Source organism: Rhizobium laguerreae (assembly GCF_019778565.1).
Classification (GTDB): domain Bacteria; phylum Pseudomonadota; class Alphaproteobacteria; order Rhizobiales; family Rhizobiaceae; genus Rhizobium; species Rhizobium laguerreae.
Window position 1 is genome coordinate 227,638 of sequence record NZ_JAAXQT010000005.1, and the last position, 109,902, is coordinate 337,539.

The window sequence follows — 109,902 nt, forward strand, 5'->3', positions numbered from 1 at the left end:
GCGCTTGGTGCCGACGAAGAGAACGCGGCCGCCGCGGGCAACGGTGTCGCTGACGACCTGAAGGGCGCGCGACAGCATCGGAACGGTCTGAGCCAGATCGATGATGTGAATGTTGTTGCGATCGCCGAAGATATACGGCTTCATCTTCGGGTTCCAGCGATGCGTCTGGTGGCCGAAGTGGACGCCTGCTTCAAGCAGCTGACGCATAGAAAAATCAGGCAATGCCATGCCTTGTTACTCCTTTTCCGGTTGAACCTCCGCAAGGCGAACAGCACCCTCTTCGAGGGTGCCACCGGGCGGAACAGCCCGGATTTCTCCCGGACGATCCCATGCCTTACGTGTGGAATGCCGGTGCCCATACATTCGATTTCGCGCAAAAGCAAGGCTTATGCCGAAAAAACCTGGCGACTCAGCTTGCCAGCGTCGGCAGCAGCGACAGCATGACGCCTGCATCGGGCATCGGCAGGATGGCATCGACCTCGGCCGGCAGCAGGGTGCCGATCGCGCTGTCGGCGTTGCCGGTGGCGGTCCCCAGCGGACCGCGGAAGCCGTGTCTCGTCCAGGCAAGCTCCTGGAGCTTCGGGCTCACCAGCGCTTCGATCAGTCGGTTGGCATTCTCATCGACGACGATCAGCGGATGCGCCGAATAGACGGTCGGGCGCGGATAGAGCACCACCGGCTTTGCGCCGGCACTCGCCTTGATGCGCTCCCAGCGTGCGGGATCGGCGAGGATCCATTCGACCAGTTGGTTCTCATAACCGACGATCATCGGCTCGCCGCCGAGGCCGCCTGCGAGATACTGGTCGAAAAGTTTGCCTGAGGACGGCGACTTGAAGCCCATGTTGCGGAAGATCGCCTGCACCTTGCCGCCAAATATAGCAAGGTCGCCAGATGTCGCGACATTACCGCTGAACAGGCTGAGCACCAGGCCTGCGAACATGAAGCCGGAATTGGAGCGGTTGGGATCGGTCGAGACGATGCGGGCGCGGCCGTAAAGCGAATTGACGCCGAGCTTCGACCAGTCGGATCCGGCCAGAATCGCATCAAGCAAAGCCTTGATGTCGAGCTGATGATGGCCTTCGTTCGTCACCGTCACCAATCCCGCTTTCATCAGTCCATCGACGACGGGCTGCCAGGAATAGACGACGATCGGCGTGTTCAGCACGACGCGGTCGTTACGGATAGAAATGCCGTTCTGCCGGGCGATATCGACCATGATCGAGGAGGACGGCCAGAGGAATTGCGGATGCTGCGACAGCAGCGCCTGTTCGCGGACCATTTCGACGGAGCCCGCGACACGGCTGCCCACCGTCAATCCATATCCGCCGAGCGCCCTGATGACGTCGGGGTCGGCCAGGAAGGCTTCCTTCTCGCCGCCGACGAAGCCGAACAGCGTCGTGCGGCTGCCGAGCAGGCCCTGCAATTCCGGCCGATCCCGGACGGCGAAATAACCGCCGGTGCCGACGACGCCGGCTCCGAGCAGTCCCACTCCAAAGGCGCGACGAGAAAGGGCCATCAGCGTCCGATATCCTCTTTGAGCGATGCCTGGATGAGGCGCAGATCGGTGTCGAGCGTGCCGAGTTCCTCATCGACCAGGCTGTCGGCATAATGGACGAAGGCCTCTTCGAGCTTCACCAGCACGCCGCGCACTTCCTCCATCTGCTTGGGGTCGGGAACGCCCTTGGCCTCTATGACGGCAAAACCTTCCGCCACCTCGGCGGCACGCGGCAGATAATAGGAGAGGAACCGCCGCACGGCATTGGCGCCTTCGGGCTTGGCCTCGACCTTGTGAAAGACATCGGCGGCGATTTCGGCGAGATGCCGGACTGCGGCTGCCATCTGACGATCGCTTATCGTGTCGGCGGCGATCTTCAGCCTCTGCGCGAAGGGAACGGCGGCCTCCAGCAGGTCGCGAGCAAAGGCGACGCGCCCGCTGCCGATGCTCTTGATATCGAGGCCTTCGAACAGCCGGCGCGGCGCAAGCAGGATGACGAGGCCGGCAAAGACCAGAAGGGCGATGATGGCCGCGATCCAGAAGGGCATGCCGGCTGCAAAGCTCAAGAGCGGCACGGTGATTGCCGCAGCCAGTCCCGCCACGATCCAGTTGCCGTCATTGCCGAGCCAGTTGCGCATGCCTGTCCTAATTGTAGCCTCGCGCGGTGCGGAAGGCGGTGGCGAGATCCGAGCCGCCGTCGAACACGCGCGCCGAGGTCAGCTTGGCGAGGCTGTCGAGCTGGGTCTTGTCGGCATCGCCGAATGTGATGCCGAAGATCGGCACATGCGGCTCCATCGCCTTCCAATCTCTGGTGAAGGCCTGGCTTTGATCATCTGACTTGCCGTCGGTCATGATGACGATGGCAGGCAGATAAGTCGAGAGCCTGTCGGTTCGGGCAATCTGCTGCAGAGCCCGTTCGGCGCAGGCATACATGTTCGTGCCGCCATTGGCCTTCTGCCGGGAAATCTCGTTCAGCAGCCCTTCCTGCTCCAGCGGATTTCCACTCGCCATGAAAGTGTTGCGTACGCTGCCGTCGAAGGGAATGACGATGATCTGGTCGGCGAGCGACCATTGCACCAGCACTTTGCTCGCCTCGTCTGGCGTCAACAGGAAGCGCATCGCCTTCTGCAGCTGATCCTCGCCGTCACCTTGCATCGAACCGGAAAAATCGAGGCAGAGAGCGGTCAGGGACGGTTTGCGCAGCGCGGCCTGATAAAGGTTGAGCGCCTGGCGGATGACGCCCGCCTCCGGCATGCGGATTGCCGTCACCAGCCGGGCGGGATCGAAATTCCAGCTCGGCTCCGGCTTCGCGGCAACGCCGGTCAAGGGAATGCGCCGGCCGGTATCGGCGATGCGCTGCTGTACGGGGGCCGAGCTCAGATAGGCGAGCAGATCGTTGAAGAAGGTCTGGACTTCTGGCCCGCGGCCATGATCGACGAAACCGATCGGCGAATCCGCCATGGCCACACCATCGGCCGGATAGATCGCGTAAAGCGGTTCCTGCGACAGGGCGGCGAGCTTGTCGTTGGTTTCCTTCAGCACCGCCTCGTAATTCCACATCGCGTCGTAGACCGTGCCCTTGCCGGCGGAATCGACGTAGAGATCGGCAAGCCAGCCGGAAGAGCCGGAAGAGCGCACCACACCTGACAGCAGCGACCGGACGCTCTCCTGGACGTGCCTGTCGTCGAGATCGCCGGGTTCGATCACCGGCTTGTTGCCAAGCGCGCTCGACAGCATGGCAAGATAGGCGCTGGCGCCCGAATTGGATTGCGTCGCCGAGGTCATCAGGAACTTCAGCGATCCGCCCTCGACGGCAGCGAGAATGTCCTTCATGAAGACGTCCTTGCCGATCCAGCCGAGCTGCTGCGCCTTGGACCTGCGCAGACCCAGTACCACCGGCGTCTGGGCGATCGAGGTCAGGCTCTTGACGCGGCGCTTGGTGTCGAACATGTCGACCCAGACGCTGGAGGCCGGCCAGACCGCATCCTGCGCGACGCCCTGGTCACTCTGCAGCGCCAGGCCGATATCGAGCGTGCCTTCATATTTGAAGGTGCAGGTGGCGTTCTTCTGCTTGCAGAATTCTTCGACGATCGGCTGCAGAACGGTGTTCTCCGATCCCGACACGATCGAGAAATCCGGCCCCTGGCCAAAGGGATTGCAGCCGGCAAGGGGCAAAGCGGCAAGAAGTGCCAGGCCTGATAGCAGTGCTCGCATCGTCATCTTGCCGATCACGCCTGGGTCATCGCCTTCTTGAGTTCGATCGTCATCTGCTCCATCTGCTGCTCGGCAAGCGCCCGCTTCCGGCGCCCCTCCTCCTGAACCTGCAGCACGCCTGATATCGTGTCGATCAGATCCCTGTTCGCCTTGGCGAGCGTGTCGATGTCAACGATGCCGCGCTGCGACTGCTGCTCGATTGATATCGCCTGGTCTTTCATCATCTCGGATGCCTGGCGGATCATATCGTTGGTGGCGTCGGTCACCGCCTTCTGCAGGTCGAGCGCCGATTTCTGCCGCGTCAGGCCGAGCAGGATCGCCATCTTCTGCTTCCAGGCCGGCACCGTCAGCGCCGAAGTCGCCTGCAGATTCTCGATCAGCGTTTCGTCGCCCGCCTGAACGATGCGGATCTGCGGCAATTGCTGGATGCCGAGCTGGCGGGCCTGCTGCAGGTAGAACACCCGCTTTTCCAGCCGGTCGAGCGCCTGCAGGCTGTCCTGATAGGTCTGTGCATCCAGCATGCCGCCGCCGGGGCCGGTCGCTGCAGCCTCTGCTTGCGCCTTCAGCCTCGGCAGCTCGACGCTGCGAAAACGCTCGGCGAAAGTCTTGCCGGCCTGAACATAGGCCTCGAGCCGCATGATCGATTGCCTGGTTTCCTCATGCAGGTCGTCGAGCAGCGCAATGTCGCGCCTCAGCGTGTCCTTATGACGGTCGAGTTCCAGGCCGATCCGGTCGATCTGGCCGGCCACGTCTTCGAACTCCGCCTTGAAGCGTTCGAGCCGGGCCTTGGCCGAGAGAAACATGCGGCTGAGGAAACCCTTATCCTTCAACGATGCCGGATCGAGGCTTTTCGATTTGAGGATGATGTCGGTCAGCAGGCGGCCGACATCGCCGAGGTCCTTGTTGCGGACTTCGCGCAGGATCTTGTCGGCATAATCGCTGACCGCCTGCTGGGCGCGGTCGCCATAGACCGAGATGCCGGCACGGTCGGTGATGTTGATGCTATCGGAAATGCGGGCAATTTCCGCCGGATCGGCGACGACAACCGGCAGGGCGGCATTCTGAACAGTCGCGAGATCGGTGTCGGCCATGGTTCGGGCTTTCAAGCTTGCGATGCGTAATGGCTACGCAGTCTAGCAGATAGACGTCATCGCAATGGCTTGGCCGCCAGGATCGCACCGACCCGAAAAGCAGGACGACAGACGGCGACTCAGTCATCGCTGATCGCCGAACCATAGTGAATTTTATGATACAGTTTTATGACAGGCGAGATCTCGTCGCCTACTTGCAAACCTCGGCCTTGCGGTCGAGCAGCTCCAGCTTGGCGAGCTTGCCGGTCAGGACGAAATCACCGTAATCCATCGTCAGATCGCGGGTAATGCCGTTCTCATAGAGCTTGAAGGACATGCGGTAGACCGGCAACGCATCCGATTTCGCACTTTCGTTGAAATAGGCGATCGTCACCGGCCAGAAGGCCGTCTTGGAGAAGGCGCCGGCATTGCCGGCATCGGCTTCCTCGGCGATCGGCGTCTCCTGCTTGCCGACGATCGTGGTCGTCGCCAGCGACTTGTCGCCGTCGTCCGAACCGTCGAAGACGCGCGCCTCGAAGAAGCGCTTGCCGTCCTTGGCGTGCTGGATCACATCGAGCATATGTTCCGTGGGAAACCGGCTTTCTAAAAGCTGCAGCTCGCGGCTCGCCGGCTGCTTGAGATCGACCTTGACACCATCAGGCTGGTCCTGCGCCGCACCGTTGACCTCTTTATCGAGCTGCTCGTCGGTGAAGGATTTGGTGTCGAAAGTGAACTTGCCGTCCTTCAGGTTCTCGAAGGTCTTTGTCTGCTGATCGCTGACACGCACGCTGTCGCCGGTGTCGATCTGCGTCACGAAGCGGAAATTGGTGGTAAAGCCCTGGCAATAGCTGCCGTCGAACTCATAGACCATGCGACCGTACATGGCGGCGATGCCGGAGCGGTCCGAGGCATCCTTCAATTCCAGATCGTAGACCGCGCGATGTGCGACGAGGCCGGTCGCGATCGCAGCGCTAACCGCAGGCGCAGCCGCCCATGCATTGGCGGAAACGCTGGCGAGAAGCAGAGCGACAAGACTCGATCGGAACATTCATTAACTCCTGTTGGACTCGGTCGCCATGTTATAAGAACGCTTTCGGCCAAATCGAGGCTCGAAACTGTCATATTGAAGAATCTAGTCTTGATGCATAATTTTTGAAGAATTGACAACAAAAGCGGAGACGAAAATGCCCGATGAAATTGCGGCTCGCCTGATTGAGATGGGGATAACCCTTCCCGAGGCCGCAGCACCTGCTGCAAATTACGTTCCCTATGTGATCAGCGGCAATCTTCTCTACATCTCCGGCCAGCTGCCGCTCGAAGGCGGCAAGGTCACTGTCTCGGGCCATCTCGGCAAGACCGTCGACGTTGCAAGGGGGCAGCGCGGCGCCGAACTCTGCGCCATCAACATCCTTGCCCAGGCGAAGGCCGCACTTGGCGGCGATCTCGGCCGTATCCGGCGCGTCATCAAGCTGAACGGCTTCGTCGCCTCGGCGCCCGACTTCGTCGAGCAGCATCTCGTCATCAACGGCGCTTCGAACCTGATTGCCGGCGTGCTTGGCGAAGCCGGCAAACATGCGCGTGCCGCCGTCGGCATGGCGGCCCTGCCGCTGAATGCCGCCGTCGAGATAGACGCTATCATGGAAATCGCAAAATGACCAATGTTGCCTGGATCAGGGAACTGCCGGTCGCCCACCGCGGCTATCACGACCTCAACACGCATGTCTGGGAAAACACGCTTTCGGCCTTCTCGCGCGCTGTCGAAGCGGGCTTTGCGATCGAATGCGACCTGCACTACGCCTCCGACGGCGTGCCGGTCATCTTTCACGACGAGGACCTGCAGCGCCTGTGCAATCTCAACGGCGACATCCGCGAGCGCACCTCCCGGGAACTCGGACTGATCGCCGTTGGCGGCACGAGCGACAAGGTGCCGACGCTGCGCCAGCTTCTCGATCTCGTCGAAGGCAAGGTGCCACTGGTGCTGGAGCTCAAGGGGCGCGAGGCCGATGACGAAGGTTTCGCCGAAGCTGTGCTCGAGGTCCTCGAGGGCTATGAGGGCAAGGTGGCGCTGATGAGCTTCGACCACTGGCTGCTGCGCGACCTGAAGGCGCTTGGCTCACCCTACCCGCTCGGGCTGACCGCCAACGGCAACACGCCGGAAGAGTTCAAGACGCATGAAAAGGCGATGGAGATCGGTCTCGATTTCATCTCTTATTATTATGACGACCTGCCGAATGCCTTCATCACCGGCGAACGCGAAAAGGGGATTCCCGTCATCACCTGGACGGTGCGTGACGAAGAGGTGCGCCGACGCACATTCGCCAATGCAGACCAGATGACCTTCGAAGGCTTCGATCCGCGTGCGACTGCTTGACGCTCGCTTTTTGGCCAAGATCATGCGCAGACTGCTGCATAACTCCTTAAATCGGATCCATTTGAGGATAAATTATGCAGCAACTCAAAGCGTTACAGCGTCCTTTGCGCGTCTGAAAAGACGCGCGGCGCTGTAAGGCAGAGCCGAGACTATCCTCCCACAGGCTTCGCATTTGTCCCATGACTGATGAATTATCCATTCGCGTAGAACGCTCCTTCACCGCGATTTCCCCGGAGAGCTGGTCCAGGCTTTCCGGGGCGTCGAAGACCTGCGCTGCGATTGCCTACAACCCTTTCGTTTCGCACGCCTTTTTGTCGTCGCTGGAGGAATCCGGCTCCGCCGACGCCGAGACCGGATGGCTCGGCCATCATCTGCTGCTCGAGACCGGGCGCGGCGAGTTGATCGGCGCCCTGCCCGGCTATCTCAAGAACCATAGCCAGGGCGAATATGTCTTCGACCATGGCTGGGCCGACGCATTCGAGCGGGCCGGCGGGCGCTATTATCCCAAACTTCAGTGCTCGATCCCGTTCACCCCGGCGACAGGCCCGCGGCTTCTTGTCGCCGAGGGGCTGCAGCGGCTGCCGATCCAGAGCGCGATCGCCGAAAGCCTGAAGGAGGTGGTGCGCCGGCTCGGCATCTCCTCGGCCCATATCACCTTCGTGCCGGACGAAGAGATCGGCGTCTTCGAGATGGACGGCTATCTGCACCGCACCGACCAGCAGTTCCATTTCATCAATGACGGCTATGCCGATCACGAGGATTTTCTCGAAACGCTTGCCTCGCGCAAACGCAAGGCGTTGCGCAAGGAACGTCGCGCCGCCCTCGAAAACGGTATCAGCATCGACTGGCTGACCGGCCGCGACCTGACGGAACGCATCTGGGATCAATTCTTCAAGTTCTACATGGATACTGGCGGGCGCAAGTGGGGCCGGCCTTACCTCACCCGTAAGTTCTACTCGCTGATCGGCGAACGCATGGCCGACGATATCCTGCTCGTCATGGCCAAGCGCGACGGGCGCTATATCGCCGGCGCGATCAACTTCATCGGCGGCGATACACTCTACGGCCGTCACTGGGGCTGCATCGAGGATCATCCCTTCCTGCATTTCGAGGTCTGCTATCATCAGGCGATCGACTTCGCCCTTTCGAAAGGGCTGAAACGTGTCGAGGCCGGCGCCCAGGGCGAACACAAGCTCGCCCGCGGTTACCTGCCGGTGACGACGCATTCCGCCCATTATGTCGCGCATGCCGGCCTTCGCCGGGCGATCGGCGACTATCTCGCGCGCGAGCGCGCCGATGTCGAACAGATGAGCGAGTTGCTGACCGAGCACAGCCCTTTCCGCAAGGGCGAGCGTCAGCAGGAGGATTGACGCCGCCGCACCGGCCGCGCTACCCGAATAATCTGGAAACGAGGAGATTTTCGCGATGACCAACCCCGCCGCTTATGACGACAACAACATCTTCGCCAAGATCCTCCGCGGCGAAATCCCCTCGCACCGCGTCTACGAGGACGAGCATACCGTGGCCATCATGGATGTGATGCCGCAGGCGCCGGGCCACGTGCTCGTCCTTCCGAAGGCGGCGTCGCGCAATATCCTCGATGCCGATCCAGCCACCCTCACCCACGCGATATCGGTCGTCCAGAAGATCGCCAATGCGGTCAAGGACGTCTTCGACGCCGATGGCGTGTTCGTCGCCCAGTTCAACGAGCCGGCGGCCGGGCAAACGGTATTCCATCTGCATTTCCATGTCATCCCGCGGCATGAAGGCATGGCCCTCAAGCCGCATTCCGGCAAGATGGAGGACGGCGCCGTGCTTGCCGGCAATGCCGAAAAGATCAGAGCAGCGCTGGGGTAAGGTCAACCCCTGTCGATTTGAGAGAATTCAATCCAGACAATTATTTGGAACAAGATCATGATCCGCCATACTGTCGCATTCCGCCTGAAGCACGAAGCCGGCTCGGCTGAAGAAACGTCGTTCCTCTCCGACGCGCTGGTGCTTGCCAAGATCCCGAGCGTGCGGAATTTCGAGCAGCTTCGGCAGACGAGTCCAAAGAATGCTTATGCCTTCGGCTTTTCGATGGAATTCGACGATCAGGCTGGCTACGACACGTACAACCTCCATCCCCTGCATGTCGCCTTCGTCCGCGACCGCTGGGTGCCCGAGGTCGCCGATTTTCTCGAGATCGACTACACCAAGCTCTGAAAGGGCGCATGTAGATCCGGACACGAAAAAGGCCGCAGTGACGCGGCCTTTTCCAAAACGGTGACGGTATCTTACTTCTTGCGTGGAACCTTCGGAACCGCGCTTCCCTTCTTCGGGGCTTCGCGGACCTCAGGCTCGGCCTGCGGCACCGCTTTGGCGCGGGTCTTGCGGGCCGCCTTCGTCTTCAGCTCGCCGTCATCCCCATCCTCGGCTTCGGGATGCACGACCTCGGCTTCGGGCTTCGGCTTGATCGGCGCCGTTTCCGAGATGGCTTCGAGCACGATGCCGGGCTTGCCGTCTTCCTTCGGGCCGACGGTGACATTGACGACGCCGCCCTTCTTCAGCTTGCCGAAGAGGATCTCGTTGGCAAGCGGCTTCTTGATCGTATCCTGAATGACGCGAGCAAGCGGGCGGGCGCCCATCTTCTCGTCGTAACCCTTTTCCGCCAGCCAGGCGATCGCATTCTCGTGCAGGTCGAAGGTGACGTTCCTTTCGGAAAGCTGGGCCTCCAGCTGCATGATGAACTTCTGTACGACCTTGTGGATGACGGCCGTCGGCAACGCCGCGAAAGGAATGATCGCGTCGAGACGGTTGCGGAATTCCGGCGTGAACAGGCGGGTCAGCGCCTCCTCGTCCTCGCCGGTGCGCTTGGACGAGCCGAAGCCGATCGCCGCCTTGGCCATTTCCGACGCACCCGCATTGGTAGTCATGATCAGGATGACGTTGCGGAAGTCGATCTTCTTGCCGTTATGGTCGGTCAGCGTGCCGTGGTCCATGACCTGCAAGAGGATATTGTAGATGTCGGGATGGGCCTTCTCGATTTCGTCGAGCAGGACCACGCAATGCGGGTGCTGGTCGACGCCATCGGTCAGAAGACCGCCCTGATCGAAGCCGACATAGCCGGGAGGTGCACCGAGCAGACGCGAGACCGTGTGCCGCTCCATATATTCCGACATGTCGAAGCGCAGGAGTTCGACGCCGAGCGACGATGCCAGCTGCTTTGCCACCTCGGTCTTGCCGACGCCGGTCGGACCGGAGAAGACATAGGCGCCGATCGGCTTGTTCGGCTCGCGAAGACCGGCACGTGCCAGCTTGATCGAGGTCGAAAGAGCTTCGATCGCGATATCCTGGCCGTAGACCACAGAACGCAGTTCCTGCTCGAGATTGGCGAGCACCGCTTCATCGTCCTTGGAGACGGTCTTCGGCGGAATGCGCGCCATCGTGGCGACCGTTGCCTCGATCTCCTTTTCGGTAATCAGCTTGCGGCGCTTGGACGGCGGCAGCAGCATCTGGGCCGCACCGGTTTCGTCGATCACGTCGATCGCTTTGTCGGGCAGCTTGCGGTCGGAGATGTAGCGGGCCGACAATTCGACGGCCGACTTGATGGCATCATTCGAATAACGCAGGTGGTGATACTCTTCGAAATAGGGCTTCAGGCCCTTCATGATCTCGATCGCATCTTCGATCGACGGTTCGCTGACGTCGATCTTCTGGAAACGACGGACCAGCGCACGATCCTTCTCGAAGAACTGGCGGTATTCCTTGTAGGTGGTCGAACCGATGCAGCGAATCGCGCCCGATGATAGGGCCGGCTTCAGCAGGTTCGATGCATCCATCGCGCCGCCCGAGGTGGCGCCAGCGCCGATCACCGTGTGGATCTCGTCGATGAAGAGCACGGCGCCCGGATATTCTTCCAGTTCCTTGACGACCTGCTTCAGGCGCTCCTCAAAATCGCCGCGGTAGCGCGTGCCGGCGAGCAGCGTGCCCATGTCGAGCGAGAAGATCGTCGCATCGGCGAGGGCTTCGGGAACCTTGCCTTCGACGATGCGCTTGGCAAGCCCTTCGGCGATCGCCGTCTTGCCGACGCCGGGATCACCGACGTAGAGCGGATTGTTCTTCGAACGGCGGCACAGGATCTGGATGGTGCGGCTGACCTCGGCGTGACGGCCGATCAGCGGATCGATCTTGCCGCCCTTGGCCTTCTCGTTGAGATTGACGCAATAGGCCTTGAGCGCATCCTGCTGCTTCTTCGGGCCGCCCTCTTCCTCGCCGCCGCGCGCCGTCGGCTTGCTGCTTTCGGCTTCTTCCTCAGCGCCGCGCGGGGGACGCACATCCGAAGCGCCCGGCCGCTTGCCGATGCCGTGGGAGATATAGTTGACGGCATCGTAGCGGGTCATCTCCTGCTCCTGCAGGAAATAGGCGGCGTGGCTTTCGCGCTCGGCGAAGATGGCGACGAGCACGTTGGCGCCGGTCACCTCTTCGCGGCCAGACGATTGCACGTGGATGACGGCACGCTGGATGACGCGCTGGAAGCCGGAGGTCGGCTTCGAATCCTCGTCATAACCGGTGATCAGGTTGGAAAGTTCGTTATCGACATATTCGACGAGCGTCTTGCGCAAGGTGTCGAGATCGACATTGCAGGCACCCATGACCGCGGCCGCATCGGCATCGTCGATCAGGGCGAGCAGCAGATGCTCGAGCGTCGCATATTCGTGGTGCCGCTCGTTGGCAAAGGTCAGTGCCTGATGGAGCGCCTTCTCTAAACTAGGCGAAAATGTTGGCACGTTCAGATCCTCACTTCTTTTCCATGACGCATTGCAGCGGATGCTGGTGCTGCCGGGCGAAGTCCATCACCTGGCTGACCTTCGTTTCCGCTACCTCGTATGTGAATATTCCGCATTCGCCAACGCCGTGGTTATGGACATGAAGCATGATGCGGGTGGCACTTTCACGATCCTTCTGAAAAAAACGCTCCAGAATATGGATGACGAATTCCATGGGAGTGTAGTCGTCATTCAAAAGCAGCACGCGATAGAGGTTGGGCTTTTTGGTCTTCGGCTGGGTGCGTGTGATGACCGAGGTTCGATTTGCGTTGTCCCCGTTCCTTTCGCTGTCGTTCTGCATCCGGATCGGCTTTGCGATCATTGTCATTCATTCCTCAAGCAATCCGGCGGAGCATGGGAGGGTGCTTTTCCCGCCGAATATCTGAAACACTAACTTAGTTCATAATAGGCTGATTTTAAGCCCCCTGTCAGACACTGCAATCAAGAAATGGCCGGCATGCACGGGAAAGACCAAAAAAGTCCCTGGTCGATCCCATGCGGGCGCTGCAGCGAAAGCGGAAACAAAAAGACCGGCCACAGATGCGTAGCCGGTCCTCGTTTTTCAATATGTCGCGCAGGTTGCGCCGTCAAAATCAATTCATGCGGCAGCAGGCGTCGCCGACGGCGCCGACTTGGCGCTCTTGACGACGGCAGCGGCGATCGGTGCTTCATGGGGCTTGTAGGCTGATTTGGCGAGATCGGCATACATCTCACTGAGCTTCGTGGTCTCGGAGACAAAGCCTTCAAAATACGCCTTAACGTAGCTCGTCTGCAGCTCGAAAGCGGCCTCGAAGCTCTTGACGCCGGCTAGGGTTTCGAAATGCGTCACCGCGTCCTGAAAGGATTTCTTCGAATATTCCGTGGCTTCAGCGGCGATCGCCTGAAAGCCCTTGGTGGTGTCGGAATAGTTTTTCAGTGCCGTGTCGACGGCTTCCTTGCTCTTCTTGTTAGCATCGTCAAAGTTGAACATGAGCCATCCTCCGTTGGGCTGTTGGTGGCGGCAAGGTAGCTGCAACGCACAAATAGTCAAGTAGTCTTGTGCGTTGCAAAACGCCCAGGAGTTGCATGACAATCATATAACAAAGCCCACGCGTCGGGGCACGTACGTCTTTAATTGATTTTGCTAAAATATATCAGAATGCCGCAACCGGAAGTTTTGAACAAATTCTCGCGCCGAATCGAAAAAACAAAAAAGACCGAACGGATCGCGCCGTTCGGTCCCTTTGAAGCATTCGAGCGCGGTCAGAGATCGACGTCGAGGATCGCCATCGAAAAGTTGTAGGAGCGGTCGCCGTCCTCGTCATCAATATAGACGACACCCAGAAATTCTTCGCCGAGATAGACTTCCGCAGAATCATCCTTGCGCGGACGCGCCTTGACGATCATCTGCGGGTTGAACATGCGCTTGAAATAGGCGTCGAGCTTCTTGATTTCTTCTGGCTTCACTCTGTCATCTCCGTAAGCGGTCTTGATTGGCCGCTTCTTGCACAGGAAATGCAGCGGTGTAAAGGCAAGGTTGCCGTTTGCTCATGGCCCTCCCCGTTCGGATCCCGCCGACTTTTCCTATCCTTGTTTCCAATGGGCGCTCAGATATCGGCGCCGATCACCTGATCCATGTTGCGCGACGGCTCGGAACAACCGGCCTCGCCGACGACCTTGGCCGGCACGCCCGCAACCGTCTTCTTGGGCGGCACCGCCTTCAGGACGACCGAGCCGGCGGCGACGCGTGAGCAGTAGCCGATCTCGATATTGCCGAGGATCTTCGCACCGGCGCCGATCATGACGCCGGAGCCGATCTTCGGATGGCGGTCAGCGCCCTCCTTGCCGGTACCGCCGAGTGTGACGCCGTGCAGGATCGAGACGTTGTCGCCGATGACGGCCGTCTCGCCGACGACGAGGCCGGTGGCGTGATCGAGGAAGATGCCCTTGCCGATACGGGCGGCCGGATTGATGTCGGTCTGGAAGACGCTGGAGGAGCGGCTCTGCAGATAAAGCGCAAAATCACGCCGGCCGCGGTTCAGCAGCCAATGGGCGAGACGATGCGTCTGCAGCGCGTGGAAGCCCTTGAAATAAAGCACCGCCTCCATGAAGCGCAGGCAGGCGGGATCGCGGTCGTAGATCGCCTGGATATCGACACGCAGGATGGAGCTCCAGTCCGGCCAATCGAGGAGCATTTCCTCGAAGGTCTGGCGAAGCAGGTTCGCCTGCATGTCGGGGTGATCGAGACGTTCGCAGATGCGGTGGATGACGCATTCCTCGAGCGAATGGTAGTTGATCACGGTCGAATAGAGGAAGGCGGCGAGAACCGGGTCCCGTTCGGCGGCGAGCCGGGCTTCCTCACGCAGGCTGTCCCAGATGGGATCCATCACCTTCAGCGGATGGCCTGTGTCAAAAGCACGAATGTCAGTCTTTGCGACCATCGCCGCTCTCCTCGTTGCCAGCCGGAATGCCGTTTTCGGAATGCCAATATATAGAGGAAAACGCCAATAACATAAATGGGTGCCGTCGCCATGGTTTTTTAGTATGGTTTTTCGGCATCACGATGTTGTCAGCGATGGGCGACCTTTGCGTAGAAGGCCAGAACCGCCTGCTTGAAAACCCTATCGCCGACGGCGAGCATATGATCGCGGCCGGGAATATCGAGCGCTTCGGCATCTTGCATCAGCGCCGCCAATTCCTGCGGCGAGCCGGCGATATCATCCTTGGTGCCGACGCCGATCAGCGTCGGCATGTCCAGCTTGGCCATGTCGGAGCGGGCGACGAGATCGCGCGAGCCGCGTATACAATCGGCAAGGGCGACGCGGTCGCTCTTCGTCTGCTCGGCGAAGGCGCGGAACATGCGGCCGCGGGCATGCGTGACCGCGTCCAGCGATGGAGCCAGCAGCGCATCGGCAATCGGGTCCCAGTCACCGACGCCGTCGGTCATGCCGATGCCGAGGCCGCCGAGCACCAGCGAACGGACGCGATGCGGATTCGCAAGCGCGGCAAAGACGGAGATGCGCGCGCCCATCGAATAGCCCATGACATTGGCTTCGGGGATGCCCAGATGATCCAGCAAGGCGATCGCATCGCCGGCCATGACCCAGGGTCGATAGGCTTCGGCATCGTGCGGCTTGTCGCTTGCGCCGTGGCCGCGATTATCCATGGCGATCACCCGGTAGCCGGCATCACCAAGCGTCTTCAACCAGCCCGGATGCACCCAGTTGACGTTTGCGGTCGAGGCAAATCCGTGGATCAACAACACGGGGACGCCGGCAGGATCGCCCTCATCGAAGAAGGCGAGCTGCAATCCATCATGGGTGAAGCTTGAAAATGTGGGCGTATTCAGGTTCATCGGGCCTTCCTTTTTGGCGCGACCATAGTCGAGCGGCCTTTCATCGTGAAGCCAAAAACTGTGGCTAAAAACTGTGCCTGGCGCGGCGCTTTGGCTCTACACATTTGCGGCGAAGGCTTATAAGGTTCGCGCACATTTCAAAGCATTCGGAGAGCGACATGGCCGGCCACAACATTCCTCACTTCCAGAACGACGGCGGTCACCGCGTTATCGAAGTCGGCGTCAAGGAATTCATGTGCACCGGCGCTTCGGCTCCCTTCGATCATCCGCATATCTTCATCGACATGGGCGACGACAACGAGAAGGTCTGTTCCTACTGCTCGACGCTCTATCGCTTCAATTCCGCGCTCAAGCCGAGCCAGACCAATCCGGCCGGTTGCGTTTTCCACGTGAAGGCGGCGTAACGCGTCCAGATCCGGATCGGACGGACAATGCCGGTCGAACATGCCGCCATCATTGGCGCCGGGATATCAGGGCTGACAGCTGCCCTTGCGCTTTCACGCCGGGGTATCAGTTCAGAGATCTTCGAGCAGGCGGGCGAACTCGCCGACATCGGCGCCGGATTGCAGGTTTCGCCGAACGCTTCCCGCATCCTTGCCGAACTCGGTATCCTTGACGGTCTATCACAGCTCTGGCTCGAGCCGGACGCGATCCGGCTGATATCGGGTGGGTCGCTGCGCCAGCTCGCGGCGGTGCCGGCCGGCAAATTCGCGCGGGAACGCTGGGGCGCTCCCTATGGCGTCCTGCACCGCACCACATTGCAGAAAGCCCTTTTGGCGGCGGTTGCGGCCGATCCGCTCTGCCGGCTTCACCTCGGCGTGCGGATAGATTCGACCCTACCGCCTTTCGAGCGGGCGACCGATGTTGTGATCGGCGCCGACGGCGTCTGGTCGAAGCTTCGGCAAGCCGTTCCGGGCAGCCCCTCGCCGCGCTTTTCCGGCAATATCGCCTACCGCTTCACTGTTACCGAGGATGAGGCGCCCGGTTTCCTCGACCGGGCAAGCGTTTCGGCCTTCCTCGGCGGCTCGGCACATCTCGTCTGCTATCCGTTGCGGGAAACCGGCAGCTTCAACATGGTGGCAATCACCGCCGGCAATATCGCGCCGCAGGCCTGGCAAAGCGAGCCGACGGCCGAGCAGCGGGCGCAGCTACGGGCGCGCCTTTCCGGCTGGAACACCGCGATCGTCTCGCTGCTCGAGATAAATAGGAAGCTGACGTTCTGGCCGCTGTTCGAAACCTCATCAGGCGCATGGCAGGACGGCCGAAAGACGGTCCTGATCGGCGACGCCGCGCATGCGATGATGCCTTTTGCCGCCCAGGGAGCGGCGATGGCGATCGAAGATGCCTACGAACTCGCCACGTTTCTTTCGAACAGCCCCGTGGCGGAAGCGCTGGCGCTATTCGAAAGACATCGGGCGCCACGCATTGCGAGGCTTCGCCAGCGCGGCGCCTTCAACCGGTTTGCCTATCATGCGAGAGGGCCGATCCGGATCGGCCGCGATCTTGTGCTCGGCCTCAAGCCGCCGCTAAGCCTCGCGGCAGATCTCGACTGGATCTACGGCTATCGGGCTGTCGATCTGCCTTGAAGCGCGACCAGCGGCGATAAAGCGTGTCTGGTCAGACGGCGCTTGCCGCCGCAAAGCCCCGTTCGATATCGGCCTTCAGGTCGGCCACGTCCTCGATGCCGATCTGCAGGCGGATGACCGGACCCTCCGTCGGCGCCTTGGCGATCTTGCGATCGTTGAGATTGGCATGCAAAGCGAGGCTTTCAAAGCCACCCCAGGAATAGCCGAGACCGAAAATCCTGAGTGCGTCGAGGAAGGCATGCGCCTTTGCTCTGGACTTCTCGGGACCATCGGCGGCAAGCACGAAGGAAAAGATGCCGCTGGCGCCTTTGAAATCCCGCTTCCAGAGATGGTGTGAGGGAAAACTCGGCAGGGCCGGATGCAGCACGCGGGCGACATCCTCCCTCCCCTCCAGCCATTCCGCGATATCAAGAGCGCTTTCATAATGCCGCTCGAGGCGCAGGCCCATGGTGCGCAATCCGCGCAGGATCTGATAGGCATCATCGGGTGCGCCGCAGATCCCGAGCACACCGTTTGCTTCCTTCAGCCGCTCCCAGTGTTCGGCATTGACCGAAACCGTTCCGAGCAGGATATCGGAATGGCCGGACGGATATTTCGTCGATGCGTGGATGGAGATGTCGACGCCGTGATCGAGCGGCCTGAAATAGACCGGCGTCGCCCAGGTATTGTCCATCATGACGACGGCGCCGTGGCGGTGCGCAACTGCCGAGATCGCCGGAATATCCTGCATCTCGAAGGTGTTGGAGCCGGGAGCCTCGGTGTGGACGAGCTTCGTGTTCGGCCGGAAGAGCGTCTCGATGCCGGCGCCGATCTCCGGATGGTAATATTCCACCTCGATGCCGAGGCGCTTCAGCATCGTGTCGCAGAAATGGCGCGTCGGGCCATAGACCGAATCGACCACCAGCGCATGATCGCCGGCAGCGACGAAACCCAGGAACGGAATGGTGACGGCCGCAAGGCCCGACGGCACAAGGATCGTTCCGGCCGAGCCTTCGAGTGCGTCGATCGCCTCGCAGAGCGCATCCGTCGTCGGTGTGCCGCGCGTCCCGTAAGTGTATTTCTGCGTGCGCGTCTCCATCGCCCGCGCATTCGGAAACAGCACCGTCGAGGCATGCACGACCGGCGGATTGATGAAGCCGTGATAGTCGAAAGGGTCGTTGCCGATATGGGTCAGGCGGGTGTTGATGCCGGCATTCTGCAGGAAGCTGTCTTTGTCTTTCATGTCGGGAATAGCCTTTGGCGACGGAGACGCAAAAGTGGACTTTTGGACGCCCTGCCATATCAGGTCAACCCCTTGAAGATCGGCTGCAGGCGACGATCCGAAATGATGGAAATTTCGATTTTCGCGTTATTTTTCCGCAACCAGGCGCCTATTTCCTAGTCAACAGCCCATGAATGCAGCGCTATCTGCCAAAATGTTGCATTTCGCCGCAATTATTGGGCGCGACACTTGACCATGGTGAGATTTGCGACTGTGATAGGGTCTCTCGCGCCGGGAGGGTGTCGAGACAATGGGGAGGCGGCACGGATTGTCGGCACGCACTCTCCACAAGAAAAGATAAGACAACGGAAAAGGTTGGGAAAATGAAAAATAAGCTCCTGTCGGCCGCCATCGGCGCAGCAGTTTTGGCAGTTGGCGCCTCGGCCGCCTCCGCCACCACTCTCTCAGACGTCAAGGCAAAGGGTTTCGTTCAGTGCGGCGTCAACACCGGCCTTACCGGCTTTGCCGCACCTGACGCTTCCGGCAATTGGGCCGGCTTCGACGTCGACTTCTGCAAGGCAGTCGCTTCGGCTGTGTTCGGCGACCCCACCAAGGTCAAGTACACGCCGACAAATGCGAAAGAACGTTTCACCGCCCTCCAGTCCGGCGAAATCGATGTCCTCTCGCGTAATACGACCTGGACGATCAATCGCGACACCGCACTCGGCTTCAATTTCCGTCCTGTCACCTATTATGACGGCCAGGGCTTCATGGTCCGCAAGGGCCTGAACGTGAAGTCGGCTCTCGAACTCTCCGGCGCCGCAGTCTGCGTGCAGTCGGGCACGACTACCGAACTGAACCTCGCCGATTACTTCAAGACGAATAATCTGCAGTACAATCCGGTCGTCTTCGAAAATCTTCCTGAGGTCAACGCTGCCTACGACGCCGGTCGTTGCGACGTTTACACGACCGACCAGTCCGGTCTCTATTCGTTGCGTCTGACGCTGAAGAATCCCGACGAACACGTCATCCTTCCTGAGATCATCTCCAAGGAGCCGCTTGGCCCGGCCGTCCGTCAGGGTGATGATCAGTGGTTCGATATCGTTTCCTGGACGGCTTATGCGCTGATCAATGCCGAAGAGTTCGGCATCACGCAGGCAAATGTCGACGAGATGAAGAACTCGCCGAACCCGGATATCAAGCGCTTCCTCGGCAGCGAGACCGACACCAAGATCGGCACCGATCTCGGCCTGACGAATGATTGGGCCGCCAACGTCATCAAGGGCGTCGGCAATTATGGTGAAATCTTCGAGCGCAACATCGGCGAGGGCAGCCCGCTCAAGATCGCACGCGGCTTGAATGCGCTGTGGAACAAGGGCGGCATCCAGTACGCACCGCCGGTTCGTTGATCGAGCACTGGCAATGACATACCGGGAAGGCGGCCAAGCCGCCTTCCCGCTCCAAAAAGTAAAAAGAAAGCCCGAAAACGGGCACAAGGGGATTGGCGCGGCATGACGCATGAGGCTGTGGATACGACACCTTTGCATGGCACCGGCTGGAGTTTCCGGTCGGCAATGTACGACCCGAAATACCGGAGCATATTTTACCAGGTCCTAACAATCGTTGTTCTCGTGGGCTTTGTGTGGTGGGTGGCCCACAACACTGCCGTGAACCTTGCCCGCAGCAATACGGCATCGGGTTTCGGCTTTCTTCGCGGCCGCGCCGGTTTCGAAATCGGCCAGTCGCTGATCGGCTTTTCGAGCGACTCGACTTATGCGCGCGCACTTCTTGTCGGCATTCTGAATACCTTGCTGGTGGCGGTGAGCGGTATCTTCACGGCGACCATCATCGGCTTCCTGATCGGGATCGGCCGGCTGTCGCGCAATTGGCTGATTGCCAAGCTCTGCACGGTCTATGTCGAGGTTTTCCGCAACATTCCGCCGCTGCTCGTCATCTTTTTCTGGTATCTCGGCGTTCTCTCCGTCTTGCCGCAGCCGCGTGAATCGGTGGGTCTGCCGTTCAGCATGTACCTCAACAACAGAGGACTAGCCTTCCCGAAGCCAATCTTCGAGACGGGCATGATAGCGGTCGGCATCGCCCTCGTGATTGCGATTGTCGCCACCATCATCATCGCGCGCTGGGCCCATAAACGCCAAGCCGCAACCGGCCAGCCGTTCCACACCGTATGGACGGCAATCGGGCTGATCGTCGGCTTGCCATTGCTGGTCTTCGTTGTCTCCGGCTTTCCGCTCACCTTCGACGTTCCGGTTGCCGGAAAATTCAACCTCACGGGCGGCTCCGTCGTCGGCCCCGAATTTATGTCGCTGTTTCTCGCTCTGTCCTTCTATACCGCCTCGTTCATCGCCGAGATCGTTCGCGGCGGCATTCGCGGCGTTGCAAAAGGACAATCCGAAGCAGCCGGCGCGCTGGGGCTGCATCCGTCGAGCGTGACGAGACTTGTCGTGGTGCCGCAGGCGCTGCGCATCATCATCCCGCCGTTGACGAGCCAGTACCTGAACCTGACCAAGAACTCCTCACTCGCCATCGCGATCGGTTTCTCGGATCTCGTTGCCGTCGGTGGCACGATCCTCAATCAGAGCGGTCAAGCGATCGAGATCGTCTGCATCTGGGGTATCGTCTATCTCAGCTTGAGCATTCTCACGTCGCTGTTCATGAATTGGTTCAACGCCAAGATGGCACTGGTGGAGAGATAAGATGTCGGTCGCCGATAAACCCTTTGTCAGAACGTCCATCCTTGCCGCCGAACCGCCGCCCCCCGGCGAGAGAGGAGCCGTCGCCTGGATACGTCGCAATCTCCTGGCAAGCCCGAAGGACGTGATCCTGACGATCCTGGCTCTTGCGCTCCTCGCATGGGCCGTGCCGCATCTCGTCAACTGGCTGTTCATCCAGGCCGTATGGTCCGGGCCGGACCGCACATTCTGCGCGACAACGATCCAGGGCGGCATCCAGCCTGACGGCTGGAGCGGTGCATGCTGGGCCTTCATCAGCGCCAAGTACGATCAGTTTATCTTCGGCCGCTATCCGCTCGGTGAGCGTTGGCGGCCGGCGATCGTCGGGATTCTGTTCATTCTGCTGCTGGTTCCGATGCTGATCCCGTCGGCGCCGCGCAAGGGCCTGAACGCCATCCTTCTGTTCGCCGTCCTGCCGATCATGGCCTTCTGGCTTCTTCACGGCGGCTTCGGCCTCGAAGTGGTGGAGACTCCGCTCTGGGGCGGGTTGATGGTGACGCTCGTCCTGTCCTTTGTCGGTATCGCCGTCTCCCTACCCGTCGGCATTCTGCTTGCGCTGGGACGCCGCTCGAAGATGCCCGTCATCCGGATGCTTTGCGTTACCTTCATCGAGGTCATTCGAGGCGTTCCGCTGATCACCGTTCTGTTCATGGCAAGTGTCATGCTGCCGCTTTTCCTTCCCACAGGCTGGAACGTGGACAAACTGCTTCGGGCGCTGATCGGTGTGTCGATCTTCACGTCGGCCTATATGGCTGAAGTGATCCGCGGCGGCCTTCAGGCGATCCCGAAGGGACAGTTCGAAGGCGCCGATTCACTCGGCCTCGGCTATTGGCAGAAGACCCGGCTGATCATCATGCCGCAGGCCATCAAGCTTGTAATCCCGAGCATCGTGAACACCTTCATCGGAACGTTCAAGGACACGTCGCTGGTCACCATTATCGGGATGTTCGATCTGCTTGGCATCGTCAAGCTGAACTTCTCCGATGCCAACTGGGCAAGCGCCGTCACGCCGATCACGGGTCTGATCTTCGCGGGCTTCATCTTCTGGCTGTTCTGCTTCGGCATGTCGCGCTATTCAGGCTTCATGGAACGCCATCTCGATACCGGCCACAAACGATAAGAACGCTACAACGATAAGAATGAGGGAAAATAATCATGGCTGAAGCTCCAGCGAAAAAGCTCACCGTTTCCGCGACGGAAGTGGCGGTCGAGATCGTCAACATGAACAAGTGGTACGGCGATTTCCACGTGCTGCGCGACATCAACCTGAAGGTCATGCGCGGCGAGCGCATCGTCATTGCCGGCCCATCAGGCTCGGGCAAGTCGACGATGATCCGCTGCATCAACCGCCTGGAAGAACATCAGAAAGGCAAAATCGTCGTCGACGGCACCGAGCTCACCAATGATCTGAAGAAGATCGACGAGGTGCGGCGCGAAGTCGGCATGGTGTTCCAGCACTTCAACCTCTTCCCGCATCTGACGATCCTGGAAAACTGCACGCTGGCGCCAATTTGGGTCCGCAAGATGCCGAAGAAGCAGGCCGAAGAAGTGGCCATGCACTTCCTGAAGCGGGTCAAGATCCCGGAGCAGGCCAACAAATATCCGGGCCAGCTTTCCGGCGGCCAGCAGCAGCGCGTGGCGATCGCCCGGTCGCTCTGCATGAACCCGAAGATCATGCTGTTCGACGAGCCGACCTCGGCGCTCGATCCCGAAATGATCAAGGAAGTGCTCGACACCATGGTGGGTCTTGCCGAGGAAGGCATGACCATGCTCTGCGTCACCCATGAAATGGGCTTTGCCCGCCAGGTGGCCAACCGGGTCATCTTCATGGACCAGGGCCAAATCGTCGAACAGAACGAACCGGCCGCCTTCTTCGATAACCCGCAGCACGAACGCACCAAGCTGTTCCTCAGCCAGATCCTGCACTAGATCGAAGCGTCCCTTGAAAAGACCCGCCGCACCTTCCGGTTCGGCGGGTTTTTCACGTTCAGCGGGAGGCTGTCGCCTGCAGCAGACTGCAGAGACCGGCAAGACCGGAATCACCGCCGGAGGCGGAGATATCGGCGCAACGGACGAGCATCTTGCGCTGATCATTGACAGGCCTCGCCTGGAAGGCCTCCAGGGTGCGGATCTGGGACGCGCTGAGGCTGCGCTCAGCCGCGGGTCTGCCGCTGCTGCCTGCCCCATCCACCCTGCCGATGGCGAGGTTGGCATCGATGCCATTACCGCTACCGACCGAGGCCGTGGCGTTGGCATCGAGCCCATCAGAACCGCCGGTGCGTGCATTGAGATCAGCATTGACGCCGCGCTCGCCCCCGATCCTGGCGTTGGCGTCTGCGTCGATACCGTTGCCGCCACCGACACTGGCATTGACATCGGCATCGATGCCACCGCCGGCATTGGCGGTCGCATCGCCATTGACCCCGTTCGAGCCGCCAACGGAAGCATTGACACCGGCGCTGACGGCATTGCCTGCATTCACCGACACACCGACATCCATCGCACGCGCATCGCTTGCCGGCATGGCAAGGAGTGCGCAGGTGGATGCGAGCACTGCAAAGGACAGTCCATGGTTATGGGTCATGTTTTCCTCCGTTTCCATTCCGCCGAACGATCTGCCCGGCAGTCGAAAATCGAGGAACGCGCGTGCCTTCGATCGATCGGACGCCTGCAACTACAGGACGTCCATGGCAAGGCAACGTGAAGAGATGACGAAGGTTTCACAGCATGGCCCGGCAAGTCGGTTTGGCGGCGTGCAATGATGTTTCACGGTTATTGAATTCCGAATCGACCGACCGACTGTGCCTAAAGCGGGCATGTCGGCTGACAGTCGGAGGGGTGTTGAAGTATTCCTTCCGATGGCGCCAGCAATCGTCAGCCGGCGGCGAATAGTCCGATGGCAGCTTTTCCTTATGATCGACCACAGCTGTCGCGGGCATTGGCTTCTCCACCAGCGATTGAACATGCTAAAAATAACTCCCTTTCTGCCTGGATATATCAAGCGGGAAGTCCATGTTTCAGCATGTTCTCATTTGAGGGAACTGGAGGTTTAAAATGGGTATTTTCGACAAGATCAAACATGCAATCTTCGGAGAGGCGAAAGCAGCCGAACCCGTTGCTGCCGGCGCGCCGACGACAGAGCCGGCGCCAGCGCCTGCCGCACCGTCGGCAAACCCCAGTCCGGCCCCTGCGCAGCAGAGCAAGCCAGTCCCCACGGCCACAGGCACAGCCACAGTCGATATCGTCCCGATCCTCGATGCGGCTGCGAAAATGAGCGGTCAGAAACTCGATTGGCGCCGTTCTATTGTAGACCTGATGAAAGCCGTCGGGATGGATGCGAGCCTGACCGAGCGCAAGGAACTTGCCGCTGAACTCGGCTATACTGGCGACACCAACGATTCCGCAAAAATGAACATGTGGCTGCACAAGGCCCTGATGAAGCGGCTTTCGGAAAATGGCGGCAAGGTACCGGCCGATCTCCTGGATTGATCGACGGCGGATGGCTGCCGCCATTTCTAAGACGGCAGCCACCCGGCAAGGTCTTTCGCCGATGCGGAGGGAACAAGGAGTCCCCCTTGCCTGCAGGCGTTGGAACCAATAACGTCGCGCTCGATTACTTCAAAATCGATCGTGGAGAATTAAATCCGATGAGATTGATAGCAGTCGTTGGTGTTGCACTTGGCCTGGGCTGTATATCGGCCGCAGAATCTCCTTCAAACTATCAATCCTACAGCGGCATTCGGGTCGATACTGACCCGGCGCTGCTGGCTCGGTACGATAAAGCGCTTCAGCGGTGCGTGCCGGAGGCAGCCTCATGGCAACGCGGCTCAACGGACCCGCACAGCCTCTATTACAACGCGGCTCTCAGAAGTTGCCTCTATAGGTACAGCTTCGTCGACAGAGGCGTCTACGCCTACCCCATCCCCCAGGTCTACTTCGATCATTTCCTGGATCGCTGAGCCGCGCCCTTCAGAGGCCTGTCAAACAGAAACCCCGCCATTTTGGCGGGGCTGTCTTCAATCGCGATGCTGCGACCTCTGCATAGTTTCTTAAATCGGAAAGACGCGCGTCGTTATAGTCAGCGTTTGCCGCCAGCTGGCGGCCGACCCTTGCCCGCCGGGCGATTGCCGCTTCCGGACGAGGTCTTGGCATCATTGCCCTGACCGAAGTTGGTGCCGCCGAGATGGCCACCACCGCTGGTATTGGCAACCTGGCGCTGCGCTTTGCGCAACAGTGCCTCTGCATTGGTCTTGCTCATGAAATTCTCCTCAATGGCTGGAAAACCCAGCCGGAATGCCGCCGCTGACATCCGCGGTCAAAGACCGAAGGCATATCAGGCAGCGACGATGGTGTTGGGGGAGGCTTGCGTCGATCAAAGACTTGCCTGCGTTCATGACGATTCCCCCTCAACCGGCATGACAATCACCCTCCGGCGGCTGCCGGACGGCGCAGAAATCGATTTTGAAAGGAAAGATCAGCTGGGACGCCAGGGCGCAAACCAAGCTCGACAAGCAATTTCGATAGATGAATCAATATGACGGCAATGTGTTTAAAACAAGTTCCCGGCTTCCTGGCTGGAGAGGCGTTACCGACTGCTTTTGCCGATTCATGGAGGATAATCATCCTGCAGCGCCGGTTGGAACACTTCTTGCAGAGTTACTAATATGTTTATGATGCAAGGACCAAATGTCATGAATCGGTACACATCGCATCAGTTTCCCGCACTGAGGATCCTCATGAGCGGCCAGGAAAAATACAGCGTCGTCAGGACCCTTGGAGATGCAGCCACCATGCTCATTTCCGAATGGCCCGGCGATGATGGCGAGGAGTATGTCGTCGCGGTGAGGACATGCCTCGACGCCATCCGCGGAACCACGCCCCCGGGCGCCGCGCGGGAAGCGCTGATGAGAGCGGCTGATGAAGCCGGCATCCGCTACCTCTCGGTCGTTCACTGAGATCGCTCGATCAGATTCCAGAGAAGAATTTGCGGAAAACGCTCGAGCAGTGCAAATCCGCCGCGACTTTTGCTTCTGCCCAACTCATAGCCTGTCCTGGCGCTTCTCCCGTGACATCAGTTGGCTGGCGAATGCAGCGGAGAGCGCGTCGTCGGCATATTCAAACGTACCCGCTGTTTTCACCTCCACAGCGGCGCGCATCAACGCCCCCAGCGCAGCCCGCGCGAAAGAGCCGCCGACACTCACGCGGCGCACTCCGACGCTCGACAGTTCGGCAACAGAATATTTTCGCCCTTTCAAACCCATGACCACGTTGACCGGCTTGTCCACGGCTGCGCAAACGGTTCTGATTGCCTCGATATCCGGCAATCCGGGTGCGTAAAGCACATCTGCCCCAGCGGCCGAAAATGCTTGCAGCCGCTCGATCGTGTCGTCCAGATCGGGTGTCTCCCACAGATAGTTTTCCGCCCGCGCCGTGAGAAGGAAAGGCAGACCCCGTGCAGCCTCCGCTGCGGCGTGGATGCGCTCGACGGCTTGCGACAGCTCGTAGATCGGGGCAGCAGGATTGCCTGTTGCGTCTTCGATCGATCCGCCGACAAGTCCGGTTTCGCAGGCCAAGCGGATGGTTTCCGCACAGGTTTCCGGCGACGCACCGAAGCCATCTTCAAGGTCAGCAGAGACAGGAAGATCGGCAGCGCCAACGATCTCGGCGGCGTTCTCAAGTACCTCATCCCGCCCAAGGCTCGCGAATGAATCCAACTTGCCTTTGGAAAAGGCGTAGCCCGCGCTGGTGGTCGCGAGCGCCTCGAAGCCAAGGCTTGCGAGAAGGCGAGCCGAACCGGCGTCCCATGGGTTTGGGATGACAAAGGCGCTCTCTCCCTGGTGAAGTGCCTTCAGCCGCTCGAACTTGGCCTTTTGATCCATAAATGCCCCTCACATTTCACTCAGGGCGAGACTAGCATCACGGGAACGAAATGTGAACAGGATGCGCGAACTCGGAGATCCATGCTAAGATTGACGCTGGACGATGTGGCCCGGTGACACAGGCACTCGCCCTCATGAGGCAGCCATTCCTCCGTTCCCCCTTGCATTGAACGTCCAGAAAAAGGGCAGCATATTTGTCACACGGCGGCTTTAACATAGCCGGGGACAACGAACGTGGCAGACGTTTTGATGCGGAAGCGAGAATTGATGGTTGGCGTGGCCGCGGTCGCGCTTGCAGGCATTCATGGAGGGCGGGTGATGGCGGCGTCGAACGAGAATGTGGATGTCGCGGCGCTCGCAGCCCTGAGGCCCGGAATGCCGATGGCGAAGGTCGAGGCAGCGATGGGTTCCACCTGGAAGCCTCCTGCTCCACATAAAGGCGGCAAGATCGATCTGCTCGAGAACAGCCACGGCTTCGTCGCATGGATCGATCGGAACGGACTGATCGGTATGCTCGACTACGACCATCGCTTCCTCCATCCGGTCGGAGAGATCGCCATGGGAATGAAGATCGAAGAGGTACTCGCTGCCATGCCGTCTCTTGAGATCGGAGACGACCTTCCAATGATGCGAGGCGTGCGCATGGGCGTGCGACGGTTTCCCGAGGGCTACACTCTCCGCGTCCGCCTCACCCTCGAGACCGTCAACGAAATCGGCTTCTCCAACCCCGCGGCGGAATATCCGGAACCGACGGAACCATCCTATCCGGCTGCAGCGGGCATGACCGGAGCCCCCTTTGCGGACCCGAATCTCAAGCTCGTTGTGCTGTCTTCGCTTCTCGACGCGAAGCAGATTGATCTCGGCACTCCGGCACAGCTCGCAACTCATGTCCTGGGACGAGCCGTCGATCTCGAGGACGAAGGCTACGAAATCATTCCCGAGGCCCAGGCCTATCTGGAGCGATATCCACTGACCGACGAGCTTCTCGCCGCCGTGGAAGAGATCGAGTTCGACGGCGGAGGAACCGCCTATGAGTTCGCGTGGTATTTCTGGGATGGCGAGGACGATGTCTTCGACGTGAAGGAGCTGACAGGAATCGAGCTTTGCAGGAATCTCAGAAGCTTTTCTGCTATCTCGATGATCGGAAATGTCGACGTGCGCGCCCTTCTGTCATTGCGGAAACTGGAATATCTGAGACTCAACACTGGCATAGACCACATCGAAGCTCTGCTCGACTTGCCGAGGCTGAAAGAAGTGAGAGTTCTCGACAACGGGACTTATGATGAGGTCACGACGGCCGGCACGCCAGCCAGGCGCACCTTCGATACACTGAAGGATCGCGGGGTCCGTGTGTGGGTCCATTGGGCGTCTGCCACGGAGCCCACCCCGCCCGCTTTCGAATGATCCGATCTGAGACAACGAACAGCAGGGTACTCATCCTATCGTTTTCAGAAAATGGACGAATCGAGCGCCGCCATAAGCGCGCGCAGGGACAAACCAAGCCGCGCCACCAACTACTACCAATCTCTTCGGGAATGGATACTTTAAATGGTGGCGACCCCTGCAGGAATCGAACCTGCGACAACCTGCTTAGAAGGCAGGTGCTCTATCCAGCTGAGCTAAGGGGCCGTCCGGCGGTCGCGTTCAGGGAGCGCGACCGGATGCGGCATATCTGGACCAGAAATCTCAATGCGTCCAGGGCTGCGTGCGCGTATAGCGGAAATTGTCCGGATAGGCGACGACCTGGCGGACCGGATCCTTCGGTGCGATCACGCGGTATTCGATGCCGTTGCGCTGGGCGTAGGCTTCGGCGAGTTCCTGCGTTTCGAAGGTGAGCTTCACCTGCTGGCGCATATCGCCCGAGGAAGTGTAGCCCATGATCGGATCGATCTTGCGCGCCGACTCCTGATCGTATTCAAGCACCCAGAGATGGGTGTTGGCCTTGCCGGACTGCATGGCGGTCTTGGCTGGACGATAGATCTTGGCAGACATGACTGCAGCGTCTCCGACTATGCGGGCAAGCGCCCGCCTTTCATGGTCTCAATCTCGTTGCCGGCCCGTTCTCGGGCCTTGGCATCATCGCAGAGAATAATGCCAAGAGATGAATTTTGCTTAGCCGCGAATCCCCGCTTTTTCAAGAAAAAAGGCGGTGTGCGACACGCCTGCCGACTCCGTTCGCATGACGGCCGACACCGCCTCCCCTTCAAATCCGGTGATTGCCGGCGGATTTCGCAATATTTCCGCTTGTCTCACCTTGTGATCATAACCTGATTGCCGCTGCCTTCCCTCGGCACTAGTTTACGGCTCAATCGATTTCAGTGGATTTGCAGCTCATGATGAGACGTTCGGCGGAGTTCAATGCCATTGTGATAGGCGCTAGCATCACGGCGTTCTTCTACGTTGCCATCAGCTACGCCCAATATATCGGCCTGATCGCCCACGGCTAAGGGAGCCTTGTGCTGACGTACAATTGCGCCAGACAGACCGAACTCGTGCGCCCGGCAAGCAGGCTGGGCGACCTATCAAGATTTTTCTGTCTTGCATCCACAGGTCCTGCGAGGAATCTTCGGCCAGAGCTGGATTTATGGGTTGCGACGGCGAAGTGAACCGTGTATCTCCCCTGCCATTCACGGCACGGAGTGTAGCGCAGCCTGGTAGCGCATCTGGTTTGGGACCAGAGGGTCGGGAGTTCGAATCTCTCCACTCCGACCATCGCCTTTCCCACTGAAATTAATATTGAATTTGGTATCGCCGCGATCAATCCGGGAACGGGCTTTGTGAGAGCACTTGCCGCCGTGGGCGCCAATTCCTACACACCGCTTACACTAATGCTGCCCATCGTCTATCCCCTCGTCCCTGATTTCGCGCCAAATAAAAAATGTCAACAAGGGGTTCTTGCGCACGAATTCTCTATTGGCTTTATCCTTGCGAAACTCCCGCCACGACCGCGAAAATAAATAACTCATCAGGCCCGGCAGAAATAGTATGACAAGAAGCGCCCAAAGAATATTGTATGTATATCTTACGAACACATCCATATATTCCACACCCCCACTAAAAATTCCTAGGGCAAACACGCCAAGCAAACAGAGGATGAAACCTACTAGACAGATAATACTTACGCGCTTGGTCACCCTACCCTCCTAAGAAACCCGTGCTCAGCATGCGGGCCATACGCGAGGGCCAACATATCATCGAAGAAATAAGCATCTCCCCATTATAGTAGTGAAATGATGATTCGCTTCATTTGCATATTTCTGGTGGCGTCCCTCCTCGGCTCCTGCGTGTTTTCGTATCCTCGCGCTTGGGTAGGATGCCGCTGACCGGATCGCAGACGACGCGTGCAGCCGAAGATAAGCGCCATGATCGCGGGTTGGAAGAAGCGGCAGACCTGACGGCGGGTTTCCCTTTATCGCAATGCGATCGCAATGCCGACTCCAGTAAGAACTACAGCGACGATGCCAGACCAAGCAGCGACCTTCGCCCACCAAAGCATATTTTTTGCGGTTGCATCATTACGCCGGGCAAGCTCAGCACGAGCCTTCAAAGCTTGTGGGTAATCATTCACCCAAGCCAATTCCGTAAGTTCGGCATCAGTGAGCTTGCGAGCTTGTTCTTCCATTTCCTTCGAAGTGCCAGTTAAAGTCACCATTGGTCCCCCACTACGAATCAACGGTATCATATGGCGAAGAAGAAGAAGGTTCTGCTATCCAACGCAGACGCGATTGCCCGGCTCGATATGATGATTCCGATTCTCTACCGCAACATCGTCAACGCGATCCGGATAGAGGCGACGATGGAAGCGGGCAATGCCCTCATACCGAACCTACCTAACGCCCTTCCGGGCGCCCTTGCTTTCAACGCTATTATGCAGAGCTTGGCCTTTGATCTCGCCATGCACCTCGCGAGACTTTACGACGTGGGAAATAGAAACCGGCATGTCAACAGCCGCGATGTTGCTTCGATTCCGCTGACGATCCGACTACTTCGACAGAAGCGATGCCAGAGGGAACTTAGGGCCCGCGCCCGCAACTGGATTCCCGGTTCACGAAGCTACGCTGACCAATTCGAGCGAGATTGCGCGAACGCGCTTGAGCGCGTGTCAGCAAGCTACTCCGAAACATTCAAAGGACAGTTTGGACGTGGCGGCCTGAAGACGCTAAAGGCATTTCGAGATACTTTCATGGCTCACTCGCTGATGACCGACGTGGACGTGAAGCCGATCTATAATCAACTTTTCCGTCTTACCGATTGCGCGAAGGCTTTCGTTGAAAACGCCCGAATCGCCGTCAGCGGAGACAACTCCAGCTTGGACGAACAAGAGCGGATCTTTCTCGATCAAGGTAATGACTTCTGGCGTATGGCATTGCTCGGCGAGCGCCATGGCGCGTAAGGCATGACACGACTAACGATCATTGGGTATGACAGAAATTAGGTCGTAACAGAGTTACAAAGAGTGTAAATAGTCATTGTTTTCAATGATCTATACGAGTTCGAGCCTCTCCACTCCGACCATTCAATATCCCGATATTTTTGACAGGTGCACCGCGGCACGCGCCGTTACTTCGCCTTCTTCGTCGTCGTGGCGCTGACGATCCTGTCGCCAGGCTTGATTCCCAATTTTGCAACGATGCCGGCGTTTAGTTCGACGACGTATTTCACCGCAACCATCGAATCGATGATGTCGCGCGAATAGGGCACTGCCTTTTCCTTGATGTGGCGGATCGTGCCGGTGTCGTCTGCAAAAAGCATATCGAGCGGCAGGATGGTGTTTTCCATCCACATGGTGACGCGCCGCGGCTGGTCGAAATCGAAGATCATGCCTGCATCATCGGCCATCGTCTTGCGAAACATCAGGCCGCGGGCGCGCTGATCCGGGGTCGAGGCGATTTCGACGGTGAAATGCAGCACCTTGCCCGCAGCGGTCTGGATGAGCAGCGGCTCCTTGTCGAAGCGCATCTCCTCTTGAGCCAAGGCCGGCAGCGCAACCATGAAAAAAAGCGCCAATAAGGCGCTTCTGATGGCATCAAATAGGATTAGGCCGCGCATGTTCAGTGCGACCGGCTTGCCGGGCTCGGAACGTCAGGATGGATCTCTGCCGCCATCAGGCCCTTTTCGCCGTCGCCGAAGCGGACGAGAACTACCTGGCCAGGGCGGAGCTCCGTCAGGCCGAAGCGGCGCAGCGTCTCCATGTGCACGAAGATATCTTCGGTGCCCTCGCCACGCGTCAGGAAGCCGAAGCCCTTGGTGCGGTTGAACCACTTGACCAGCGCACGCTCGAGACCGCTCGTCGCGGTGACCTGCACATGGGTGCGCACCGGTGGCAGCTGCGAGGGATGAATCGCGGTCGACTGGTCCATCGAGAGGATCTTGAAAGCCTGATAGCCGCGCTCGCGGCGCTGGATGAGGGCGACGATGCGCGTTCCCTCGAGGATCGTCTGGTAACCGTCGCGGCGCAGGCAGGTTACGTGCAGGAGAACATCCTGCATGCCGTTGTCGGGCACGATGAAGCCGAAACCCTTGGCCACGTCGAACCACTTGACGACGCCGGTGATTTCAACAAGATCGACCGCCTCTCCTGATAGCTCGTCGAGGTCGGAGTATTCGTTCGATGAAATCCTGTCAGCCATTGTCGCCAGCCCCTCGAATACGCGTCACACTGTTACGGTTAACTGATTCTTGAAATCAAGATTAACATCTTGGTAACGGATAAGCGCAAGTCCTAGTTTTCGGTTATTCCCAGGTGCACATTTTATAAAGATGACTTGCCCGAAGCTGACCTCGGCTCGCCGAAAAAAGCTAGCCCCAATAAAGGAGTAAATAGAATGCGTTATCTTCATACAATGGTGCGCGTCAAAGACCTCGACGCCTCACTCACCTTTTACACTACGCTTTTCGGGCTGGAGGAGATTCGCCGCCACGAAAACGAGAAGGGCCGTTTTACCCTGGTTTTCCTGGCTGCTCGCGACGATCTCGACCGTGCGCGCAGCGAAAAAGCTCCCTGCCTCGAGCTTACCTACAATTGGGACACGGAAGATTATAGCGGAGGTCGCAATTTCGGCCACCTCGCTTATGAGGTCGACGATATTTACGCCACCTGCCAAAATCTGATGGACAACGGCATCACCATCAACCGGCCGCCGCGCGACGGGAACATGGCCTTCGTGCGCTCGCCCGACGGCATCTCGATCGAAATCCTGCAGAAGGGCAGCCCGCTTCCGGCCACTGAGCCCTGGGCTTCGATGGGCAATACCGGCGCCTGGTAAGGTTTTTCGCCGCAAGGCTTTTGCGAGGCTTGCGGCTTTTTCGATTTCGGGTCCGGCCGGCGCCTCGGCGCTTGCCGCGATCCCACGCCGCAGGCAATCTCCTGACGACTCGAAGCGGAAGAGAAGCGTTTTCGCATCCACTGGAGACTGTCGCTTGCGTAAGATGCAGATGCGGATGCCCGTGACGGGCGCTTTGCTGATCGCCACCTCGGTGCTGGCGCTGTCCGGCTGTGCGTCGGACAAGAAGGCACTCGATTCCGCGGCGGTGGTTCCGGCTGTGCCGGCCGCAGCACCGCAACTGGCCACGGCAGCGCCTGCAAACCCTGCCCCACGTTCGGTCTATACCGACCCCCGGCTCGTCAACGTCTCCGGCGTCCAGGGCGCGTCTCAGGTCGTGGCACAAGATCCGAATGCAGCCGTCCCGCCCGCCGGCTCGGCAACGGCGGCGCCTGCCAATATTGGCGGGCTCGTCCTGCAATCGACCCGGATCAACGCGCAGGCGATGAGCATCTTTTCCGATCACCAGCCGGCGCCGCAGAACAACAGCACGTCCACCGTCATTCAGCCGCAGGCCTATGTACCGGTGGAAGGCGCAACACCTGCGCGAAGCAGCGTCTACAGCCAGCCGCCCGTGCCCCAACAACCGGCGGAGCCGGTGCTGCCGCAGCAATCCTCGCAGAATAGCAGCACGCAGCTTGCACCCGTGCAGACAGCGTCGTTCGCGACGGGCAGCATTCCGACCTCAACGATGAACGCGCTCTACAGCGCGCCGAAGCAGAACCTGCTCGGCAGCCTCTCTGGCCTGCTGCACAAGGCGGCCCTGCCCGGCATGACGCGCATCGCGCCGAACGGGCTGCATCTCCAGAACGACAAGGTCGAGGTCGGCTGCTTCAAGCCCGACCTCTTGAAAGTGATCAAGATGGTCGAAAGTCATTTCGGCCGGCCTGTTATCGTCACCTCCGGCTATCGCGACGAAGAACACAACCGCCTCGTCGGCGGCGCTGACGAATCGATGCACAAGAGCTGCGAGGCGGCCGACATCCAGATCGACGGTGTGACGAAATGGGATATCGCCGCCTATATCCGCTCCTTGCCGAACCGCGGCGGCGTCGGCACCTACTGCCACACGGATTCGGTTCACCTCGATACCGGCAAAACCCGTGACTGGAACTGGGGCTGCGGCGGCAAGCGCACACCGATAGCGACGGCAAGAGCGATCTGACGGCCGCGCGATTTCCGTATTACGTTACGGCAGCACCGCCTCGTCTCGTTAAAGAAACAAGCGGCAGCCTATTGATTCAGCTTCAATAATCAGCTTCTCGAACACACTCGGATTTCCTGTCATTTTTTTGAAAGAAAACCGCAATTCCGCTTGCGGGATTCAAAACGCCTGACTATAAGGGCGCCACCACGAAGGAAGCGCCCTTCGTCTATCGGTTAGGACACCAGATTTTCATTCTGGGAAGAGGGGTTCGACTCCCCTAGGGCGTACCACTTTCTCTCGATATAGAAGCCAACAGTTCCGCTTGCAGAAGCCGGCGCACGCTCCTATTTTAACGAAGCTGCCTGCGCCCTTCGTCTATCGGTTAGGACGACAGATTCTCATTCTGTAAAGAGGGGTTCGACTCCCCTAGGGCGTACCATCAGGTTTGCGCAATCGCCTCTAACCAGCCCGCTGGCTTATCTTCCCGCTCCGTCACCTCACGATACAATGTTTTCCACAGCCGAAATAAATCGGCGAAAACGATGATTTTTTCGCGCCTTGGCGCTTGCGGCCTTCGAAGGTGCTGACTATAAGGGCGCCACCACGAAGGAAGCGCCCTTCGTCTATCGGTTAGGACACCAGATTTTCATTCTGGGAAGAGGGGTTCGACTCCCCTAGGGCGTACCACTTTCTCTCCCTTGACACTTTCCACCGTCAGCGCTCGCGTGCTGCCATTTCATTTCGCCGGCGCAGCATCGCATACGCGCAGCTGGATACGGCGTGTGCCCTGGTAATGGTCGGCACCGAGCGAACCGGCGACATGCAGGCTGGCGCCGCGTGAATTGACCAGAAGATTGCCGAGCGGCGTATCGGCGGCGCGGAAGGCGATGCCGTCGAGTCGCGATCCGTCCATGGCCTCCAGCGTCACCTTCACATGTTTCTCACCGACCAGGCGGGCGTCTCGCACCCTATGCGCCGGCACGGCAAAAAGCGGCTGTGCGTGGCCGGAGCCGTAGGGGCCGGCGGCCTCCAGGCGATCGATGAGTTCGAGGGTAGCGCCGCTTGCGCCGATTGCGCCGTCGATCTTCAGCGTCTCGTTGGCGACGAGGCCGGCTACCGTCCTTGCCGCCTTCTCGGTGAAGAAGGTCCTCAGCCGGCCGAGGTCGGCACGCTCGACCGTCAGACCCGCGGCCATGGCGTGGCCGCCGCCTTTGACGAGCAGACCCTCGTCGACCGCAGCCCGGACCATCCTGCCCATGTCGAAGCCGTTGATCGAGCGGCCCGAGCCGGTGCCGCGGCCGGACGGATCGAAGGCGATCGCGAAAGCGGGCCGTTTGAACTTTTCCTTCAGCCGCGCCGCAATCAGCCCGACGATACCGGGATGCCATTTCTCATGGGCGGTAACGATAACGGAGGCGCCCTCGCCGTCGCCATATTCGGCAAGCGCCTCGGCTTCGGCCTCCTGCAGCATGATCGCCTCCATCGCCTGGCGCTCGCGATTGAGCTCGTCCAGGCGCTGCGCGATCACATCCGCCTCGCCGGCGTCGTCGAGCGTCAGCAGCCGGCTTCCGAGTGCCGCGTCGCCGATCCGCCCACCGGCATTGATGCGCGGGCCGATCAGGAAGCCGAAATGATAGGGCGTCACCGGGCCGGCGAGCCCCGCCTTGCGGAGGAGTGCTGCCAATCCAGCATTGCTCTGGTGGCGGGCAGCGACTAGCCCCTTCACCACATAGGCGCGGTTGAGGCCCTTCAGCGGCACGACATCGCAGACCGTCGCAAGGGCCACGATATCCAGCCATTGCAGCAGGTCGAGCGCCAGGATGCGCTTATTGCCGGCCGCACGGAGCAGCCGGAGCGTCGCGACCAGCACCATGAAGACGACGCCGGCCGCGCAAAGATGCCCCTGCCCCGAAAGGTCGTCCTCGCGGTTCGGGTTGACCAGCGCATGGCAGGGCGGCAGCTCATGTGTCACCTGGTGGTGATCGATGACGACGACATCGATAGCGCGCGCGGCAGCAGCGGCCAGCGCCTCGTGGCTAGTGGAGCCGCAATCCACGGTGACGATCAGCTGGGCACCGTTGTCGATCAACTGATTGATCGCCGCCGGATTGGGACCGTAACCTTCGAAGACTCGGTCGGGGATATAGATGGTCGCCCTGACGCCGAAATGGCTGAGAAAGCGGAACATCAGTGCCGAGGAGGCTGCGCCGTCGACGTCGTAGTCGCCGAAGATCGCGACGCTCTCCCCGCGCTCGATCGCGCGCAGGAGGCGGGTCGCGGCCTTTTCGCAATCGGTCAGCCTATGAGGATCGGGCATCAGGCTGCGGATCGTCGGATCGAGGAATTCGATCGCCTCGTCTACCGTCACGCCGCGCCCGGCAAGCACCCGGGCGATCAGATCCGGCAGTCCGTGGATCTGCGACATGGCCAGCGCGCGGTTCTGCCCTGCTTGGTCGAGCCGCGCCACCCAGCGATTGTCGAGCGCGGATTTCTCCACGCCGAGAAATGCGCGCTGTACGGGGTCGACGAGATCTGCCATGCCACACTCCGCTGACTTCATCTGCTCTTTCTACAGGAGCAGCGGAGATAACATAGCGATGGATTTGCAGACACGGATTTTTACCAGAATACTGCCCAGACGATCAGGGCGATGCCGCCTAGTTGCACCAGGATGACGGAGAAGAGGGTAAGAAGAATAGCCCAGTTACGGCCTTCCGGGCTTTCGTCGTCGTCATAGGCCTCATTGGGGGCCTCGTCGGAGGGGTGGTCACGAACCGCATCACGGTTCGTCTCGGGAACGTCCTCAAACACACCAGGATGATCGGGAGGTTCCTCTTCCGGGCGACCATACCCCTTCCCGGCATGGCTGTCCTTGTTCACGAAATTCTCCAAAGCCGGCGACTCCCTCTCCCGGCTTATTTATATCAATGTTTCGGTATCTGTTAATATAAGTTTTCGTGAGAGCGGCTAAACAGACAATAAAAAGACCCGCCCTGCGTGCACAGAGCGGGTCCGCCATCCTGAATTGTGGCTTAAAAAAAGGTCAGCCTTCCTCTTTCGGCCGCTCGATACGAATCACCTGCGGTTCGCCGAAGAGGTAACCTTCCGACTTGATCGAGGCGACTGCCTTGCGCACCGACTCTTCCATCGTCGCATGGGTGACGAGAATGATCGTCTGGTGGTGCGATGGCGCCAGATGCTGCTTGGAGCGCTGGACGATCGATTCCAGCGAGATGTTGTTTTCGGCCATGCGGGTTGCGACGCTGGCAAAGACGCCGGTGCGGTCGAGCACGGTCAGGCGGATGAAATAGCCGCCCTCGTGGCTCTGCATCTGCGCCTTGCGGTAGGGTTCAAGCGTCGCCGCGGGATGGCCGAGCACCGGCACGCGCTGGGCGCCCGGCTGGCTCTTGGCGATATCGGCGATATCGCCAAGCACCGACGAGGCCGTGGCATTGCCGCCGGCGCCAGGGCCGACCATCAGCAGTTCGCCGAGCACGTCGGATTCGATCGCCACTGCATTGGTGACGCCGTCGACCTGGGCGATGACCGAATCGACCGGCACCATTGTGGGATGGACGCGCTGCTCAATGCCGGTATCGGTGCGCTGGGCAACGCCCAAGAGCTTGATGCGATAACCGAGTTCGGCTGCAGCGTGGATATCCTCGATCGAGATGTTGGTGATGCCTTCGAGATAGATGTCGTCGGCCGCGATCTGATTGCCGAAGGCGAGCGTGGTCAGGATGGAAAGCTTGTGGGCCGTGTCGTTGCCCTCGATATCGAAGGCCGGATCGGCCTCGGCATAACCCAGCCGCTGCGCCTCCTTCAGGCATTCGGCGAATGAAAGCCCCTCCTTCTCCATCTTGGTCAGGATATAATTGCAGGTGCCGTTCATGATGCCATAGATGCGCGAGACGGAATTGCCCGTCAGCGATTCACGAAGCGCCTTGATGACCGGGATGCCGCCTGCGACCGCCGCCTCGAAGTTCAGTAGCGACCCCTTCTCCTCGGCGATCGTCGCAAGCTCGACGCCGTGATAGGCAAGCAGCGCCTTGTTGGCTGTCACCACATGGAGACCACGCTGGAGTGCGGTGCGCACGGAGATGTTGGCCGCCCCTTCGGCGCCGCCCATCAGCTCGACGAAGACGTCGATTTCGCCCTTTTCGGCAAGCTCCTCCGGCCGGTCGAACCAGGTAACAGCGGAAAGATCGATGCCGCGGTCCCTTGCCCTGTCACGCGCGGAGACCGCCGTGATGGTGATCGGACGCCCGCAGGTGACGGCAAGCTCGTTGCTTTTCTGCTGAATGATGCGGACAAGCGAGGCGCCAACGGTGCCCAAGCCCGCAATGCCGATTTTGAGGGCATCTGCCATGGATCGATCCTGAAATGTCTGTGTGGCGGCAGCCGCATGACGCGGCTGCCCAACGGTTGGATTAGCGGTGTGCGTTCAGCGAGATGACATTGTGCATCGTCTCGTCTGCCGTCGACATGAACTTCTTGATGTTGCGCGCAGCCTGGCGGATGCGGTGTTCGTTTTCGACAAGCGCCAGACGGACGTAGTCGTCGCCCATTTCGCCGAAGCCGATGCCCGGGGCAACGGCGACGTCGGCCTTCTCGACCAGCAGCTTGGAGAATTCCAGCGAACCGAGATGACGGAACTTTTCCGGGATCTTCGCCCAGGCGAACATCGTCGCAGCTGGCGGCGGCACGTCGAACCCGGCCTTGCCGAAGCTTTCGACCATGACGTCGCGGCGACGTTTATAGACGTTGCGGACTTCCGCAATGTCGGAGCCGTCGCCGTTCAGCGCATGCGTCGCCGCCACCTGGATCGGCGTGAAGGCGCCGTAGTCGAGATAGGACTTGACGCGGGTGAGTGCCGCGATCAGCCGCTCGTTGCCGACGGCAAAGCCCATGCGCCAGCCGGGCATGGAAAAGGTCTTCGACATCGAGGTGAACTCGACGGTCACGTCCATTGCACCCGGCACTTCGAGAACCGACGGCGGCGGGGAGCCGTCGAAGTAGATTTCCGAATAGGCAAGGTCGGAGAGCACGATGATGTCGTGCTTCTTGGCGAAGGCGATGACGTCCTTGTAGAAATCGAGCGTCGCGACAAAAGCCGTCGGGTTCGAGGGATAGTTGAGGATCAGCGCCAAGGGCTTCGGGATCGAATGCCGGACGGCACGTTCGAGCGGTTCGAAGAAGCTCGCATCCGGCTCCACCGACATGGAACGGATCACGCCGCCCGCCATCAGGAAGCCGAAGGCGTGGATCGGATAGGTAGGGTTCGGGCAGAGGATCACGTCGCCAGGCGCGGTGATTGCCTGCGCCATGTTGGCGAAGCCTTCCTTGGAGCCCAAGGTGGCGACCACCTGGGTATCCGGGTTGAGCTTGACGCCGAAACGGCGGGCATAATAGGCGGCCTGGGCGCGGCGCAGGCCCGGAATGCCCTTGGAAGAGGAATAGCGATGCGTGCGCGGATCCTGCACGACCTCACACAGCTTGTCGACGATCGACTGGGGAGTGGGAAGGTCGGGGTTTCCCATGCCGAGATCGATGATATCGGCGCCGCCCGCTCGCGCGCTTGCCTTCAAACGGTTGACCTGTTCGAAAACATAAGGCGGCAAACGCCGGACTTTGTGAAACTCTTCCATCTCATTCCCCATGGAAAGGCGGCATTTCGGGCCGCAGTCGAAGTTCGTTCCGTCTCCCGGCGGCTGCGACACGAACTTCAGAATCGCAACGCCGTATTCATCAGACCCAAGCGACGCGGCGAATCTTTGACGGAAAGGCCGCGTAACGCGCTTTATCGGGAAAATTGTATCTTCCGATCCTTGCCGAAGGCTTTGCGTCCAAATTGCCTGAAAGGCAAGGTCTATTTGGAGATTTCAGACAGCGTATCGGTGCCGTGCTCGGCGGCGAGACGCCGCATTTCCGCGACCTTGGCCTGATATTCGGCTTCCGAAAGCGCGCCCGCCTTGCGCCGGGCGGCAAGTGCCGTCAGCTGATGCTGCAGGTCAGCCGCCTGCTCGTCGCTCATCTGCACATTGGCGGCGGTCAGCGGCGCGCCGAAATTCGGATAGCCGTCCGGGTATTTTGCCAGGCCACCCTCGGCCGCCTCGCCCTTGGTGGCCGGCATGACGACGGCGGTCGGCGCCGCTCGTTTGGCGGCGGCGGCGGCTTTTTGTTCCGCCGTCAGATTGCATCCGGCAAGAGCCATCGCCGCCGCGGCGCAGATCAGTGCGGTGCGGTTAAAGGTTGCGATGTGCCGAATGCCGTTCTTCGTCATGCCTCAAAAATCCAGTTTTGACTGCTTCGACTGTTAAATTTGTCGCAGCCACAAAGCAATAGCATGAGCCGATGCGGCTGGAACTTGTTTTCTCGTTCGATCACGATGTACAACGAATGGATAAAAAGAGTGGTGCTGCCGCCGGAGGAAATGGTGACCGACAGCAAGCAGGAGAATGGCGGCAAGGCCGGCTTCGACGCGACCGATCTCGATCCCTATCTTTTGAAGGATCCTGAGGCCATGGCGATGAATTTCGCCCGCGCGCTCGAAAATCTCGGACAAGCAGCGTCTGCCTGGCTTGCGCCGCGCGAACGCGGCGAGATCAGCGAAAGCGCCGCCGATCCGATGACCGACATGGTCAAGACGCTTTCCAAGGTCACCGAATACTGGATTTCCGATCCACGCCGCACCTTCGAGGCACAGACGCAGCTGATGTCCTCGTTCTTCGGCATCTGGATGCGCTCGATGCAGCGCATGCAAGGCACGCGCGGCATGCAGGGCGATCCCACGCCTCCCGAGCCGGACACCCGCAAGGACAAGCGCTTTTCGGACGAGGACTGGGAGAAGAACCCGTTCTTCGATTTTCTCCGCCAGGTCTATTTCGTCACGACCGACTGGGTAGAAAAGATGGTGTCGGAGACCGAGGGCCTCGACGAGCACACCAAACACAAGGCCGGCTTCTACGTGAAGCAGATTACGGCAGCGCTTTCGCCGACCAACTTCATTGTCACCAATCCGCAGCTCTATCGCGAGACGATCGCGACCAGCGGCGCCAATCTGGTGCGCGGGATGAAGATGCTGGCCGAGGATATCGCTGCCGGACACGGCGACCTTCGCCTTCGCCAGACCGACATGACGAAATTCGCCGTCGGCCGCGATATGGCGCTGACGCCAGGCAAGGTGATCGCCCAGAACGACATCTGCCAGATCATCCAGTACGAGGCTTCGACCGAAACGGTGCTGAAGCGGCCGCTTCTGATCTGCCCGCCCTGGATCAACAAGTTCTATATTCTCGACCTCAACCCGCAAAAATCCTTCATCAAATGGTGCGTCGACCAGGGGCAGACGGTCTTCGTCATTTCCTGGGTCAACCCGGATGCGCGCCACGCCGACAAGGACTGGGCGGCCTATGCCCGCGAGGGCATCGATTTCGCGCTGGCAACGGTCGAGAAGGCCACCGGCGAGAAGGACGTCAACGCCGTCGGCTACTGCGTCGGCGGCACGCTGCTTGCGGCAACACTGGCGCTGCATGCCAAGGAGAAGAACAAGCGTATCAAGACCGCGACACTCTTCACCACCCAGGTCGACTTCACCCATGCCGGCGACCTCAAAGTCTTCGTCGACGAGGAGCAGCTTGAAGCGCTCGAAGAGCATATGCAGGCGGCCGGCTATCTCGATGGCACGAAGATGTCGATGGCCTTCAACATGTTGCGCGCCTCCGAGCTGATCTGGCCTTATTTCGTCAACAACTACCTCAAGGGCCAGGATCCCCTGCCCTTCGACCTGTTGTTCTGGAATGCCGATTCGACCCGCATGGCGGCGGCAAACCATGCTTTCTACCTGCGCAATTGCTATCTCAAGAACGCGCTGACGCAGAACGAGATGATCCTCGACGGCAAGACCGTGTCGCTGAAGGACGTGAAGATCCCGATCTACAATCTCGCCACCCGCGAGGATCACATCGCACCTGCCAAGTCCGTCTTCCTCGGCAGCCGGTTCTTCGGCGGCAAGGTGGAATTCGTCGTGACCGGCTCCGGACACATCGCCGGCGTCGTTAATCCGCCCGACAGGAAGAAGTATCAATTCTGGACGGGCGGCCCCGCCAAGGGAGACTACGAGACCTGGCTCGAGCACGCGACGGAGACCCCGGGATCATGGTGGCCGCATTGGCAGGCCTGGATCGAGACGCATGACGGCAGGCGCGTGCCGGCCCGCAAACCTGGCGGCGATGCATTGAACGCGATCGAGGAAGCGCCGGGAAGTTATGTGATGGAGCGCGCCTGAGAAGGCCCAACACATCTCTTTTGAGACGTCGAGAGACAGAGCGACGCCGCGTAAACAAATTAGAAACCATAATTCGTCATCCTTGCGAGACAGTCGGAAGTCGCGGTTGGTCTAAATTCGGCCCATTTGCGCCTGTACCGGCCCCGGCGAAGTGTATCAGTCAGTGCCGCCGGCCTGCGTAGCGAGTTTGAAAGACGAGTGTAGTATGGCGTGTGCGGTTGGGACGTTCGATGACGTCACCCCTCTTGGCGGATCTGCTTTCCGTTGGCGCAGATCTCGCGGTTTCCTTTACGGTGTTGTCGGCGCCGGATTTCTGACCTCCACCTGGCTGATCGCGACCTTCGCGACGATGCACTCGATAGCCGCTCCCTATTCTCCGTCCGATCGCCTGGCACAGCTCGGCGCTGCGCCGAAGGTGGCGCCTTCAACGCGCCATGAGAGGCTGATCCATGTCGGTAAGGCCGACCGGCTGGCCGCCTTCGATGCGAAGCCGAAGGTCCCGCTGACGGCGAGCCGCATTCAATCCCATGCCGAAAAGACCGCCGCCGCTGCGACGGCGCTTGCGGTTCTCGCCAAAAACAATCGGCTCGCAATGGCTGCCGAACAGCCGGTCGTGGCGGCGATCTCCGACAGCGCCAAATTCCGCAAGGACGATGTGATCGCGGCGGCGCCGGTCGAGCTCGCCTCGGCAGAGACGGAAGAAGAAGAAGAAGACGGCGACCGGATCATCGTTCCGTCGAAAGAAGCCGTCGCCGCAGCCGAACTCCCGACCCTGCTGGCTCTTGCCGATGCCGGATCCCGGCAAATCGCGCCGGCTCCGGTCGAGCCAACCGCATCTCCCCTCAAAACGGCCTCCATTCCCGCATCGGAACCAGCTCCGGTGGTTGTCGCCGCCGCGGAAGACGCGCCACCCTTCGATCTCGTGCTGGCGCCGAACGAGGATTCGGTGCCGCTGCCGATGGCGCGTCCTGACGGACTCGTCGGCAAACCGACACCGCTCTCCAAGGGGTCTGAGCGCTCTGGCGAGCCTGTGCTTGCCTACGCCCAGCCGAACGCGCCGATCGAGGATGACGAGGACGATGCAGTACCGCACTACGACAAGCCGGTCTTCTCGCCGAAGCTGCGCGCAGGCGTAGCGATCTACGATATCGAGAACAGCACCGTCTATCTGCCGAACGGCGAGCGGCTCGAGGCCCATTCCGGGCTCGGCAAGATGCGCGACAAGCCGCGTTTCGCCAACAAGAAGATGCACGGACCGACGCCGCCGCACACCTATGTTCTTACCATGCGCGAGAGCCTTTTCCACGGCGTCGAGGCGCTGCGGCTGACACCGATCGAGGGTTCGGACGCCATCTATGACCGTGTCGGCCTGCTTGCCCACACCTACATGCTCGGCAAGAACGGCGATTCCAACGGCTGCGTCTCCTTCAAGGACTACCGCCGCTTCCTCGCCGCCTACAAACGCGGCGACATCAAGCAGCTCGTCGTGGTGCCGCGGCTGAACAACAAACCGTCTTCGACGCTTGCCTCGCTGTTTTCGCGGCGCAGCTGAGGATTGGAGAGCGCACCGCCGCTTGCCCGGCAGCGGACGCGCTACTTCAGCCAGGCTGCGATTCGCTCCACCGCCTCGGCGATCTCCGCTTGCGAGCCCGCGTAGGACAGACGCAGCGTTCGATTTCCCTCCAGCGGATCAAAATCGAGACCGGGCGTAGCGGCGACGTCGATTTCCGCGAGCATGCGCTTGGCAAAGCCCATGCTGTCATTGGTGAAGCGGGTGACGTCCAGATAGGCGTAGAAGGCCCCGTCCATCGGCGAGGCAATCGATAACCCGATCTGCGGCAGTCGCCGCATCAGCAAGTCGCGGTTGCCGGCGTAACTAGCCTTGTAATGATCGAGCTCGGCGCCGGCGCTGAGAGCGGCCGTGGCGGCAATCTGGGAAAGCTCCGGCGGGGATATATAGAGGCTCTGCGCCACCCGCTCGATCGGCCGAACCAGGCGTTCCGGCAGTACCATCCAGCCGATTCGCCAGCCGGTCATGCAATAGTATTTAGAAAAAGAGTTGATGACGATCGCCTCGTCGGTCAGCTCCAGCGCGCTCGCCTCCTCGCCGGCGAAGGTCAGCCCGTGGTAGATTTCATCGGAGATGAAGGCGATGGAATGGGCCGCGCAGTAATCCGAAAGCGCCTTCAGCCCCTCGCGGCCGGTCACCGTACCGGTCGGGTTGGCGGGGCTTGCGAGCAGCACGCCTTTCAGCGTGATGCCGCTCTCCTTCTGCGCCGCTTCGAGGCTTTGCGGCGTCAGGGTGAAGTGGGTCTCGGCCGTTACCGGCACTTCGAGAACCTTCAGACCCAGCGCGCCGAGGATATTGCGATAGGCGGGATAACCGGGTCTTGCGATCGCCACCGCATCGCCGGCATCGAAGAGCGACAGGAAGGCGAGATTGAAGCCGGCCGAGGAACCTGTGGTGATGGCGATGCGCTTGGGATCGATCTCCAGGCCGTGGCGATCCTTGTAGTGCCAGGCAAGCGCCGATTTCAGCCGTGCCGTCCCCAGCGCATCGGTATAACCGATCCGGCCTTCGGCAAGGGCTGCGCGCGCCGCTTCGAGGGCCACCTGAGGCGCCGGATGCGAGGGCTGACCAACTGCCATCGAGATGACGGGATGGCCGGCAGCGCGCCGCTTCGTCGCCTCGGCCAGGACGTCCATGGCGTGAAAAGGCTCGACTTCGCTGCGTTTCGATATGGAAAACAAGATCGTTTCTCGCTCAGCTTCTGCGTCACGGCCCGACAATTGCCGCATTAATCGGCTCATCACAATCCCGCGAGGGCCGCGCGGGACGAAAAATTCTGGTTTGAGCAGAACCGAACGCACCGTACCTTGACGCGACGCATTCAAGTCCATTAATCCGGCGACGGTCTTCTCGATGAAGAGACGACCACACCGCCGATGACGAGGATATCATGGCATTCTTCCCGAAGACCTTCACCGCACTGGCGCTTGCCGCGACGATCGCCCTTCCGCTTCCGGCGGCAGCGCTCGACGACCAGCAGAAGAAGGAGTTCGGCGAATTCATCAAGCAATACCTGCTCGAGAACCCCGAGATCATGCTGGAAGTCCAGGATGCGCTGCAGAAGAAGCAGGAGGCCCAGCGGTCGGTGAAGGCCAATATGGCGATCGAAGAGAACAGCACCAACATCTTCGAATCGAAGAACGACGTCACGCTCGGCAATCCCAAGGGCGATGTCACTGTCGTCGAATTCTTCGACTATAATTGCAGCTACTGCCGCCATGCGCTTCCCGACATGCAGGCGATGCTGAAGAAGGACAAGAACGTTCGTTTCGTCCTCAAGGAATTCCCGATCCTCGGGCCGGATTCTGTCGCCGCCCACAAGGTGGCCGACGCCTTCCGCAAGCTGGCACCTGAGAAATATGCCGATTTCCACGTCGCCCTTCTCGGCACCGAAGGCCGTGCCTCTGACGAAACAGCGGTCGCGGTCGCCGCTTCGCTCGGCGTCAGCGAGGAAAAGATCCGCGCCGAGATGGCAAAGAGTCCGAATGACGGGATCGTCCAGGCGACCTACCAGCTCGCCTCCAGTCTCGGCATCAGCGGCACGCCGTCATATGTGATCGGCAACGAACTGGTTCCCGGCGCCGTCGGGCTCGACGATCTCGAAGCCAAGGTCAAGAACATGCGCAGCTGCGGCAAGACCGCCTGCTGAGCAAACCAGTCGCCGGCTGGCAGCCCATCAAATCGCCAAAATCGAAGTGTTTCAACCATGTGGACAAATGTGGCGCGAATGCCGCTGGCCAATCCGTAAGGGCTTTCATTCAGCCTTCGCGGAGTCTATAGGTTGCCGTCGTACATTTTACGGAACATTCGATGACGCAAACGATTTTTGTCCTGAACGGCCCCAACCTGAACATGCTGGGCAAACGAGAGCCCGGCATTTATGGCGGCAAGACGCTCAAGGACATCGAGGCGGACTGCAAGGCCGCAGGCCGCGAACTCGGCCTCGATATCGATTTCCGCCAGAGCAACCATGAAGGCACGCTCGTCGACTGGTTCCATGAGGCCGACGAAAAGTCCGTCGGCGTTGCCATCAATGCAGGCGCTTATACGCATACATCGGTCGCGCTGCATGATGCGATCCGCGCTATTTCCATTCCCGTCGTCGAGCTCCACATATCCAACGTGCATGCACGGGAAGAATTCCGCCACAAGTCGATGATCGCGCCGGCATGCAAAGGTGTGATCTGCGGCTTCGGGCCTCAAAGCTACATCCTGGCGCTCCACGCGCTGAAGAACATCACGGCATAAGAAGAAGACAGGGCAACACCATGGCTGAAAAGAAATCGGGTATCGACCAGGCACTGATCCGCGATCTCGCCAATATACTGAACGAAACGGATCTGACGGAGATCGAGGTCGAGCAGGACGACTTGCGCATCCGCGTTTCGCGCGCCGGCACGCCGCAATATGTTCAGGCGCCGATCGCAGCACCTGGTTATGCCGCGCCCGCAGCCGCCGCTGCGGCAGCCGTTGCTGCGCCTGCCGCAGCGCCCAGCCGCAACCCGGCCAATGTCGTCAATGCACCGATGGTGGGCACCGTCTACATGGCGCCGGCACCGGGTGCGCGTCCGTTCATCGAAATCGGCGCGACCGTCAAGGAAGGCCAGACGCTGATCATCATCGAAGCGATGAAGACGATGAACCAGATCCCCTCGCCGAAGTCAGGCAAGGTGACTGAGATCCTCGTCGATGACGGACACCCCGTCGAGTACGGCCAAGCCCTCGTCGTCATCGAATAGGCCGATGCCCATGATTTCGAAAATCCTCATCGCCAATCGCGGGGAAATCGCCCTTCGCGTGCTTCGGGCCTGCAAGGAGCTCGGCATCGCCTGCGTGGTGGTTCATTCCACCGCCGACGCCGATGCCATGCATGTGCGCCTTGCCGACGAAAGTGTCTGCATCGGCCCGCCCTCCTCGCGCGAGAGCTATCTCAATATCCACCAGATCGTCGCCGCCTGCGAGATCACCGGCGCCGATGCCGTGCATCCAGGCTACGGCTTTCTGTCGGAGAATGCCAAGTTCGCCGATATCCTCGAGGCCCATGGCATTACCTTCATTGGGCCGACGGCCGATCATATCCGTATCATGGGCGACAAGATCACCGCCAAGACGACGGCGCTGGAACTCGGCATTCCCGTCGTTCCGGGCTCGGACGGCGAAGTGAAGACCGAAGAGGATGCACTGAAGACGGCCGCCGAAATCGGCTATCCCGTGCTGATCAAGGCCACGGCCGGCGGCGGCGGACGCGGCATGAAGGTCGCCAAGAGCGAGGCCGACCTGATCGAAGCCTGGTCGACGGCGCGCACGGAAGCGGCAGCCGCCTTCGGCAACGATGCCGTCTACATGGAAAAATATCTCGGCAAGCCGCGCCACATCGAAATTCAGGTGTTCGGTGACGGGGAAGGCAATGCCATCCATCTCGGCGAGCGCGACTGCTCGCTGCAGCGGCGCCATCAGAAGGTCTGGGAAGAGGCGAATTCGCCGGCACTCAACGTCGAGCAGCGCATGAAGATCGGCCAGGTCTGCGCCGACGCCATGAAGAAGCTGAAATATCGCGGCGCCGGCACGATCGAATTCCTCTATGAAAACGGCGAGTTCTATTTCATCGAAATGAACACCCGCCTGCAGGTGGAGCATCCGATCACCGAAGCGATCACCGGCATCGATCTCGTGCACGAGCAGATCCGCGTCGCTTCCGGCGGCGGTCTCTCGGTGACGCAGGACGAAGTGCATTTTTCCGGTCACGCCATCGAGTGCCGTATCAATGCCGAGCACCCGCGCACCTTCGTGCCTTCGCCGGGCACGATCACGCATTTCCACGCACCGGGCGGCCTCGGCGTGCGCATCGATTCCGGTGCCTATCAGGGCTACAAAATCCCGCCCTATTACGACAGCCTCATCGGCAAGCTGATCGTGCACGGCCGTACCCGCGTCGAATGCATGATGCGCCTGCGCCGGGCGCTCGACGAATTCGTCGTCGACGGCATCAATACGACGCTGCCGCTGTTCCAGGATCTCGTCTCCAACCAGGATATCGCCAACGGCGATTACGACATCCACTGGCTGGAAGAATACCTCGCCAACACACCGGCGGCATAGGACAGGAATGGCAGGATCGCGCAGGAAGTCACCAGGCATAACCCCTGACATTCTCCTGCGCGCCTATTCCATCGGCCTGTTCCCGATGGCCGAATCCGCCGACGACCCGGAGATCTTCTGGGTCGAACCGGAACTGCGCGGCGTGCTGCCGCTCGACCATTTCCATGTGTCGAAAAGCCTGGCCAAGGCGGTGCGCAAGAAGCCCTTCGAGATCCGTTTCGATTACGCGTTCGATCAGGTCATCGCCGCCTGTGCGGAGGAGACGTCCGGGCGCCCTAGCACCTGGATCAACAGGACGATCAGATCGCTTTATTCGACGCTCTTCGACATGGGCCATGCCCATACCGTCGAAGCCTGGGAGGGCAATGAGCTGGTCGGCGGCCTCTACGGCGTCTCGCTCGGCTCGGCCTTCTTCGGCGAAAGCATGTTTTCGCGCCGGACGGATGCCTCGAAGATCTGCCTCGTTCATCTGGTCGACCGGCTGCGGGAAAGGGGCTTCACCCTGCTCGACACCCAGTTCACCACCGAGCACCTGAAGACGTTCGGAGCGATCGACGTTCCGAAGGCCGATTATGCCGCGATGCTTGCCGCGGCGATGGAATCGCCGCATCTGGCGTTCTGAGGATCGTTTTCAGAGTAAAATCCAGCAGACAACATCGCCCCATGCCACACGCCGGGTTGAGGAAGATGCCGCAGACCAGCAAAGACGCAGTTACTTCGCCTTGGCGCCGTCAGGCGCCGGGACATCCGAACTTGCCTTGCATTCTTTCAGCCAGACGTCGTAGATCGGGTGCTCGACAGCGTTGAGGCCGGGGCTGGCGGCGAACATCCAGCCGGTGAAGATGCGGCGGATCTTGCGGTCGAGGGTGATCTCGTCGACCTCGACGAAACCGTCGATCTTCTGTGCTTCCGACTGGTCGCGCGAATAACAGGCCTTCGGTGTCACCTGCAGCGCACCGAACTGGACCGTCTCGTTGACATAGACGTCGAAGGTCGTGATGCGGCCGGTGATCTTGTCGAGGCCGGAAAAGACGGCAACCGGATTTTCGATGCGTGCGGCATGTGCCGCAACTGGTGGAAGCAGGGCCGAGAGCGCCAGCAGCGATCCGGCGGCACGCAGGACCATGTTCCGCGTGAAGAGCTTCATATGTACCCGTCTCCAGACATTTTCAGTTCACAGCCGCGGTCAAGCGCGGCCAACCTGCGGGTAAAGGTCAATTGTGGCCAAAAGCCGGGTCTTGGGATCGCCCGGTCGAGCCGTCTCAGTTGCCTGGCGTCCAGGCGTCGTAATCGCCGGTGACGCGCGGACGCTCGCCCGGAACGGCGATGGAACCCGGCGGACGATAGGCCTGCGGCGAACCGGTATGGTTGGGCCGGTGCGGCTTCTGCCAATCTTTGGCGACATAGGTCTCCTTGGACGGGGGAACATCGGTGCGATGATGCATCCAGCCATGCCAGCCCGGCGGAATGGCGGAGGCTTCGGCATAACCCTTGTAGATCACCCAACGCTTCGGCAGACCATAGGAGGACATGCCGCCTTCGTAGTAGACGTTGCCGAATTCATCCTCGCCGACGCGCTTGCCAAATCGCCAGGTCGCAAAACGCGTGCCCATCGTCTGACCGTTCCACCAGGTAAAGGTCTGAACCAGAAGATTCCACATGTCTTTTCCTTGTGCCCGCCAGATGCGAGCCAAACCAGAATTCGTTTCCTCGCTTATGCCGTCGCCAAGCCGAATTGTCCAGCGATTCCACGACGGCCATGGTCATTTCAAAGCCATCTTGAAGCCGAGATGAGAGGGCTTGAAGCCCAGCCTTTCATAGAAACGGTGGGCATCCTTGCGCACCGCATTCGAGGTCAACGCTACCCGCCCGATACCGCGGCCTTTTGCCTCGGCAATGGCGAATTCGATCATCAGCGCACCGATCCCCTGCCCGCGCATATCGGCGCGTGTCTGCACCGCCTCGATAATCATCGCCGAGGAGCCGCGGCCGGTGAGCGTGGTCGTCACCATCGTCTGAAACGTGCCGACGACCTTGCCGCCGCGCTCTGCGACATAAAGCGTCTGGTCAGGCGAAGCCTCGATGACGGCGAAGGCCCTGACGTAATCGGTAAAGGCTTCAGCTTCCGTGGTATCGCCGTGACCGCCGAGTGCGTCGGCCGAAAACATAGCCACCAGCGCCGGCAGGTCGTCCTTGCGAGCTTCGCGGATATTCAAATCTTGTGGCATCAAACTTTTCTACCTATGTAAAAATCGGACGATGATTGTTGCGGAAGGAAAAAGACGGATGTTCTTGAGCGATATCCGTGAGGTCAGATACTCCGCCAGGGATATTCGGCTTAGAATTGCACTATCAACACTGGTGATAATTTTCTTCGGCTTCGGGATTTTCGATAGGACTTTGAATTCGTTTTTCCTGTCCCTCCTCTGTGGTCCGCCAGTTGCGTACTACCTATTTCGCAATCTTTATGTCCTGATCTTTTCATCCAATAAGACGATCATTGCGATAGGTCCAAATGGCTTCAAAGATCTTCGGCTAATGCAAGAATTAATTCCGTGGCCGGCAGTCGCACGCATCGAGGCGGCGGCACCCACGCTGGCGCAAAGGATTTTGCGAACAATTTTTCTCGTTCTGGGCAACCTGTTGTCCGCATCGCCGGGAACGGACGCAGAAGGCACTGGAGATACAATCGCTGTCTGGTGCCGACCAGACGGCATTCAGGGTCGCAAACCGGTGTTCTCACTATTCCATACCGCACGTGCGACGAATGAACTTCGGCAACTGCGCATCAAAACGGGTGGTCTTACCGTCAGCAAGGAGCGACTGATGCAACTGCTCCAAACCTACCACACCCACCATAGCAAGGCACTCAACGATACAGGCGTTTAACCCGCCAAGCGCTTTTCCAACACCAATGCCGGAATGCCGGATTGTCCGGCTCCACTATTCTCGTTGCGGCCGATCTCGGTGAAGCCATGCGTGCGATAGAAGGCGATCGCCGCAGCATTCTGCGGTTCGACTTCGAGGCGCATGATCTCCGCATCGGGAAAGCAGGTTTCGAGCTCGGCGAAGATATCGCGGCCGATACCCTGGCGCTGCAGCGCCGGCCCGACATAGAGGAGATGCAGCATGACAGTCTTCGTCAATTGCTGCGACATGGCCGCATAACCCATGCCGCCGATATTGCGGCCATCATCGGCAACGAGGAATTCGGCATCCTTTCGCACGAGGCGCGTCTTCAGCGCCACCGGCGAAAAGAGATGGGTGATCAGATCCGCCACCTTGGCTCTGCCATGCAGGCTGTCATAGGTGGCATGAAAGCTCTCCACCAAGAGGGCGCGCACCTTCTCCAGGTCGCGCTCGCCGGCGGTGCGGACGAAATACACCGCTTACTCCTCGATGCCGAGCTTCGCCTTGACGAGGGCCTGGACGGCCTGCGGGTTGGCCTTGCCGCCGGTCGCCTTCATTACCTGACCGACGAACCATGCCGCCATGGTCGGCTTCGCCTTGACCTTTTCGACCTGATCGGGATTGGCGGCGATGATCTCGTCGACGGCCTTTTCGATCGCGCCGGTATCCGTCACCTGCTTCATGCCGCGCGCTTCGACGATCTCGGCGGGATCGCCGCCCTCGTTGAGCACGATCTCGAAGAGATCCTTGGCGATTTTGCCGGAGATGGTTTCTGCCTTGATGAGATCGATGATGGCGCCGAGCTGGGCCGGCGAAACCGGCGTCTGCTCGATGTCCTTGCCGGTGCGGTTCAGCGCGCCGAGCAGATCGTTGATCACCCAGTTGGCGGCCGTCTTCCCGTCACGGCCTGCGGCGACCGCTTCGAAATAATCGGCGATCGCTTTTTCGGAAACGAGCACCGAGGCGTCGTAGATCGACAGCCCGAGCTCGCGCACGAAGCGCTCCTTCTTGTCGTCAGGCAGTTCCGGCAGATCGGCTTCGAGCGCCTTGATGAAGGCATCGTCGAATTCGAGCGGCAGCAGATCAGGATCGGGGAAATAACGGTAGTCGTGCGCATCCTCCTTGGAGCGCATCGAGCGCGTCTCGCCCTTGTTCGGGTCGAAGAGGCGGGTCTCCTGATCGATCTTGCCACCGTCCTCCAGAATGCCGATCTGGCGACGGGCTTCATATTCGATCGCCTGGCCGATGAAACGGATGGAGTTGACGTTCTTGATCTCGCAACGCGTGCCGAAACCCTCGCCCGGCCGACGGACGGAGACGTTGACGTCGGCGCGCATCGAACCTTCGTCCATGTTGCCGTCGCAGGTGCCGAGATAGCGCACGATCGAGCGCAGCTTGGTCATATAAGCCTTGGCCTCGTCGGACGAGCGCATGTCGGGCTTGGAGACGATCTCCATCAGCGCTACGCCGGAACGGTTCAGATCGACATAGGACATGGTCGCGTGCTGGTCATGCATCGACTTGCCGGCATCCTGCTCCAGATGCAGGCGCTCGATGCCGATCTCGATGTCTTCGAACTGGCCCTGACGGTCCGGTCCGAGCGAAATGACGATCTTGCCCTCGCCGACGATCGGATCCTTGAACTGCGAGATCTGATAGCCCTGCGGCAGGTCGGGATAGAAATAGTTTTTGCGATCAAACAGCGAGCGCTTGTTGATCTGGGCTTTCAGGCCGAGGCCGGTGCGAACCGCCTGCCTGACGCATTCCTCGTTGATGACGGGCAGCATGCCGGGCATGGCGGCGTCGACCATCGAGACGTTCGAATTCTGCGGCTTGCCGAACTCCGTCGAAGCGCCGGAGAAGAGCTTCGAATTGGACAGCACCTGGGCATGGACTTCCATGCCGACGATGACTTCCCAGTCGCCGGTGGCGCCGGGGATGAAGCGTTTCGGATCAGGCGTGCGGACGTCGACAAGGGTCATCTGATGCTCTTTGCAGGCTGTTCTTTTCCACTGGTGAGGTAAAGGAAATGGCGTGCCGGTGCAAGGCTTTCGCCATGGCGTGCATCGCGGTTTTGCCGTCCATTAACGCAGCCGCGGTAGGGTTCCCCTATGACGATGACCGATATTATCAAATGGGCCTTGCTGTTTCTGGCGCTGAACCTTTTGGTATTCTGGATCTATTTCTTCGACAAGCAGGCGTCGCGCCACGGCAGGCGGCGCATCAGCGAGCGCACGCTTCTCTTGCTTGCGCTGATCGGCGGCAGCCTTGGCGCGGTGGCGGCACAGCAGCTGTTGCGGCACAAGACGAGAAAGGAGCCGTTCCGGTCAATCCTGGCGGCGATCCTGATACTGCATGGCGCACTGATTGCTGTGCTGGCCTTCGTGCCGCAATGGAGCCTTCTGCTTCCTCGGGATTTTTGAAGCGTCAGAATTCCAGCCCATACCCACCTTGGCCGTCGGAGACCAGCTGTTTCGTTAGCCCGACGGAGGGGACGTCGCGATCGAGCTTCGGATTGTAGGCGACCGAGAGCCAATGAATGCTGTAGCCGTGCTTCTGAAAAAAGCCGATCGCCTCGCCGTTGCCGGAATGGGTCTGCATCGCCGCCTTCTCGAAGCCCTGATCGGCAATATCCTTTTCGATGCGCTCAAGAAGAGCCGAACCGAGGCCCTGGCGGTTGAAAGCGGGGTCGATCCAGAAATCCGAGATGGTTTCGTCCAATCCCTCGCGCGCCGCCCAGCCTGCGACCTGGCCGTTCTGCTCGACGACGGTGATGGTCAGCCAGTCGTTTTCCACGAAGTTCCGGAAGGCGCTGCGCGCCGCGTCGGTCATCGCGTCCGATTCGCCGATCGACGCCATCGCCTTTTGCCAGGCCCTGAGCCCGATCTCGCTCAATAGCTCCGCTTCACCGTCGCGGGCATTGCGAATGTGGATCAACGACACCTCCGCGTAACGCGTCAACTAGACCATTGAGTCGCGGATTTTACCAGTAGCTCCAACGGGATGATCGACCGAAACCGCGGTTTTCGACTGGTTTAGAGAGATAAGTACGCTCTTGACCGGATTTTCCGGGCTGAATAATAGGTCTTATCGAGGTGTTTTATGTTGAGCCTGCCTGAGACCCGGTAAAGGCCCTGCCCGCAAGTTCGCTTGCGCGCATGGGCCCGAAAAAAACGAAGCCCTGACGTTCGAATGAGCGCCAGATCGTTTTTGTGCGCCCTGACGGGCGCGATACCGGATCTCAACACATGGACATTTCTCGCACGGAGCAGCGCATCCTGCATCTCATGGCCCAAGGCGGCCGCATTGAAATTACCCACGACGACGACAGGAAGATCGAGGCGGTCAGTTGCTTCACCCGCGACGGCTGGCTCTATCCCGGCGTCGACCTCGATCTCTTCCGCAGGCTGAAGCGACTGAAGGCAATCAAGTCCTCAAGCGGCCACCCCTACCGGATCACCGAAAGAGGGCTGAGCTTGGTCAGGTCGCAGCTGAACAACAGGTAATAGCGGCACTCCCGATCGCGTCTGGAACGGGCGCGATCGGGATATCGCCTCAAGCCTTTGCAGAGAGTTCCGTCCGCATCGCCGACCACTCGTCGGCCATCGTGCCTGTGCCGCGTGCCTTGTCGGCGCGGCGATACCAGTAATCGGCGTTCCGGTCGTCGCCCTCAATGCGATGGCAAAGGGCGTGCCCCCAGTCGAACGGCTGTTCGCCTTCGTGGCGCTGGCAGATGTCGTGGACCGCCTGCCAATCCGCGCCCATGGTGAAACCGCCGGCAGCAAGGCGATCAACGGCCTCGATCAATTCCGCAAGATCATTGCTGGCCATAAAACCTTCTCCTGGTTCCGGCTATCAATCAGTCAACCACGCGGCAAAGCCGACGGCACCAACCGCTTCGTGGTCGGCAGCTGCGATCTTTCGGATCCTTAGATCCGTTACCACCACTTGGCCGGCGTAAACCGGCCGGCTGCCTGCTCGATGATGTGAGCGGTCTTGAAGAGGGTTTCCTCGTCGAAGGGCTTGCCGATCAGCTGCAGGCCGAGGGGCAGGCCCTTGTGGTCGAGGCCGGCCGGCACGGCGATGCCCGGCAGGCCCGCCATGTTGACCGTCACCGTGAAGATGTCGTTCAGATACATCTTCACCGGATCGGCGGCGAGGTTCTCATCGGCAACGCCAAAGGCAGACGACGGCGTTGCCGGCGTCAGGATCGCATCGACGCCGGCGTCGAAGGCGAGTTCGAAATCGCGCTTGATCAGCGTGCGCACCTTCTGGGCGCGGATGTAATAGGCATCGTAATAACCGGCCGACAGCACATAGGTACCGATCATGATGCGGCGCTTGACTTCCTTGCCGAAGCCTGCGGCACGCGTCTTCTCATACATGTCGACAATATCCTTGCCGTCGACGCGCAGGCCGTAGCGCACCCCGTCGTAACGCGCGAGGTTCGAGGATGCCTCGGCCGGAGCGACGATATAATAGGCCGGAAGGGCGTATTTGGTGTGCGGCAGCGAGATGTCGACGATCTCGGCGCCGGCATCCTTCAGCCAGGCGATGCCCTGGCGCCAGAGGGTCTCGATCTCATCCGGCATGCCGTCGACACGGTATTCGTTCGGGATGCCGATCTTCATGCCCTTCAGCGACTGACCCAGAGCTGCTTCGTAATCCGGCACCGGCAGATCGACCGATGTGGTGTCCTTTGCGTCGACGCTTGCCATCGACTTCAAAAGAATTGCGGCATCGCGTACGTCGCGGGCAATCGGGCCGGCCTGGTCGAGCGAAGAGGCGAAGGCGACGGTGCCCCAGCGCGAGCAACGGCCATAAGTCGGCTTGATGCCGACGGTGCCGGTGAAGGCGGCCGGCTGGCGGATCGAGCCGCCGGTATCGGTCGCGGTCGCGCCGGCGCAAAGATGCGCGGCGACGGCTGCGGCCGAACCGCCCGACGAGCCGCCGGGAACGAGCTGCTGGTTGGAGCCTGCGGCACGCCAGGGATTGATCACAGCGCCGTAATGCGAGGTCTCGTTGGACGAGCCCATGGCGAACTCGTCCATGTTCAGCTTGCCGAGCATGACGGCGCCGTCATCCCAGAGGTTCTGCGTGACGGTCGATTCATAACGCGGCTCGAAACCATCGAGAATGTGGCTGCAGGCCTGGGTGTGAACGCCGACGGTGGCGAAGAGATCCTTGATGCCGAGCGGAATGCCTTCGAGTTCGCCGGCCTTGCCGGCAGCGATGCGCTCGTCGGAGTTCTTCGCCATGACGCGGGCGAGATCCGGCGTGATCTTGATATAGGCATTCAACCGGTCATTGGCTGCGTCGATCGCCGAGATATAGGCTTCGGTCAGTTCGATCGCGGTGATTTCCTTGGCGCGCAGCTTCTGGCGGGCTTCGGCAATGGTCAGGCTGGTGAGTTCGCTCATCGTGTTTTCGCTTCAGATCTGGAATGGCAACAGGGTCGGAAAGAGGCTTCGAAGCCTTATTCAACGACTTTCGGCACCAGGAAAAAATTGTGGTCGGTGACGGGCGCATTGGCGACGATATCGGCTGCCTTGCTGCCGTCGGTCACCTCATCGGTCCGCTTCTTCATCGCCGTCGGGGTCACCGACGTCATCGCCTCGACGCCGTCGACATTCACTTCGGAGAGTTGCTCGACGAAGCCAAGGATGCCGTTCAGCTCGCCGACCATGCGATTTGCCTCGTCCTCGGAGACGGCAATACGGGCAAGGCGGGCAACGCGCTTCACGGTGGCAAGATCGACGGACATGGCATTCTCCGGATAGGATTTTTCCTACTCGCTATAAAGGCCATGTCCGCCTGACGCAACGGGATTTCGTCAGATCGACAGGCTCTCGGAAGGCCTGATCGCCTTCACATCCGTCTTCGATCCGTCCATGCCGGCAACGAATTTTTCGGCCGTCTGGTCGATGATCGGAAAGGTGCCGTAGTGGCAGGGGATCGCGGTCTTGAAGTTGAAATAGCGCCGGCAGGCAAGGGCCGCCACCGCGCCGCCCATGGTGAAGCGGTCGCCGATCGGCACGAAGCCGATATCAGGCTGGTGCAATTCGTTGATCAGCGCCATGTCGGAGAAGATGTCGGTATCGCCCATGGCAAGGATCGAGGCTTCGTCGTCGAAATGCAGCATCAGGCCATTGGCGTTGCCGAGTGCATGCGAGACGCCATCCTCGGTAATCTGAGCGGAGGAGTGCAGCGCATTGGTGAAGGTCGCCGAGAAGCTGCCGAGCGCGATCGTGCCGCCTGTATTGCCCATCTCGATCTTGTCGACGCCCTTGGAGCCGAGCCAGGCGGCGAGATCGGCATTGGCGAGAACGACGGCGCCGGTTTCCTTGGCGAGTGCCACGGTATCGCCGACATGATCGCCATGGCCATGCGTCAGCAGGATATGGGTGATGCCGGCGGATACATCCTTGATATCCTGGCCGGAAAAGGAGGCGTTATAGCTGAGGAATGGATCGAGCAGGATCTTCGCCTTTGATGTTTCGATGCGGAAGGCGGAATGGCCGAGCCAGGTGATCTTCATGAAATGTCTCCTTTATTACGTGATGCAAAGCCGGCTTCGATGCCAGATCAAAGAATGACTGCGTGATTTCGTCCGAAAACCGCTCACACTCTTCGGCATCATGCTCTAAGGACATATCTTACGTGGCCGCAAAGAAAAGCGGCGGCGACTTCAATTTGTTTTGACGGGATGAAACGGCGATGACGGTGCTAACGATCGAGGAAATGGCCGAGACGCTTGTCCCGCGACAGGCGATTGCCGGCCTCGATCTCGGCACCAAGACAATCGGGCTTTCGATGTCCGATCTCGGGCGGCGTTTCGCCACGCCGCGCACAGTGATCCGCCGCGTCAAGTTCACCATCGATGCCCAGGCGCTCTTGGACTTCGCACAATCGGAAAAGGTCGCAGGCTTCATCATCGGCCTGCCGATGAACATGGATGGATCGGCGGGTCCGCGCGTGCAGGCGACGCGCGCCTTCGTGCGCAATATGGAGCAGAAGACGGCGTTGCCCTTCGTCTATTGGGACGAGCGGCTTTCGACGGTTGCCGCCGAACGGACGCTGCTCGAAATGGACGTTTCGCGCGCCAAGCGGGCCGAACGGATCGATTCGGCCGCGGCAAGCTTCATCCTTCAAGGCGCGCTTGACAGGCTATCCTTGCTGGCAAGGTCTGATGGAGATGAATTCAGCGCCTGACGCGTCTTCCACCAGGCGATGATCGATTTGCGCTTCCGGAAGGCCAGGATGGCGAAGACGACGAGGCTGTCCACCGCAATCGCGCGGGCAACCAGCGGCGGGATGGTCTCCGGCGGAATGCCGAGCGCCTTGCCGTAAAGCTCGAAGGTCAGGTCATGGACCTGCCGGCTCAGCATGAAGATGCCGAAACTCATGTCGTAATAGGAGAGCCAGTACCATCCGCCCAGAAAGACGATGGGGCCGGCCCAGAAGATCAGAAACCACTTCATGCGGCCTCTCCTCCATGCTTGCGCGCCACGGGCAGATCGAGGGAGACCAACCAGGTCGACAATGCCATGATGCAAAGCACCAGCGTCGGAATTGCGATATCCAGCGCCAGGACTGCGAAAAACATCATCGCCGCCACCAAAAACACTGCCTTGGCGATCTTGGTTCCCATGGTCGTCAACTCGGGTCTTCTACTCATACAATCTCTGCTGAGACCACACTGTCGGGTTAACCAGCCCCACGCAACGTAAACCATTTGTTAAGGTTAATGCTACGCCCGCCCCCTGTGGATGAGCAGATATCAGCCGTAGACGCCGCGCACGATGCGCTTCAGCGCCGTCGCTGCCTTCTCCCAGTCCTTGGGCGTTTTCAGCGACAGGCCGGCGCACTGCCCGCCGGCTGCTGCGGCGAGCACAAGGTGCTGGATCGCGGCGATGACGACGGCGTTGACGGCTGCCGCATCCACGCCCTTCGGCGGCGCCAGCGAGCCGCGCATGCGCTCGAGCCAGAGCGCGAGCGCCTTCGAACGCGCCTCGGACAACCGCCTCACCTGCTCGGTGTTTTCCGATATCTCCCAGGCGAGGATGCGGCGCATCAGCGGATCGTTTCTCAAGGCGTCGAGCAGGAGAAGCGACAGCCGCTCCATCAGGTCGCCATAGGTGAGCAGGAACATGCCGCCGGCGTCTTCCGGAATGCGATCCTTCACCCATGTGCCGAGATCGGTGCCGATCGCCTCGACCAAGCCGTCGAGGCCGCCATAGTAACGATAGATCAGCTGCTTGTCGCAACCGGCGCGGCGGGCAACCGCATTGATGCCGAAATTCTGGAAGCCTTCCTCGGCGAGCAGCCCCTTGGCGGCAGCAAGGATGGCGCGCTCGGTGGCGCCGCGATCACGCACGCGCCGTTCGGGCTCGCCGCCGGCCCCGGGTGAATTTTCAAGATTTACGGCTTCATTCAGCATGATCGACCCTTCCCCGCTGTCACCAATCGGTGAGTAGCGGGGAGGCTGCATGCAATCAATCCTATCCCTTTGGGAAGATTGTGGATATTCGAGCCGGACCGTTGATTGTCCGCCGATCGGATATGGAAGGCTGCACGTTGGGCGGATCGGATCCACTCAGAAATCTCGTCCTGGCGGTTGATCGTGATGGACGAACCCGGCATAGCTGCATTATGAACAAATCTAACAATCTCCGCTAAGGCGATGCAATGGTGAACTATATCGAAGCCTCTACCGCGCCCCCGAAGAATACGGGCGCCATCCGGCTTTATGACGCTGAAGCATTCGAGGGCATGCGCAAGGCATGCCAGCTGACCGCGCGCTGCCTCGATGCGCTTGCCGATATCGTCAAGCCCGGCCTGCTGACCGATGAGATCGACAGGTTCGTCTTCGATTTCGGCATGGATCACGGCGCCTATCCGGCGACGCTGAACTATCGCGGCTACACCAAATCGACCTGCACTTCGATCAACCACGTCGTCTGCCATGGCATTCCGAACGACAAGCCGCTGCGTGACGGCGATATCGTCAATATCGACGTTACCTTCGTGGTCGACGGCTGGCATGGCGATTCCAGCCGGATGTATCCGGTCGGCGTCGTCAAGCGTGCCGCCGAGCGGCTGCTCGAGGTCACTTATGAATCGCTGATGCGCGGCATTGCCGCCGTCAGGCCCGGCGCCCGCACCGGCGCGATCGGCGAGGCGATCCAGACCTATGCAGAGGCCGAGCGCTGTTCGGTGGTGCGCGATTTCTGCGGCCACGGTGTCGGCCGGCTGTTCCACGATTCGCCGAATATCCTGCATTACGGCCGCGCCAACGAGGGGCCGGAGCTGCGCGAAGGCATGATCTTCACCATCGAGCCGATGATCAACCTCGGCCGCCCGCATGTGAAGGTGCTGGCCGACGGCTGGACGGCAGTCACCCGCGACCGCTCACTGTCGGCGCAGTACGAACATACCGTCGGCGTCACCTCCGATGGCTGCGAGATCTTCACGTTGTCGCCGGGTGGGCTCGACCGCCCCGGCCTGCCGTCGCACAACGGGTGACGGTCCGATGGCGAAAGGCCCCGTTTCGACATCTTCCGACGACGAGCTGCCTTTCCTAACGCAAGAGTCCCTTGCCGCCGACGAACGCTCGTTCTTTGGCGGACGGCCGCAAAAGCCGTCCGCGCCGAATGCCAGGACCGCCCTGCCCGCCTCGCTCGCCGGCCAAGAGCATTATCACGGCCATCGCGAGCGATTGCGTGACCGCTTTCGGGAGCTCGGCGACACCGCGCTGGCCGACTACGAAATCCTCGAGCTCTTGCTTTTCCGCCTGATCCCCCGGCGTGACACCAAGCCGATCGCCAAGGCGCTGATCGAACGGTTCGGCTCACTTTCGGGTGTCTTCGGCGCGCCTCAGGCGCTGCTGACCGAAGTAAAGGGTGTCGGCGAGGCCGTGGCGCTCGACCTGAAGCTGATCTCGACTATCGCTCACCGGACGCTGAAGAGCGAGCTCAGGAGCAAACAGGTCCTGTCCTCGTGGTCTTCTGTCATCCAGTATTGCCATGCCGCCATGGCGCACGAGACCCGCGAACAGTTCCGCATCCTCTTCCTCGACAAGCGCAATGTGCTGATCGCCGACGAGGTGCAGGGCCGCGGTACGGTCGACCATACGCCGGTCTATCCGCGCGAGGTGGTCAAACGCGCGCTCGAGCTTTCGGCAACGGCGATGATCCTCGTCCACAACCACCCCTCCGGCGATCCTACGCCATCGCGCGCCGACGTCGACATGACCAAGGTGATCATTGATGCGGCCAAGGCGCTCGATATCACCGTCCACGACCATGTCATCATCGGCAAGGATGGGCATGTCAGCCTGAAGGGCCTGAAGTTGATCTGAACAAACACTGCGGCTGATCGCCGACGAGATGCAGAGAAGACTGCGGAATGCTGGAGTTGACAGCAATCGGTGGTGCGCGATTGTATGCAGTCCTGCACCACCACAGCCTAGACAAGCCCGCCCGAAATACCGAGAAGATGAAGCTCCATGACGATCCGCAGCGGCAACACCGATCGATCGACCCGGCTCTGCCGCGACGTGCTCTGCCTCGACGACTTTGAAATAAAGGCGCGGCGACATCTGCCAAAGCCGTTGTTCGGTTATATCGCCGGCGCGACCGAGACCAATGCGTCGCTGCGGCATAATGCAGAAGCTTTCCAGGCCTATGCCTTCCGGCCTCGTGTCCTTCGGGACGTCTCGAAACGCAGCACCGAGACTAGCCTGTTCGGCAAGACCCATGCCGCGCCGTTCGGCATCGCGCCGATGGGTATCAGCGCGCTGATGGCCTATCGAGGTGACATCGTGCTTGCGCAAGGAGCGGATCAATCGGGAATCCCGATGATCATAAGCGGTTCATCACTTATCCCCTTGGAAGAGATAGCTGCAGTTTCGCCGCAAGCATGGTTTCAGGCCTATCTCCCCGGCGAGCCCGACCGTATCGACGCTCTCATCGATCGCGTCGGCGCGGCCGGCTTGCGCACGCTTCTGCTGACCGTGGACACAGCCACGCTGCCAAACCGTGAAAACAATGTAAGGGCCGGATTCTCGACGCCTCTGCGTCCCGGTCTCCGCCTGGCATGGCAGGGCATCTCGCACCCGCGCTGGACCACCGGCACATTCCTGCGCACGATCGTCCGGCACGGCATTCCGCATTTTGAAAATTCCTATGCCACAAGAGGCGCGCCGATCATCTCTTCGAATGTCACGCGCGATTTTGGGAGGCGCGACCATCTCAACTGGAACCATCTGGAGCGGATACGCAACAGGTGGTCCGGCAAACTCGTGGTCAAGGGGATCATGCATCCTGACGACGCGGCCCGGGCTGTCGACACCGGGGCGGATGGCGTGATCGTCTCCAACCATGGCGGCCGCCAGCTCGATGGCACCGTATCTCCCCTTCAGGCCCTTCCGGAGATTGCGTCCCGTGTTGGAGACAGCGTTGCCGTCATGGTCGATGGCGGTTTCAGGCGTGGAACGGACATCATGAAGGCCCTCGCGCTCGGGGCCTGTTTCGTGTTTGTGGGCAGGCCGTTCCTTTATGCCGCAGCCGTCGCGGGCCTACCAGGCGTGCTCAAGGCGGCCGATATCCTGAAGACGGAACTGCACAGCAATATGGCGTTGCTCGGCGTCACCAAGGTGGGCGATATTTCCGCGGACTACATCACCCGTGCATGAAAAGCCGTCGAGCCACCGAGCATGGCAAGCGACCCTGCCGGTATTCGTCGGCTACGGCCCAAGACGTAAAGCTGTTTCTCGCAGGGCTCACTTGCCCGAAAAAGTACCCGTCAGGACCAATCAGGTGGCCGTAAAACAATCTGTAACGTTGACCGGCTAACGATGGACGGGCGACATTTTGCGTCGCAATATGATTCCTTTCCAATCCGGGGCTTGATGATGCTTCAGTACGATCTCGTTGTGGTGGGCAGCGGTCCCGCAGGGCGCCGCGGCGCGATCCAGGCGGCAAAACTCGGCAAGAAAGTGCTTGTCATCGAGCAGGGCAAACGCGTCGGCGGCGTGTCCGTGCATACCGGCACCATCCCTTCCAAAACGCTGCGCGAGACTGCGCTTAATCTTTCCGGCTGGCGCGAACGCGGCTTCTACGGCCGGTCATACCGCGTCAAGGAAGAGATCAGTGCAGATGACCTGCGCCGCCGCCTGCTGATTACGCTCAATCACGAGGTCGAGGTGCTGGAACACCAGTTCGCCCGCAACCGCGTGCAGCATATTCGCGGCAAGGCGAGCTTCATCGATGCGTCGACGCTGCAGGTAATCAAGGATGACGGCGAGACCACGCAGGTCACCGCCGCCAGCGTGCTGCTCGCCGTCGGCACAAAGCCGTTCCGCCCCGATTACATGCCCTTCGACGGCAAGACCGTTCTCGACAGCGACGAACTGCTCGACATCCAGGACCTGCCGCGATCGATGGTGGTTATCGGCGCTGGCGTCATCGGAATCGAATATGCGACAATCTTCAGCGCGCTCGACACCGCCGTCACCGTCATCGACCCGAAGGCGACAATGCTCGACTTCATCGACAAGGAAATCATCGAGGATTTCACCTACCAGCTGCGCGACCGCAACATGAAGCTGCTGCTCGGCCAGAAGGCCGACAAGGTGGAGAGGCTCGAAAACGGCAAGGTCGGACTGACGCTCGACAGCGGCCGACGCCTGACGACCGACATGGTGCTTTTCGCCGCCGGGCGCATGGGGGCGACTGATGCGCTGAATCTTCAGGCCATCGGCCTCGAAGCCGACAGCCGCGGCCGTCTCAAGGTCAATCCGGAAACGTTCCAGACATCGGTTGCCAACGTCTACGCCGCCGGCGACGTCGTCGGCTTTCCGAGCCTTGCCTCGACCTCGATGGAACAGGGCCGCATCGCCGCCCGCGTTGCGGTCGGCGCGGTCGCCAAGGAGCCGCCGAAATATTTCCCCTACGGCATCTATGCCGTGCCGGAGATCTCGACCTGCGGCCTGACCGAAGAAGAGATGAAGGAGCGCGGCATTCCCTATGAATGCGGCATCGCCCGCTTCCGCGAGACGTCGCGCGGTCATATCATGGGCCTCGACACGGGGCTTTTGAAGCTGATCTTCTCGCTGAAGACCCGCCGCCTGCTCGGCGTGCATATCGTCGGCGAAGGCGCCACCGAGCTGGTGCATATCGGCCAGGCGGTGCTCAATCTCAAAGGGACCGTCGAATATTTCGTCGAGAACACCTTCAACTATCCAACGCTCGCCGAAGCCTACAAGATCGCCGGCCTCGATGCCTGGAACAGGATGGGCGACATCAAGTCGGAGCTCTAAAGTCCGTCGCGTCGTCAAGGGAACTGCCGTCTCAGTCCGGCCGCCAAAATGGAGGCGAATGACATTGCGCATCATCTCGCTGAACGCATGGGGCGGCAGGCTTCATGAGGCGCTGATTGAATATGTGACGGCGGTCGATCCCGACGTGCTATGCCTGCAGGAGGTTTTGCGCGCACCCGGCACCCGCTCGGGCTGGTCGGTCTATCGGGACGGCGATGTCGAGCTGCCGCAGCGCTTCAATCTCTTTACCGAGATCAGCACCGCCCTGCCCGGCCACGACGGCTTCTTCTGCCCGACATCGAGAGGCGAACTCTTCGACGGCGATACCGCCATTGTCGCCGAATTCGGGCTGGCGACCTTCGTGCGCAAAACGCATTCCGTCATCGCCCAAGGGCTGGGCTTCGTGCATGGCCGTTTTTCCGCTGATGGCTGGGGCGAACATCCTCGGCCGCGAAACGCCCATTGCGTCCGTCTCTTCGGCCATGAGCACGCTTCTACCGTGACCATCGCCCACATGCATGGCCTGCGCGATCCCGCAGGCAAGGGCGACACGGCGGCGCGCGACGAACAGGCTGCAGCGCTGGTCAGGCTCATCGAGGGCGTCTGGCCCGGCGACGAAGGGCTCGTCGTCTGCGGTGATTTCAACGTGCTGCCCGATAGCGCGACCTTTGCGATTCTCGCTAGACTCGGGCTTTCCGACCTCGTCACCGGAAGCGGCCTTGTAGACACGCGAACCTCCTACTATCTGAAGCGGGGCCGCTTTGCCGACTACATGCTGGTGACGCCGGGGATGAAGGTTGCCAAATTCGAGGTGGTCAAGGCGCCCGAAGTCTCCGACCATCGCGCATTGCTGCTCGATATCGGGTAGTATATTGAGGAATGATACACTTCGCGAAGCGTTTGCGCGCCGTACCGTTTTTTTACGCCTTAGTTTGACCTCCTAAATCGCATTGGTATGTCGTGCCTGTCTATGCCTTCAACGCCATTTTTTGCCTTCGGGCAAAAGCTTCTAAAGAAAGATAGATACTCTTGTCCCATGTCTTGGAAGGTGCGCGCAGACGTTTTCAGCTGATCCTGATCAAGCCGTCGCATTATGACGACGACGGCTACGTCATCCGCTGGTGGCGGGCGATGATCCCCTCCAATTCGCTGGCGGCGCTCTACGGCATTGCCGCCGAATGCGCCGAACGCAAGGTGCTCGGAGACGATACGGCGATCGATATCACCGTGATCGACGAGACCAATACGCGGATCGATATCGCCGGACTGCTGGCGCAGTTCAAGCGTCACGACAATTTCGGCATGATCGCGCTCGTCGGCGTCCAGACCAACCAATATCCGCGCGCCCTCGATATCGCCCGTCCCTTCCGCGATGCCGGCCTGCCGGTTTCGATCGGCGGCTTCCATGTTTCCGGCTGCCTGTCGATGCTGGATGGCAAGGCGGTCGGGCTCGACGCCTGCCGCGACATGGGCATCTCGATGTTTGCCGGCGAAGCCGAGGGCCGGCTCGACATGGTGCTGCGCGATGCCGCCGCCGGTGAGCTGAAGCCGCTCTATAATTTCATGAACGACCTTCCCGGCATCGGCGGCACGCCGGTTCCCTTCCTGCCGAAGGACAATATCCAGCGCACGCTCGGGCTCAGCACCAGCTTCGATGCCGGACGTGGCTGTCCCTATCAGTGCTCGTTCTGCACCATCATCAACGTACAGGGACGCAAGTCGCGCTTCCGCTCGGCCGACGACGTCGAAAAGCTGGTGCGGATGAACTGGGCGCAGGGCATCCACAAATTCTTCATCACCGACGACAATTTCGCCCGCAACAAGGATTGGGAAGCGATCTTCGACCGGTTGATCGAACTTAAGGAACGGGACGGCATTCCGCTCGGCCTGATGATCCAGGTCGACACGCTCTGCCACAAGATCCCCAATTTCATCGAGAAATCCAGGCGCGCCGGTGTCACCCGCGTCTTCATCGGCCTCGAAAACGTCAATCCGGACAATCTGACCGCCGCCAAGAAGAACCAGAACAAGATCACCGAATACCGCAAAATGCTGCTCGCCTGGAAGGCGCAGGGCATCATGACGCTCGCCGGTTATATCCTGGGCTTCCCCGCCGACACGCCGGAATCGATCCGCCGCGACATCACGATCATCCAGGAAGAGTTGCCGCTCGACGTCATCGAATTCTTCATCCTGACGCCGCTGCCCGGCTCCGAGGACCATCAGGTCCTGTGGAAGAAGGGCGTCGAGGTGGATGCCGATCTCAACATCTACGATGTCGAGCACGTCTGCACCGCCCATCCGAAGATGAGCAAGCAGGAATGGGAGGACATCTACCACGAGGCCTGGGCGCTCTACTATTCGCCTGAACATATGAAGACGCTGCTGCGCCGCGCCGTGGCGACCGGCGTACCGCTCGCAAGGCTCGTCAAGGTTCTGGTCTCCTTCGCGACCACCGTGCCGCTGGAAAATGTGCACCCGCTGCAAAGCGGCCTGCTGCGCCTGAAGACGCCGTCGGAGCGGCGCCCGGACCTGCCGCGCGAGAATCCGCTCGTCTTCTGGCCGCGCTTTGCCTGGGAAACCTTCCGCAAACATGCTTCGCTCGCCGGCACGATCATTGGCCTGACGATTTCGGCGTTCTTGATTTCAAGGGACGCGAAGTCGAAGACCTACATGGATCAGGCCCTGACGCCGGTCGCCGACGACGAAGAGGAAACGCTCCACCTCTTCACACAGACCGCCGGCGGCGCCGCAGCCGTCAACCACGTCAGGAAGGTCGCGCAACTGACCGCGCATTGAGTGGCAATTCTTGAACGGCGGCTGACGCCCGAACACATGGGCGGCAAGCCGATACATGTCGCTAAAGCGCGTCGCATCAATCAAGTTTGACAACGCGCTTTGAAAGCTCCGACTTGCCGTTTAAGCGACTTGGATCATCTTGGTGGTCTCGGCCACTTGCAGCGTGTCGACGAATTCGACGATCTTGACCGGTTTCCCATCTCGGAAATGGATCTTGTCGACGAATTCCGTATGGAAGCTCACGCCCGATGGGATGTGCCTGACCACGCCTTCGCGGTGGGCAAAGACCATATGCTCATCCTCGTCCACATAGATGCCGGCTGTCCTGATATTCGATAGATCCCATACAGTGATAAGCTGCGTTATCCGCTGGCGAAAAGCATGCCCGCTTGATTCAGTCGAAAAAGGCGCCAGCCGTGTATTGCCAACCATGCGAAAGGTGCAATTCTCGCCGATCAGCGCCAGCGTAGCTTCGATATCGCCACGGTCACGCACAGCATAGATTTCCTCCACGAGCTTCTTCATGTCGTGCTTTGCGGTCATTTTCAGGTCCCTCCACCATCAGCGAAATCTGCATCGAATTGTACGCTAATGCAACTTTTTGTTGTTCCGGATGAATAAACACAATGGAGTAGGCGTTCGAGAATGAACTGACCTGAACAATAGAAAAGGCCCCGCACCATGGCGAGGCCTTCCAAACTTCTGAACTGAAAAGCGATTATTCGGCGCTTTCGTCAGCCGCCTTCTTCTTCGGAGCAGCCTTCTTCTTCGGTGCGGCTTCTTCACCGGCGTCAGCTGCTTCGGCCTTGGCGGCAGCCTTCTTCTTCGGTGCGGCCTTCTTGGTTTCGGCCTTCGCTTCGCCTTCTTCCTCGGCGAGCAGCTCTTCCTTCGTCACCTTCTTGTCGGTGACGTCGATTTCGGTCAGCAGGTGATCGATGACCTTCTCTTCGAAGATCGGTGCGCGGATCGAAGCGGCGGCACCCGGCTGGCTGCGGAAGAATTCGAGGATCTGCTTTTCCTGGCCCGGATACTGACGCAGCTGATCGTAGATGGCGCGCTGCATCTCGTCTTCGCTGACTTCGACGCCGGCCTTTTCGCCGATTTCGGAGAGAACGAGGCCGAGGCGGACGCGGCGCTCGGCGAGCGTCTTGTATTCCTCGCGAGCCTTCTCCTCGGTCGTGTCTTCATCCTCGAAGGTCTTGCCGGACTGGGCGAGGTCGTTGTTCACCTGGCTCCAGATGCCGTTATATTCGGCATCGACGAGCGAGTTCGGGGTCTCGAACTTGTACATCTCGTCGAGCTGGTCGAGGATCTGACGCTTCAGCTTCTGGCGGGTCAGCGAGCCGTACTGCGATTCGATCTGGCCACGGACGATCTCCTTCAGGCGATCGGCGGACTCGATGCCGAGCTTGGAAGCGAGTTCATCGTTGATCTCGACAGCGGCGGGTGCTGCGACATCCTTGACAGTGACGTCGAAGGTCGCTTCCTTGCCGGCGAGGTTCTTGGCCGGATAGTCGGCCGGGAAGGTCACGGTGATGGTCTTCTCGGCGCCGGCCTTGACGCCGACGAGCTGGTCTTCGAAGCCCGGAATGAAGCGGCCGGAGCCGAGCACCAGTTCGGCGCCCTGGTCAGTGCCGCCTTCGAAGGCTTCACCGTCGACCTTGCCGACGTAATCCATGGTGATGCGGTCGCCGTTCGCGGCCTTGCCGGTCTTGGTCTCGTAGGCGCGGGCGCTTTCGGCAACCTTCAGGACCTGCTCGTTGACTTCGTCGTCCGAGATGTCGATGACTTCGCGCGTGACCTTGATGCCCTTGACCGACTTCAGTTCGATCGGCGGCAGAACTTCATAGGAGAGCGTGAATTCGAAATCCTGCTCGGCGGCGAGGATCTTGTCGGCTTCGTCCTTGTCTTCCGTCATGGCGATTTCCGGCTGCGTGGCCGACTTCTCGCCGCGGCTGGACAGGATGGCGGCCGGCTGCTCGCGGACGATCTCGTTGACGAGGTCGGCCATGATCGACTTGCCGTAGACCTTCTTCAGGTGAGCGGCAGGCACCTTGCCCGGACGGAAGCCGTTGATGCGAACCTTGTCCTTCACATCGGCAAGACGCTCATTCATCTTGTCTTGCATGTCCTTGGCCGGGATAACGACCTTGATTTCGCGCTTCAGCCCTTCAGCGAGCGTTTCGATAACCTGCATGTCTTCCTACCTTCATTTCGTGGCGGCCGTGCCCAGACGCCGTTCGTTTCGATGAGCACGACGCCGGCGATCCTGCCGCGCGTGGCTTTTCCCAATTCCATATCATTCCGCCCAAAGCGGAATGGCACTCGCGGGCTATTCGGGACAACTCTCAATTGTTCTGGAACAACCGATTCTTAGTCTCCCGCCTGCAAACAGCTTGGTGCGGGTAGAGAGACTTGAACTCCCACGCCTTGCGGCACCAGAACCTAAATCTGGCGTGTCTACCAATTTCACCATACCCGCGTTCACAAAACCGCATGCCTATGCCTGCGCATGAGGCCTTCCGGAGCGCGGCGTCTCTATATCACCCGATTTGGTCGAGGCAAAGGAAAAATGAACGGCAAATGACAGGGGATTTGCAGCCCTGGAGCAGCCCTGCCCCGAAGTGCCGCCGGATCAGTAAAGCGGCTCGTCGTAAACCGGCTTGCCGTCAACGAGAAGGCTGCGGATCTGTGCGCTTCCATCAGGCGAGACACGCACTGCAATGGCGACGTTGCCGTCATTGCGGGCCTCCTCGATCGGCTTGCCCTCGCCTTCAGGAACGTAGTAGCGCTCGATGCCGTATTCGACACGCATGCTGTCGCCGACGGCAAGTCCGCCGCTATAAAATGGCTGGCTGCGCAGGATCACGGTCTCCGGCTGCGGAGGCAGTTCGTGAAAGGACGATTCGGTCACCGTCCAGAAACCGTCCTCCTGCTTCTTCAACCGGACCCATAACACCCGCTCGCCGGCCTCAGCCGGAATGCCGCCGGAAACCGTCTGCACCGGCACCGAGGAAATGTCGTAGTTCAAGACGACATAGTCGCCGCGCAGGAAATCGCGCGGATCGACGGGCGCCGTCTTCAGCAGCACTTCGGCGCCATCGCTGAGGATCGACGCCCGGCTCTGGATGATCGTGCCGAGGATTAGGGTCTGCAGACCCGCGACGATGATGGCCGAAAGCAAATAGCCCTTGCCGGATTGCAGCTTTGCCATGAACGAATTCATGCCCGCTCCCCCTGTGCACTCGCCGAAAAACGCCGTTCGAGACGGATGACCATCCAGGCAACTAGCGCGACCACGAGACCGGAGAAGAGGAAGAGGCTCGACGTGCCGAGGATCGAGCCGACGGTGACGGAGGCGAGATAGAGCATCTCCGCGGCAAAGGTCGCGTAGGCGAGATATCGCACCGCGCCATTATCCCTGCCACGCAGGACGATCGCCAGCACGGAAGCGGCAAGCGTCACCACTCCGAGCACCACCAGCCCCCAGCCGTCCTCGATCTCGATATGCAGCAGCAGGAAGCCGATTACGGCGACGAGGAAGCTGTAGAAGGCGGGAGCCGCACCGGCGGTTCTGACCAAGGAGGCAATAGGCCGGGGGGGCAGCGCCGTCAGGACGAAGGCCGCCATGCCGCCGATTGCAAAAGCAAGCGCCACGGCGATCTCCTCATAAAGAGTATAGAGCCAGGCAAGCCAGCCGATGAGCAGCAGATAGGCCAGGTGGCGGACTCTCTCAGCGCCGGTATACCGCACCAGCCCGATGACGATCACCGCCATGACGGGCGCCATCCAGGGGTTGAAACCTATCCAATGCGTGTCGTTATTCTGAAGATAGACGGCGAAGGACGCCCAGGAGAGGAAGCCGGCGACGACGGTCACGGCGGCTGAACGGAACAGGATCGCCGAGACCGTCGCAATCGCGAACCAGAGATACATCACCGTCTGCTGGTCGCCGGAGACGTGATACATCTGCCCGACCAGCGAGATGGCGCCGCCGAAACTCATCGCGCCGATGACCAGCAAGCCGCCTGCGGCGGCTGTCGCACCGCGGGCAAGCATCCGGGCGGCGGCGATATGCACCACCCAGATCAGGGCAAGGATGCCCCCGACGCGTACCAGGCGCGGGATGGCCTCCCAGTTGGAGGCGACGACCAGCAGGATGGCAGCTGCAAGCAGCACCGCTGCCAGCGCCATCAGCACCCGGCCGAGGCTGAAGCTTGCCGGGCGGCTGTCATATTCGGCGAGAAGCGCACCTGCCGTTTCCTGCCTGAGCAGGCCCTTGCCTACCCAGAGCGAAAGATCCCGCTCCAATCTGCCGCGATACATGCTCAACCCCTCGATTTCCGCAACGTCGACTGCGGCGCTGCAGCTCACGCCGTTATAGATGCAGCACGTGTGTTCGCAAACGCTCTTGCGACAATATACAAGTTCCTCATTGGTCTAAATAGTATCGAGTGTTAACCGGCCGCTAACGTCAGAAGCACTAGTATAAGCCTATGGACGGAGAGGTATGCGACCTCTGCATATCCCCCATGAAATTATTGCACTGCACAATACTCATTAGTCATACTATTGATCGACACATCGAAGCACGGGGATGGCGCCCCGGCCCGGCATTAGCCGGACGCCCGCGGATGCTTTGTCCGTGACGAGATTCGTAGCCGCGCACTCCTCCTCCCAGCGCGCTGCGATAGACTGGCAACACTCCTCCTCCCAGTTGTCAGTCACCATAACGCGCCCGCCGGATCCTCCCCCGGCGGGCGTTTTTGTTTAGTCAAAGCTTCATTAAAACCTTGGCGGCGAGAGGATTTTCGTCGCATGGCGCCGTCATGCCACATTGTCGTCACGCCGCCCCACCAACCCCGCGAAGGGGTGGGCGACTTCTAATGCGAAACGGAACGCCTCTTTGCAGCGGAAGCACGGGCGGAATCACCGGAGGAAGCAGCGTTTTCTGTTATGGCACCCCATTCGCCCTCTCAGTCGAACTGCTTTTCAAAAGTCATTCTGCCTATTCGTTGACCAAAAAATGGTAAGTCTGCGTCAAATATCCTTTGAGCATTGCATGGGTCGCATAGGTGATCTGAAAACTTGTCTGTTTTAGTCTTTCGCGTCGCAACATATATTCCAGTCATCAAATAGAGGTCAGCGCCGATCGGTGGCTGCTGGCGGATGAAACCCTCGGAAAGGGGCTTAACATGAACTTCTCTCGCTCTTTCAATAACTGGCGCAAGTATCGTCAGACCGTCACGGAACTCGGCCGCATGACCAACCGCGAATTGCACGATCTCGGCATCGATCGTTCGGACATCCATCGCGTTGCCCGTGAGGCTTCTCACCGCTAATTCCAGGCGATCCGCTGCTCCTCCCAAGCAGGATTGTTCTCGATTGAAACGCCCGCTGTCCCCACAGCGGGCGTTTTCTTTTGTCTGCATGCGGCTGCCGCGGCGGTTGCAGGTTTTTCCCACTCGTTAGCCCGCTCAAAAAATATCCTCTGCTTAATTGAAGAGCATCATAGTGCACAATTGCATGGCAGACGCCTTTTATTTGCACTGCACAATCGGACGGTTCTCGCCTATATAAACGTCAACCGCAGAGAGACAGGCGATCCCGCCGTCCCGCGGACATAGGAAGAAGACAATGAACCCGATCCGCATTGCAAGAAGCTGGCTCAGCTACCGTCGTACGCTCAATGAACTCGGCGGCCTTTCGAACCAGACCCTGTCCGATATCGGCGTTAGCCGCTACGACATCCGGAATATCGCATCCCGCTCGTTCCGCTAATAGCGAGTACGATGCTTCCAAGACGGCGCCCCAGGGCGCCGTTTTTGATTCCAGGGTGTTGGATCGCACCTGCCGACATGATATCAGCCCGGAATGAACACGATCTCTTCCTATTCCCCCATCCACGTCGTCGGCGGCGGGCTTGCCGGTTCGGAAGCCGCCTGGCAGATCGCCGGTTCCGGCGTTCCGGTCATCCTGCATGAAATGCGCGGGGTGCGCGGCACGGATGCGCACAAGACCGACGGCCTTGCCGAACTCGTCTGCTCCAATTCCTTCCGTTCCGACGATGCGACCAGCAATGCCGTCGGCGTCATCCATGCCGAGATGCGCATGGCGGGCTCGCTGATCATGGCCGCTGCCGATCGGTGCCAGGTACCGGCCGGCGGTGCGCTCGCCGTCGATCGCGATGGCTTCTCCGAGGCGGTGACCAAAGCGGTCCATGACCACCCGCTCATCACCGTCGTGCGTGAAGAGATCACCGGCCTGCCGCCGAAGGATTGGGATCTAGCCATCGTCGCCACCGGACCGCTGACGGCGCCGTCGCTCGCGAGCGCCATCCAGACGGAAACCGGCGAGGATTCGCTTGCCTTCTTCGACGCCATCGCGCCGATCGTCTACCGCGAGAGCATCGATATGGATATCTGCTGGTATCAGTCGCGCTACGACAAGGTCGGCCCCGGCGGCACAGGCAAGGATTACATCAACTGCCCGATGGACGAAGCGCAGTACAATGCCTTCGTCGATGCGCTGATATCCGGCGATACGGTCGGTTTCAAGGAATGGGAGGGCACGCCTTATTTCGACGGTTGCCTGCCGATCGAGGTGATGGCCGAACGCGGCCGCGAGACGCTGCGCCACGGACCGATGAAGCCGATGGGGCTGACGAACGCGCATAATCCGACGGTCAAGGCCTATGCCGTCGTGCAGCTGCGTCAGGACAATGCGCTCGGTACGCTCTACAATATGGTCGGCTTCCAGACGAAGCTGAAATATGGCGCGCAGGCGGATATCTTCCGGATGATCCCGGGTCTGGAAAATGCGGAATTTGCCCGTCTCGGCGGTCTGCACCGCAACACCTATATCAACTCCCCCACCCTGCTCGATCCGTCGCTGACGCTGAAATCGCGGCCCGGCCTGCGCTTTGCCGGCCAGATCACCGGCTGTGAGGGTTATGTGGAAAGCGCCAGCGTCGGGCTGATGGCCGGGCGTTTCGCTGCCGCGGAACGCAAGGGCGAGGCGATCTCGCTACCGCCGGCGACGACGGCGCTCGGCTCGCTGCTCGGTCATATCACCGGCGGGCATCTCGTCACCGACGAGGAGCCGGGCAAACGATCGTTCCAGCCGATGAACATCAATTTCGGGCTGTTTCCGGAGCTTCAGCCGGGTTCGATCGTCAAACCCGAAGGCGTCAAGCGCTTCCGCGGCAAGGACAAGACGATCATGAAGCGGCAGCTGATCGCACGCCGCGCGCTAGCGGACTGCGCCGCCTGGCTCGGCCAAAATTCGACGTTTGCCGAAAGCGCGTGAGCAGCCACTTCTACTGCTGGTTCGCCGCCGAAATATTGCCGGGCGGCAGGTCCTTATCGGGCTCGGCGATATAATTGCCGAGCAGCCAGAGCGAAACCTCCGAGGCTTCCTTGGCGGTAGCGAATTCGAAATTGCCGTTGTGATGGGGTGCATCGAGAAAGTCGATCACCAGTCCCCTGCCCGTTTCCGAGCCGATGACGCGCACCCGGCCCGGCTCGATCACGTGGCAGGAGAAATGGCGCGACATATTGCGCATGAAGCCGGCCTTGTTGTCGTGCAGGCGCACAAAGACGGCCTGGCCGTTTTCCGTCGCCTGCAGCTGACGGATCGCCTCGTTCGGAAAGGCACGGCCGAACTCGATGATGGCGAGGCCCGTGTCATGCAGGCCATCTTCCTTGTTCTGCGCGGCCATGCGCGTTGCCACGAAAGCAAATAAAATGACGATGACGAAAAGGACGCACCAGACGATAATGCCCACGCCGAGTCTCCGTTCAAAGGGTAGCGGTGGAAGCCTTGTAACGCGCGAGACTTGCGCGAATTTGACCGATATCAGATTTTTCGGCGTGCGGCAGCCAGCCCCATCCGCAGCTGGCGGCGCCATTGCGGCGGCTGCAGCGACCGGTCGAACACCAAGGCCCCGCGTTTCTGCGCCATGACGAGCACCGGTTCGGCAAGCGTCGCCGGCAGGAAGGCTGGAAAGACGGCCGGCGCAATCGGCCCCGCCGCCCTCGCCTTTGCCAGATGTTCGCGACCGAGGCCGGCGAAGGCCTCGATGGCGGCAGAGATGCGCGGCCTGTCTTCGCCGGCGAGGAAGGCATCGCGGTCGAGACCGGTGGCGGAAAGGATCTGCAGCGGAATATAGATCTGGCCGCGGCGGCGATGCAGCGGCATCAGCAGCAACAGCCCGGCGACCGCCTGGGCGACGCCGGCATGGCCGGCGGCGTCGGCCGAGCGTGCGGCCTCCTCCGGCGAAAGCACCAGGCTTGCGAGCTGAATCAGCGCCGATGCCGTTTCGCCGGCATAGCCTTCAAGCGAAAGACGTGTCTCCATCGGATCGTCATAGAGATCGAAGGTCCGGGCCTCGATCATGTCGATCAGCGTCGTGCGCGGCAGGCGATGCGTTTCGATTGCGGTGAGAAGTGCTGCGGCGACGGGATTGGCCGCCGTCGAGCCGTGCGCGCTGCCTTCCAGAAGATCGTGCCAATATTGCAGCCGCACCTGACCGGGCAAGGGCTCGTGGACGAGATCGCGGATGCGGGCAAGCTCGGCGTTGAAGGCGTAAAGAGCTGCGAGCGCGCCGCGCTTTTCCTCCGGCGACAGCAGACAGGCGAGATAGCGGTCGCGATCGCTGTCACGCAGCATCGCCAGGCAGATCTCCTGGTTGGTCGCAATATGCGCATCAGTCATCGTCAGACCGCAATCAACGCCGCGGCGACGGCACGCTGCTCTGCGAGCATGATGTTGAAGGTGCGCACTGCAGCCCCGGTGCTCATCGGATCGGAGGAGATGCCGCGCGACTTCAGCGCCAGCCTCAATTCTTCGGGCAGACGGCGAAGCTCGGTTCCAGTACCGACGAGCAGAACCTCGATATCGGCGGCCTCATCCAGCACCCGACGAAAATTTTCAGGCGACAGCGGTTTCGACATGTCCATATCCCAGCCATGAATGCCGGAGGGCAGGCAAAGGATCGAGCCGCGATGCGACATGTCGGCAAAACGAAAGCCGCCATTGCCGTAAGCATCGATCGGAGCGCGCCCGGGGAAATGCGCGGCGCGGATTTCTATGCCTTTTGCCATGTTTTCAAACCACCGTGCCGGATTTTACACCAGCATCCGTCTTGTTGCTCTCTTCCCCGTCGGGAGCCTCTGGCCGCAGCCGGAAGACGATCAAGACAGGAGCGGCGATATAGATCGAAGAGAAGGTGCCGAGAGCAACGCCGAAGAGCATCGCAAAGGTGAAGGAACGGATGACTTCACCGCCGAAGAGAAGGAGCGCCAGCAAGGCGATCAGCGTCGTCGCCGCGGTCAGAACGGTGCGCGACAGCGTCTGATTGATCGAAGCATCGATCAGGATCGACAGCGGCATCTTCTTGTATCGCTTCAGATTCTCGCGCATTCGGTCGTAGACCACGACCGTATCGTTCAGGGAGTAACCGACGATGGTCAGCACGGCGGCGACGCTCGTCAGGTTGAACTCGATGCCGGTGAGGACGAAGAGGCCGAGCATGATGATGACATCGTGCAGCGTTGCGACGATGGCGCCGACCGCGAACTGCCATTCGAAGCGGATCCAGATGTAGATCAGGATCGCCGCAAGTGCTGCAAGCACGCCGAGCGTCGCCATCATCGTCAATTCGCCCGAGATGGCAGGGCCGACGACCTCGACGCGGCGAAAGTCATAATCTTCCTGGAGCTCGCCGCGCACCAGCGTCGCCGCCGACTGCTCGGCATTTTCGCCGCCGCCCTGGGAAGCGATGCGGATCCGCGCATTCGCCGGCCCGCCCGTGGGCTCGACATTGATCTCACCGAGATTGAGATCATTAAGGCGCGCGTTGAGATCGGCGATGTCGGCATTGCCTTGCTTCGCCGTCACCTCGATGAGCGAACCGCCGGTGAAATCAATGCCGAGATGCAGGCCGACGGTGGCAAAGGCGGCCATGGCGATCAGCGAGATGACCGCCGACGCCGTAAAGACATAACGGCGGATCCCCATGAAGCGGATATTGGCGTGTTCGAAAAGGTGCGTCAGAACGCTCTTCGGCAGATGCCGGGGATGGCGCCTTCTCAACCAGACGGCAACGATCGAGCGTGTCAGCGTGAAAGCCGTGAAAACGGTCGTCAGGATGCCGATCGCGAGCGTCACGGCGAAACCGCGGATGGATTCGCTGCCGAGGAAGAAGAGGATGATGGCGGCAATGAAGATCGTGACGTTCGCGTCGACGATGGTTGCGAATGCGCGCGAGAAACCGCGTCCGACGGCCTCCGCAAAGGAATGGGTGGTTTTTTCCTCTTCGCGGATTCGCTCATAGATCAGAACATTCGAGTCGACCGCCATGCCGACGATCAGCACGATTCCGGCAATCCCCGGCAAGGTGAGCGTCGCGCCGGCAAGGCTGAGCACTGTGACGATGAGGATCAGGTTGAGGAAGAGCGAGGCGACGGCGATGAGGCCGAGGATGCGATAGAGCGCGATCATCAATGCCGCGACCAATACGACGGCGACGAGGCCGGCAACGAGACCGTTGAAGATGGAATCGGCGCCGAATCTCTGACTGACGCTGCGTTCCTCGACGCTGGTCAGCGTCGCCGGCAAGGCGCCGGCGCGCAGCATGATCGCAAGGTCGCGGACGCCACCCTCGGAGAAGTTTGCCGAAATCCGGCCCTCGCCGCCGGTGATCGCCGCATCGATGACCGGTGACGACATCACCTGGTCGTCAAAGACGATGGCAAGGTGCTTGCCGATATTCTGCCCCGTCGCCTGCGCCAGCCGCTCTTTGCCTTCGGCATCGAGACGGTAGGCGATCGAGGTGTCCTGTGTCTGTGGATCGACGACAGGCTCTATATCGACCATGTTGCTGCCGGTGATGAAAGCTGTGCGGTCGACAAGGTACGGCACCGGCGGATCGTCAAGCGAATAGAGCACCTGCGATGTCGCCGGCCAGCGGCCGTTCAGCGCCTCCTGCCCGGACATGCTTTCGTCGATCAGATGAAAGGAAAGTTTGGCCGGCTGGTTGAGGATGTTCTTCAGCCGCTCCGCATCGATCGATCCCAACACCTGCACGACGATGCGGTCGGCGCCATCGGGGCGAACGAGGAAATTATCATTGCCCAATCCGGCGATGCGGCGGCCAACGATATCGAGCGAGCGGGTCCGGGCGGAAGCGAGGTCAGCAGTAATGCCGGCGTCGGAAATCTGCAGCGAGAGCTGCCCCTGGTCACCCTGCTGCAGGGCGACCTCAGGTCCCGAATGTCCACTAGCCGTCGTCAAAGGCTTCAGGAGATCGACCGCCGCCTGTGTCTGGGCCGCATCGGTGATCCGCACGGTAACGGTCTGGTCATTGCCGGTCAGCCCGGTATAGCGGATGCCGGCGCCGCGTAGCGCGTTGCGCACATCGGCGACCACCTCTTCCAGGCGGTCCCTGACGATATCGGAACGCTCGACCTTCAGAACGATATGCGAGCCGCCCTGCAGGTCGAGACCAAGCACTACGCGGTCGTGCCGCAACCAGTTCGGCAAGGAAGATCGCTGCGCCTCAGTCATCAGATTGGGCGCAGCGGCGACGATGGCCGCAAACGCGACCAGCCAAATCAGAAGTGTTTTCCAGCGGGAAAAATGCAACATTCTCTCGACGATCTTCCGATCCGGCGGTCCTGCGGTTATCGCTTGTTACGCCGCGTCGGCCTTGACCGGTTCACCCTTGACGCGAATTTCGGAGATGCCGCTGCGGACGATGCGCACGCGCACGCCGTCAGCGATCTCGACTTCGACTTCCTTTTCGTCGATCACCTTGGTGACCTTGCCGACGAGGCCGCCACCGGTGACGACCTGGTCGCCGCGACGGATCGCCTTCAGGGTCTCCTCACGCTTTTTTGCCTGCGCGCGCTGCGGACGGATCAGCAGGAAGTACCAGACGACCATCAGCGGCACGAACAGGATGATCATTTCGAAACCGGAGCCGCCGAATCCCGTTGCGGTATCGGTCGCGCTCTGGGCGAATGCCGGGGTGATGAACATGCTAAACTCCTCAGGCTTGGGCGGCGGAACTCCGCCTCTCTTTTCAGGTTGCCGGACTATAGTTACGGCTTCGATGAATGCAACAGAAACAGCCGGAAACAGTACCGATTCCGCTGCCTCATAACCTTTCCGCCGTCAAAACGCCATGCTAAAGCGCGTCGCATCGAACTTGATCAATGCGACGCGCTTTAGCTCCTTTATTTTCAAGCATGTCGTTATCTCGGAACCGCCCCACACTTCCGGGCGACATGCATTAGCGTCATCGAAAGATCAAAGCGGATTGCCGCAGTGAGAAATCAGGAGGCCACCGATGACCGAGGAAATCAACACAGCCCTGCTTGCCGAGCTGAAGCGGCTCGCAGACGCCGTCGAGCGTCTTGCCGGACCGGCACCCGCCCTCAACGACTGGGATGCGGCCGACTGTTTCGTCTGGGCGCCACTGCGCCAGCATCTGCAGCCGGTCAAAAGGCCGAACCGGGTGGCGTTGACGCTTATCCGCGGCGTCGATCACGTGCGTGACATCCTGCACGAGAATACGGTGCGTTTCGCCGAGGGGTATGCCGCCAACAATGTGCTGCTCTGGGGCGCGCGCGGTATGGGCAAATCCTCTCTGGTCAAGGCCGTGCACGAGGATGTCCGGCGCGAAAGCAGCGCCTCGCTGAAATTGGTCGAAGTCCATCGTGAGGATATCGCCAGCCTTCCCAATCTGCTCGACCTCCTGAAGGACACGCCGTACCGCGTGATCGTCTTCTGCGACGATCTCTCCTTCGATCACGACGATACAGCCTACAAGTCGCTGAAGGCGGCACTCGACGGCGGCGTCGAAGGGCGGCCGGACAATGTGCTCTTCTACGCCACCTCCAACCGGCGCCATCTCCTGCCGCGCCACATGATGGAAAACGAGCAGTCGACGGCGATCAATCCGTCGGAGGCGGTCGAGGAGAAGGTTTCGCTTTCCGACCGCTTCGGCCTCTGGCTCGGCTTCCACAAATGCAGCCAGCAGGATTATCTCGGCATGATCGACGGCTATGCCGATCACTTCAAGCTCGGGCTCGAACGCGACAAGATGCATGCCGAAGCGCTGGAATGGGCAACGACGCGCGGCGCACGCTCCGGCCGCGTCGCGTGGCAGTATATTCAAGACCTGGCCGGACGCATGCGGGTTCACATCGACCGGGGCTGAAGCGCGTCGCGCCAATCGGAATTCATGCGACGCGCTTATGCACGTCGTTCTCCCAAAACCGCTGCCCACTTTTGGGCCGCATCCATCAAATGACAAAAGCCCGGCTGGCGGCCGGGCTTTTGCGTTTCCTGGTACGCTGTACCTATTCCAGGAAGGTCATCGGGTTGACCGGGGACGCATCCTTGCGCACCTCGAAATGGACCTGTGGCTGCTTGACGTCGCCACTCATGCCGGAGACGGCGACGGTCTGACCGCGCTGGATCTTCTGGCCGCGGGCGACGCTCAGCGTATCGGCGTTGCCGTAGACGGTGACGGTACCGTCGTCGTGACGGACGAGAACCGTGTTGCCGAGTTCCTTCAGGCCGTTGCCGGCATAGATGACGACGCCGTTTTCGGCAGCCTTGATCGGCGTGCCCTGCGGTACCGAAATGTCGATGCCGTCATTGCGGTTGCCGTTGACGTTGGCGCCGTATGAAGCAATGACCTGGCCGCGCACCGGCCAGCGATATTTGCCGATGCCGGTCGATTCCGGCGCGACGGAGCTGACGTCCGACTTCTTCTCGACATCGTCGACGGTCTGAGTGGCGGCCGGCGCCTTGTAGGGCGCGGGCTGAACGGAAGCCGTCTGCTGGGCAGCCGCCGGCTGGGTCGGCTTCGCATCGACCTTCTCGGCCGGGATCGAGGCGGTCTTGATAGTGTCGGCAGTGCCGTTCGGGATCTTCAGAGCCTGACCGATGCGGAGCGAGCTGGCCGAAAGATTGTTGGCGGCTTTGATGTCGTCGACATTGCTACCGGTCGCCTTGGCAATCTTTGCCAGGGAATCGCCTTGCTTGACGACATAGGTCCCGGCAGGCGCCTTCGGATCCTTGCCGGCGCCGGCGGGAAGTTTGCCGGTGACATCGCCACTCGCCAGCGTCTTGTCGCGGGCGGAATTGACGTTTGGAACGACGGCGACGTTCTGCTCAGGTGCCTTCGGCGCCGGCATCTTGCCGGGCTTGGAAAGATCAGCCGCCTGCGACGCCGCCTTGGCGGCATTGCCGCCGTTGAGGGTCGGGATGAGGACCGCCTGGCCAGGCTGGGCGGCAGATGCCGTCTTCAGGTTGTTGACGCGCAGAATTTCTTTTTCGGGTACGCCAAAGCGCCTCGAGAGCGTGGCGATGCTTTCACCTGGACGCAGCGTCACCGATGGAGCGTTGGTCGCGGACCAGCCGGAAATCTTCGGCGTCGTGCCTGTTGTCAGCGTATCGGGCGTGACCTTCGGCGCGGCCGGCGCCACCAGTCGAGGCTTCTCAGCCTGCGGCGCAGCCGGGAAAGGCTGGGCGAGCGCGACTTCCTTTTCCCGCTGCCGGGAGGGTTCCGCGGCCGTCGGCGCTGCCAACTCTGAACGCTGCACCGAGACCGGCGCGGAAGCGAGACGTGCGCTCGAGCTCGACGTGCGGGTGGGATCGTAACCCGGGCTTGCCGGATAAGGCTGGTTCAGTGCGTCATTGCCGCCGCCGTAGCCTGACTGGCCGGCAACGGCCGAACTGCTAAGATCGGCGCGCGGCACCGGATCGCCCTGAGAACCGTTCATATTCCTACGCGGAATGGAACTTGTGGTGATCTGGTCCTGCCCGGAGGAGGAAAACAAGCCGCCAAACCGTGTCACATCGGAACTGCAGCCTGTTGCGGCACTTGCCAGCAGGCTAACAACCAGAAGATTACCGGCCGACTTCCCGAACTTTGGCGAAAGACTGAAACGCATGACTCGACCCACTGAGAACGCAACCATTTGTGAGTCTATTAAAACGCGTTAGTATTACCACGCGGTTAAGATGCTGGAATCAGTGCGATTTTTTTGAGAAGTTGATAACCATAGCTTACAGGTGAAAAATCGCAGTGCCTAAAGCAGCGAGGCAAGCCGCGGAACGATCGGCAGATAAGGCGCCTCGAATAACTCCTCGCGTTCGAAGCGGCTGCCGGTTTTCGTCAGCCGCACCATGCGACACTCGTTCTCGGAAATCATCAGCGGCGCGATCATCGAGCCGCCGGAAACGAGCTGGTCGGTATAAAAGCGCGGCATCGCGTTGAACGCCGCTGTCACCAGGATGCGGTCGAAGGTGCCCTCACCCTGCATGCCGGCGCTGCCGTCGGCCTGGCGGATGACGACGCTGCGCAAACCAAGCGATTCCATGCGCCGCTGCGCGGCTGATGTCAGCGTCTTGTAGCGGTCGATGGACAGAACACGCTCGGCCAGGCGGCCCATCACGGCGGCGGTAAAGCCGCTTCCAGTGCCGATCTCCAAGACGCGCTGGCCGGGCCTGAGCTTCAGGTGATGCAGGATGCGGACGGCAAAATCGATGCCTTCGAGGAAGGAGCCGCATTCGATCGGGATGGTCCGACTCGAATAGGCGTCGTCGGCGAATTGCGGCGGCACGAACAACGAACGCTGCGTCTGCTCGACCGCCGTCAGCAGATCGAGGTCTGAGATGCCTTCGGCACGCAATCTGAGGACGAGCGCCGCAAAGCCCTCCTTCTCCGCCAGTCTTGCCGTCAAACTTGTGCTCCGTATCCCAAGGCTCGCGCCACGCGGTCCGTCACGGAATAATCGGTCAGATCCAGTTTCAAAGGCGTTACCGAAATCTTATTATGCTTCAGGGCGTGAATATCGGTGCCTTCGACGAAGGCGCCGGCACGTTCGCCGAACTTCAGCCAGTAGTAAGGAAATCCCCGGCCGTCGGAGCGGGCGTCGACCTGCAGATTGAAGGCGAGCTTGCCCTGCATGGTCACCTCGGCGCCGTCGACCTCGTCAGGACGGCAGTTCGGGAAATTCAGATTGAGGAACGTGCCCTCCGGCAGGTCCAGAACCATCAGCTTTTCCAGAAGAGCCGGCGCATGCGTCTCGCAGACCTCCCAGGGCACGATGCGTGCGCCGTCCTCATAGAGATAGGCCTGGCTCAGCGCGAAGGAGCGCACGCCCTGCATCGTGCCCTCGATGGCGCCGGCGATCGTGCCGGAATAGGTCACGTCGTCGGCGACGTTCGAGCCTGAATTGACGCCTGACAGGACGAGATCCGGCTTGATGTCCATCACCTGCCTGATGCCCATGATAACGCAATCGGTCGGCGTGCCGCGCAGGGCGAAATGCTTGTCGGAAATCTTGCGCAGCCGCAAAGGTTCGGAGAGGCTCAGCGAATGGGCCAAGCCGCTCTGGTCGGTCTCGGGCGCCACGATCCAGACATCGTCGGACAGCGTGCGCGCGATCCGCTCCAGCGCGGCAAGACCTTCGGCGTGAATGCCGTCGTCATTCGTAAGCAGGATGCGCATCGCCTCAAGCCGCCCGTTCGATTTTGGTCAATCCGCCCATATAAGGCAGCAAAACGTCCGGAATCGTGACGGAACCATCCTCGTTCAGATAATTTTCTAGGACGGCGATCAGGCAGCGACCGACGGCGGTGCCGGAACCGTTCAGCGTGTGGACGAACCTGTTGCTCTTGTCGTCCTTGCCGCGGTAGCGCGCATTCATCCGCCGGCCCTGAAAATCGCCGCAGACCGAGCAGGAGGAGATTTCGCGGAAGGTATTCTGCCCCGGCAGCCAGACTTCGAGATCGTAGGTCTTGCGCGCGCCGAAGCCCATATCGCCGGTGCAAAGCGTCACCGTGCGGAAATGCAGGCCGAGGCGCTTCAGCACTTCCTCGGCGCAGGCGGTCATGCGCTCATGCTCGGCAACGGCGCTCTCGGCATCGGTGATCGAGACGAGCTCGCATTTCCAGAACTGATGCTGGCGCAGCATGCCACGCGTATCGCGGCCCGCGGAGCCTGCTTCCGAACGGAAGGACGGCGTTAACGCGGTGAAGCGAAGCGGCAGCTTTTCCTGATCGAGGATTTCCTCGCGCACCAGATTGGTCAGCGTCACTTCGGCCGTCGGAATCAACCAGCGTCCATCAGTCGTCCTGAAAAGATCGTCGGCGAATTTCGGCAATTGGGCGGTGCCATAGACGGCCTCGTCGCGCACCATCAAGGGCGAGCTGACTTCGGTATAACTGTGCTCGCTGGTGTGGAGATCGATCATGAACTGTCCGAGCGCGCGCTCGAGCCTGGCGAGAGGCCCGGTCAGAACCGTGAAGCGCGAGCCGGAGAGCTTGGCGGCGCGCTCGAAATCCATATAGCCGAGCGCTTCGCCGATTTCGAAGTGTTCTTTCGGTGCGTGGTTCCAGCGTGGCTTTTCGCCGACGATGCGGGTGACGACATTGTCATGCTCGTCCTTGCCGACCGGGACGTCGTCGAAGGGTATGTTCGGGATGCGCGACAGCGCATCGTTGAGTTCGGCCGTCAGTTGCCGGTCTTCTTCCTCGATCGCCGGCAGCAAGGTCTTGAGTTCAGAGACCTCCGACTTCAGCTTCTCCGCCAGCTCGCTATTCTTCTGGGCCATCGCCGCGCCAATCTCCTTGGAGGCGAGGTTACGGCGGGACAGCAGGTCCTGCGCCTTCTGCACAGCGGAGCGGCGCTTTTCATCGAGGGCAACGAGACTTTGGGCCAGAGGCTCCGCGCCGCGCTTGGCGAGGGCGGCATTGAGCGCTTCGGGATTCTCACGGATCCATTTGATATCGAGCATCGTCGTTCCAGGTCGTTGCAACAGAGGTGGCCCGGCCAAAGCCTGATATGGCCTCGACCGGATGTTACAGCGCCGCCCTGTCTTTTCAGACGCGCAAAGGACACCGCAACACTTTGAATTGCTGCTTAATTCCTTAAACCGATTCCGATTTAAGGAATACGCAGTCGACGGCGTTCATGAAGGGATTTCCGGGATCGCCGCTCAGACGCTGTCCGTCTTGGCAACGTCTGCGGATCCGGTTTCCTTTTCGACCGCCCGCCGGGCACGCTGGCGCTCCACGAGTCGCGCCGCATAGATGGAAATCTCGTAGAGAAGGATCGTCGGTATCGCAAGGCCGATCTGGGACATCGGGTCCGGCGGCGTCAGCACGGCAGCGACTACGAAGGCGAGGACGATGGCAAACTTGCGCTTTTCGGCGAGCCATTGCGACGTCAGAAGACCGACACGGGCGAGCAGCGTGGTGATGACAGGCAGTTGGAAGACGAGTCCGAAGGAAAAGACCAGCGTCATGATCAGGCTCAGATATTCCGAGACCTTCGGCATCAGCGAGATCGCTATTTCGTCATGACCCGGCGCCTGCTGCATCGACAGGAAGAACCACATGACCATCGGCGTGAAGAAGAAATAGACGAGCGCACCGCCCATCAGGAACAGGACCGGAGAGGCGACTAGGAACGGCAGGAAAGCCTGACGCTCGTTCTTGTAGAGGCCGGGCGCCACGAACTTGTAGACCTGGGCGGCGATGATCGGGAAAGCGACCACAAGGCCGCCGAACATCGCCACCTTGACCTGGGTGAAGAAGAACTCCTGCGGCGCGGTGTAGATGAGTTGGGCCTTCTCGACGTCGAGATTAGCCCACACGACCGCTGTCTTGTATGGGATGACCAGATAATTGAAGAGATTCTTGGCAAAAAAGAAGCATGCAATGAAGGCGGCGAAAAACGCGCCGATCGACCACATCAGCCGCGTACGCAGCTCCATCAGGTGCTCGATCAACGGCTGCGGCTTGTCTTCGATATCACCGCTCATGCCTCGTCCTTCTTTGTCTGCGCAGGCTTCTTCGGCGTTGCAGGCTTCCTGACCGCCGTCGTGCGTTTCGGCTTTTCCACAGGCGCTGCAACGGCGGCCGCGGCATCGACCTGGTCAGCAGGCTTGACGCGCGGCTTGCGCACGGCTTTCGGTTTGGCCGCAAGCCTATCGGCCTGCACAATCGCTGCTGCGACGGGTTCAGGCGACACAGGTGTCGCTACCAATGGCGGCGTTTCCGGCAGGCTCATCGACGGCGTCGGAGCTGCGACGGCATCGGGCGGCACCTCGGTCTTGTTCTCCGTGACCGTGGTCGACTTCTGCAGGTCGGCCTTGATCTCGTTGCCCATTTGGCGAAGCGGGTTCATCGCCTCGCGCAGGCTGTTGACCGGGTTCAGTTTCTGGGCGTCGCTGATTGTCTGGCGGACATCGTCAAGCTCGGCTTCGCGCAACGCTTCATCGAATTGCACACGGAAATCACCCGCAACCTTGCGGGCACGCTGCGTCATCTTGCCGAAAGCGCGCAGCATCGGCGGCAAATCCTTCGGACCGACGACCACGATCAGTACGACCGCGATGACCAAAAGCTCGGTCCAGCCAATATCGAACATGCAAGGCTCCTGGACGGGAAGCGCGGGGGCTGCGCTTTTTCCCGGACTTGGTTACTTCGTTTCGTCGGCCTTGTGATCGACGGTCTTTGCCGTATCCGGCGCGTCTTCGTCCGTCATGCCCTTCTTGAAGCTCTTGATGCCCTTGGCAACATCACCCATCAGTTCAGGGATCTTGCCGCGACCGAACAACAACAGCACGATGACCAGAACGATCAACCAGTGCCACATGCTAAAGGAACCCATCATTACGCCAACTCCCTGTTTCTATGTTCCCACGATGTGGGGATTTCCCACACCGTTTCCAACATCAAGCCCTTTGAATTGAGCTTAATGTCACGGTATCGCCCTTTGTGACAAGCCATCGACCCATCGAAAAGTGGTGGCCACCATTGTTTTCGCCATGCATGGCAAAAGCAAGACGCAGGCCCCTCAATCTTCGGAGGTGCCGCGCGGTGCCAGCAATCCCAGTTCCTCGAGGTCCATCTGGGTGATCGGGTCCTCGTCCTCGGTCAGTTCGTCGTTCATCAACGGCGAGGGAATGTTGAAGTTCGCCGGAATGCGGCCCGACAGCAAGCCCGCTCCCTTCAACTCTTCGAGACCGGGCAGGTCACGCAGCTCTTCGAGACCGAAATGGTCGAGGAAATCCCGTGTCGTGCCCAATGTCACCGGCCGGCCCGGCGTGCGCCGGCGGCCACGGAACCGCACCCAGCCAGCTTCCATCAGCACGTCGAGCGTGCCGCGCGAGGTCTGGACGCCTCGGATATCCTCGATTTCGGCACGCGTCACCGGCTGGTGATAGGCGATGATCGCCAGCACTTCCAGTGCGGCGCGCGAAAGCTTCTTCACCTCATTGTCATCACGGCGGATGACGAAGGACAGGTCGGCGGCGGTGCGGAAGGCCCAGGCGCCTTCGACCTGCACGAGATTGACGCCGCGCGGCGCATATTGCTCCTTCAGGCGGAGCATGATCGCGTGCACGTCGGTCTCCTCAGGCAAGCGCTCGGCGAGGAAGCCTTCGGAGACCGGTTGCGAGGAGGCGAAGACCAGCGCCTCGGCGATGCGCTCGGCCTCGATCTCGGCCTGCAGCTCGCGGCTCCTGTCTTCGAAATTGCCTTCGAAATCCTCTTCGCCCTTCAGATCGATCAAGCCGGCCGCTCCTGTTCGACCACCTGCAGCGTGGCATGTTTCGGACCGCGGCGCATGTATATTGGCTGAAAGGCGCCGTCCTGGCGGATTTCGAGCTTGCCCTCGCGCACCAGCTCCAACGAGGCGGCAAAGGCGCTGGCGATTGCCGTGACGCGCTCTTCGGGCGCTGCGAGATACCGCAGCAGATAATGTTCCATCGCCGTCCAGTCGGCGACCTCGCCGATCATCTGGGTCAGCAGCTCACGGGCATCGGTCAGCGACCAGACGCTGCGCCGCTCGATCGTCACCTGGGTGACGGCATGGCGCTGGCGCAGCGCCGCATAGGCGGTCAGGAGATCATAAAGGCTCGCCGCATAAGCGGATTGCTGGCGATCGGGAATATGCTCGGGCGCGCCGCGCACAAAGATATCGCGGCCGAGGCGATTGCGGTTGACGAGGCCGTCTGCCGCCTGGCGCATGGCTTCGAGGCGTTTCAGGCGGAAGGCGAGCGTTGCCGCCAGTTCCTCGCCGGAAGGGCCGTCATCCTTGACCTGCTGGGGAATGAGCAGCTTCGATTTGAGATAGGCAAGCCAGGCCGCCATGACGAGGTAATCCGCGGCAAGCTCAATGCGGATACGCCGGGCGCTTTCGATGAACAACAGATATTGCTCGGCGAGCGCCAGCACCGAAATGCGCGACAGATCGACCTTCTGGTTGCGGGCGAGATAGAGCAACAGGTCGAGCGGGCCTTCGAAGCCGGCGACGTCGATCACCAGCGCCGGCTCGTGGCTGGCGCGCTCGGCACCGTTATCCTGCCACAGCTTGTCCATCGGCGTTGCCGCCTGCGGACGTTCCGTGCCCTTGACCGTGTTCACCTAACTGCTCCCTTACGATCAAACCGTCGCAAACATCGCCTCGAATTCCGCCCTCAATTCCGCTTCATCGGCGGTATCCGGCGCCGCGAAGCCCGCTTCCACCGCTTTTGCGCGGGCAAGCGATATGCCGGCGAGCGGCGGAACATTTGCCACAACCTCCCGCATCTCGTCCATATTGCCATTGCAATGCAGCACGATATCGCATCCGCCTGCAATGATATTCGCTGCACGTTCACCGATCGTGCCGGAAAGAGCGTTCATCGAGCTGTCGTCGGAGAGCAGCAGACCATTAAAGCCGATGTGCTCGCGGATGATGTCGTCGATCACCTTGCGCGAGGTCGTCGCCGGATTGTCCGGGTCGATGGCGGCGAAAACGACGTGGCAGGTCATGGCCATCAACTCGTCCTTCATCGCGACAAAGGGCGGGAAATCATGGAGCTCCAGCTCATCGCGCGAAACGGCGACGACGGGCAGTTCCAGATGTGAATCCGCAAAGCCGCGACCATGGCCTGGCATATGCTTCATGACAGGCAACAGGCCGCCGGCCCTCAGCCCCTCGGCAGCCGCCCGGCCCATCGCGATGACGGTCTGCGGATCGCCGCCATAGGCGCGGTCGCCGATGACGTTGCTGCTGCCCGCGACCGGCACATCGAGCACCGGCAGGCAATCGACATCGATGCCGAGGCTCGAAAGGTCGAAGGCGTGCAGCCGCGACATCAGCCAGGCGGCGCGCAGGCCGAGTGCGGGATCGCGGCGATAGAGATCGCCGAGCGCCTGACCGGAAGGATAACGCGCCAGAACGGGTGGACGGATGCGCTGGACACGGCCGCCCTCCTGGTCGATCAGCACCGGCGCATGCCAGCCGACGCTGTCGCGCAGTTCGGCGACGAGATCGGCGATCTGTCGTGCTTCGGAGATGTTGCGCCCGAAGAGGATGAAGCCCCAGGGTCGTTCGCTCCGGTAAAAGGCTTTCTCTTCGGATGTGAGGGCAAGGCCGCTACAGCCAAGGATCATCGCTTTTGATTCGGTCATGCAAGAATCATAGACGGCGCCCGGCCAAATGCGAGCAAGGTCGGGCTCGATGCACAAAAAAGAGCGGCGGGCCGATCCGGCCCGCCGCTCTTATATTCAGACGCGATCCTACCTGGAGATCAGGCAGCTTCCACCCGCCGCGCGATACTGTTCGCACAGTGCTGCGGCCTCATCCTTGGAACCGGCCGGAATGCGGACACGGTAGAAAGTACCCTTGCCGGCGATATCGGCCCTGCGGATCTCATGACTGCGGCCGCCAAGCACGCTGGCGAATTTCTTCGACAGGTTGGCATAGGATTTGGTCGCCTCGTCTTCCGAAGGCAGGGAGGCGATCTGGATGCCGTAGCCGCCGGCGGATGCAGCCTGCTGCGGCTTTGCGGCGACTGGTGCTGCGGCCGCGACCTCCGTCGTCTTCGGTTGCTGGGCGGGCGGGCGGACATTGCCCTTCTCGGTCACTGTGCCGACGACGTTGACGGGCTGGTCGGCCGGACGCGCTGTCGGAATGGGAGCGGTATCGGCAATCCCCGAAGTCTTGACAGGGCGCACCGGCGAAGCGACCGGAGCCGGGTTTGCGGCCTGCGCGTCGGCACTGCCGGCGAGCGGCGGCTGTACCGGCGCGGTTTCGACGGGGGCTGCAGAACGCGCATCGGCGGAAGCAACCTCGGCGCTTGCCGGGAAGCTTGCGGCCGTTCCACCGACGGGAGGTACAGCCGGGGTCGATTGCGCGGACGGGGTCGACGGAGCCGTCAATGCCGGCTGAGCCGGCGTCATCGGCTGGGCAGACGGCGTCGCCTGAGCAGACTGTGTCGGCTCGTCGACGGGTGCCGGTTCCTCGCGGGCGACCAACGTACCGTCAGGCTTGACGATCATCGTGCGGACCTTGCGCGGCGAAACGGATGGCGTCTTGTCAGTGTTGGTTGCCGAAGCGTTGTCGACGTTGTCCTGGGTTGGCAGCAGACGCGGATCCTCCGTCTCACCGACCGCAGTCGGCGTGACCTGATCGTCGACGCTGGCGTTCTCGTCGTCCTCGGGCAGCGCTTCCGGTGTCAGCGTGCGCTGGACCACATCGACGGGCGCCTCATCGGAAGAAACGAGCGCCTTCTGCTTCGGCTCTTCGGCAGAACCCGCAACGCGGTCGTAGACCGCCTTATCCTGGTTCGGCACGGTCTTGCCGCCAGGATTTTCCGGAACGACCTTGACAGGCTCCTTGTCGGCGGTGATCACGCGCGGCTCGCCGATTGCTACAATGCCGAGCCCTTCGCCGTTCCAGACGGAGGAATAGACGCCATAACCGACGCCGGCAAAGACCACGAGCACGACGGCCCCGGCAAGCAGTTGGCGCATCGACCGAGCGCGGCTGAAATCAGCGGCCTGGCTTGCCGATTCAATGCGGACCTCGGAGGTCTCGCGGCGCTCGACAGGCTCGCGCACGCTGCGGCGGAAATCTTCCTCCAGCGCCCGTTCGAAATCATCGAGGCCATCGGCGATGGTGGGCTTGACCGGCTTTGCAGCGGCGGCGGCCGTATCCCGGACCGGCGTCGGCGTTTGCCGCGGTTTGGCCGGTTCAAAGAAGCTGGCAATCTCGGCGTCGAGATCGAAATCGAAATCCGCAGATTTCGCGACCGGCGCGGGCTGCTCGACCGGCGGCAGCGCCGGCACGTGCATGTCGTCGACGGCCTCGGGACGATCCTCCGGATCGGAGATCATCGCCGGATCGAATGGCAGATCTTCGGTCGATTCGGAGACAGGCGTCCAGTTGAAAGCCGGAGCCGGAGCTTGAGCCTGCGGCTCGGGAACGAAGGCCGGAGCGGACCGTGCAGGAGCGGCAGCAGCCTGCTCAAAAGCAGGAGCCGGCGGCTCAGGAGCAAAAACCGGAGCGGGGCGAGGAGCGACGGCAGCGGCCTGCTGGGGAGCAGGGGCTGGTGGCTCAGGCTGCGGTGCGGGCTCGGACGGCTCGGAGAAATCGAGATCGGTCAGTTCCAGCTCGATGCCGGCAAGATCCAGCTCGAAATCATGGCCGGCAAAGGGGTCGTCGGCTTCCGGTGCCGGCTGCGGCGTCGGCGAATATGCCGCTGCGGCAGGCTGAGGCGTAACGACATCAGCAAGCTGCGGCGCGATCGGTCTTGCGGCTTCGGCCGCATAGACCGGAGCCGGCTCGACCGGGGCAGACCGGACGGGTGCTACGGCGAGCGGTGCGGGCGCGATCACCTCGAACTGAACAGGTGCGGCAGCCACGGGAGCGGTCGGAACGGGCGCTGCCTCGATCGATGCGGGTTGCTGCGACACAGGCCCCGGAGTGGCACGTTGCGGCACCGGATAACGCGAGACGTCGGCGAGCAGATCGTCGAGATCGAATGTGCCAGCGGTATGCGGAACATCCGGCACGACCTCGGTCAGCGCGGCATCGGCCTGGATCTCGCCTTCGACGGCGGCAGCGATGAGATCAAAACCGGCGTCGGACCCGAAATCGTCCAGCTCTTCCTCTACTTCGACAAATTCTTCGGCCTTGGCGGCCTCTTCCGGCGCTATCACCTCATCATGGCGATCGAGTTCGGCGGGAAAGCCAAGTGACGGAGAAGCGGATTCGAATTCCTCGGAAGGCTCGACAGCGGCGACAAGCGCCGACGGCTCGACGACAGGTTGAGGCTCGACCACAGGAAGATCGGCGGATGGCGCCTCAGCAACCGGTGCGGCGACCGTTTCGGCCACAGGCTCCGGCAAAACAACCGGTTCCTCGCGCCTCGGGGCATGGAAATTGGCAAGCGGCAGCCTGATGCTGGCAGCCGACCATTGCGGCGCCTTGGTGGGCTGCACCAGCGAAGAGACCGGTGCTGCGCCGATCGACAGTTCAAGCTCCTCGATCAGGTCGCGCGCACCGCCGAAGGCCGATTGCACCGACGCGTCGGGCTCGGGAGAACGCTGCTCCGCCCAGTCGGCGGCGGATGCCTCCTCATTCCCTGCGGCGGGCAAAGCTTCTTCGGCCTCAACGGCAGCGACGGAAACCGAAACCGGCTCAGGAGCCTGCGCATGTTCGGCAGCGGAAGAAGCATCGAGAACGGGCTCGACGTAATCTTCAGGCGTGAGGTCATCAGAGATCGGTTCGGCGGGCCGGTCGAGCTCTGCAAGCGGACGTGGCGAATCGTAGCGGTCGAACTCGCGCCCAAGCTCGTCCTCGAGATCTAGGGCAGGCTCGCGCCGTGTGCTCTCCGTCACCGTATTCGCTGCAACACGTGGCTCGAAGCCGACGATCCGGGCAAGTTCAGCCAACGGATCATCGTCGGCAAACAGATCGTTTTTTCCGCGCGTATCATACGCAAGTTGTTTATCAGCCATGCCTATTCCCACTCGCAAACGCCAACGCTCAAATGCCAGCGCATTGTGGGGAAATGGTGACGTTATCGCATTTCGTCCGGTGCGGCAGTGCCTGTAATGGCAAGTCCCGACTTCAAAACCGACGCGACGGCGTACACCAGCCCAAGTCTGGCAATAGTTGATTCTCGGTTTTTATCATTAACAAATCGTAATTCCGGCTGATCTTTACCTTTGTTCCAGTGCGCGTGGAAGGAACTAGCGAGGTCGTAGAGGTAAAAAGCGATACGATGCGGCTCCTGCGACTGGGCCGCCGCCTCGACGATACGCGGGAATTCAGCAAGCTTGGCGACAAGCTGCAATTCGGCCGGATCGCCAATGCCTGCAACGGTTTTTGCCAGTTTCTCGTGGGAGACGTCGAGGTCGGGAAAAGCCTCCCTCGCCTGCCGAAAGACCGACATGCAGCGAGCATGCGCATACTGCACATAAAAAACAGGATTATCTTTCGACTGTTCCGTCACTTTGGCGAAATCGAAGTCGAGCGGCTCGGAATTCTTGCGGTAAAGCATCATAAACCGGACCGAATCACGGCCGACTTCTTCGACGACGTCCCGAAGCGTGACGAAATCGCCCGAGCGTTTCGACATCTTCACCGGCTCGCCATTGCGATAGAGCTTGACGAGCTGGCAGAGCAGCACCGTCAGCTTCGCCTTACCATCCGAAACACCGCGTGCAACCGCTTCCAGGCGCTTGACGTAGCCGCCGTGGTCGGCGCCGAGCACATAGATCATCTCGTCGAAACCGCGGTCGAACTTGTTCTTGAAGTAGGCGACGTCGGCGGCGAAATAGGTGTAGGAACCGTCCGACTTGATCAGCGGCCGGTCGATATCGTCGCCCACCTCGGTCGAACGGAACAATGTCTGTTCGCGATCTTCCCAGTCCTCAGGAAGCTGGCCCTTCGGCGGCGGCAGCGTGCCCTTGTAGACATAGCCCTTGAAGGTCAGGTCGTTGATCGCCGTGCGGATCGCAGCTGCAACATTGGCATGCAGGGTGCGTTCGGAGAAGAAGACGTCGTGATGGACGTTCAGAGCCGCCAGATCCTCACGGATCATCACCATCATCGCATCGATGGTGCGATCCTTGACGATCGGCATCCATTGGTCTTCCGGCATGTTGTGCAGCCGCACACCGTAATCGGCGGCAAGCGACTGGCCGACGGGCACGAGATAGTCGCCGGGATAGAGACCCGAGGGGATTTCGCCGATCTTTTCGCCGAGCGCTTCGCGATAGCGCAGGAAGACGGACCGGGCGAGCACGTCAATCTGCGAGCCGGCATCGTTGATGTAATATTCCTTCTCGACGCCGTAACCGGCAAAAGCGAGCAGGTTGGCGAGCGCGTCGCCCACGACGGCGCCCCGGCAATGGCCGACATGCATAGGGCCGGTCGGATTGGCCGAGACATATTCGACATTGACCTTCTTGCCCTCGCCGAGCGTCGAGCGGCCGTAATCGGTGCCGGCGCCGATCATCGAGGCGAGCAACCGCTGCCAGTAACCGACGGCGAGACGGATGTTGATGAAGCCGGGACCCGCGACCGAGACATCGGCGACGTCGGCATCCTCCTTGAGCTTGGCGATGATGACGTCGGCCAGTGCGCGCGGATTGGTTCCGAGCGGTTTTGCCAGCACCATTGCGGCATTGGTCGCGACATCGCCATGGCTCGCGTCACGCGGCGGCTCGACCGTGATGCGGCCGAAATCGAGCTCGGATCGCTTTTCCCTGACCAGATCGATCTGTTCAAGGGCGGTTTTGATCCTGGCTTCGAAGTCGGTAAAAAGGTTCATCGCACTCTTCCATGCATAGGCTGTGCCAAAGGCTCAAATCGGCCCTCGGCGTGGGCGACCGCTGCCTATCGCAAATCCGGAGTGTGGTCAAACAACCGCCTGTGGGCGCTGATCGCATATGTGTCGGTCATGCCGGCGAGATAATCGCCGACATGGCGGGCCTTCGGCGCATCGGACAGGCCGGCGATATGATCGACCCAGTAATGGCTTTGCATCTCCTTGGGATTGGCCATGTAGGCGGCAAAGAGATCGGTGACGATCTGGGCGGCACCGGCACGGATGCGCATGATATCGGGATTGCGGTAGATGCGCTTGAAGAGCATGGCCTTGATCTGCCTGTCGGTCTCGGCCATTCCCTCGGAAAAGGTGGCAATAACCCGGTCGGCAGCGCGGATGTCGGCCGCATTCTCAGGGCGGAGGAGCGACAGGCGCTGCTGTGCCACGCCGATCACGTCTTCGACCATGCGAGTAATCTGGCGGCGCATGATCTCATGGGTGAAGCGGCTCGGCTCCAGATGCGGATATCGCGCCCTCACCTCGGCCATCAGCCCGGCAAGAAACGGGATTTCCTCCAGCATGTCGAAAGTCAGGTAGCCGGAGCGCAGACCGTCGTCGATATCGTGGGTATTATAGGCGATGTCGTCGGCGATCGCCGCGACCTGGGCTTCAAGGCTGGCATAGGTTGCAAGCTCGAGATCGTGCAGCTCGCAATAATCGAGGATCGGCTGAGGAACGGGACCGCGGGTGCCGACTCCATCAGCCGTCAGAAGCGGACCATTGTGCTTGACGAGACCTTCGAGGCTTTCCCAGGTCAGGTTGATGCCGTCAAATTCGGCATAACGCCTCTCCAGTTTGGTCACGATGCGCAGCGATTGGGCATTGTGATCGAAGCCGCCATAGGGCAGCAGCACCTCGTGCAGCGCGTCCTCGCCGGTATGACCGAACGGCGTATGGCCGAAATCGTGCACGAGCGCCACGCCTTCGGCCAGATCCTCATCGAGCTTCAGGGCACGGGCAAGCGCGCGGGCGATCTGGGCCACCTCGATCGTGTGCGTCAGCCGGGTGCGGTAATGATCGCCGTCCTGGGCGATGAAGACCTGGGTCTTGTGCTTCAGCCGGCGGAAGGCGGTGGTGTGGACGATGCGGTCGCGGTCGCGCTGGAAATCGGAGCGCGTCGGGCTTCCGTCCTCCTGATAGAGCCGCCCGCGCGTCGTCCAGGGGTCGGCCGCATAAACCGCCCTCTCACTGCTGCCGAAACCCAAAGCACGCGTATCGATCGTCATTCTTCACCGTCATCCTGCATGTTGCTGCATCTGCCCATTGACGCCGCCTAACGCTCTTCATACCTATAGCCCGATGAAACGGCAAAGAGGCGCTTTCTTAACCGCTTCGGCGCATCATCGCCTTTTCGCGAATATCATGGTAAGTTTCTTTGATATCAGGCATTTGAACATTCAAGTGCCAAAACCCATTCTCTCCGGATCTTGACCCCGGCAGGAGGAAACATGACGGATACGAGTGTAACCCTTTCAGATGCTGCGGCAAAGCGTATCGCTGCGATCGTCGGCGCCGAAGCCGGCAAGAGCGCCTTGCGCGTTTCTGTCGAGGGCGGCGGCTGTTCGGGCTTTTCCTACAAGTTCGATCTTGCCGACAGCGCCGCCGACGACGACATCATCGTCGAAAAGAACGATGCCAAGGTGCTGATCGACAGCCTTTCGCTGGTTTATATGGCGGGCTCGGAGATCGACTTCGTCGACAATCTGCTTGGCCAATCGTTCCAGATCAAGAACCCGAACGCGGTGGCAAGCTGCGGCTGCGGCACCAGTTTCTCGATCTGAACGTCTAAACGCACATACTCCCCATCAAACCGGCCGAAGAATTCCTTCCGGCCGGTTTATCGTCTTGTCCGGCGGCGAAAGACCGCGATAAAAGAAGCGCACGAAGCGAACAGGGCGAAGAGATGAAGATCGCGACTTGGAACATCAACGGCGTCAAGGCGCGCATCGACAATCTCACGCAATGGCTGAAGGATTCCGATCCGGATATCGTCTGCCTGCAGGAGATCAAGACGGTCGACGAGGGTTTTCCGCGGCTGGAGATCGAGGCGCTCGGCTATCACGTCGAGACGCACGGCCAGAAGGGCTTCAACGGCGTGGCGATCCTTTCCAAAAGTTCACCTTTCGAAGTGAACCGCGGCCTGCCCGGCGATCCGCTGGACGAACAGGCGCGTTTCCTCGAAGCGGCGTTCACGCTGTCCGACACGCGCATCCTGCGCGTCTGCTGCATCTACCTGCCGAACGGCAATCCCGTCGAAACGGAGAAATATCCCTACAAGCTCGCCTGGATGGAGCGCCTACGGACGTTCGCCGCCGAACGGCTGGCCTATGAGGAAATGCTGGTCCTTGCCGGCGATTACAACGTCATCCCGGAACCGCACGACTGCTTCGATCCCAAGGTCTGGGAAAACGACGCGCTGTTTCTGCCGCAGACGCGGGAGGCTTTCCGCCGGCTTGAAAATCTCGGCCTGACGGATGCGGTGCGCGCCACGACGGATGCGACGCAGTTCTATTCCTTCTGGGATTATCAGGCCGGCGCCTGGCCGAAGAACAACGGCATCCGCATCGACCATTTGCTGCTGTCGCCGGAAGCTGCCGACCGGATGACGTCGGCTGCGATCGAAAAACATGTGCGGGCCTGGGAAAAGCCGTCCGACCACGTGCCCGTCATCGCCTATTTCGATTTCGCAGCCTGAGGCCTTCTACCTCAATCGTCCGAACCGCTCGCGATCGTGTGCGACAGCGACACCGCAGTGCGGCGGTCGGACTCGTTTGCAACCGAGAAGGCCTGCTCCTGCAGTGCTTCCATCCAGCCGCAGTCCTTGGGCTTGCAGCGGTCGAGTGCCGCGGTCATCAGCGCCAGACCACGGGCCGTCTGGCCTTCGTCGAAAAGAATATTGCCGAAGACCGCCATGGCGCCGGGATGGCCACTCTTGCGGGCCTGGTTCAGCCATTTCTTCGCCTGCTGCGGGCTGGAATTGCCACCCTCGCCGGCCAGCATCATCTGCGCCAGCTGGAACTGCGCCTCGGGCACGCCAAAGGTGGAGGCCACCTGAAAATAAAGCTGGCGTGCCTGGCTGAGGTCGGTCCTGACCGGACTGCCGGCGATGCCGTGCTTGTAATAGTTGGCGAGCGAGAGCAGCGCGTTGACGAAGAAGCCGGTATCTTCCGAGCCGGGTTCGACGCCCTGCTGGGCGATCTCGCTGTAGATCTTGAAGGCTTCGAAATCATCCTGCGTGACACCGTCGCCATCGGCATACATGTTGGCGAGCGCCCAGCGCGAGCCGGTGTGCCCCTTTTCGGCGGCGTATTTATAGGCTTCGACCGCCTCTTCCTTCTGGCCGTTCTTATAGGCCTTGAAGCCGAACTTGAAGAGATCGAAGGGTCCGGATTCCTTGCTGACGCCACCTTTGATGTCGAATGCGCGGCACGGACCGGACAGCGCCAGCGCTATAGACATGCCCACCAGCATGAATTTGAACAGTTTGAACTCGGACGTCACCATTTCAACCGATTTCTTTCGCTCATCCCAGGCAGGCGGCAACGGCGCTCATGCCGTGCATCCCGCGGATGTATTTCTTCGAGGCGAGCGATCCCGCGGCGAGCTCCATGGCTCCTTTACCCGCGTCGCATTCAGCCCACTGGCCTTTTCTCAAAGGCGATATTCTCAGCCCATCCTTCAGAACCACCCGGCTCCCGGCATGGCTCGACTGCAATCTCTGTGGCACTCTTTCGGCAGGTGCGGCATCCGCCTTCCCGCCTTTATCGCATTCGTAAACAGTAAATGTGACGAAAGCGGTATCGACATTTTCGGTAAGGCCGGGCTGCTCAGCTGAGCGGGTCGAAAATAACCACAATGCATGAATCGACGACCTCATCGCGAGGTCGGATCGGCGGCCGGAACAGCCTTGTTCGGAAAGCGAAACGGCCGCAATCAAACGATTGTCGCCAATCGCGCCGCACGATCTGATGTACCCGGAAAAAAATCGACCCATACTACTATTTACACGCACCGTATGCCTGCCATCACCTCGCCCGCAAATATCGCTGCGCCCTCTTTGTGGCGGGAAATGGACAAATTCGCCCTACCGCCACCATACGCCAAACGTCGTAAAATTGTGTTGCTGAATCGTCACAAATTGGAACGTCGATTTGTCTTGCGACGCCCAAAGAAAAACCCGGCAACCTGCCGGGCTCTAAGACTTCTACTTGGGCTGCAAGATCAGAACTTGACCTTTACGCTGGTGGAAAGAGCCGCCACCAGATCGTCGTCGAAGGAATAGGAGACGTCGTTGCCGTAGGTCCGGCCATTATAGACGTAGGTGCCGGATTCCCCGCCGGTCATGATGCCGAGCGCGCCGGCCAGACGCCACTCGACATTCTCCACCGGCGTATAGGAGACACCCGCGCCGAGCGTCCATGTGTCGGTCTGGGCGCCGTAGCCCTGGCTCGTACCTCGATCCCAGGTCAGGCTGAGGGCGCCGGCCCATTGTTCGTTGAACTTGTGGCCAACGCCGCCGCTGATCGTCCAACCGTCGCGATAGAAGAGATCGAGCGAGGTGAGTTGGCTGCCGGCGCCGCAGGCGACGACGCCCTTGTTGGCCTTCGGGCAGAAGGCGATCGACTGCAGCACGCTCCAGTTCGTCCACTTGACGGAACCGAACGCAAGCCAATCGGGCGCAATGCCGCTCTGCAATTTCAATTCGACAGAATCGGGCGCTTCGGCCGAACCGTAGACCGGCGTAACAACGCCGAGGTAGGGATTGGCGGGATTCGCCGGCACCTCGGTCAGGTCGACCGTGCCGGTAAGATTGTCATATTTGACCTTGCTGTTGTAGACTAGGCTGGCGCGGAAGGCATATTCCTCGATTTCGTAGGCGATGCCCGCCCGCCATCCCAAGGCCTGGTCGGCAAGGTCCAGACGACCGGTGCCGTCATAGACCAGCGCGGCCGCCCCTGGGATCGGCGCGACGAGGCGTGTCTTGAAACCTTCGACCGTCTGATAGAAGCCGCCGCCGATCAGGCGGAGCTGGCCAGGTCCCATATCGAAACGATAGGAGCAGGTGGCGCCATAGTTGCGGGTGCTGATCTTGGTTTCGATGTTGTCGTTGACGCCCAACCAGTCAGCGCCCGGATTGGTATGTGCGCCGAAGGGTGTCGAAAAATCGCCCATACAGTCGATGGCATCGCCGAAACCGACTTTCACCCCGAGATAGGGGATCCAGTAGTCCTCCGTATCATCCGCCGTGGTCGAACCGCCGCCAATGCCGTTCGTGCCGAGGCCATCGGTCGGGTCGGTGTCCCTGACATTTTTCAGCTTGCGCTGCGGCATGACATAGGTCGCGCCGGACTGGACAGCGAACCTCGAATTGTCGAAGAGAAGGTCGATATTATATCCGCCACGCTCCAGACCGCCGGCGAAGGACGGTGATGCAAGCGACGAAAGAAGAACGAGCGACGTTACGCCCTTGGAAAACCTACGCGATGCCATTGTGTCTCCCCCACTCCAGCAATTGATGTGGCGACACTCTAGTAAGTGTTCGCCCGATATGGCAACGCGCCCCATGACAGCGCTCCCAGTCGTTGGAATGACCAACTTACGTAAAGAAATTGACGGACACGTCAAAAAACCTGGTTAATAAAATTTTATTCCAGACTTATCGAATTTCAGCTAGTCTTTTGGGTTTTCATTCCAACATTGCAGAATCTGTATCAATCCAACAACAGTGGCAGTTTTCGCCCGCTGGATGCCCCGCTCAGCCACAATCCACGGGCTCCGCGCCTGAAACCAGCCGTTTCAGGGCCGAATCGCATGCGCCCAAAACGACAAAAAGACGCGCCCGCAGAGGGCGCGTCTTTGAAATAACTTACCAAATGGGCCGGTGAAATTTACCCGGCTTCGCTCACCCTGGAAAGAGCGATCCTCAAGCTCGCAATCTGACCTTTCAGTTCCTCGAGACGATCGCGCTCGGCATCGACGACTTCGGGATTGGCGTTGGCGACGAACTTCTCGTTGGAGAGCTTGCCGTCGATGCGGGAGATCTCGCTCTCCATCTTGGCAATCGCTTTTTCCAGACGAGCCTTTTCGGCGGAAAGGTCGATCAGATTGCCGAGCGGCAGGCAGATGGTGGCCTCGGCGATGACGATCTGAGCGGCACCCTTGGGCGCATCGTCAGCCAGCGATATCGCCTCGACGCGCGCAAGGCGCTTGATGGCGGCGTCGTGGCGGAACAGCCGTTCACGTGTCAGGTTGTTGGCCTTGACGACGACAAGCGGGGCTGTCGCCGATGGCGGCACATTCATTTCGGCGCGCACCGAGCGGATGCCGGAGACGAGGTCGATCAGCCAGTTGATTTCGTCGGCGGCCCCGTCATCGGCATAGGACGGCGCCGGCCATTCGGCGTGGCAGACCAATGTGTCGCGCACTTTGCCTTCGCCTGCGGTATGGGCCCAAAGCTCTTCGGTCATGAAGGGCATGAAGGGATGCAGCAGCTTGTAGATCTCTTCGAGAATATAGGCGCTGCAGGCCTGGGCTTCCGCCTTGGCGCCCTCGTCCTCGCCATTGAAGACCGGCTTCAACAGTTCGAGATACCAGTCGCAGACCTCGTTCCAGACGAAGCGGTAGAGCGCGCCGGCGGCATCGTTGAAGCGGAAGGCTTCGAGTGCTTCCGTAACGTCACGTTCCGTACGGGCAAGTTCCGTCAGGATCCAGCGATTGATGGTGAGCTCGGCGGCTTCGGGCACGAAATGCGGGTCGCTTTTTGCGCCGTTCATTTCGGCGAAGCGCGTAGCGTTCCAGAGCTTGGTACCGAAATTGCGGTAGCCGGCGATGCGGGCCGGATCGAGCTTCACGTCGCGGCCCTGCGCCGCCATGATCGCCAGGGTAAACCGCAGCGCGTCGGCGCCGTATTCGTCGATCAGTTCGAGTGGATCGATGACGTTGCCCTTCGATTTCGACATCTTCTGCCCATTCTTGTCGCGCACCAGCGCGTGGACATAGACGGTCTGGAAGGGCTCGACGGGTTCGCCGTCCTCATCCTTCATGAAGTGCAGGCCCATCATCATCATGCGGGCAACCCAGAAGAAGATGATATCGAAGCCGGTGACGAGAACGTTGGTCGGGTAATAACGCGCCAGTTCGGGCGTCTCGTCCGGCCAGCCGAGCGTCGAGAAAGGCCAGAGTGCTGAGGAGAACCACGTGTCGAGCACGTCCTCGTCACGCGTCAGTATTTCGCCCGGCTTGAAGTTTTCAAGCAGGTCCTCGACATAGGCTTTCATCGGCCCCTCGTGCGAAAGGTAATGCTGGATCGCCGCCTGCAGCGCCTCTTCCTCGGTCTTTTCGACGAAGACCTGGCCGTCCGGGCCGTACCAGGCGGGGATCTGGTGACCCCACCAGAGCTGACGGGAGATACACCAGGGCTGGATGTTTTCCATCCATTCGTAATAGGTCTTGTCCCAGCTCTTCGGCACCATCCTGGTGCGACCTTCGCGGACCGAGGCGATCGCCGGTTCGGCGAGCGTTTTTGCATCGACATACCATTGTTCGGTCAGCCGCGGTTCGATCGGCACGCCGCCGCGGTCGCCGTGCGGGACCATGTGCTTGTGCGGCTCGATCTTGTCGACGAGGCCCGCCTCTTCGAAAATCTCGACGATGACCTTGCGCGCATAGAAGCGGTCCTGCCCTTCCAGGCGGTCCCAGGCGCCGTGCAGCGCCGCCGGATTGTCGAGACCTTCGAGAAAGTCCTCATTGTCCTTGATGGTGATCGTGCCGTCGCCGTTCATGATATTGATGACGCGAAGACCTGCGCGCTTGCCGACGTCGAAGTCGTTGAAATCGTGCGCGGGCGTTATCTTCACCGCGCCGGTGCCGGCAGCCGGATCGGCATAATCGTCAGCAACGATCGGAATTCTGCGGCCAACGATCGGCAGAATGACATGCTTGCCGACAATGCCCTGATAGCGTTCGTCCTTCGGATTGACGGCAACACCGGTATCGCCCAGCATGGTCTCCGGTCGTGTCGTTGCGACGACAACATAATCGCGCGTCTCGAATTCGGTCGGCTTGCCTTCCTCATCGAATGCAATCGGGTATTGGTAGGTTACGCCCTTTTCCAGCGGATAGCGCAGGTGCCAGAGATTGCCCTTGACCTCGTGCTGCTCGACTTCGATATCGGAAATCGCCGTTAGCAGCTTCGGATCCCAATTGACCAGGCGCTTGTCCTTGTAGATCAGGCCTTCCTTGTAAAGGGTGACGAAAACCTCGAGAACCGCCTTCGACAGGCCTTCGTCCATGGTGAACCGCTCACGCGACCAGTCGCATGACGCACCCAGGCGCTTCAGCTGGTTGAAGATCAGGCCGCCCGATTCCGCCTTCCACTCCCAAATCTTGTCGATGAAGGCTTCGCGGCCCATGTCGCGGCGGCCCGGCAGCTGCTGTTCCATCAGCTTGCGCTCGACGACCATCTGCGTGGCGATGCCGGCGTGGTCCATGCCCGGCTGCCAGAGCACGTCCTTGCCGCGCATGCGCTCGAAGCGCACCAGGATGTCCTGCAGCGTGTTGTTCAGCGCGTGGCCCATGTGCAGCGAACCCGTGACATTCGGCGGCGGGATCACGATGGTGAAGGTCTCGGCTCCGGGCCTGGCGTTCGCGCCGGCGCGGAAAGCGTCCGCCTCATCCCATATTGCGGCGATTTTCGGTTCGACGGCAGCGGAATCATAGGTCTTGTCGAGCATTTTCTGACCAATTTCGAGGTTCGAGGGTGGCGTTTGTAAATAGGATGGTCACGGCCAAGTCAATAAAAAAGCCGCCCCGGAGACCGGAGCGGCTTTTCAGGAAAAAGCAATCCGATCAGCGGCGCGGGCCGCGCGCCACGCGCTCGATTTCCTCGCGCACCAACCGCTCGACCAGTGTCGGCAGATTATCATCGAGCCACTCACGCAGCATCGGGCGCAGCATGTCTTCTGCGATCTCGTCCAGCGAGCGGCGCTCGGCACCGTCGATCGCAGCGGCGAGTTCCTCGAAGGAGCGGCTGATCTGCAGGCCGGCATCCTCCGAAAGCAGCGTCGGCTGGACCTCGTCCATAACGCTCGGCAGGAAACGCTCGGTCGACGACTGAGCAGGTTCCATGGCCGGCAGCGCCGTTTCGAGGACAGGCTCCGGCTCGGCGACCGCGACCCTTGGCGTTTCCGCAAGCACCGGCTCGGCCGGCTGCTGGATCGCAACATTCTGAACGGGTGCAGCGGCCGCCGGGAAAACTGGCCGCGGCTGATGTAGTTGCGGGTGCGGAACTGCAGCGCGCGGCGGCTCCGGCATCACGGCCGGCTGCGGTTCGGGCGGACGGAAGCCGCTCGGAATTTCGCGCAGGGCCTGACCGGCCTGCACGGCGCTGCGCTCGGAGGCGGCGCGCACGCGGGCGGCGACATCGGCAAGCGACAGAGCGCGGGCCGGAACGTCTGCTTCGGGGGCGGTGCCGGCCGAATTGGCGGCGACGAAACGCGGATCGGAGGAGCGCATGACCGGTTCGGGGAATTCCACGCCGGCATAGGTATCGTCGACCGTCAGATGAATTTCGGAGCCATTGTCATCCTCGTCGGCGCCGTAGACCGGCGGCAGGGATGCGGAAATCGCCTTGCCGGCGCCGGGCTCATTGCTTTCAATGATCTGGCGGATGGACGCCAGAATTTCTTCCATGGACGGTTCACGCGCTACGCTTGGCTGAGCCATTTCTATCCCCGTTATCCCAAAACAACGACCGGATGGTGTGGAGCATTCATCCGAATCACCACGACCTTAGAATACCCCAGACGTGAAAAAAATCATCGCGAATCAAATGAATGCGGCCATGCACAGTTTTGTTACCTGATGTTTGCCACCCGCAAAGCCTGTCGCGATTTTGCGGCGGAACATCCCATAAAACCGAAGTTGAAGCGCATAACATCCGTCCGATCCGCCGTGGCGGCGTCAGGGTAGATGATGTTTGTGAAGGCTTTCCAGCGGCGTTGACAAAAAAACGGGCGCCGATGACGCCCGTCGCTGAATGTCATCGACAAGAACGCTGTCAGAAAACGAATTCGCGCGCCTTGGCGAAACCCGGCAGCGGCTTGACCGAGGCGTTGAAGAAGACGTTTTCCGAAATGGCGCCGCGCTCGGCGACGAAGACCTTGGCACGGGCGGCATTGCCGTAACCTTCAACGGTGATCAGACGGCCACCATCGCGCAATTGGCCGAGAAGGGCAGCTGGAACCTCTTCGACTGCGCCGTTGATGAAGATCAGATCATAGGGAGCGCCGGCAGCGTAACCCTGTTCCAGCGGGCCGATCACCACCTCGACCTTGGCGTAGCCGGCAAGCTGCGCCTTCGCTTCAGTGGCCAGCGTTTCGTCGCATTCGAGCGCGATGACGGAGCCGGCAATGATCGACAAGAGCGCCGAGGTATAACCCGTACCGCAGCCAACCTCGAGCACGAAGTCGTCTTTGGTGATCGCTGCCAACTGCAGCAGCTTGGCAAGCGGCGACGCTTCCATCAGGAAGCGGGCAGGCTTTCCCGGAGCGGCTGCGGAGATCTCGACGTCGTTGTCGATATAAGCCAGCAGCTTCGCCTTCTCCGGCACGAAAGCCTCACGCGGCACCGTGAGAAACGCCGTCAGCACGGAATGCGAGGTAACGTCCGTCGTGCGAACCTGGGTATCGACCATCTTTGCGCGCGCTGCTTCGAAATCCATCATGTCCTCTGGCTCTTGAAAAGCGGTTCCTGTCCCCCGTCTCTTAATCCCCGCCACGGATGCTTTCAAGGCTTGGTAGGCGCCGGCGAAAAGAATCCGGCAGGCGCCTCTTCCGCGCTACAGGGGCAGGACGGACGCTGCAACTCCAGCGTGGAATCTTTTACCCCTTCATGCTATGATCTGCAGCGGAGGAAATAGGAGGAGCAGGCCATGTCTGCGATTATCGAATATTTCACGCTGTTCGATTTCTTCATCGTCGCAGCGCTCATCGGCATCTTCTGCTGCGGGCTGCTGGACGGCGAAACGACCTGGAAGCGATAGGGCGCCGAAGCGCACTCGGATATATCCCCGCATCGCGTCTGCGGCAATGCATGTCGGCGAGCGCTTGTCCGGCATGCGTTCTTTTCCTTTGAAGTCCAGCCCTCGACAGCAGCACGCGCATTAACGTTACGTCAACCATTTTGTTGCCGCGCCCTCGCCTTCCGCTATGGGTGTGCGCATGCAAACCTTCATGATCCAATCGCGGCAGGAAGCGCTTCACTACAATGCCGATGCCCGACTGCTGCTGATCAAATACAGCAGCGGCGAGATTCGCAGCTTCACCCGCATTTCGCCGCAAGGCATGCGACGGCTGCTTGGCTCCGGCCCCGACCTCAATGAGGGGCCTGAATTGAGCGATCTGCAATATCAGGCGCAAATCCGGAAAGGTGGCCTGAAGGCGGTCTACCGCCTCACGGGAATCAATCCGTTACAGTTCGATTTTTCGCCCGACCAGCGGATCTGGTAGCATCGCAAACGCCAATGCCGTACCGCTGAGCCAGCAGCGTTTCATACAGATTATGTCTTGTGGAAGATGTTTGGAGGCCTCGCCCGGAATTGAACCGGGGTACAAGGATTTGCAGTCCTCTGCGTCACCACTCCGCCACGAGGCCTCACGCGCTCGTTATCTGAGCCGTGGCGAGCGTTTAGAATGATCGTAAGGAAATCGCAAGAGGGCATTTCGGAAAAACGCCATTCCGCTGCTGCCGAGAAGGCCATTTTTACATCCCGGAACGGCGCGGGCGCAGGCTGGTATTTCCATGGCCGCAACGATGCCCCATTTCCCGGCAATGATGGCATTTGAAACAAATTCTTAACTTGACTTCGATCCTCGTCCGGGCCTCAATTATGCCCGGGAGGGTATAGGAGCTTGCGATGGATTGGGCTGCCCTCAAATCGAAGCGCGTGCGTGCCGCATATGATGCCGAAACCCGGGATCTTTATGTAAAATTTCCCGGTTCTGCGCCGGTGAAACATGCGGATGTTCCGCCGCACGTCTACCATAACCTGCTGGAAACGGATGATCCGCATTTCTACTACAAATATTATATAGCGCCGTGTCGCGTATCACAGGCGCATAGACAACCGCTCTCTGTTGCGTCCTACGCAGTTAAGCTCGTGCTCCTCCTTGCCGCTTGCAGCCTGTTGATGGCGACCGGACTCGATCCGGACCATGGTGGCACTTTCGAGGAAAGCGAACTCAGGTCCAACTAGACGCGAATGTGGATGAGCTGCGCGCCCAGCTCAATCTCAGGGCCTGCGACAAGGCGGCTGGTTCCGGCGTCGAAATTGTCGCTCCTGTTCTGAGAACGGTAGCGACGATTGTCTCGCTCGCGGTCGTTCCTGTCGTCGCGATCGTTACGACCGTTAAAATTGCGATAGTTGCGAGGCCCGTTGTAGCTGCCGCCTTGACCATGGTCGACCACACAGCCTTCCGGACGGCGGCAGACGCCGCGCGCGTCGAAACCGCGGCTGTCGATGGCTTGGGCCTCGGCGGAAATGCCTGAAAGAACCGTCGCTGCCGATAGAGCGACCACAAGAAATGCCTTCATTTCCTCACCTGAACCATCGTGGTGCGTTTTCGCATTTTACACTGCATAAACCACGAATGCGAAAAGCGATCCACAGTTCCCCGAAGCGCCCCGGGGTGGCTATCAGTCAGCCGGTTTCCGCCGCCTGTGCCACCAGACCGCCAGCCGCCGCCGAAGCCGGCGCGCGAAGGGCAGATCGTGCGAGAGCACGAGGAAGCCGAGCGGCAGCATCCAGAAGCCGAGGATGGGCAGGAAACCCAATACGCCGCAGAAAATGAGGGCCATGCCGAGTGCCATCCGCGCGATGCGCGAGCGCGGCATGCCGATGCTGAAAGAGCCGAGCACAAGCCTGCCGCTTGCATGATCGATGCCGAAGCGCACTGCCCGTGCCTTGCGCTCCTCGCCGCCTCTCGTCTCCTGACGATCATTCACGTTTGCCATTCCCCAGAGATGGGCGCAGGCATCCCAAATACAAGTTCATTTCATTTTTTTGAAAAAACCGCTTGGCAAATCGGGAAAGCGTTTGTATTAGCCCACTCACACCGCGCCAAGCAGTGATCCCTGGTAGCTCAGCGGTAGAGCATTCGACTGTTAATCGACAGGTCGCCGGTTCGAATCCGGCCCGGGGAGCCATTTTTCAAGTTAAGCGCCTGTTTCGTTGAGAACTCCGAATGCAGGCGCTTTCTTCCCCAATTTCCCTCCCGCTTTTGAAATGCGCCCGAAGCGCAAAGAGTATGCGATCAAAACTGATGGCAGCGGACGTCAGCGTTTCGTTTTTTGGGTAAGGACGGGACCGAAGCGGTCGGCGGAACATTCCCGTTGGTGCATCGAACCACATTTGAGAAAGCAGTTCGATATAGGAAAATATGACACTAAGGTTTTGCGGTCGCCCCCGGCCAAGCAACTATCGCCCTCAGAGCGCGTGTCGTACTTCTCGTCGCACCGTGGTTATTGCGCCTCCCTCACCTAGCCCTAAATCAGCACCCCCTAATCCTTGCGAAAATTCGCGAGGCGCATAAATTCAATCTATCAGATGGCTTTTGCCGGTGACCACGGATGTACTGGCACCGTGCTGACGCAATCAAAGAAGGGTCGGCGCGAGCATTCGCCCGACCCTTTCTTGTTCTCCAAGACCGTTCTGTCGCTACTGCCGGCTAAAAATCGAAATACACGGTCACACCTGACCGACGACGATAGGGGTAATGGTCGCGATAGCCGTAATAGTCGCGACTGCCGTAATAGCGCGGACGATAGCACGAGCCGTAATACCGGCAGTCGCGGTAAGCGTACCGGTGTTTCTTCCAATGGCCATACGCATGTCCATTACCGTGGCGACGGTGTTTGACCTGCTCGACGTCGAGGGTATGCATATGTACTGCATTCTGCACGACGATCGGCGTGGCGTTCAGCGGCAGGGCGAAAGATGCAGACAAGATCATGGCTGCAAGTGAGGAAAAAAGCATCTTCATCGGCGCATCCTTTCAGGCTGCGATTCTGGGTTAATGAGGATTAACCTCCGATGAACGGCTGCCAGCATCTACGACAGGTAGGCATTCGCTAGCCAACCAACCGCCGGCGGTGTACAGCAAACACCATGGCTCTCGATCCCGAAAAAGCATTTTTAGATTACAGTGCGGCGGACTGCAGCGTGCAGTTCTGGACCGCCAAGGCACCGGCCGTGCAATTCACCTCTTTGGAAGCCGCGGTCAGGTTCGCAAAAGACCATGGCGGCAGGTGGGAAGAGATTGAGATAACAGTCCATCTGCCGCGCGAGGACATCGTATTCGCCACCGGAAAAGTGCATCAACTCATCGACGCTTTGCCAGGTGACCTCCGGAAAAAACGGTAGCAAGGGTGGACTGGCAATCAAATAACAACCGGCCGGCTCCCTGCTGGTGGCGCGGATCGTGCTTGCGCCGGCCACGTGGTGTTTGGTGAGCGCTCTCTGGGAAATGAATTCTGACCATGGG

116 protein-coding genes and 8 tRNA genes (1 of these 124 only partly in view) are annotated in these 109,902 nt (G+C 60.4%); 50 read left to right on the forward strand and 74 right to left on the reverse strand.

The window, feature by feature from the left end:
- From rpsB to HFO71_RS17555, 6 genes are all read right to left on the reverse strand, one after another.
- On the reverse strand, positions 1–228 hold the 5' portion of the coding sequence (rpsB, locus tag HFO71_RS17530) for a 30S ribosomal protein S2 (protein WP_003539287.1). The gene continues 540 nt to the left of window position 1, outside the view; 228 of the gene's 768 nt are visible here — the first part of the coding sequence; it begins with the start codon at positions 226–228; its stop codon lies beyond the left edge, outside the window.
- A gap of 181 nt (positions 229–409) precedes the next feature.
- Positions 410–1,516 (reverse strand): type 2 periplasmic-binding domain-containing protein, encoded by a 1,107-nt coding sequence (locus HFO71_RS17535; protein WP_131642279.1) that lies wholly within the window; start codon positions 1,514–1,516, stop codon positions 410–412.
- Positions 1,516–2,133 carry a 5-bromo-4-chloroindolyl phosphate hydrolysis family protein gene (locus HFO71_RS17540; protein ID WP_221988241.1) on the reverse strand — a complete coding sequence of 206 codons (618 nt, stop codon included), beginning with the start codon at positions 2,131–2,133 and terminating at the stop codon, positions 1,516–1,518. The genes HFO71_RS17535 and HFO71_RS17540 overlap by 1 nt, the downstream gene beginning before the upstream one ends.
- A 7-nt stretch (positions 2,134–2,140) precedes the next feature.
- Positions 2,141–3,709, reverse strand: coding sequence for a substrate-binding domain-containing protein (locus HFO71_RS17545; RefSeq protein WP_131642328.1), 1,569 nt, complete (start codon positions 3,707–3,709; stop codon positions 2,141–2,143).
- A 14-nt stretch (positions 3,710–3,723) separates the two neighbouring features.
- The gene (locus HFO71_RS17550; RefSeq protein WP_221988242.1) at positions 3,724–4,800 is read right to left on the reverse strand and encodes a toxic anion resistance protein; all 1,077 of its coding nucleotides are present in this window, start codon (positions 4,798–4,800) and stop codon (positions 3,724–3,726) included.
- A gap of 190 nt (positions 4,801–4,990) precedes the next feature.
- A complete protein-coding gene (locus HFO71_RS17555) occupies positions 4,991–5,827 on the reverse strand; it encodes a cell envelope integrity EipB family protein (protein ID WP_065279804.1) in 837 nt (278 codons plus the stop codon).
- Positions 5,828–5,963: 136 nt separating this feature from the next.
- Between HFO71_RS17555 and HFO71_RS17560 the strand changes: the two genes are divergently transcribed.
- The 5 genes from HFO71_RS17560 to HFO71_RS17580 all read left to right on the forward strand — a co-directional run bounded on the left by HFO71_RS17560 (position 5,964) and on the right by HFO71_RS17580 (position 9,355).
- On the forward strand, positions 5,964–6,434 hold the full coding sequence (locus HFO71_RS17560) for a RidA family protein (RefSeq protein ID WP_077981115.1): 471 nt from the start codon (positions 5,964–5,966) through the stop codon (positions 6,432–6,434).
- Entirely contained in the window at positions 6,431–7,150 is a 720-nt protein-coding gene (locus tag HFO71_RS17565; protein ID WP_131642276.1) for a glycerophosphodiester phosphodiesterase, read from the forward strand. The genes HFO71_RS17560 and HFO71_RS17565 overlap by 4 nt, the downstream gene beginning before the upstream one ends.
- A gap of 179 nt (positions 7,151–7,329) precedes the next feature.
- Positions 7,330–8,520 (forward strand): GNAT family N-acetyltransferase, encoded by a 1,191-nt coding sequence (locus tag HFO71_RS17570; RefSeq protein ID WP_131642275.1) that lies wholly within the window; start codon positions 7,330–7,332, stop codon positions 8,518–8,520.
- A gap of 55 nt (positions 8,521–8,575) precedes the next feature.
- Complete coding sequence (locus tag HFO71_RS17575) at positions 8,576–9,007, forward strand: HIT family protein (RefSeq protein ID WP_131642274.1); 432 nt, start codon at positions 8,576–8,578, stop codon at positions 9,005–9,007.
- Between the two features lie 57 nt (positions 9,008–9,064).
- Complete coding sequence (locus tag HFO71_RS17580) at positions 9,065–9,355, forward strand: Dabb family protein (protein ID WP_077981119.1); 291 nt, start codon at positions 9,065–9,067, stop codon at positions 9,353–9,355.
- A 71-nt stretch (positions 9,356–9,426) separates the two neighbouring features.
- Here HFO71_RS17580 and clpA read toward each other — a convergent pair whose 3' ends face one another.
- The 6 genes from clpA to HFO71_RS17610 all read right to left on the reverse strand — a co-directional run bounded on the left by clpA (position 9,427) and on the right by HFO71_RS17610 (position 15,292).
- Entirely contained in the window at positions 9,427–11,919 is a 2,493-nt protein-coding gene (clpA, locus tag HFO71_RS17585) for an ATP-dependent Clp protease ATP-binding subunit ClpA (protein WP_077981120.1), read from the reverse strand.
- Positions 11,920–11,929: 10 nt separating this feature from the next.
- Positions 11,930–12,280 carry an ATP-dependent Clp protease adapter ClpS gene (gene clpS / locus HFO71_RS17590; protein ID WP_221988254.1) on the reverse strand — a complete coding sequence of 117 codons (351 nt, stop codon included), beginning with the start codon at positions 12,278–12,280 and terminating at the stop codon, positions 11,930–11,932.
- 276 nt (positions 12,281–12,556) lie between these two features.
- The gene (locus tag HFO71_RS17595; protein WP_077981121.1) at positions 12,557–12,928 is read right to left on the reverse strand and encodes a phasin family protein; all 372 of its coding nucleotides are present in this window, start codon (positions 12,926–12,928) and stop codon (positions 12,557–12,559) included.
- 272 nt (positions 12,929–13,200) lie between these two features.
- Positions 13,201–13,404 (reverse strand): DUF3126 family protein, encoded by a 204-nt coding sequence (locus HFO71_RS17600; RefSeq protein ID WP_003539277.1) that lies wholly within the window; start codon positions 13,402–13,404, stop codon positions 13,201–13,203.
- A gap of 140 nt (positions 13,405–13,544) precedes the next feature.
- Positions 13,545–14,378 (reverse strand): serine O-acetyltransferase, encoded by an 834-nt coding sequence (cysE, locus tag HFO71_RS17605; protein WP_003539276.1) that lies wholly within the window; start codon positions 14,376–14,378, stop codon positions 13,545–13,547.
- Positions 14,379–14,506: 128 nt separating this feature from the next.
- Positions 14,507–15,292 (reverse strand): alpha/beta fold hydrolase, encoded by a 786-nt coding sequence (locus HFO71_RS17610; protein ID WP_131642273.1) that lies wholly within the window; start codon positions 15,290–15,292, stop codon positions 14,507–14,509.
- Positions 15,293–15,450: 158 nt separating this feature from the next.
- Between HFO71_RS17610 and HFO71_RS17615 the strand changes: the two genes are divergently transcribed.
- Together HFO71_RS17615 and HFO71_RS17620 are read left to right on the forward strand one after the other, a co-directional pair.
- Entirely contained in the window at positions 15,451–15,696 is a 246-nt protein-coding gene (locus tag HFO71_RS17615; protein ID WP_003539274.1) for a zinc-finger domain-containing protein, read from the forward strand.
- Between the two features lie 27 nt (positions 15,697–15,723).
- Positions 15,724–16,878, forward strand: coding sequence for an FAD-dependent monooxygenase (locus HFO71_RS17620; RefSeq protein ID WP_168258336.1), 1,155 nt, complete (start codon positions 15,724–15,726; stop codon positions 16,876–16,878).
- Between the two features lie 31 nt (positions 16,879–16,909).
- On the opposite strand, the gene HFO71_RS17625 is transcribed toward HFO71_RS17620, so the two are convergent.
- Entirely contained in the window at positions 16,910–18,100 is a 1,191-nt protein-coding gene (locus HFO71_RS17625; RefSeq protein WP_168258335.1) for a cystathionine beta-lyase, read from the reverse strand.
- Positions 18,101–18,462: 362 nt separating this feature from the next.
- Between HFO71_RS17625 and HFO71_RS17630 the strand changes: the two genes are divergently transcribed.
- The 4 genes from HFO71_RS17630 to HFO71_RS17645 all read left to right on the forward strand — a co-directional run bounded on the left by HFO71_RS17630 (position 18,463) and on the right by HFO71_RS17645 (position 22,758).
- Positions 18,463–19,488: an amino acid ABC transporter substrate-binding protein gene (locus tag HFO71_RS17630; RefSeq protein WP_020049756.1), complete on the forward strand. Its 1,026-nt coding sequence runs from the start codon at positions 18,463–18,465 to the stop codon at positions 19,486–19,488.
- Between the two features lie 102 nt (positions 19,489–19,590).
- On the forward strand, positions 19,591–20,793 hold the full coding sequence (locus HFO71_RS17635; protein WP_168258334.1) for an amino acid ABC transporter permease: 1,203 nt from the start codon (positions 19,591–19,593) through the stop codon (positions 20,791–20,793).
- A gap of 1 nt (position 20,794) precedes the next feature.
- Positions 20,795–21,949: an amino acid ABC transporter permease gene (locus HFO71_RS17640; RefSeq protein WP_131642269.1), complete on the forward strand. Its 1,155-nt coding sequence runs from the start codon at positions 20,795–20,797 to the stop codon at positions 21,947–21,949.
- Between the two features lie 35 nt (positions 21,950–21,984).
- Positions 21,985–22,758, forward strand: a complete 774-nt coding sequence (locus tag HFO71_RS17645) for an amino acid ABC transporter ATP-binding protein (RefSeq protein ID WP_011651798.1) — start codon at positions 21,985–21,987, stop codon at positions 22,756–22,758.
- A gap of 58 nt (positions 22,759–22,816) precedes the next feature.
- Here the strand turns inward: HFO71_RS17645 and HFO71_RS17650 are convergent, their stop codons facing one another.
- On the reverse strand, positions 22,817–23,413 hold the full coding sequence (locus tag HFO71_RS17650; RefSeq protein ID WP_131642268.1) for a hypothetical protein: 597 nt from the start codon (positions 23,411–23,413) through the stop codon (positions 22,817–22,819).
- A gap of 470 nt (positions 23,414–23,883) precedes the next feature.
- On the opposite strand from HFO71_RS17650, the gene HFO71_RS17655 reads away from it, so the two are divergent.
- Positions 23,884–24,318, forward strand: a complete 435-nt coding sequence (locus HFO71_RS17655; RefSeq protein ID WP_168258333.1) for a DUF3597 domain-containing protein — start codon at positions 23,884–23,886, stop codon at positions 24,316–24,318.
- 158 nt (positions 24,319–24,476) lie between these two features.
- Positions 24,477–24,788: a hypothetical protein gene (locus HFO71_RS17660; protein ID WP_168258421.1), complete on the forward strand. Its 312-nt coding sequence runs from the start codon at positions 24,477–24,479 to the stop codon at positions 24,786–24,788.
- A 119-nt stretch (positions 24,789–24,907) separates the two neighbouring features.
- Here the strand turns inward: HFO71_RS17660 and HFO71_RS17665 are convergent, their stop codons facing one another.
- Positions 24,908–25,087, reverse strand: a complete 180-nt coding sequence (locus HFO71_RS17665) for a hypothetical protein (protein WP_003559012.1) — start codon at positions 25,085–25,087, stop codon at positions 24,908–24,910.
- A 13-nt stretch (positions 25,088–25,100) separates the two neighbouring features.
- On the opposite strand from HFO71_RS17665, the gene HFO71_RS17670 reads away from it, so the two are divergent.
- Both HFO71_RS17670 and HFO71_RS17675 read left to right on the forward strand, forming a co-directional pair.
- A complete protein-coding gene (locus tag HFO71_RS17670) occupies positions 25,101–25,367 on the forward strand; it encodes a hypothetical protein (protein WP_168256470.1) in 267 nt (88 codons plus the stop codon).
- A 126-nt stretch (positions 25,368–25,493) separates the two neighbouring features.
- Entirely contained in the window at positions 25,494–25,784 is a 291-nt protein-coding gene (locus HFO71_RS17675) for a DUF982 domain-containing protein (protein WP_011651794.1), read from the forward strand.
- Between the two features lie 84 nt (positions 25,785–25,868).
- On the opposite strand, the gene HFO71_RS17680 is transcribed toward HFO71_RS17675, so the two are convergent.
- Complete coding sequence (locus HFO71_RS17680) at positions 25,869–26,708, reverse strand: isocitrate lyase/PEP mutase family protein (RefSeq protein ID WP_168258332.1); 840 nt, start codon at positions 26,706–26,708, stop codon at positions 25,869–25,871.
- A gap of 234 nt (positions 26,709–26,942) precedes the next feature.
- On the opposite strand from HFO71_RS17680, the gene HFO71_RS17685 reads away from it, so the two are divergent.
- Positions 26,943–28,112 carry a DUF7256 domain-containing protein gene (locus tag HFO71_RS17685; protein WP_312886431.1) on the forward strand — a complete coding sequence of 390 codons (1,170 nt, stop codon included), beginning with the start codon at positions 26,943–26,945 and terminating at the stop codon, positions 28,110–28,112.
- Between the two features lie 148 nt (positions 28,113–28,260).
- On the opposite strand, the gene HFO71_RS17690 is transcribed toward HFO71_RS17685, so the two are convergent.
- Both HFO71_RS17690 and HFO71_RS17695 read right to left on the reverse strand, forming a co-directional pair.
- Positions 28,261–28,337: transfer RNA gene (locus tag HFO71_RS17690), tRNA-Arg, on the reverse strand.
- A 57-nt stretch (positions 28,338–28,394) separates the two neighbouring features.
- Positions 28,395–28,700 carry an ETC complex I subunit gene (locus tag HFO71_RS17695; RefSeq protein WP_131642223.1) on the reverse strand — a complete coding sequence of 102 codons (306 nt, stop codon included), beginning with the start codon at positions 28,698–28,700 and terminating at the stop codon, positions 28,395–28,397.
- A gap of 643 nt (positions 28,701–29,343) precedes the next feature.
- Between HFO71_RS17695 and HFO71_RS17700 the strand changes: the two genes are divergently transcribed.
- A tRNA-Pro gene (locus tag HFO71_RS17700) sits at positions 29,344–29,420 on the forward strand.
- Positions 29,421–29,533: 113 nt separating this feature from the next.
- Here the strand turns inward: HFO71_RS17700 and HFO71_RS17705 are convergent.
- Entirely contained in the window at positions 29,534–29,842 is a 309-nt protein-coding gene (locus HFO71_RS17705; protein ID WP_168256471.1) for a hypothetical protein, read from the reverse strand.
- Between the two features lie 275 nt (positions 29,843–30,117).
- A complete protein-coding gene (locus HFO71_RS17710; protein ID WP_168258331.1) occupies positions 30,118–30,360 on the reverse strand; it encodes a hypothetical protein in 243 nt (80 codons plus the stop codon).
- Positions 30,361–30,390: 30 nt separating this feature from the next.
- Here HFO71_RS17710 and HFO71_RS17715 point away from each other — a divergent pair, with 30 nt between their 5' ends.
- Entirely contained in the window at positions 30,391–31,101 is a 711-nt protein-coding gene (locus tag HFO71_RS17715) for an AbiU2 domain-containing protein (RefSeq protein WP_168258330.1), read from the forward strand.
- A gap of 167 nt (positions 31,102–31,268) precedes the next feature.
- Here HFO71_RS17715 and HFO71_RS17720 read toward each other — a convergent pair whose 3' ends face one another.
- Complete coding sequence (locus tag HFO71_RS17720; RefSeq protein ID WP_025394382.1) at positions 31,269–31,757, reverse strand: DUF192 domain-containing protein; 489 nt, start codon at positions 31,755–31,757, stop codon at positions 31,269–31,271.
- Positions 31,758–31,759: 2 nt separating this feature from the next.
- Complete coding sequence (locus HFO71_RS17725; RefSeq protein WP_017960248.1) at positions 31,760–32,338, reverse strand: cold-shock protein; 579 nt, start codon at positions 32,336–32,338, stop codon at positions 31,760–31,762.
- Positions 32,339–32,533: 195 nt separating this feature from the next.
- Between HFO71_RS17725 and gloA the strand changes: the two genes are divergently transcribed.
- The 5 genes from gloA to HFO71_RS17750 all read left to right on the forward strand — a co-directional run bounded on the left by gloA (position 32,534) and on the right by HFO71_RS17750 (position 34,865).
- Complete coding sequence (gloA, locus tag HFO71_RS17730) at positions 32,534–32,974, forward strand: lactoylglutathione lyase (RefSeq protein WP_025394381.1); 441 nt, start codon at positions 32,534–32,536, stop codon at positions 32,972–32,974.
- Positions 32,975–33,137: 163 nt separating this feature from the next.
- On the forward strand, positions 33,138–34,196 hold the full coding sequence (locus HFO71_RS17735; RefSeq protein ID WP_376766901.1) for a YcbK family protein: 1,059 nt from the start codon (positions 33,138–33,140) through the stop codon (positions 34,194–34,196).
- 197 nt (positions 34,197–34,393) lie between these two features.
- A tRNA-Glu gene (locus HFO71_RS17740) sits at positions 34,394–34,468 on the forward strand.
- A gap of 74 nt (positions 34,469–34,542) precedes the next feature.
- A tRNA-Glu gene (locus tag HFO71_RS17745) sits at positions 34,543–34,617 on the forward strand.
- A gap of 173 nt (positions 34,618–34,790) precedes the next feature.
- Positions 34,791–34,865 (forward strand) — tRNA-Glu (locus HFO71_RS17750).
- Between the two features lie 49 nt (positions 34,866–34,914).
- On the opposite strand, the gene recJ is transcribed toward HFO71_RS17750, so the two are convergent.
- From recJ to HFO71_RS17775, 5 genes are all read right to left on the reverse strand, one after another.
- Complete coding sequence (gene recJ, locus HFO71_RS17755; protein ID WP_168258328.1) at positions 34,915–36,717, reverse strand: single-stranded-DNA-specific exonuclease RecJ; 1,803 nt, start codon at positions 36,715–36,717, stop codon at positions 34,915–34,917.
- Positions 36,718–36,797: 80 nt separating this feature from the next.
- Positions 36,798–37,058, reverse strand: coding sequence for a hypothetical protein (locus tag HFO71_RS17760; RefSeq protein ID WP_077981133.1), 261 nt, complete (start codon positions 37,056–37,058; stop codon positions 36,798–36,800).
- Positions 37,059–37,221: 163 nt separating this feature from the next.
- Positions 37,222–38,547, reverse strand: a complete 1,326-nt coding sequence (locus HFO71_RS17765; protein WP_077981134.1) for a homoserine dehydrogenase — start codon at positions 38,545–38,547, stop codon at positions 37,222–37,224.
- Positions 38,548–38,608: 61 nt separating this feature from the next.
- Positions 38,609–39,826: an LL-diaminopimelate aminotransferase gene (locus HFO71_RS17770; RefSeq protein WP_027684874.1), complete on the reverse strand. Its 1,218-nt coding sequence runs from the start codon at positions 39,824–39,826 to the stop codon at positions 38,609–38,611.
- Positions 39,827–40,047: 221 nt separating this feature from the next.
- A complete protein-coding gene (locus HFO71_RS17775) occupies positions 40,048–40,461 on the reverse strand; it encodes an SHOCT domain-containing protein (protein WP_077981135.1) in 414 nt (137 codons plus the stop codon).
- A 150-nt stretch (positions 40,462–40,611) separates the two neighbouring features.
- On the opposite strand from HFO71_RS17775, the gene HFO71_RS17780 reads away from it, so the two are divergent.
- Entirely contained in the window at positions 40,612–42,465 is a 1,854-nt protein-coding gene (locus HFO71_RS17780; protein ID WP_221969195.1) for a PHA/PHB synthase family protein, read from the forward strand.
- A gap of 205 nt (positions 42,466–42,670) precedes the next feature.
- Complete coding sequence (locus tag HFO71_RS17785) at positions 42,671–44,017, forward strand: DUF2778 domain-containing protein (protein ID WP_168258327.1); 1,347 nt, start codon at positions 42,671–42,673, stop codon at positions 44,015–44,017.
- 41 nt (positions 44,018–44,058) lie between these two features.
- On the opposite strand, the gene HFO71_RS17790 is transcribed toward HFO71_RS17785, so the two are convergent.
- The gene (locus HFO71_RS17790) at positions 44,059–45,216 is read right to left on the reverse strand and encodes a pyridoxal phosphate-dependent aminotransferase (RefSeq protein ID WP_131640208.1); all 1,158 of its coding nucleotides are present in this window, start codon (positions 45,214–45,216) and stop codon (positions 44,059–44,061) included.
- Between the two features lie 209 nt (positions 45,217–45,425).
- Between HFO71_RS17790 and HFO71_RS17795 the strand changes: the two genes are divergently transcribed.
- The 5 genes from HFO71_RS17795 (at position 45,426) to aat (ending at position 49,256) form a co-directional block, all read left to right on the forward strand.
- Positions 45,426–46,184, forward strand: coding sequence for a DsbA family protein (locus HFO71_RS17795; RefSeq protein ID WP_168258326.1), 759 nt, complete (start codon positions 45,426–45,428; stop codon positions 46,182–46,184).
- A gap of 161 nt (positions 46,185–46,345) precedes the next feature.
- Positions 46,346–46,783 carry a type II 3-dehydroquinate dehydratase gene (gene aroQ / locus HFO71_RS17800; RefSeq protein WP_168258325.1) on the forward strand — a complete coding sequence of 146 codons (438 nt, stop codon included), beginning with the start codon at positions 46,346–46,348 and terminating at the stop codon, positions 46,781–46,783.
- A 20-nt stretch (positions 46,784–46,803) separates the two neighbouring features.
- Complete coding sequence (accB, locus tag HFO71_RS17805) at positions 46,804–47,274, forward strand: acetyl-CoA carboxylase biotin carboxyl carrier protein (RefSeq protein ID WP_129420734.1); 471 nt, start codon at positions 46,804–46,806, stop codon at positions 47,272–47,274.
- Between the two features lie 4 nt (positions 47,275–47,278).
- Positions 47,279–48,634 (forward strand): acetyl-CoA carboxylase biotin carboxylase subunit, encoded by a 1,356-nt coding sequence (gene accC / locus HFO71_RS17810; protein ID WP_170269148.1) that lies wholly within the window; start codon positions 47,279–47,281, stop codon positions 48,632–48,634.
- Positions 48,635–48,641: 7 nt separating this feature from the next.
- Positions 48,642–49,256: a leucyl/phenylalanyl-tRNA--protein transferase gene (gene aat / locus HFO71_RS17815; RefSeq protein WP_168258323.1), complete on the forward strand. Its 615-nt coding sequence runs from the start codon at positions 48,642–48,644 to the stop codon at positions 49,254–49,256.
- Positions 49,257–49,346: 90 nt separating this feature from the next.
- Here the strand turns inward: aat and HFO71_RS17820 are convergent, their stop codons facing one another.
- The 3 genes from HFO71_RS17820 to HFO71_RS17830 all read right to left on the reverse strand — a co-directional run bounded on the left by HFO71_RS17820 (position 49,347) and on the right by HFO71_RS17830 (position 50,862).
- Positions 49,347–49,781, reverse strand: a complete 435-nt coding sequence (locus tag HFO71_RS17820) for a DUF2155 domain-containing protein (protein WP_077981141.1) — start codon at positions 49,779–49,781, stop codon at positions 49,347–49,349.
- A gap of 115 nt (positions 49,782–49,896) precedes the next feature.
- Positions 49,897–50,295: an NADH:ubiquinone oxidoreductase subunit NDUFA12 gene (locus tag HFO71_RS17825; protein WP_131663908.1), complete on the reverse strand. Its 399-nt coding sequence runs from the start codon at positions 50,293–50,295 to the stop codon at positions 49,897–49,899.
- Between the two features lie 102 nt (positions 50,296–50,397).
- On the reverse strand, positions 50,398–50,862 hold the full coding sequence (locus tag HFO71_RS17830) for a GNAT family N-acetyltransferase (protein ID WP_025394367.1): 465 nt from the start codon (positions 50,860–50,862) through the stop codon (positions 50,398–50,400).
- A 58-nt stretch (positions 50,863–50,920) separates the two neighbouring features.
- On the opposite strand from HFO71_RS17830, the gene HFO71_RS17835 reads away from it, so the two are divergent.
- The gene (locus HFO71_RS17835; RefSeq protein ID WP_168258322.1) at positions 50,921–51,523 is read left to right on the forward strand and encodes a hypothetical protein; all 603 of its coding nucleotides are present in this window, start codon (positions 50,921–50,923) and stop codon (positions 51,521–51,523) included.
- Here the strand turns inward: HFO71_RS17835 and HFO71_RS17840 are convergent.
- Both HFO71_RS17840 and gatB read right to left on the reverse strand, forming a co-directional pair.
- Positions 51,520–52,020 carry a GNAT family N-acetyltransferase gene (locus HFO71_RS17840; RefSeq protein WP_151519248.1) on the reverse strand — a complete coding sequence of 167 codons (501 nt, stop codon included), beginning with the start codon at positions 52,018–52,020 and terminating at the stop codon, positions 51,520–51,522. The genes HFO71_RS17835 and HFO71_RS17840 overlap by 4 nt on opposite strands.
- A gap of 3 nt (positions 52,021–52,023) precedes the next feature.
- Positions 52,024–53,526 (reverse strand): Asp-tRNA(Asn)/Glu-tRNA(Gln) amidotransferase subunit GatB, encoded by a 1,503-nt coding sequence (gene gatB / locus HFO71_RS17845; protein ID WP_151519247.1) that lies wholly within the window; start codon positions 53,524–53,526, stop codon positions 52,024–52,026.
- A gap of 129 nt (positions 53,527–53,655) precedes the next feature.
- Between gatB and HFO71_RS17850 the strand changes: the two genes are divergently transcribed.
- Positions 53,656–53,967: a DUF1294 domain-containing protein gene (locus HFO71_RS17850; RefSeq protein ID WP_168258320.1), complete on the forward strand. Its 312-nt coding sequence runs from the start codon at positions 53,656–53,658 to the stop codon at positions 53,965–53,967.
- Between the two features lie 4 nt (positions 53,968–53,971).
- On the opposite strand, the gene HFO71_RS17855 is transcribed toward HFO71_RS17850, so the two are convergent.
- Positions 53,972–54,481 (reverse strand): GNAT family N-acetyltransferase, encoded by a 510-nt coding sequence (locus HFO71_RS17855; protein ID WP_168258319.1) that lies wholly within the window; start codon positions 54,479–54,481, stop codon positions 53,972–53,974.
- A gap of 311 nt (positions 54,482–54,792) precedes the next feature.
- On the opposite strand from HFO71_RS17855, the gene HFO71_RS17860 reads away from it, so the two are divergent.
- The gene (locus HFO71_RS17860) at positions 54,793–55,050 is read left to right on the forward strand and encodes a YjhX family toxin (protein WP_168258318.1); all 258 of its coding nucleotides are present in this window, start codon (positions 54,793–54,795) and stop codon (positions 55,048–55,050) included.
- Positions 55,051–55,099: 49 nt separating this feature from the next.
- Here the strand turns inward: HFO71_RS17860 and HFO71_RS17865 are convergent, their stop codons facing one another.
- The 4 genes from HFO71_RS17865 to HFO71_RS17880 all read right to left on the reverse strand — a co-directional run bounded on the left by HFO71_RS17865 (position 55,100) and on the right by HFO71_RS17880 (position 58,082).
- The gene (locus HFO71_RS17865; RefSeq protein WP_168258317.1) at positions 55,100–55,375 is read right to left on the reverse strand and encodes a hypothetical protein; all 276 of its coding nucleotides are present in this window, start codon (positions 55,373–55,375) and stop codon (positions 55,100–55,102) included.
- Between the two features lie 107 nt (positions 55,376–55,482).
- Complete coding sequence (gene gatA / locus HFO71_RS17870; protein WP_168335821.1) at positions 55,483–56,964, reverse strand: Asp-tRNA(Asn)/Glu-tRNA(Gln) amidotransferase subunit GatA; 1,482 nt, start codon at positions 56,962–56,964, stop codon at positions 55,483–55,485.
- A 56-nt stretch (positions 56,965–57,020) separates the two neighbouring features.
- Positions 57,021–57,308, reverse strand: coding sequence for an Asp-tRNA(Asn)/Glu-tRNA(Gln) amidotransferase subunit GatC (gatC, locus tag HFO71_RS17875; protein ID WP_003539052.1), 288 nt, complete (start codon positions 57,306–57,308; stop codon positions 57,021–57,023).
- A 69-nt stretch (positions 57,309–57,377) separates the two neighbouring features.
- Positions 57,378–58,082: a metal-dependent hydrolase gene (locus HFO71_RS17880; RefSeq protein WP_018073401.1), complete on the reverse strand. Its 705-nt coding sequence runs from the start codon at positions 58,080–58,082 to the stop codon at positions 57,378–57,380.
- A 179-nt stretch (positions 58,083–58,261) separates the two neighbouring features.
- On the opposite strand from HFO71_RS17880, the gene ruvX reads away from it, so the two are divergent.
- Entirely contained in the window at positions 58,262–58,756 is a 495-nt protein-coding gene (gene ruvX, locus HFO71_RS17885; RefSeq protein WP_017960224.1) for a Holliday junction resolvase RuvX, read from the forward strand.
- On the opposite strand, the gene HFO71_RS17890 is transcribed toward ruvX, so the two are convergent.
- The 3 genes from HFO71_RS17890 to HFO71_RS17900 form a co-directional block, all read right to left on the reverse strand.
- Positions 58,693–59,025 carry a DUF6105 family protein gene (locus tag HFO71_RS17890; protein WP_077981153.1) on the reverse strand — a complete coding sequence of 111 codons (333 nt, stop codon included), beginning with the start codon at positions 59,023–59,025 and terminating at the stop codon, positions 58,693–58,695. The genes ruvX and HFO71_RS17890 overlap by 64 nt on opposite strands.
- Positions 59,022–59,222, reverse strand: coding sequence for a hypothetical protein (locus HFO71_RS17895; protein WP_131663897.1), 201 nt, complete (start codon positions 59,220–59,222; stop codon positions 59,022–59,024). The genes HFO71_RS17890 and HFO71_RS17895 overlap by 4 nt, the downstream gene beginning before the upstream one ends.
- Before the next feature lie 102 nt (positions 59,223–59,324).
- Positions 59,325–59,984 (reverse strand): TetR/AcrR family transcriptional regulator, encoded by a 660-nt coding sequence (locus tag HFO71_RS17900; RefSeq protein WP_168258315.1) that lies wholly within the window; start codon positions 59,982–59,984, stop codon positions 59,325–59,327.
- A 248-nt stretch (positions 59,985–60,232) separates the two neighbouring features.
- Between HFO71_RS17900 and map the strand changes: the two genes are divergently transcribed.
- The 6 genes from map to HFO71_RS17930 all read left to right on the forward strand — a co-directional run bounded on the left by map (position 60,233) and on the right by HFO71_RS17930 (position 67,664).
- On the forward strand, positions 60,233–61,069 hold the full coding sequence (gene map, locus HFO71_RS17905) for a type I methionyl aminopeptidase (protein ID WP_077981155.1): 837 nt from the start codon (positions 60,233–60,235) through the stop codon (positions 61,067–61,069).
- Positions 61,070–61,076: 7 nt separating this feature from the next.
- Complete coding sequence (gene radC / locus HFO71_RS17910) at positions 61,077–61,904, forward strand: RadC family protein (protein ID WP_221988243.1); 828 nt, start codon at positions 61,077–61,079, stop codon at positions 61,902–61,904.
- Positions 61,905–62,051: 147 nt separating this feature from the next.
- A complete protein-coding gene (locus HFO71_RS17915; protein WP_168258314.1) occupies positions 62,052–63,239 on the forward strand; it encodes an alpha-hydroxy acid oxidase in 1,188 nt (395 codons plus the stop codon).
- Positions 63,240–63,458: 219 nt separating this feature from the next.
- Complete coding sequence (gene sthA / locus HFO71_RS17920; protein ID WP_131640227.1) at positions 63,459–64,865, forward strand: Si-specific NAD(P)(+) transhydrogenase; 1,407 nt, start codon at positions 63,459–63,461, stop codon at positions 64,863–64,865.
- Positions 64,866–64,923: 58 nt separating this feature from the next.
- Complete coding sequence (locus HFO71_RS17925; protein WP_170269146.1) at positions 64,924–65,733, forward strand: endonuclease/exonuclease/phosphatase family protein; 810 nt, start codon at positions 64,924–64,926, stop codon at positions 65,731–65,733.
- A 161-nt stretch (positions 65,734–65,894) separates the two neighbouring features.
- Positions 65,895–67,664 (forward strand): B12-binding domain-containing radical SAM protein, encoded by a 1,770-nt coding sequence (locus HFO71_RS17930; protein ID WP_221988244.1) that lies wholly within the window; start codon positions 65,895–65,897, stop codon positions 67,662–67,664.
- A gap of 120 nt (positions 67,665–67,784) precedes the next feature.
- Here the strand turns inward: HFO71_RS17930 and HFO71_RS17935 are convergent, their stop codons facing one another.
- The 5 genes from HFO71_RS17935 to HFO71_RS17955 form a co-directional block, all read right to left on the reverse strand.
- The gene (locus HFO71_RS17935) at positions 67,785–68,207 is read right to left on the reverse strand and encodes a nuclear transport factor 2 family protein (RefSeq protein ID WP_168258312.1); all 423 of its coding nucleotides are present in this window, start codon (positions 68,205–68,207) and stop codon (positions 67,785–67,787) included.
- A gap of 175 nt (positions 68,208–68,382) precedes the next feature.
- Entirely contained in the window at positions 68,383–69,861 is a 1,479-nt protein-coding gene (gene tig / locus HFO71_RS17940; RefSeq protein WP_168258311.1) for a trigger factor, read from the reverse strand.
- A gap of 200 nt (positions 69,862–70,061) precedes the next feature.
- A tRNA-Leu gene (locus tag HFO71_RS17945) sits at positions 70,062–70,146 on the reverse strand.
- 153 nt (positions 70,147–70,299) lie between these two features.
- Positions 70,300–70,890 carry a GDYXXLXY domain-containing protein gene (locus tag HFO71_RS17950; RefSeq protein WP_077981159.1) on the reverse strand — a complete coding sequence of 197 codons (591 nt, stop codon included), beginning with the start codon at positions 70,888–70,890 and terminating at the stop codon, positions 70,300–70,302.
- Positions 70,887–71,990, reverse strand: a complete 1,104-nt coding sequence (locus HFO71_RS17955; RefSeq protein ID WP_221988245.1) for a DUF2157 domain-containing protein — start codon at positions 71,988–71,990, stop codon at positions 70,887–70,889. The genes HFO71_RS17950 and HFO71_RS17955 overlap by 4 nt, the downstream gene beginning before the upstream one ends.
- 869 nt (positions 71,991–72,859) lie before the next feature.
- Between HFO71_RS17955 and HFO71_RS17960 the strand changes: the two genes are divergently transcribed.
- From HFO71_RS17960 to trmFO, 3 genes are all read left to right on the forward strand, one after another.
- Entirely contained in the window at positions 72,860–73,006 is a 147-nt protein-coding gene (locus tag HFO71_RS17960; protein ID WP_003539019.1) for a DUF1127 domain-containing protein, read from the forward strand.
- Positions 73,007–73,301: 295 nt separating this feature from the next.
- Positions 73,302–73,445: a DUF1127 domain-containing protein gene (locus HFO71_RS17965; RefSeq protein ID WP_003539017.1), complete on the forward strand. Its 144-nt coding sequence runs from the start codon at positions 73,302–73,304 to the stop codon at positions 73,443–73,445.
- Positions 73,446–73,538: 93 nt separating this feature from the next.
- Positions 73,539–74,972: a methylenetetrahydrofolate--tRNA-(uracil(54)-C(5))-methyltransferase (FADH(2)-oxidizing) TrmFO gene (gene trmFO, locus HFO71_RS17970; protein WP_131640229.1), complete on the forward strand. Its 1,434-nt coding sequence runs from the start codon at positions 73,539–73,541 to the stop codon at positions 74,970–74,972.
- Positions 74,973–74,982: 10 nt separating this feature from the next.
- On the opposite strand, the gene HFO71_RS17975 is transcribed toward trmFO, so the two are convergent.
- The 5 genes from HFO71_RS17975 to yajC all read right to left on the reverse strand — a co-directional run bounded on the left by HFO71_RS17975 (position 74,983) and on the right by yajC (position 79,706).
- Positions 74,983–75,450, reverse strand: a complete 468-nt coding sequence (locus HFO71_RS17975; RefSeq protein ID WP_168258310.1) for a hypothetical protein — start codon at positions 75,448–75,450, stop codon at positions 74,983–74,985.
- A 71-nt stretch (positions 75,451–75,521) separates the two neighbouring features.
- Positions 75,522–76,379, reverse strand: coding sequence for a phytoene/squalene synthase family protein (locus tag HFO71_RS17980; protein WP_077981163.1), 858 nt, complete (start codon positions 76,377–76,379; stop codon positions 75,522–75,524).
- 2 nt (positions 76,380–76,381) lie between these two features.
- Positions 76,382–76,768 (reverse strand): Mth938-like domain-containing protein, encoded by a 387-nt coding sequence (locus HFO71_RS17985; protein WP_003539009.1) that lies wholly within the window; start codon positions 76,766–76,768, stop codon positions 76,382–76,384.
- A 4-nt stretch (positions 76,769–76,772) separates the two neighbouring features.
- On the reverse strand, positions 76,773–79,313 hold the full coding sequence (gene secDF, locus HFO71_RS17990; RefSeq protein ID WP_168258309.1) for a protein translocase subunit SecDF: 2,541 nt from the start codon (positions 79,311–79,313) through the stop codon (positions 76,773–76,775).
- A gap of 45 nt (positions 79,314–79,358) precedes the next feature.
- The gene (yajC, locus tag HFO71_RS17995; RefSeq protein WP_003539006.1) at positions 79,359–79,706 is read right to left on the reverse strand and encodes a preprotein translocase subunit YajC; all 348 of its coding nucleotides are present in this window, start codon (positions 79,704–79,706) and stop codon (positions 79,359–79,361) included.
- 310 nt (positions 79,707–80,016) lie between these two features.
- Here yajC and HFO71_RS18000 point away from each other — a divergent pair, with 310 nt between their 5' ends.
- On the forward strand, positions 80,017–80,889 hold the full coding sequence (locus tag HFO71_RS18000; RefSeq protein WP_077981165.1) for an ATP-binding protein: 873 nt from the start codon (positions 80,017–80,019) through the stop codon (positions 80,887–80,889).
- Positions 80,890–81,031: 142 nt separating this feature from the next.
- Here the strand turns inward: HFO71_RS18000 and HFO71_RS18005 are convergent, their stop codons facing one another.
- The 13 genes from HFO71_RS18005 to HFO71_RS18065 all read right to left on the reverse strand — a co-directional run bounded on the left by HFO71_RS18005 (position 81,032) and on the right by HFO71_RS18065 (position 96,588).
- A complete protein-coding gene (locus tag HFO71_RS18005) occupies positions 81,032–82,633 on the reverse strand; it encodes a peptidoglycan DD-metalloendopeptidase family protein (RefSeq protein ID WP_131640232.1) in 1,602 nt (533 codons plus the stop codon).
- 138 nt (positions 82,634–82,771) lie between these two features.
- Positions 82,772–83,425 carry a protein-L-isoaspartate(D-aspartate) O-methyltransferase gene (locus HFO71_RS18010; RefSeq protein WP_131640233.1) on the reverse strand — a complete coding sequence of 218 codons (654 nt, stop codon included), beginning with the start codon at positions 83,423–83,425 and terminating at the stop codon, positions 82,772–82,774.
- Positions 83,422–84,195 (reverse strand): 5'/3'-nucleotidase SurE, encoded by a 774-nt coding sequence (gene surE / locus HFO71_RS18015; RefSeq protein ID WP_017991200.1) that lies wholly within the window; start codon positions 84,193–84,195, stop codon positions 83,422–83,424. Before surE ends, HFO71_RS18010 begins: the two co-directional genes overlap by 4 nt.
- A gap of 4 nt (positions 84,196–84,199) precedes the next feature.
- Positions 84,200–85,483 carry a serine--tRNA ligase gene (gene serS, locus HFO71_RS18020; protein ID WP_168258308.1) on the reverse strand — a complete coding sequence of 428 codons (1,284 nt, stop codon included), beginning with the start codon at positions 85,481–85,483 and terminating at the stop codon, positions 84,200–84,202.
- A 201-nt stretch (positions 85,484–85,684) separates the two neighbouring features.
- Entirely contained in the window at positions 85,685–86,512 is an 828-nt protein-coding gene (tatC, locus tag HFO71_RS18025) for a twin-arginine translocase subunit TatC (RefSeq protein WP_131640235.1), read from the reverse strand.
- Complete coding sequence (tatB, locus tag HFO71_RS18030; RefSeq protein ID WP_168258307.1) at positions 86,509–87,120, reverse strand: Sec-independent protein translocase protein TatB; 612 nt, start codon at positions 87,118–87,120, stop codon at positions 86,509–86,511. The genes tatC and tatB overlap by 4 nt, the downstream gene beginning before the upstream one ends.
- 51 nt (positions 87,121–87,171) lie before the next feature.
- Positions 87,172–87,363 carry a twin-arginine translocase TatA/TatE family subunit gene (locus HFO71_RS18035; RefSeq protein ID WP_003538990.1) on the reverse strand — a complete coding sequence of 64 codons (192 nt, stop codon included), beginning with the start codon at positions 87,361–87,363 and terminating at the stop codon, positions 87,172–87,174.
- A gap of 186 nt (positions 87,364–87,549) precedes the next feature.
- Entirely contained in the window at positions 87,550–88,266 is a 717-nt protein-coding gene (gene scpB / locus HFO71_RS18040; RefSeq protein WP_131640237.1) for an SMC-Scp complex subunit ScpB, read from the reverse strand.
- Positions 88,263–89,120, reverse strand: coding sequence for a segregation and condensation protein A (locus HFO71_RS18045; RefSeq protein ID WP_131640238.1), 858 nt, complete (start codon positions 89,118–89,120; stop codon positions 88,263–88,265). The genes scpB and HFO71_RS18045 overlap by 4 nt, the downstream gene beginning before the upstream one ends.
- Before the next feature lie 18 nt (positions 89,121–89,138).
- Positions 89,139–90,152 carry a beta-N-acetylhexosaminidase gene (gene nagZ, locus HFO71_RS18050; RefSeq protein WP_077981172.1) on the reverse strand — a complete coding sequence of 338 codons (1,014 nt, stop codon included), beginning with the start codon at positions 90,150–90,152 and terminating at the stop codon, positions 89,139–89,141.
- Positions 90,153–90,260: 108 nt separating this feature from the next.
- Positions 90,261–93,485 (reverse strand): SPOR domain-containing protein, encoded by a 3,225-nt coding sequence (locus tag HFO71_RS18055; RefSeq protein WP_231285358.1) that lies wholly within the window; start codon positions 93,483–93,485, stop codon positions 90,261–90,263.
- Between the two features lie 62 nt (positions 93,486–93,547).
- Entirely contained in the window at positions 93,548–95,305 is a 1,758-nt protein-coding gene (gene argS, locus HFO71_RS18060; protein WP_131640240.1) for an arginine--tRNA ligase, read from the reverse strand.
- 65 nt (positions 95,306–95,370) lie between these two features.
- Complete coding sequence (locus HFO71_RS18065) at positions 95,371–96,588, reverse strand: deoxyguanosinetriphosphate triphosphohydrolase (protein ID WP_065279719.1); 1,218 nt, start codon at positions 96,586–96,588, stop codon at positions 95,371–95,373.
- 222 nt (positions 96,589–96,810) lie between these two features.
- On the opposite strand from HFO71_RS18065, the gene erpA reads away from it, so the two are divergent.
- On the forward strand, positions 96,811–97,143 hold the full coding sequence (erpA, locus tag HFO71_RS18070; protein ID WP_017960192.1) for an iron-sulfur cluster insertion protein ErpA: 333 nt from the start codon (positions 96,811–96,813) through the stop codon (positions 97,141–97,143).
- A 122-nt stretch (positions 97,144–97,265) separates the two neighbouring features.
- On the forward strand, positions 97,266–98,057 hold the full coding sequence (gene xth, locus HFO71_RS18075) for an exodeoxyribonuclease III (RefSeq protein ID WP_131640241.1): 792 nt from the start codon (positions 97,266–97,268) through the stop codon (positions 98,055–98,057).
- Between the two features lie 11 nt (positions 98,058–98,068).
- Here the strand turns inward: xth and exoR are convergent, their stop codons facing one another.
- The 6 genes from exoR to HFO71_RS18105 all read right to left on the reverse strand — a co-directional run bounded on the left by exoR (position 98,069) and on the right by HFO71_RS18105 (position 106,085).
- Positions 98,069–98,866, reverse strand: a complete 798-nt coding sequence (exoR, locus tag HFO71_RS18080) for an exopolysaccharide production regulator ExoR (protein ID WP_026158651.1) — start codon at positions 98,864–98,866, stop codon at positions 98,069–98,071.
- 19 nt (positions 98,867–98,885) lie between these two features.
- Positions 98,886–99,356, reverse strand: coding sequence for a hypothetical protein (locus tag HFO71_RS18085; RefSeq protein WP_131640242.1), 471 nt, complete (start codon positions 99,354–99,356; stop codon positions 98,886–98,888).
- Between the two features lie 227 nt (positions 99,357–99,583).
- Complete coding sequence (locus tag HFO71_RS18090; protein WP_131640243.1) at positions 99,584–100,852, reverse strand: OmpP1/FadL family transporter; 1,269 nt, start codon at positions 100,850–100,852, stop codon at positions 99,584–99,586.
- A gap of 398 nt (positions 100,853–101,250) precedes the next feature.
- Positions 101,251–104,094: a valine--tRNA ligase gene (locus tag HFO71_RS18095; RefSeq protein WP_131640244.1), complete on the reverse strand. Its 2,844-nt coding sequence runs from the start codon at positions 104,092–104,094 to the stop codon at positions 101,251–101,253.
- Between the two features lie 115 nt (positions 104,095–104,209).
- Positions 104,210–105,085: a PopZ family protein gene (locus HFO71_RS18100; RefSeq protein ID WP_131640245.1), complete on the reverse strand. Its 876-nt coding sequence runs from the start codon at positions 105,083–105,085 to the stop codon at positions 104,210–104,212.
- Positions 105,086–105,419: 334 nt separating this feature from the next.
- Complete coding sequence (locus HFO71_RS18105) at positions 105,420–106,085, reverse strand: protein-L-isoaspartate O-methyltransferase family protein (RefSeq protein WP_221988246.1); 666 nt, start codon at positions 106,083–106,085, stop codon at positions 105,420–105,422.
- A gap of 484 nt (positions 106,086–106,569) precedes the next feature.
- Between HFO71_RS18105 and HFO71_RS18110 the strand changes: the two genes are divergently transcribed.
- A complete protein-coding gene (locus HFO71_RS18110; RefSeq protein ID WP_131640246.1) occupies positions 106,570–106,869 on the forward strand; it encodes a hypothetical protein in 300 nt (99 codons plus the stop codon).
- Positions 106,870–106,940: 71 nt separating this feature from the next.
- Here HFO71_RS18110 and HFO71_RS18115 read toward each other — a convergent pair.
- Positions 106,941–107,014, reverse strand: a tRNA-Cys gene (locus HFO71_RS18115).
- 262 nt (positions 107,015–107,276) lie between these two features.
- Here HFO71_RS18115 and HFO71_RS18120 point away from each other — a divergent pair.
- Entirely contained in the window at positions 107,277–107,615 is a 339-nt protein-coding gene (locus HFO71_RS18120; protein ID WP_131661187.1) for a KTSC domain-containing protein, read from the forward strand.
- Here the strand turns inward: HFO71_RS18120 and HFO71_RS18125 are convergent.
- Positions 107,612–107,953, reverse strand: a complete 342-nt coding sequence (locus HFO71_RS18125) for a hypothetical protein (RefSeq protein ID WP_131640248.1) — start codon at positions 107,951–107,953, stop codon at positions 107,612–107,614. The two genes, HFO71_RS18120 and HFO71_RS18125, sit on opposite strands and share 4 nt — an antisense overlap.
- A 102-nt stretch (positions 107,954–108,055) precedes the next feature.
- Positions 108,056–108,373 carry a hypothetical protein gene (locus tag HFO71_RS18130; protein ID WP_221988248.1) on the reverse strand — a complete coding sequence of 106 codons (318 nt, stop codon included), beginning with the start codon at positions 108,371–108,373 and terminating at the stop codon, positions 108,056–108,058.
- Between the two features lie 117 nt (positions 108,374–108,490).
- Here HFO71_RS18130 and HFO71_RS18135 point away from each other — a divergent pair.
- Positions 108,491–108,565: transfer RNA gene (locus HFO71_RS18135), tRNA-Asn, on the forward strand.
- Between the two features lie 521 nt (positions 108,566–109,086).
- Here the strand turns inward: HFO71_RS18135 and HFO71_RS18140 are convergent.
- Positions 109,087–109,401, reverse strand: coding sequence for a hypothetical protein (locus HFO71_RS18140; RefSeq protein WP_131640249.1), 315 nt, complete (start codon positions 109,399–109,401; stop codon positions 109,087–109,089).
- A 125-nt stretch (positions 109,402–109,526) separates the two neighbouring features.
- On the opposite strand from HFO71_RS18140, the gene HFO71_RS18145 reads away from it, so the two are divergent.
- Positions 109,527–109,781 (forward strand): hypothetical protein, encoded by a 255-nt coding sequence (locus HFO71_RS18145; RefSeq protein ID WP_027666056.1) that lies wholly within the window; start codon positions 109,527–109,529, stop codon positions 109,779–109,781.
- The last annotated feature ends 121 nt before the right edge of the window (positions 109,782–109,902 follow it).

Bases quoted from the DNA above. Each gene is read 5' to 3' on its own strand.
- HFO71_RS17535 (WP_131642279.1), bottom strand. From the start codon at position 1,516: ATGGCCCTTTCTCGTCGCGCCTTTGGAGTGGGACTGCTCGGAGCCGGC.
- HFO71_RS17540 (WP_221988241.1), bottom strand. From the start codon at position 2,133: ATGCGCAACTGGCTCGGCAATGACGGCAACTGGATCGTGGCGGGACTG.
- HFO71_RS17545 (WP_131642328.1), bottom strand. From the start codon at position 3,709: ATGCGAGCACTGCTATCAGGCCTGGCACTTCTTGCCGCTTTGCCCCTT.
- HFO71_RS17550 (WP_221988242.1), bottom strand. From the start codon at position 4,800: ATGGCCGACACCGATCTCGCGACTGTTCAGAATGCCGCCCTGCCGGTT.
- HFO71_RS17555 (WP_065279804.1), bottom strand. From the start codon at position 5,827: ATGTTCCGATCGAGTCTTGTCGCTCTGCTTCTCGCCAGCGTTTCCGCC.
- HFO71_RS17560 (WP_077981115.1), top strand. From the start codon at position 5,964: ATGCCCGATGAAATTGCGGCTCGCCTGATTGAGATGGGGATAACCCTT.
- HFO71_RS17565 (WP_131642276.1), top strand. From the start codon at position 6,431: ATGACCAATGTTGCCTGGATCAGGGAACTGCCGGTCGCCCACCGCGGC.
- HFO71_RS17570 (WP_131642275.1), top strand. From the start codon at position 7,330: ATGACTGATGAATTATCCATTCGCGTAGAACGCTCCTTCACCGCGATT.
- HFO71_RS17575 (WP_131642274.1), top strand. From the start codon at position 8,576: ATGACCAACCCCGCCGCTTATGACGACAACAACATCTTCGCCAAGATC.
- HFO71_RS17580 (WP_077981119.1), top strand. From the start codon at position 9,065: ATGATCCGCCATACTGTCGCATTCCGCCTGAAGCACGAAGCCGGCTCG.
- clpS (WP_221988254.1), bottom strand. From the start codon at position 12,280: ATGATCGCAAAGCCGATCCGGATGCAGAACGACAGCGAAAGGAACGGG.
- HFO71_RS17595 (WP_077981121.1), bottom strand. From the start codon at position 12,928: ATGTTCAACTTTGACGATGCTAACAAGAAGAGCAAGGAAGCCGTCGAC.
- cysE (WP_003539276.1), bottom strand. From the start codon at position 14,378: ATGGTCGCAAAGACTGACATTCGTGCTTTTGACACAGGCCATCCGCTG.
- HFO71_RS17610 (WP_131642273.1), bottom strand. From the start codon at position 15,292: ATGAACCTGAATACGCCCACATTTTCAAGCTTCACCCATGATGGATTG.
- HFO71_RS17615 (WP_003539274.1), top strand. From the start codon at position 15,451: ATGGCCGGCCACAACATTCCTCACTTCCAGAACGACGGCGGTCACCGC.
- HFO71_RS17620 (WP_168258336.1), top strand. From the start codon at position 15,724: ATGCCGGTCGAACATGCCGCCATCATTGGCGCCGGGATATCAGGGCTG.
- HFO71_RS17625 (WP_168258335.1), bottom strand. From the start codon at position 18,100: ATGAAAGACAAAGACAGCTTCCTGCAGAATGCCGGCATCAACACCCGC.
- HFO71_RS17630 (WP_020049756.1), top strand. From the start codon at position 18,463: ATGAAAAATAAGCTCCTGTCGGCCGCCATCGGCGCAGCAGTTTTGGCA.
- HFO71_RS17635 (WP_168258334.1), top strand. From the start codon at position 19,591: ATGACGCATGAGGCTGTGGATACGACACCTTTGCATGGCACCGGCTGG.
- HFO71_RS17640 (WP_131642269.1), top strand. From the start codon at position 20,795: ATGTCGGTCGCCGATAAACCCTTTGTCAGAACGTCCATCCTTGCCGCC.
- HFO71_RS17645 (WP_011651798.1), top strand. From the start codon at position 21,985: ATGGCTGAAGCTCCAGCGAAAAAGCTCACCGTTTCCGCGACGGAAGTG.
- HFO71_RS17650 (WP_131642268.1), bottom strand. From the start codon at position 23,413: ATGACCCATAACCATGGACTGTCCTTTGCAGTGCTCGCATCCACCTGC.
- HFO71_RS17655 (WP_168258333.1), top strand. From the start codon at position 23,884: ATGGGTATTTTCGACAAGATCAAACATGCAATCTTCGGAGAGGCGAAA.
- HFO71_RS17660 (WP_168258421.1), top strand. From the start codon at position 24,477: ATGAGATTGATAGCAGTCGTTGGTGTTGCACTTGGCCTGGGCTGTATA.
- HFO71_RS17665 (WP_003559012.1), bottom strand. From the start codon at position 25,087: ATGAGCAAGACCAATGCAGAGGCACTGTTGCGCAAAGCGCAGCGCCAG.
- HFO71_RS17670 (WP_168256470.1), top strand. From the start codon at position 25,101: ATGGCTGGAAAACCCAGCCGGAATGCCGCCGCTGACATCCGCGGTCAA.
- HFO71_RS17675 (WP_011651794.1), top strand. From the start codon at position 25,494: ATGTTTATGATGCAAGGACCAAATGTCATGAATCGGTACACATCGCAT.
- HFO71_RS17680 (WP_168258332.1), bottom strand. From the start codon at position 26,708: ATGGATCAAAAGGCCAAGTTCGAGCGGCTGAAGGCACTTCACCAGGGA.
- HFO71_RS17695 (WP_131642223.1), bottom strand. From the start codon at position 28,700: ATGTCTGCCAAGATCTATCGTCCAGCCAAGACCGCCATGCAGTCCGGC.
- HFO71_RS17710 (WP_168258331.1), bottom strand. From the start codon at position 30,360: ATGGTGACTTTAACTGGCACTTCGAAGGAAATGGAAGAACAAGCTCGC.
- HFO71_RS17715 (WP_168258330.1), top strand. From the start codon at position 30,391: ATGGCGAAGAAGAAGAAGGTTCTGCTATCCAACGCAGACGCGATTGCC.
- HFO71_RS17720 (WP_025394382.1), bottom strand. From the start codon at position 31,757: ATGCGCGGCCTAATCCTATTTGATGCCATCAGAAGCGCCTTATTGGCG.
- HFO71_RS17725 (WP_017960248.1), bottom strand. From the start codon at position 32,338: ATGGCTGACAGGATTTCATCGAACGAATACTCCGACCTCGACGAGCTA.
- gloA (WP_025394381.1), top strand. From the start codon at position 32,534: ATGCGTTATCTTCATACAATGGTGCGCGTCAAAGACCTCGACGCCTCA.
- HFO71_RS17735 (WP_376766901.1), top strand. From the start codon at position 33,138: ATGCAGATGCGGATGCCCGTGACGGGCGCTTTGCTGATCGCCACCTCG.
- recJ (WP_168258328.1), bottom strand. From the start codon at position 36,717: ATGGCAGATCTCGTCGACCCCGTACAGCGCGCATTTCTCGGCGTGGAG.
- HFO71_RS17765 (WP_077981134.1), bottom strand. From the start codon at position 38,547: ATGGCAGATGCCCTCAAAATCGGCATTGCGGGCTTGGGCACCGTTGGC.
- HFO71_RS17770 (WP_027684874.1), bottom strand. From the start codon at position 39,826: ATGGAAGAGTTTCACAAAGTCCGGCGTTTGCCGCCTTATGTTTTCGAA.
- HFO71_RS17775 (WP_077981135.1), bottom strand. From the start codon at position 40,461: ATGACGAAGAACGGCATTCGGCACATCGCAACCTTTAACCGCACCGCA.
- HFO71_RS17780 (WP_221969195.1), top strand. From the start codon at position 40,612: ATGGTGACCGACAGCAAGCAGGAGAATGGCGGCAAGGCCGGCTTCGAC.
- HFO71_RS17785 (WP_168258327.1), top strand. From the start codon at position 42,671: ATGGCGTGTGCGGTTGGGACGTTCGATGACGTCACCCCTCTTGGCGGA.
- HFO71_RS17795 (WP_168258326.1), top strand. From the start codon at position 45,426: ATGGCATTCTTCCCGAAGACCTTCACCGCACTGGCGCTTGCCGCGACG.
- aroQ (WP_168258325.1), top strand. From the start codon at position 46,346: ATGACGCAAACGATTTTTGTCCTGAACGGCCCCAACCTGAACATGCTG.
- accB (WP_129420734.1), top strand. From the start codon at position 46,804: ATGGCTGAAAAGAAATCGGGTATCGACCAGGCACTGATCCGCGATCTC.
- accC (WP_170269148.1), top strand. From the start codon at position 47,279: ATGCCCATGATTTCGAAAATCCTCATCGCCAATCGCGGGGAAATCGCC.
- aat (WP_168258323.1), top strand. From the start codon at position 48,642: ATGGCAGGATCGCGCAGGAAGTCACCAGGCATAACCCCTGACATTCTC.
- HFO71_RS17820 (WP_077981141.1), bottom strand. From the start codon at position 49,781: ATGAAGCTCTTCACGCGGAACATGGTCCTGCGTGCCGCCGGATCGCTG.
- HFO71_RS17825 (WP_131663908.1), bottom strand. From the start codon at position 50,295: ATGTGGAATCTTCTGGTTCAGACCTTTACCTGGTGGAACGGTCAGACG.
- HFO71_RS17830 (WP_025394367.1), bottom strand. From the start codon at position 50,862: ATGCCACAAGATTTGAATATCCGCGAAGCTCGCAAGGACGACCTGCCG.
- HFO71_RS17835 (WP_168258322.1), top strand. From the start codon at position 50,921: ATGTTCTTGAGCGATATCCGTGAGGTCAGATACTCCGCCAGGGATATT.
- gatB (WP_151519247.1), bottom strand. From the start codon at position 53,526: ATGACCCTTGTCGACGTCCGCACGCCTGATCCGAAACGCTTCATCCCC.
- HFO71_RS17850 (WP_168258320.1), top strand. From the start codon at position 53,656: ATGACGATGACCGATATTATCAAATGGGCCTTGCTGTTTCTGGCGCTG.
- HFO71_RS17860 (WP_168258318.1), top strand. From the start codon at position 54,793: ATGGACATTTCTCGCACGGAGCAGCGCATCCTGCATCTCATGGCCCAA.
- HFO71_RS17865 (WP_168258317.1), bottom strand. From the start codon at position 55,375: ATGGCCAGCAATGATCTTGCGGAATTGATCGAGGCCGTTGATCGCCTT.
- gatA (WP_168335821.1), bottom strand. From the start codon at position 56,964: ATGAGCGAACTCACCAGCCTGACCATTGCCGAAGCCCGCCAGAAGCTG.
- gatC (WP_003539052.1), bottom strand. From the start codon at position 57,308: ATGTCCGTCGATCTTGCCACCGTGAAGCGCGTTGCCCGCCTTGCCCGT.
- HFO71_RS17880 (WP_018073401.1), bottom strand. From the start codon at position 58,082: ATGAAGATCACCTGGCTCGGCCATTCCGCCTTCCGCATCGAAACATCA.
- ruvX (WP_017960224.1), top strand. From the start codon at position 58,262: ATGACGGTGCTAACGATCGAGGAAATGGCCGAGACGCTTGTCCCGCGA.
- HFO71_RS17890 (WP_077981153.1), bottom strand. From the start codon at position 59,025: ATGAAGTGGTTTCTGATCTTCTGGGCCGGCCCCATCGTCTTTCTGGGC.
- HFO71_RS17895 (WP_131663897.1), bottom strand. From the start codon at position 59,222: ATGAGTAGAAGACCCGAGTTGACGACCATGGGAACCAAGATCGCCAAG.
- HFO71_RS17900 (WP_168258315.1), bottom strand. From the start codon at position 59,984: ATGCTGAATGAAGCCGTAAATCTTGAAAATTCACCCGGGGCCGGCGGC.
- map (WP_077981155.1), top strand. From the start codon at position 60,233: ATGGTGAACTATATCGAAGCCTCTACCGCGCCCCCGAAGAATACGGGC.
- radC (WP_221988243.1), top strand. From the start codon at position 61,077: ATGGCGAAAGGCCCCGTTTCGACATCTTCCGACGACGAGCTGCCTTTC.
- HFO71_RS17915 (WP_168258314.1), top strand. From the start codon at position 62,052: ATGACGATCCGCAGCGGCAACACCGATCGATCGACCCGGCTCTGCCGC.
- sthA (WP_131640227.1), top strand. From the start codon at position 63,459: ATGCTTCAGTACGATCTCGTTGTGGTGGGCAGCGGTCCCGCAGGGCGC.
- HFO71_RS17925 (WP_170269146.1), top strand. From the start codon at position 64,924: ATGACATTGCGCATCATCTCGCTGAACGCATGGGGCGGCAGGCTTCAT.
- HFO71_RS17935 (WP_168258312.1), bottom strand. From the start codon at position 68,207: ATGACCGCAAAGCACGACATGAAGAAGCTCGTGGAGGAAATCTATGCT.
- tig (WP_168258311.1), bottom strand. From the start codon at position 69,861: ATGCAGGTTATCGAAACGCTCGCTGAAGGGCTGAAGCGCGAAATCAAG.
- HFO71_RS17950 (WP_077981159.1), bottom strand. From the start codon at position 70,890: ATGAATTCGTTCATGGCAAAGCTGCAATCCGGCAAGGGCTATTTGCTT.
- HFO71_RS17955 (WP_221988245.1), bottom strand. From the start codon at position 71,990: ATGTATCGCGGCAGATTGGAGCGGGATCTTTCGCTCTGGGTAGGCAAG.
- HFO71_RS17960 (WP_003539019.1), top strand. From the start codon at position 72,860: ATGAACTTCTCTCGCTCTTTCAATAACTGGCGCAAGTATCGTCAGACC.
- HFO71_RS17965 (WP_003539017.1), top strand. From the start codon at position 73,302: ATGAACCCGATCCGCATTGCAAGAAGCTGGCTCAGCTACCGTCGTACG.
- trmFO (WP_131640229.1), top strand. From the start codon at position 73,539: ATGAACACGATCTCTTCCTATTCCCCCATCCACGTCGTCGGCGGCGGG.
- HFO71_RS17980 (WP_077981163.1), bottom strand. From the start codon at position 76,379: ATGACTGATGCGCATATTGCGACCAACCAGGAGATCTGCCTGGCGATG.
- HFO71_RS17985 (WP_003539009.1), bottom strand. From the start codon at position 76,768: ATGGCAAAAGGCATAGAAATCCGCGCCGCGCATTTCCCCGGGCGCGCT.
- secDF (WP_168258309.1), bottom strand. From the start codon at position 79,313: ATGTTGCATTTTTCCCGCTGGAAAACACTTCTGATTTGGCTGGTCGCG.
- yajC (WP_003539006.1), bottom strand. From the start codon at position 79,706: ATGTTCATCACCCCGGCATTCGCCCAGAGCGCGACCGATACCGCAACG.
- HFO71_RS18000 (WP_077981165.1), top strand. From the start codon at position 80,017: ATGACCGAGGAAATCAACACAGCCCTGCTTGCCGAGCTGAAGCGGCTC.
- HFO71_RS18005 (WP_131640232.1), bottom strand. From the start codon at position 82,633: ATGCGTTTCAGTCTTTCGCCAAAGTTCGGGAAGTCGGCCGGTAATCTT.
- surE (WP_017991200.1), bottom strand. From the start codon at position 84,195: ATGCGCATCCTGCTTACGAATGACGACGGCATTCACGCCGAAGGTCTT.
- serS (WP_168258308.1), bottom strand. From the start codon at position 85,483: ATGCTCGATATCAAATGGATCCGTGAGAATCCCGAAGCGCTCAATGCC.
- tatC (WP_131640235.1), bottom strand. From the start codon at position 86,512: ATGAGCGGTGATATCGAAGACAAGCCGCAGCCGTTGATCGAGCACCTG.
- tatB (WP_168258307.1), bottom strand. From the start codon at position 87,120: ATGTTCGATATTGGCTGGACCGAGCTTTTGGTCATCGCGGTCGTACTG.
- HFO71_RS18035 (WP_003538990.1), bottom strand. From the start codon at position 87,363: ATGGGTTCCTTTAGCATGTGGCACTGGTTGATCGTTCTGGTCATCGTG.
- nagZ (WP_077981172.1), bottom strand. From the start codon at position 90,152: ATGACCGAATCAAAAGCGATGATCCTTGGCTGTAGCGGCCTTGCCCTC.
- HFO71_RS18055 (WP_231285358.1), bottom strand. From the start codon at position 93,485: ATGGCTGATAAACAACTTGCGTATGATACGCGCGGAAAAAACGATCTG.
- argS (WP_131640240.1), bottom strand. From the start codon at position 95,305: ATGAACCTTTTTACCGACTTCGAAGCCAGGATCAAAACCGCCCTTGAA.
- HFO71_RS18065 (WP_065279719.1), bottom strand. From the start codon at position 96,588: ATGACGATCGATACGCGTGCTTTGGGTTTCGGCAGCAGTGAGAGGGCG.
- erpA (WP_017960192.1), top strand. From the start codon at position 96,811: ATGACGGATACGAGTGTAACCCTTTCAGATGCTGCGGCAAAGCGTATC.
- xth (WP_131640241.1), top strand. From the start codon at position 97,266: ATGAAGATCGCGACTTGGAACATCAACGGCGTCAAGGCGCGCATCGAC.
- exoR (WP_026158651.1), bottom strand. From the start codon at position 98,866: ATGGTGACGTCCGAGTTCAAACTGTTCAAATTCATGCTGGTGGGCATG.
- HFO71_RS18085 (WP_131640242.1), bottom strand. From the start codon at position 99,356: ATGGGTCGATTTTTTTCCGGGTACATCAGATCGTGCGGCGCGATTGGC.
- HFO71_RS18090 (WP_131640243.1), bottom strand. From the start codon at position 100,852: ATGGCATCGCGTAGGTTTTCCAAGGGCGTAACGTCGCTCGTTCTTCTT.
- HFO71_RS18095 (WP_131640244.1), bottom strand. From the start codon at position 104,094: ATGCTCGACAAGACCTATGATTCCGCTGCCGTCGAACCGAAAATCGCC.
- HFO71_RS18100 (WP_131640245.1), bottom strand. From the start codon at position 105,085: ATGGCTCAGCCAAGCGTAGCGCGTGAACCGTCCATGGAAGAAATTCTG.
- HFO71_RS18105 (WP_221988246.1), bottom strand. From the start codon at position 106,085: ATGATGGATTTCGAAGCAGCGCGCGCAAAGATGGTCGATACCCAGGTT.
- HFO71_RS18110 (WP_131640246.1), top strand. From the start codon at position 106,570: ATGGGTGTGCGCATGCAAACCTTCATGATCCAATCGCGGCAGGAAGCG.
- HFO71_RS18120 (WP_131661187.1), top strand. From the start codon at position 107,277: ATGGATTGGGCTGCCCTCAAATCGAAGCGCGTGCGTGCCGCATATGAT.
- HFO71_RS18125 (WP_131640248.1), bottom strand. From the start codon at position 107,953: ATGAAGGCATTTCTTGTGGTCGCTCTATCGGCAGCGACGGTTCTTTCA.
- HFO71_RS18130 (WP_221988248.1), bottom strand. From the start codon at position 108,373: ATGGCAAACGTGAATGATCGTCAGGAGACGAGAGGCGGCGAGGAGCGC.
- HFO71_RS18140 (WP_131640249.1), bottom strand. From the start codon at position 109,401: ATGAAGATGCTTTTTTCCTCACTTGCAGCCATGATCTTGTCTGCATCT.
- HFO71_RS18145 (WP_027666056.1), top strand. From the start codon at position 109,527: ATGGCTCTCGATCCCGAAAAAGCATTTTTAGATTACAGTGCGGCGGAC.